The 114604-nt window shown below is 71.4% G+C and carries 112 protein-coding genes and 1 pseudogene; 76 read left to right on the forward strand and 37 right to left on the reverse strand.

From position 1 onward, the window contains the following. Nucleotides 1–217: 217 nt before the first annotated feature. The 7 genes from P3X83_RS07835 to P3X83_RS07865 form a co-directional block, all read right to left on the reverse strand. A complete protein-coding gene (locus P3X83_RS07835; RefSeq protein WP_277304201.1) occupies nucleotides 218–514 on the reverse strand; it encodes an MTH1187 family thiamine-binding protein in 297 nt (98 codons plus the stop codon). Beyond that, nucleotides 511–852 (reverse strand): hypothetical protein, encoded by a 342-nt coding sequence (locus P3X83_RS07840; RefSeq protein WP_277304202.1) that lies wholly within the window; start codon nucleotides 850–852, stop codon nucleotides 511–513. The genes P3X83_RS07835 and P3X83_RS07840 overlap by 4 nt, the downstream gene beginning before the upstream one ends. An 18-nt stretch (nucleotides 853–870) precedes the next feature. Further along, a complete protein-coding gene (locus tag P3X83_RS07845) occupies nucleotides 871–1548 on the reverse strand; it encodes a uracil-DNA glycosylase (RefSeq protein WP_277304203.1) in 678 nt (225 codons plus the stop codon). 119 nt (nucleotides 1549–1667) lie between these two features. Next, the gene (locus P3X83_RS07850; protein WP_277304204.1) at nucleotides 1668–2573 is read right to left on the reverse strand and encodes a carbohydrate ABC transporter permease; all 906 of its coding nucleotides are present in this window, start codon (nucleotides 2571–2573) and stop codon (nucleotides 1668–1670) included. Continuing rightward, nucleotides 2570–3787: an ABC transporter permease subunit gene (locus P3X83_RS07855; RefSeq protein ID WP_277304473.1), complete on the reverse strand. Its 1218-nt coding sequence runs from the start codon at nucleotides 3785–3787 to the stop codon at nucleotides 2570–2572. Before P3X83_RS07855 ends, P3X83_RS07850 begins: the two co-directional genes overlap by 4 nt. 516 nt (nucleotides 3788–4303) lie before the next feature. Continuing rightward, entirely contained in the window at nucleotides 4304–5632 is a 1329-nt protein-coding gene (locus tag P3X83_RS07860) for an ABC transporter substrate-binding protein (protein WP_277304205.1), read from the reverse strand. A 93-nt stretch (nucleotides 5633–5725) separates the two neighbouring features. After that, on the reverse strand, nucleotides 5726–7000 hold the full coding sequence (locus P3X83_RS07865; RefSeq protein ID WP_277304206.1) for an ABC transporter substrate-binding protein: 1275 nt from the start codon (nucleotides 6998–7000) through the stop codon (nucleotides 5726–5728). Nucleotides 7001–7131: 131 nt separating this feature from the next. Here P3X83_RS07865 and P3X83_RS07870 point away from each other — a divergent pair, with 131 nt between their 5' ends. Genes P3X83_RS07870 through P3X83_RS07880 form a run of 3 tightly spaced genes read left to right on the forward strand, consistent with a single transcriptional unit; the run spans nucleotide 7132 to nucleotide 10717 of the window. Continuing rightward, nucleotides 7132–7638: a PadR family transcriptional regulator gene (locus P3X83_RS07870; RefSeq protein ID WP_277304207.1), complete on the forward strand. Its 507-nt coding sequence runs from the start codon at nucleotides 7132–7134 to the stop codon at nucleotides 7636–7638. Next, nucleotides 7635–8417 (forward strand): ABC transporter ATP-binding protein, encoded by a 783-nt coding sequence (locus tag P3X83_RS07875; protein ID WP_277304208.1) that lies wholly within the window; start codon nucleotides 7635–7637, stop codon nucleotides 8415–8417. Before P3X83_RS07870 ends, P3X83_RS07875 begins: the two co-directional genes overlap by 4 nt. A 5-nt stretch (nucleotides 8418–8422) precedes the next feature. After that, entirely contained in the window at nucleotides 8423–10717 is a 2295-nt protein-coding gene (locus tag P3X83_RS07880; protein ID WP_277304209.1) for an FtsX-like permease family protein, read from the forward strand. A 28-nt stretch (nucleotides 10718–10745) separates the two neighbouring features. On the opposite strand, the gene treS is transcribed toward P3X83_RS07880, so the two are convergent. Both treS and P3X83_RS07890 read right to left on the reverse strand, forming a co-directional pair. Then, nucleotides 10746–12431, reverse strand: coding sequence for a maltose alpha-D-glucosyltransferase (gene treS, locus P3X83_RS07885; protein WP_277304210.1), 1686 nt, complete (start codon nucleotides 12429–12431; stop codon nucleotides 10746–10748). A gap of 293 nt (nucleotides 12432–12724) precedes the next feature. Next, nucleotides 12725–14392 (reverse strand): asparagine synthase-related protein, encoded by a 1668-nt coding sequence (locus P3X83_RS07890; protein ID WP_277304211.1) that lies wholly within the window; start codon nucleotides 14390–14392, stop codon nucleotides 12725–12727. 106 nt (nucleotides 14393–14498) lie between these two features. Here P3X83_RS07890 and P3X83_RS07895 point away from each other — a divergent pair, with 106 nt between their 5' ends. The 7 genes from P3X83_RS07895 to P3X83_RS07925 all read left to right on the forward strand — a co-directional run bounded on the left by P3X83_RS07895 (nucleotide 14499) and on the right by P3X83_RS07925 (nucleotide 24116). Continuing rightward, nucleotides 14499–16376 carry a hypothetical protein gene (locus P3X83_RS07895; RefSeq protein ID WP_277304212.1) on the forward strand — a complete coding sequence of 626 codons (1878 nt, stop codon included), beginning with the start codon at nucleotides 14499–14501 and terminating at the stop codon, nucleotides 16374–16376. 47 nt (nucleotides 16377–16423) lie between these two features. Then, the gene (locus P3X83_RS07900; protein ID WP_277304213.1) at nucleotides 16424–17059 is read left to right on the forward strand and encodes a DALR anticodon-binding domain-containing protein; all 636 of its coding nucleotides are present in this window, start codon (nucleotides 16424–16426) and stop codon (nucleotides 17057–17059) included. Nucleotides 17060–17095: 36 nt separating this feature from the next. After that, complete coding sequence (locus tag P3X83_RS07905) at nucleotides 17096–17872, forward strand: neutral zinc metallopeptidase (protein ID WP_277304214.1); 777 nt, start codon at nucleotides 17096–17098, stop codon at nucleotides 17870–17872. A gap of 122 nt (nucleotides 17873–17994) precedes the next feature. Continuing rightward, on the forward strand, nucleotides 17995–19398 hold the full coding sequence (gene lysA / locus P3X83_RS07910; RefSeq protein WP_277304215.1) for a diaminopimelate decarboxylase: 1404 nt from the start codon (nucleotides 17995–17997) through the stop codon (nucleotides 19396–19398). Continuing rightward, nucleotides 19395–20690: a homoserine dehydrogenase gene (locus tag P3X83_RS07915; protein ID WP_277304216.1), complete on the forward strand. Its 1296-nt coding sequence runs from the start codon at nucleotides 19395–19397 to the stop codon at nucleotides 20688–20690. Before lysA ends, P3X83_RS07915 begins: the two co-directional genes overlap by 4 nt. A 493-nt stretch (nucleotides 20691–21183) precedes the next feature. After that, entirely contained in the window at nucleotides 21184–22413 is a 1230-nt protein-coding gene (locus P3X83_RS07920; protein WP_277304217.1) for a glycosyltransferase, read from the forward strand. Continuing rightward, nucleotides 22410–24116, forward strand: a complete 1707-nt coding sequence (locus P3X83_RS07925) for a glycosyltransferase family 2 protein (RefSeq protein WP_277304218.1) — start codon at nucleotides 22410–22412, stop codon at nucleotides 24114–24116. Before P3X83_RS07920 ends, P3X83_RS07925 begins: the two co-directional genes overlap by 4 nt. 15 nt (nucleotides 24117–24131) lie before the next feature. Here P3X83_RS07925 and P3X83_RS07930 read toward each other — a convergent pair whose 3' ends face one another. Next, nucleotides 24132–24296: a hypothetical protein gene (locus P3X83_RS07930; RefSeq protein ID WP_277304219.1), complete on the reverse strand. Its 165-nt coding sequence runs from the start codon at nucleotides 24294–24296 to the stop codon at nucleotides 24132–24134. Nucleotides 24297–24329: 33 nt separating this feature from the next. Here P3X83_RS07930 and P3X83_RS07935 point away from each other — a divergent pair, with 33 nt between their 5' ends. Beyond that, nucleotides 24330–24977: a hypothetical protein gene (locus P3X83_RS07935; RefSeq protein ID WP_277304220.1), complete on the forward strand. Its 648-nt coding sequence runs from the start codon at nucleotides 24330–24332 to the stop codon at nucleotides 24975–24977. Between the two features lie 10 nt (nucleotides 24978–24987). Here the strand turns inward: P3X83_RS07935 and P3X83_RS07940 are convergent, their stop codons facing one another. Continuing rightward, a complete protein-coding gene (locus P3X83_RS07940) occupies nucleotides 24988–26601 on the reverse strand; it encodes a glycosyltransferase (protein WP_277304221.1) in 1614 nt (537 codons plus the stop codon). Nucleotides 26602–26755: 154 nt separating this feature from the next. Here P3X83_RS07940 and thrC point away from each other — a divergent pair, with 154 nt between their 5' ends. From thrC to P3X83_RS08045, 21 genes are all read left to right on the forward strand, one after another. Further along, nucleotides 26756–27814 (forward strand): threonine synthase, encoded by a 1059-nt coding sequence (thrC, locus tag P3X83_RS07945; RefSeq protein WP_277304222.1) that lies wholly within the window; start codon nucleotides 26756–26758, stop codon nucleotides 27812–27814. 67 nt (nucleotides 27815–27881) lie between these two features. Continuing rightward, complete coding sequence (gene thrB / locus P3X83_RS07950) at nucleotides 27882–28838, forward strand: homoserine kinase (RefSeq protein ID WP_277304223.1); 957 nt, start codon at nucleotides 27882–27884, stop codon at nucleotides 28836–28838. 466 nt (nucleotides 28839–29304) lie between these two features. After that, nucleotides 29305–31332 carry a transcription termination factor Rho gene (gene rho / locus P3X83_RS07955; RefSeq protein ID WP_277304224.1) on the forward strand — a complete coding sequence of 676 codons (2028 nt, stop codon included), beginning with the start codon at nucleotides 29305–29307 and terminating at the stop codon, nucleotides 31330–31332. 329 nt (nucleotides 31333–31661) lie between these two features. Beyond that, nucleotides 31662–31880, forward strand: a complete 219-nt coding sequence (gene rpmE, locus P3X83_RS07960; protein WP_277304225.1) for a 50S ribosomal protein L31 — start codon at nucleotides 31662–31664, stop codon at nucleotides 31878–31880. Nucleotides 31881–32001: 121 nt separating this feature from the next. Continuing rightward, complete coding sequence (prfA, locus tag P3X83_RS07965) at nucleotides 32002–33063, forward strand: peptide chain release factor 1 (protein ID WP_277304226.1); 1062 nt, start codon at nucleotides 32002–32004, stop codon at nucleotides 33061–33063. A 58-nt stretch (nucleotides 33064–33121) separates the two neighbouring features. Then, a complete protein-coding gene (gene prmC, locus P3X83_RS07970; protein ID WP_277304227.1) occupies nucleotides 33122–33976 on the forward strand; it encodes a peptide chain release factor N(5)-glutamine methyltransferase in 855 nt (284 codons plus the stop codon). Between the two features lie 23 nt (nucleotides 33977–33999). After that, nucleotides 34000–34683, forward strand: a complete 684-nt coding sequence (locus P3X83_RS07975) for an L-threonylcarbamoyladenylate synthase (RefSeq protein WP_277304228.1) — start codon at nucleotides 34000–34002, stop codon at nucleotides 34681–34683. 88 nt (nucleotides 34684–34771) lie between these two features. Continuing rightward, nucleotides 34772–36223: a hypothetical protein gene (locus P3X83_RS07980; protein WP_277304229.1), complete on the forward strand. Its 1452-nt coding sequence runs from the start codon at nucleotides 34772–34774 to the stop codon at nucleotides 36221–36223. 42 nt (nucleotides 36224–36265) lie between these two features. Continuing rightward, the gene (locus P3X83_RS07985; protein ID WP_277304230.1) at nucleotides 36266–36646 is read left to right on the forward strand and encodes a hypothetical protein; all 381 of its coding nucleotides are present in this window, start codon (nucleotides 36266–36268) and stop codon (nucleotides 36644–36646) included. 121 nt (nucleotides 36647–36767) lie between these two features. Beyond that, nucleotides 36768–38048: a serine hydroxymethyltransferase gene (glyA, locus tag P3X83_RS07990; protein WP_277304231.1), complete on the forward strand. Its 1281-nt coding sequence runs from the start codon at nucleotides 36768–36770 to the stop codon at nucleotides 38046–38048. Nucleotides 38049–38105: 57 nt separating this feature from the next. Beyond that, the gene (locus P3X83_RS07995) at nucleotides 38106–39533 is read left to right on the forward strand and encodes an MraY family glycosyltransferase (RefSeq protein ID WP_277304232.1); all 1428 of its coding nucleotides are present in this window, start codon (nucleotides 38106–38108) and stop codon (nucleotides 39531–39533) included. A 131-nt stretch (nucleotides 39534–39664) separates the two neighbouring features. Further along, entirely contained in the window at nucleotides 39665–40090 is a 426-nt protein-coding gene (locus P3X83_RS08000; RefSeq protein ID WP_277304233.1) for a hypothetical protein, read from the forward strand. Between the two features lie 262 nt (nucleotides 40091–40352). Next, nucleotides 40353–41141, forward strand: coding sequence for a F0F1 ATP synthase subunit A (gene atpB / locus P3X83_RS08005; protein ID WP_277304234.1), 789 nt, complete (start codon nucleotides 40353–40355; stop codon nucleotides 41139–41141). A gap of 73 nt (nucleotides 41142–41214) precedes the next feature. Then, complete coding sequence (gene atpE, locus P3X83_RS08010; protein WP_277304235.1) at nucleotides 41215–41445, forward strand: ATP synthase F0 subunit C; 231 nt, start codon at nucleotides 41215–41217, stop codon at nucleotides 41443–41445. Nucleotides 41446–41479: 34 nt separating this feature from the next. Further along, nucleotides 41480–42022 carry a F0F1 ATP synthase subunit B gene (locus P3X83_RS08015; protein ID WP_277304236.1) on the forward strand — a complete coding sequence of 181 codons (543 nt, stop codon included), beginning with the start codon at nucleotides 41480–41482 and terminating at the stop codon, nucleotides 42020–42022. Between the two features lie 27 nt (nucleotides 42023–42049). Continuing rightward, nucleotides 42050–42859 carry a F0F1 ATP synthase subunit delta gene (locus tag P3X83_RS08020; protein WP_277304237.1) on the forward strand — a complete coding sequence of 270 codons (810 nt, stop codon included), beginning with the start codon at nucleotides 42050–42052 and terminating at the stop codon, nucleotides 42857–42859. Between the two features lie 40 nt (nucleotides 42860–42899). After that, nucleotides 42900–44549 carry a F0F1 ATP synthase subunit alpha gene (gene atpA / locus P3X83_RS08025; protein ID WP_277304238.1) on the forward strand — a complete coding sequence of 550 codons (1650 nt, stop codon included), beginning with the start codon at nucleotides 42900–42902 and terminating at the stop codon, nucleotides 44547–44549. A gap of 6 nt (nucleotides 44550–44555) precedes the next feature. Beyond that, nucleotides 44556–45458 carry a F0F1 ATP synthase subunit gamma gene (locus P3X83_RS08030; RefSeq protein WP_277304239.1) on the forward strand — a complete coding sequence of 301 codons (903 nt, stop codon included), beginning with the start codon at nucleotides 44556–44558 and terminating at the stop codon, nucleotides 45456–45458. A gap of 1 nt (nucleotide 45459) precedes the next feature. After that, entirely contained in the window at nucleotides 45460–46887 is a 1428-nt protein-coding gene (gene atpD, locus P3X83_RS08035) for a F0F1 ATP synthase subunit beta (protein WP_277304240.1), read from the forward strand. A 61-nt stretch (nucleotides 46888–46948) separates the two neighbouring features. Further along, a complete protein-coding gene (locus P3X83_RS08040; RefSeq protein ID WP_277304241.1) occupies nucleotides 46949–47353 on the forward strand; it encodes a F0F1 ATP synthase subunit epsilon in 405 nt (134 codons plus the stop codon). Between the two features lie 61 nt (nucleotides 47354–47414). Continuing rightward, a complete protein-coding gene (locus P3X83_RS08045) occupies nucleotides 47415–47786 on the forward strand; it encodes a DUF2550 domain-containing protein (RefSeq protein WP_277304242.1) in 372 nt (123 codons plus the stop codon). Here P3X83_RS08045 and P3X83_RS08050 read toward each other — a convergent pair. Beyond that, the gene (locus tag P3X83_RS08050) at nucleotides 47779–48366 is read right to left on the reverse strand and encodes a cob(I)yrinic acid a,c-diamide adenosyltransferase (RefSeq protein WP_277304243.1); all 588 of its coding nucleotides are present in this window, start codon (nucleotides 48364–48366) and stop codon (nucleotides 47779–47781) included. The genes P3X83_RS08045 and P3X83_RS08050 overlap by 8 nt on opposite strands. A gap of 110 nt (nucleotides 48367–48476) precedes the next feature. On the opposite strand from P3X83_RS08050, the gene P3X83_RS08055 reads away from it, so the two are divergent. The 5 genes from P3X83_RS08055 (at nucleotide 48477) to P3X83_RS08075 (ending at nucleotide 52471) form a co-directional block, all read left to right on the forward strand. Beyond that, nucleotides 48477–49457 carry an ABC transporter ATP-binding protein gene (locus tag P3X83_RS08055; protein ID WP_277304244.1) on the forward strand — a complete coding sequence of 327 codons (981 nt, stop codon included), beginning with the start codon at nucleotides 48477–48479 and terminating at the stop codon, nucleotides 49455–49457. After that, on the forward strand, nucleotides 49454–50254 hold the full coding sequence (locus P3X83_RS08060) for an ABC transporter permease (protein WP_277304245.1): 801 nt from the start codon (nucleotides 49454–49456) through the stop codon (nucleotides 50252–50254). Before P3X83_RS08055 ends, P3X83_RS08060 begins: the two co-directional genes overlap by 4 nt. A 13-nt stretch (nucleotides 50255–50267) precedes the next feature. Continuing rightward, nucleotides 50268–51428, forward strand: coding sequence for a histidine kinase (locus P3X83_RS08065; protein WP_277304246.1), 1161 nt, complete (start codon nucleotides 50268–50270; stop codon nucleotides 51426–51428). Further along, nucleotides 51425–52018: a response regulator transcription factor gene (locus tag P3X83_RS08070; RefSeq protein WP_277304247.1), complete on the forward strand. Its 594-nt coding sequence runs from the start codon at nucleotides 51425–51427 to the stop codon at nucleotides 52016–52018. Before P3X83_RS08065 ends, P3X83_RS08070 begins: the two co-directional genes overlap by 4 nt. A 135-nt stretch (nucleotides 52019–52153) precedes the next feature. Next, the gene (locus P3X83_RS08075; protein ID WP_277304248.1) at nucleotides 52154–52471 is read left to right on the forward strand and encodes an STAS domain-containing protein; all 318 of its coding nucleotides are present in this window, start codon (nucleotides 52154–52156) and stop codon (nucleotides 52469–52471) included. 35 nt (nucleotides 52472–52506) lie between these two features. On the opposite strand, the gene P3X83_RS08080 is transcribed toward P3X83_RS08075, so the two are convergent. Both P3X83_RS08080 and P3X83_RS08085 read right to left on the reverse strand, forming a co-directional pair. Further along, a complete protein-coding gene (locus P3X83_RS08080) occupies nucleotides 52507–53133 on the reverse strand; it encodes a TetR/AcrR family transcriptional regulator (RefSeq protein WP_277304249.1) in 627 nt (208 codons plus the stop codon). A gap of 85 nt (nucleotides 53134–53218) precedes the next feature. Next, nucleotides 53219–54703, reverse strand: coding sequence for an aldehyde dehydrogenase family protein (locus P3X83_RS08085; protein ID WP_277304250.1), 1485 nt, complete (start codon nucleotides 54701–54703; stop codon nucleotides 53219–53221). Between the two features lie 97 nt (nucleotides 54704–54800). Here P3X83_RS08085 and P3X83_RS08090 point away from each other — a divergent pair, with 97 nt between their 5' ends. Next, entirely contained in the window at nucleotides 54801–55586 is a 786-nt protein-coding gene (locus tag P3X83_RS08090; RefSeq protein WP_277304251.1) for a dienelactone hydrolase family protein, read from the forward strand. A 66-nt stretch (nucleotides 55587–55652) separates the two neighbouring features. Here P3X83_RS08090 and nucS read toward each other — a convergent pair whose 3' ends face one another. Next, nucleotides 55653–56315 carry an endonuclease NucS gene (gene nucS / locus P3X83_RS08095; RefSeq protein ID WP_277304252.1) on the reverse strand — a complete coding sequence of 221 codons (663 nt, stop codon included), beginning with the start codon at nucleotides 56313–56315 and terminating at the stop codon, nucleotides 55653–55655. A gap of 19 nt (nucleotides 56316–56334) precedes the next feature. On the opposite strand from nucS, the gene P3X83_RS08100 reads away from it, so the two are divergent. The 4 genes from P3X83_RS08100 to P3X83_RS08115 all read left to right on the forward strand — a co-directional run bounded on the left by P3X83_RS08100 (nucleotide 56335) and on the right by P3X83_RS08115 (nucleotide 59073). Further along, nucleotides 56335–56670: an ATP/GTP-binding protein gene (locus P3X83_RS08100; protein ID WP_277304253.1), complete on the forward strand. Its 336-nt coding sequence runs from the start codon at nucleotides 56335–56337 to the stop codon at nucleotides 56668–56670. Nucleotides 56671–56685: 15 nt separating this feature from the next. Continuing rightward, complete coding sequence (locus P3X83_RS08105; protein WP_277304474.1) at nucleotides 56686–57393, forward strand: alpha/beta fold hydrolase; 708 nt, start codon at nucleotides 56686–56688, stop codon at nucleotides 57391–57393. A gap of 36 nt (nucleotides 57394–57429) precedes the next feature. Then, complete coding sequence (locus P3X83_RS08110; protein ID WP_277304254.1) at nucleotides 57430–58188, forward strand: SDR family NAD(P)-dependent oxidoreductase; 759 nt, start codon at nucleotides 57430–57432, stop codon at nucleotides 58186–58188. Between the two features lie 108 nt (nucleotides 58189–58296). Further along, nucleotides 58297–59073, forward strand: coding sequence for an alpha/beta fold hydrolase (locus P3X83_RS08115; RefSeq protein WP_277304255.1), 777 nt, complete (start codon nucleotides 58297–58299; stop codon nucleotides 59071–59073). Nucleotides 59074–59113: 40 nt separating this feature from the next. Here P3X83_RS08115 and P3X83_RS08120 read toward each other — a convergent pair whose 3' ends face one another. From P3X83_RS08120 to mce, 3 genes are all read right to left on the reverse strand, one after another. Next, a complete protein-coding gene (locus P3X83_RS08120) occupies nucleotides 59114–60316 on the reverse strand; it encodes an AI-2E family transporter (protein WP_277304256.1) in 1203 nt (400 codons plus the stop codon). A 117-nt stretch (nucleotides 60317–60433) separates the two neighbouring features. Beyond that, nucleotides 60434–61741, reverse strand: coding sequence for a DivIVA domain-containing protein (locus tag P3X83_RS08125; protein WP_277304257.1), 1308 nt, complete (start codon nucleotides 61739–61741; stop codon nucleotides 60434–60436). A gap of 221 nt (nucleotides 61742–61962) precedes the next feature. Next, on the reverse strand, nucleotides 61963–62391 hold the full coding sequence (mce, locus tag P3X83_RS08130; RefSeq protein ID WP_277304258.1) for a methylmalonyl-CoA epimerase: 429 nt from the start codon (nucleotides 62389–62391) through the stop codon (nucleotides 61963–61965). Between the two features lie 83 nt (nucleotides 62392–62474). Between mce and P3X83_RS08135 the strand changes: the two genes are divergently transcribed. Then, nucleotides 62475–63662 carry an acetyl-CoA C-acetyltransferase gene (locus P3X83_RS08135; protein ID WP_277304259.1) on the forward strand — a complete coding sequence of 396 codons (1188 nt, stop codon included), beginning with the start codon at nucleotides 62475–62477 and terminating at the stop codon, nucleotides 63660–63662. A 17-nt stretch (nucleotides 63663–63679) separates the two neighbouring features. Further along, nucleotides 63680–64633, forward strand: coding sequence for a methylmalonyl Co-A mutase-associated GTPase MeaB (meaB, locus tag P3X83_RS08140; protein WP_277304260.1), 954 nt, complete (start codon nucleotides 63680–63682; stop codon nucleotides 64631–64633). A 78-nt stretch (nucleotides 64634–64711) separates the two neighbouring features. Here meaB and P3X83_RS08145 read toward each other — a convergent pair whose 3' ends face one another. Together P3X83_RS08145 and P3X83_RS08150 are read right to left on the reverse strand one after the other, a co-directional pair. Further along, a complete protein-coding gene (locus tag P3X83_RS08145; RefSeq protein ID WP_277304261.1) occupies nucleotides 64712–65404 on the reverse strand; it encodes a DUF4230 domain-containing protein in 693 nt (230 codons plus the stop codon). 30 nt (nucleotides 65405–65434) lie between these two features. Beyond that, nucleotides 65435–67132 (reverse strand): hypothetical protein, encoded by a 1698-nt coding sequence (locus P3X83_RS08150; protein ID WP_277304262.1) that lies wholly within the window; start codon nucleotides 67130–67132, stop codon nucleotides 65435–65437. Between the two features lie 417 nt (nucleotides 67133–67549). Here P3X83_RS08150 and P3X83_RS08155 point away from each other — a divergent pair, with 417 nt between their 5' ends. From P3X83_RS08155 to P3X83_RS08175, 5 genes are all read left to right on the forward strand, one after another. Beyond that, a complete protein-coding gene (locus P3X83_RS08155) occupies nucleotides 67550–68074 on the forward strand; it encodes a MarR family transcriptional regulator (protein ID WP_277304263.1) in 525 nt (174 codons plus the stop codon). An 84-nt stretch (nucleotides 68075–68158) separates the two neighbouring features. After that, entirely contained in the window at nucleotides 68159–69832 is a 1674-nt protein-coding gene (locus P3X83_RS08160) for a methylmalonyl-CoA mutase family protein (RefSeq protein ID WP_277304264.1), read from the forward strand. A 154-nt stretch (nucleotides 69833–69986) separates the two neighbouring features. After that, a complete protein-coding gene (locus P3X83_RS08165; RefSeq protein WP_277304265.1) occupies nucleotides 69987–70922 on the forward strand; it encodes a hypothetical protein in 936 nt (311 codons plus the stop codon). Nucleotides 70923–70978: 56 nt separating this feature from the next. Beyond that, the gene (locus P3X83_RS08170; protein WP_277304266.1) at nucleotides 70979–71941 is read left to right on the forward strand and encodes a tetratricopeptide repeat protein; all 963 of its coding nucleotides are present in this window, start codon (nucleotides 70979–70981) and stop codon (nucleotides 71939–71941) included. A gap of 94 nt (nucleotides 71942–72035) precedes the next feature. Further along, nucleotides 72036–72197, forward strand: a complete 162-nt coding sequence (locus P3X83_RS08175; RefSeq protein WP_277304267.1) for a hypothetical protein — start codon at nucleotides 72036–72038, stop codon at nucleotides 72195–72197. 41 nt (nucleotides 72198–72238) lie between these two features. Here P3X83_RS08175 and P3X83_RS08180 read toward each other — a convergent pair whose 3' ends face one another. Further along, entirely contained in the window at nucleotides 72239–72757 is a 519-nt protein-coding gene (locus P3X83_RS08180) for a hypothetical protein (protein WP_277304268.1), read from the reverse strand. Nucleotides 72758–72935: 178 nt separating this feature from the next. On the opposite strand from P3X83_RS08180, the gene P3X83_RS08185 reads away from it, so the two are divergent. The 4 genes from P3X83_RS08185 (at nucleotide 72936) to P3X83_RS08200 (ending at nucleotide 77723) form a co-directional block, all read left to right on the forward strand. Further along, entirely contained in the window at nucleotides 72936–73811 is an 876-nt protein-coding gene (locus tag P3X83_RS08185) for an LLM class flavin-dependent oxidoreductase (protein ID WP_277304269.1), read from the forward strand. Between the two features lie 199 nt (nucleotides 73812–74010). Continuing rightward, entirely contained in the window at nucleotides 74011–75522 is a 1512-nt protein-coding gene (locus tag P3X83_RS08190) for an aldehyde dehydrogenase family protein (protein ID WP_277304270.1), read from the forward strand. Between the two features lie 24 nt (nucleotides 75523–75546). Continuing rightward, nucleotides 75547–76176 carry a cytidylate kinase-like family protein gene (locus P3X83_RS08195; RefSeq protein ID WP_277304271.1) on the forward strand — a complete coding sequence of 210 codons (630 nt, stop codon included), beginning with the start codon at nucleotides 75547–75549 and terminating at the stop codon, nucleotides 76174–76176. Between the two features lie 137 nt (nucleotides 76177–76313). Further along, nucleotides 76314–77723 (forward strand): NAD-dependent malic enzyme, encoded by a 1410-nt coding sequence (locus P3X83_RS08200; RefSeq protein ID WP_277304272.1) that lies wholly within the window; start codon nucleotides 76314–76316, stop codon nucleotides 77721–77723. Nucleotides 77724–77733: 10 nt separating this feature from the next. Here P3X83_RS08200 and P3X83_RS08205 read toward each other — a convergent pair whose 3' ends face one another. Beyond that, nucleotides 77734–78051, reverse strand: coding sequence for a hypothetical protein (locus tag P3X83_RS08205; protein ID WP_277304273.1), 318 nt, complete (start codon nucleotides 78049–78051; stop codon nucleotides 77734–77736). A 125-nt stretch (nucleotides 78052–78176) separates the two neighbouring features. On the opposite strand from P3X83_RS08205, the gene P3X83_RS08210 reads away from it, so the two are divergent. Beyond that, nucleotides 78177–78755 carry a YqgE/AlgH family protein gene (locus P3X83_RS08210; protein WP_277304274.1) on the forward strand — a complete coding sequence of 193 codons (579 nt, stop codon included), beginning with the start codon at nucleotides 78177–78179 and terminating at the stop codon, nucleotides 78753–78755. Here the strand turns inward: P3X83_RS08210 and P3X83_RS08215 are convergent. Next, nucleotides 78748–79383, reverse strand: coding sequence for a TetR family transcriptional regulator (locus P3X83_RS08215; protein ID WP_277304275.1), 636 nt, complete (start codon nucleotides 79381–79383; stop codon nucleotides 78748–78750). The genes P3X83_RS08210 and P3X83_RS08215 overlap by 8 nt on opposite strands. 199 nt (nucleotides 79384–79582) lie before the next feature. Here P3X83_RS08215 and P3X83_RS08220 point away from each other — a divergent pair, with 199 nt between their 5' ends. The 6 genes from P3X83_RS08220 to P3X83_RS08245 all read left to right on the forward strand — a co-directional run bounded on the left by P3X83_RS08220 (nucleotide 79583) and on the right by P3X83_RS08245 (nucleotide 85851). Then, nucleotides 79583–79888 carry a hypothetical protein gene (locus tag P3X83_RS08220; RefSeq protein ID WP_277304276.1) on the forward strand — a complete coding sequence of 102 codons (306 nt, stop codon included), beginning with the start codon at nucleotides 79583–79585 and terminating at the stop codon, nucleotides 79886–79888. A gap of 30 nt (nucleotides 79889–79918) precedes the next feature. Continuing rightward, a complete protein-coding gene (locus P3X83_RS08225; protein ID WP_277304277.1) occupies nucleotides 79919–80167 on the forward strand; it encodes a DUF3039 domain-containing protein in 249 nt (82 codons plus the stop codon). Between the two features lie 499 nt (nucleotides 80168–80666). After that, nucleotides 80667–81683: a zinc metalloprotease gene (locus P3X83_RS08230; RefSeq protein ID WP_277304278.1), complete on the forward strand. Its 1017-nt coding sequence runs from the start codon at nucleotides 80667–80669 to the stop codon at nucleotides 81681–81683. Further along, a complete protein-coding gene (locus P3X83_RS08235) occupies nucleotides 81680–83083 on the forward strand; it encodes an MFS transporter (RefSeq protein ID WP_277304279.1) in 1404 nt (467 codons plus the stop codon). Before P3X83_RS08230 ends, P3X83_RS08235 begins: the two co-directional genes overlap by 4 nt. A 122-nt stretch (nucleotides 83084–83205) precedes the next feature. Beyond that, entirely contained in the window at nucleotides 83206–83904 is a 699-nt protein-coding gene (locus tag P3X83_RS08240) for a hypothetical protein (RefSeq protein WP_277304280.1), read from the forward strand. A 192-nt stretch (nucleotides 83905–84096) separates the two neighbouring features. Continuing rightward, a complete protein-coding gene (locus P3X83_RS08245) occupies nucleotides 84097–85851 on the forward strand; it encodes a DEAD/DEAH box helicase (RefSeq protein ID WP_277304281.1) in 1755 nt (584 codons plus the stop codon). 225 nt (nucleotides 85852–86076) lie between these two features. On the opposite strand, the gene P3X83_RS08250 is transcribed toward P3X83_RS08245, so the two are convergent. Together P3X83_RS08250 and P3X83_RS08255 are read right to left on the reverse strand one after the other, a co-directional pair. After that, nucleotides 86077–86649 (reverse strand): nicotinamidase, encoded by a 573-nt coding sequence (locus tag P3X83_RS08250; protein WP_277304282.1) that lies wholly within the window; start codon nucleotides 86647–86649, stop codon nucleotides 86077–86079. A 9-nt stretch (nucleotides 86650–86658) separates the two neighbouring features. Then, a complete protein-coding gene (locus P3X83_RS08255) occupies nucleotides 86659–88032 on the reverse strand; it encodes a nicotinate phosphoribosyltransferase (protein WP_346742691.1) in 1374 nt (457 codons plus the stop codon). Between the two features lie 40 nt (nucleotides 88033–88072). Here P3X83_RS08255 and clpS point away from each other — a divergent pair, with 40 nt between their 5' ends. From clpS to P3X83_RS08280, 5 genes are all read left to right on the forward strand, one after another. Further along, entirely contained in the window at nucleotides 88073–88360 is a 288-nt protein-coding gene (gene clpS / locus P3X83_RS08260) for an ATP-dependent Clp protease adapter ClpS (protein WP_277304283.1), read from the forward strand. Between the two features lie 10 nt (nucleotides 88361–88370). Further along, entirely contained in the window at nucleotides 88371–88895 is a 525-nt protein-coding gene (locus tag P3X83_RS08265) for a DUF2017 domain-containing protein (protein WP_277304284.1), read from the forward strand. Between the two features lie 10 nt (nucleotides 88896–88905). Beyond that, entirely contained in the window at nucleotides 88906–89313 is a 408-nt protein-coding gene (locus P3X83_RS08270; protein ID WP_277304285.1) for a M67 family metallopeptidase, read from the forward strand. A gap of 320 nt (nucleotides 89314–89633) precedes the next feature. Further along, on the forward strand, nucleotides 89634–89906 hold the full coding sequence (locus P3X83_RS08275) for a MoaD/ThiS family protein (protein WP_277304286.1): 273 nt from the start codon (nucleotides 89634–89636) through the stop codon (nucleotides 89904–89906). Nucleotides 89907–89912: 6 nt separating this feature from the next. Continuing rightward, entirely contained in the window at nucleotides 89913–90860 is a 948-nt protein-coding gene (locus P3X83_RS08280) for a cysteine synthase (protein ID WP_277304287.1), read from the forward strand. A gap of 297 nt (nucleotides 90861–91157) precedes the next feature. Here the strand turns inward: P3X83_RS08280 and P3X83_RS08285 are convergent, their stop codons facing one another. Next, nucleotides 91158–91448 carry a hypothetical protein gene (locus P3X83_RS08285; protein ID WP_277304288.1) on the reverse strand — a complete coding sequence of 97 codons (291 nt, stop codon included), beginning with the start codon at nucleotides 91446–91448 and terminating at the stop codon, nucleotides 91158–91160. Nucleotides 91449–91737: 289 nt separating this feature from the next. Here P3X83_RS08285 and P3X83_RS08290 point away from each other — a divergent pair, with 289 nt between their 5' ends. Both P3X83_RS08290 and P3X83_RS43305 read left to right on the forward strand, forming a co-directional pair. Beyond that, a complete protein-coding gene (locus tag P3X83_RS08290; RefSeq protein WP_277304289.1) occupies nucleotides 91738–93240 on the forward strand; it encodes an SDR family oxidoreductase in 1503 nt (500 codons plus the stop codon). Nucleotides 93241–93246: 6 nt separating this feature from the next. After that, a pseudogene (locus tag P3X83_RS43305) lies at nucleotides 93247–93373 on the forward strand (DNA-binding response regulator); the annotation flags it as partial. Nucleotides 93374–93389: 16 nt separating this feature from the next. Here the strand turns inward: P3X83_RS43305 and P3X83_RS08295 are convergent. Together P3X83_RS08295 and P3X83_RS08300 are read right to left on the reverse strand one after the other, a co-directional pair. Then, the gene (locus P3X83_RS08295) at nucleotides 93390–93983 is read right to left on the reverse strand and encodes an acyl-homoserine-lactone synthase (protein ID WP_277304290.1); all 594 of its coding nucleotides are present in this window, start codon (nucleotides 93981–93983) and stop codon (nucleotides 93390–93392) included. A gap of 163 nt (nucleotides 93984–94146) precedes the next feature. Next, the gene (locus tag P3X83_RS08300) at nucleotides 94147–96090 is read right to left on the reverse strand and encodes a DUF3352 domain-containing protein (protein WP_277304291.1); all 1944 of its coding nucleotides are present in this window, start codon (nucleotides 96088–96090) and stop codon (nucleotides 94147–94149) included. A 123-nt stretch (nucleotides 96091–96213) separates the two neighbouring features. On the opposite strand from P3X83_RS08300, the gene P3X83_RS08305 reads away from it, so the two are divergent. From P3X83_RS08305 to P3X83_RS08345, 9 genes are all read left to right on the forward strand, one after another. Continuing rightward, complete coding sequence (locus P3X83_RS08305) at nucleotides 96214–97032, forward strand: thioesterase family protein (RefSeq protein WP_277304292.1); 819 nt, start codon at nucleotides 96214–96216, stop codon at nucleotides 97030–97032. 101 nt (nucleotides 97033–97133) lie between these two features. Continuing rightward, nucleotides 97134–97982, forward strand: coding sequence for a glutamate racemase (gene murI / locus P3X83_RS08310; protein WP_277304293.1), 849 nt, complete (start codon nucleotides 97134–97136; stop codon nucleotides 97980–97982). Between the two features lie 12 nt (nucleotides 97983–97994). Beyond that, a complete protein-coding gene (locus tag P3X83_RS08315; protein WP_277304294.1) occupies nucleotides 97995–98747 on the forward strand; it encodes an MBL fold metallo-hydrolase in 753 nt (250 codons plus the stop codon). A gap of 5 nt (nucleotides 98748–98752) precedes the next feature. Further along, nucleotides 98753–99469 carry a ribonuclease PH gene (gene rph, locus P3X83_RS08320; protein WP_277304295.1) on the forward strand — a complete coding sequence of 239 codons (717 nt, stop codon included), beginning with the start codon at nucleotides 98753–98755 and terminating at the stop codon, nucleotides 99467–99469. Next, nucleotides 99466–100065, forward strand: a complete 600-nt coding sequence (rdgB, locus tag P3X83_RS08325; RefSeq protein ID WP_277304296.1) for an RdgB/HAM1 family non-canonical purine NTP pyrophosphatase — start codon at nucleotides 99466–99468, stop codon at nucleotides 100063–100065. Before rph ends, rdgB begins: the two co-directional genes overlap by 4 nt. Before the next feature lie 31 nt (nucleotides 100066–100096). After that, a complete protein-coding gene (locus P3X83_RS08330) occupies nucleotides 100097–101731 on the forward strand; it encodes a molybdopterin-dependent oxidoreductase (RefSeq protein WP_277304297.1) in 1635 nt (544 codons plus the stop codon). 97 nt (nucleotides 101732–101828) lie between these two features. Then, entirely contained in the window at nucleotides 101829–102209 is a 381-nt protein-coding gene (locus tag P3X83_RS08335) for a YbaB/EbfC family nucleoid-associated protein (RefSeq protein ID WP_277304476.1), read from the forward strand. A 103-nt stretch (nucleotides 102210–102312) separates the two neighbouring features. Continuing rightward, the gene (locus tag P3X83_RS08340; protein WP_277304298.1) at nucleotides 102313–103185 is read left to right on the forward strand and encodes a toxin glutamine deamidase domain-containing protein; all 873 of its coding nucleotides are present in this window, start codon (nucleotides 102313–102315) and stop codon (nucleotides 103183–103185) included. After that, entirely contained in the window at nucleotides 103182–103451 is a 270-nt protein-coding gene (locus P3X83_RS08345) for a hypothetical protein (RefSeq protein ID WP_277304299.1), read from the forward strand. The genes P3X83_RS08340 and P3X83_RS08345 overlap by 4 nt, the downstream gene beginning before the upstream one ends. Before the next feature lie 15 nt (nucleotides 103452–103466). Here P3X83_RS08345 and P3X83_RS08350 read toward each other — a convergent pair whose 3' ends face one another. From P3X83_RS08350 to fxsA, 9 genes are all read right to left on the reverse strand, one after another. Then, complete coding sequence (locus P3X83_RS08350) at nucleotides 103467–105977, reverse strand: ABC transporter permease (protein WP_277304300.1); 2511 nt, start codon at nucleotides 105975–105977, stop codon at nucleotides 103467–103469. After that, entirely contained in the window at nucleotides 105971–106726 is a 756-nt protein-coding gene (locus P3X83_RS08355) for an ABC transporter ATP-binding protein (RefSeq protein WP_277304477.1), read from the reverse strand. The genes P3X83_RS08350 and P3X83_RS08355 overlap by 7 nt, the downstream gene beginning before the upstream one ends. Nucleotides 106727–106877: 151 nt before the next feature. Continuing rightward, nucleotides 106878–107549, reverse strand: coding sequence for a response regulator transcription factor (locus P3X83_RS08360; protein WP_277304301.1), 672 nt, complete (start codon nucleotides 107547–107549; stop codon nucleotides 106878–106880). Continuing rightward, nucleotides 107546–108748: a sensor histidine kinase gene (locus tag P3X83_RS08365; RefSeq protein WP_277304302.1), complete on the reverse strand. Its 1203-nt coding sequence runs from the start codon at nucleotides 108746–108748 to the stop codon at nucleotides 107546–107548. Before P3X83_RS08365 ends, P3X83_RS08360 begins: the two co-directional genes overlap by 4 nt. Nucleotides 108749–109017: 269 nt before the next feature. After that, entirely contained in the window at nucleotides 109018–110295 is a 1278-nt protein-coding gene (locus P3X83_RS08370; protein ID WP_277304303.1) for an HEXXH motif domain-containing protein, read from the reverse strand. After that, nucleotides 110292–111479, reverse strand: coding sequence for an FxsB family cyclophane-forming radical SAM/SPASM peptide maturase (locus P3X83_RS08375; RefSeq protein ID WP_277304304.1), 1188 nt, complete (start codon nucleotides 111477–111479; stop codon nucleotides 110292–110294). The genes P3X83_RS08370 and P3X83_RS08375 overlap by 4 nt, the downstream gene beginning before the upstream one ends. Nucleotides 111480–111634: 155 nt before the next feature. Beyond that, nucleotides 111635–113287 carry a tetratricopeptide repeat protein gene (locus tag P3X83_RS08380; protein WP_277304305.1) on the reverse strand — a complete coding sequence of 551 codons (1653 nt, stop codon included), beginning with the start codon at nucleotides 113285–113287 and terminating at the stop codon, nucleotides 111635–111637. A gap of 9 nt (nucleotides 113288–113296) precedes the next feature. Continuing rightward, the gene (locus P3X83_RS08385; protein ID WP_277304306.1) at nucleotides 113297–114160 is read right to left on the reverse strand and encodes an SIR2 family protein; all 864 of its coding nucleotides are present in this window, start codon (nucleotides 114158–114160) and stop codon (nucleotides 113297–113299) included. Between the two features lie 228 nt (nucleotides 114161–114388). Continuing rightward, nucleotides 114389–114580, reverse strand: coding sequence for an FxSxx-COOH cyclophane-containing RiPP peptide (gene fxsA, locus P3X83_RS08390; RefSeq protein ID WP_277304307.1), 192 nt, complete (start codon nucleotides 114578–114580; stop codon nucleotides 114389–114391). Nucleotides 114581–114604 lie beyond the last annotated feature (24 nt).

The raw sequence follows: 114604 nt of genomic DNA on the forward strand, positions 1-114604 counted from the left end.
TGGCGGGAGCCTTCAAGCGATGGCGGCGCTGCTGGGGCGGCGGATGCTGAGGTGGGGGTCGTGATCTGCGTAGACGCGCTGCCTCTCGCTGCCGTGCTCCCGCCGGACCGCCTACCCCACAAGTCTCACTGCAGCGAGGCCCATTTGGTGTGGGTCGGCTGGTGGTGTGGGCCCCGGCCTTGGGAGGTGGGGTTTGCGGGCGGCCGGGGGTGGGTGGTTAGTCGGCGGTGAGGTGGTGTTCCAGGGATTGGAGCTTGGTGGTCATGGCGTCGGTGGTGCCGGGGCGGACGTCGGCCTTCAGGACCAGGCTGACGCGGGGGGCCACCTCGGAGACCGCCTCGACCGCGCGCTTCACGACGTCCATGACCTCGTCCCACTCGCCTTCGAGGGTGGTGAACATGGCGTCGGTGCGGTTGGGCAGGCCGCTTTCGCGGACCACGCGGACGGCCCTGGCCACCGGCTCGGCGACGGCCTCGCCGACGCCGAGCGGGGTGACGGAGAAGGCGACGATCACTGGTCCTCCTCCTCTTCCTCCTCAACCCCTTCGGCCACCTCGACGCTGAGCACCGCCTCGCGAGGTTCCACCTCGTCGATGTGATCGGTGAGGGCGAGAACGTGGTCGGGCTGGATGAGCCACTGCAACGCGCTCGCCCCGGTCTCGTCGGTGGTGATGCCGGCGGCCTGCTCCAGGAGCTGTGCCTCGCTCAGCCCGGCGTCCGAGCCGCGCAGTGCGGCCAGGGCCGCGGCCTGGAGGGCGTCGATGTCGAGCACCTCGACCGTCAGCTCAAGGGTGATACGCAGCTTGTGCTCGCCGTCCGCTTCGATGTCCACGGCGGAAAAGTCCCCGTTCATAACGGAAACCCTATGCGGTTACGGCAGTTTCCACTCGACAGGCGTGCCGCCCTGCTTCTGCAGCATCTCGTTGGCCTGGCTGAAGGGGCGCGAGCCGAAGAAGCCGCTGCGTGCGGACAGCGGGCTCGGGTGGGCCGACTCGACGGCCGGGACCTGGCCGAGCATGGGGCGCAGGTTGCGCGCGTCGCGGCCCCAGAGGATCGCGACCATCGGCTTGTCACGGGCGACCAAGGCCTGGATCGCCTGCTCGGTGACCTTCTCCCAGCCCTTGCCCCGGTGGGAGGCGGGCTTGCCCGGCATCACGGTGAGCACCCTGTTGAGCAGGAGCACGCCCTGCTCGGTCCACGAGGTGAGGTCGCCGTTGGTGGGCGGGGGGTAGCCGAGGTCGGCCATGTACTCCTTGTAGATATTGACCAGGCTTCCCGGCAGCGGGCGCACGTCGGAGGCCACGGAGAAGCTGAGGCCGATCGCGTGGCCTGGCGTGGGGTATGGGTCCTGTCCGACGATCAGTACCTTGACCTCGTCGAACGGCTGCTGGAAGGCCCGCAGTACATGGGCTCCTGCGGGGAGGTAGGAGCGCCCGGCGGCGATCTCCTGGCGGAGGAACTCACCCATGTCGGCGATCGCGTCGGCGACCGGCTCAAGGGCGTTCGCCCACCCTGCTTCGACGACTTCGTGCAACGGACGTGCGGCCATGTCCGCAAACTCTAGTGGCCCTGAACAACGGGCGCGTCGGCTATCCGGAAAACGATCAAACCGCCGCAAGGGCGCCCGCCCCCCTCGAAGGGGCGCCCTTGCGAACGGCCTGAGCGGGGCTATTTGACCGAGCCGGCCATCATGCCCTGGACGAAGAACCGCTGGAAGGCGAAGAACAGGACGAGCGGGATGATCAGCGACAGGAACGCGCCGGGCGCGAGGATGTCGACGTTGGTCCCGAACTGCCGCATCTGGGACTGCAGTGCCTTGGTCATCGGCTGGTTCGCGGTGTCGGCGAAGACCAGCGCGACCAGCAGGTCGTTCCACACCCACAGGAACTGGAAGATGCCCAGCGAGGCCACCGCGGGGGCGGCCAGCGGGAACACCACCGTGGAGAAGATCTTCCATTCGCCCGCGCCGTCCATCCGCGCGGCCTCCAGCAGTTCCCTGGGGATGCCGACGAAGAAGTTGCGCAGCAGGAAGACGGCGAACGGCAGGCCGAACGCCACGTGGAACAGCACCACGCTGAGGATCGAACCGGAGATGTTCAGCAGGCCGTACAGCCGGGCGATGGGGATCAGCGCGATCTGGATCGGGACGATCAGCAGCGCGATGACCACCAGGAACAGCACGTCACGGCCGGGGAACTCCATCCAGGCGAAGGCGTAGGCCGCCATCGCCGCGATGCCGATCACCAGCACCGTCGCCGGGACCGTGATCATCACGGTGTTCCAGAACGACGCGGTGAAGCCGGTGGCCAGCAGGTTCGAGTAGTTGTCGAGGGTGAGTTCCGCCGGTTTGGTGAAGACCGTCCACCATCCGGAGGAGTTGTTGGCGGTCTCCTCGCGGATCGACACCACCAGCAGTCCCAGCGTGGGGAGCAGCCAGAACAGTCCGATCACGATGAGGAACACCTGCAGGAGCCCGCCGCCGACGCGGTCGGTGATCCGGCTGGCGATGCCCCGCGACGGGGCGCCCGCGTGCGGGGTCTTGGGCGACTCGGCGGGGGGTGCGATGGGCGTCATCGGCCCTCCCTCCTGAACCGGCGGATATTGATGATCATGAATGGCAGCACCAGCACCAGCAGGAAGATCGCCAGAGCGGAGCCGAGGCCCTGGTTGTCGCCGCCGCCGAACGAGACCCGCCACATCTCCAGCGCGATCACGTTCGCCTGTGGTTGCACCGATCCGGGTGCGATGACGAAGACCAGGTCGAACACCTTCAGAGTGTTGATGATCATCGTGACGAAGACGACCACCAGCACCGGCGAGAGCAGTGGCACGGTGATCCGCCGGAACACCTGCCATTCCGTCGCGCCGTCGATCCGGGCCGCCTCCAGGGCGTCCCGGGGGATGGCGGCGAGGCCGGCCGCGATCAGCACCATCGCGAACCCGGCCCACACCCAGATGAACGCGCCGATGATGGCGGGGGTGATCAGCGCCGGGCCGAGCCAGGTCACCCCGTTGAAGGACGCGGTGAAGTTGTCCTTCGGCAGCCGCAGGGTGTAGGTCCCGGCGGGCAGGTCGGCGATCGTGAAGCTGCCGTCGGCGGCGGTGGTGGCGCTGCCGGCCACCGTACCGTTCTGTACTGCTTCGACAGTGACGCCCGGCATGCCCTTCTCGTTACCGTCGATCTTCCCGGCGGTTCCGCCGCCTCCGGGGGTGAAGTCCAGCCACACCGTGCCGCTCAGGCCGCCGGTCGCGGCCGGGGCGGCCTTGGCCGGTGCGGCGTCGGACGGCAGGGCCTCCGGCTTCAGCGCGACCAGCGGCACCAGCGCGGGCTGGCCGACGGCCACCGGCTGCCGCGTCAGGACGGCCCCGTTCTGGACGGCATGCGCCTCGTCGTTCGGCCGCGGCCTCGCGCCGGGGTATCCGCCGCTGGATGAGAACACGTCCTGCACGGTGGTGATCACCGCGTTGGCCACGCCCTTGTCCGGGTCCTGCTCGTAGACCAGCCGGAAGATGACGCCGGAGGCGAGCAGGGACACGGCCATGGGCATGAAGACGATCAGCTTGAACGCTGTCGCCCAGCGGATCCGCTCGGTCAGCACCGCGAAGATGAGGCCGAGCGTGGTGACCAGGATGGGGGCGACCACGACCCAGATCAGGTTGTTCCTGATCGTGGTGAGCATGCTCTGGTCGGTGAAGATGTCGGCGTAGTTGCCCAGGCCGACGAAGGTGCCGCCGGTCCGGTCGAACAGGCTGCGGATGATCGAGTAGACGATCGGATAGATCACCATCGCCCCGAGCAGGACGAGGGTGGGGAGCAGGAAGAGAACCGCCACGCGGGGGGCGGGACCGAGCGTCCCGCTCTTGCCACCCCACTTCGCCCCAGAAGCGGGGGCGGGGCTACCACTGTCAACGGGGCCACCGCGGGTGGCGGGGGAACCGGTGGAAGCGGGTCCGGTGCCGGCGGGTCCGTCGCCTGTGGCGGGGGCGTCGTCGGCGTCGGGCACGCCCCTGGTGCCGGCTGTATCGGCGGGAGCCGGGGTTCCGCCGGTGTGAGGGGTGCTGTCGGCAGCGGGCCGGCCGCCTGCGCCAGGCGCACTGTCGGCGCTGGGGCTGCCAGCGGTGGTGGGGGCGTCGTCTTTGGCAGGCCCGCCGGTGGTGGGGGTATTGCCGGGGGCGGGGTCGCCGGTGTTCTGGGGGGTGGCAGGCTGGTCGTTTGGCTGCGGCTCGGAGGTGGTCCCGCGGGCGGCTTCGCCGTTCCGCGGGTCCTGCGGGCCGTCTGACCGGTCGGTCACGGCCTTCTCCTCTTACTTCCAGGCCTTGGCGGCCTCGGCTTCGAGCTTGCTCTGGATGCTCTTGGCGTCGGACGGGTTGCGCAGGAAGTCCTGGAGAAGCTTCCACTCGCCCTTGCCGTCGGTGCCGCCGAAGGCGCTCGGCGCGAGGTCGGACATGTCGTACCGGACCGACTCGCCGGCGTCGATGATGGTCTGGCCGAGCGTCTTGGCCAGGTCGGTCGGGTAGTTGTCCGGGGAGACGTTGCGGTTCGGGGACAGGTAGCCGGGGAGCTTGGCCCAGACCGATCCGCCCTCGGCGGAGGCCAGGTAGGCCAGCAGCGCCATCGCGCCCTTGGAGTCCTTCAGCGCCACGGCGACGTCACCGCCGAGGACGACCGGGGGAGTGTCGCCCGCCTTGGGGAAGGGGAAGAACTTGGCGCCCTCGCCGACCTTCGCGCCCGACTCCTCGGCCGAGGCGGCCACGAAGTCGGCCTCGATCACCATGGCGGCCTTCTTCTGGCCGTAGACCTTCGTCACGCACGTCGGGAAGTCGGTCTGCAGCGCGCCGGAGGCGCCGTCGAGCACGAACTCGGGCTTGCCGATGATCTCGGCCATCTTCTGCAGCGCGGTCGTGACCGTGGCGTCGGTCCACTTCAGCTCGTGCTTGGCGAGCTTGTCGTAGTTCTCCGGACCGGCGGTGGACAGGTAGACGTTCTCGAACAGGTCGGTGAGGGTCCAGCCGGAGGCGCCGCACAGTGAGAACGGCGGCACGCCGGAGTCGGCGATGGTCTGCGCGGCGCTGACGAGCCCGGCCCAGTCGGTGGGCGGCTGCACGCCGGCGTCCTCGAAGGCGGAGGAGTTGTACCAGATCAGGGACTTGTGGGCGGCCTTCACCAGCACGCCGTACACCTTGCCGTCGGCGGAGCCCAGCTCCTTCCAGTACGGCGTGTAGTTCTTGTCGATCTCCGCCTGTACCTCGGAGGTCAGCGGCTTGAGCGCGTCCTGGTCGGCGTACTGCTGCACCAGGCCGGGCTGCGGGAGGATCGCGACGTCCGGCGGGTTGCCGCCCTGGATGCGGGGGCCGAGGTAGGCACCGGTGTCCTCGCCGGTGGAGGCGTAGGTGACCTTCGCCCCGGTCTTCTCGGTGAACGCCTTGAGCACGGTCTCGAAGTTGCGCTGTTCCTCGCCGGTCCACTTGGCCGCCACCTCAAGGGTGACGCCCTCCAGGGGCTTGGCCGCCGCGGGGGCGCTGCTGCTCGCCTGTGACGCTCCGGGCTGTGGCTGGGCCTGGCCACCGCCGCCGCACGCGGCCGCGGCGAGCGCCAGCCCTGCCACCACTGCCAGGGCCTTGGCACTACGCATCGTGTTACCTCCTGTGTTCGGAGCGTCTCTCCGGGTGACGATAAAGGGGTTCGGGAAGAGTTAGGGAAGGGAAGGTCCGCCAGGCCCTGATGGTTACCGGGCCTTGATGATCTCGGTCAGTTCGGTTTTCATGGACGCGGCTATGTCGCCGCTGTGCTCTTCGAACGGTGGGGTGAGCGCCCGCGACACGGCGCTCGCGATCGTCAGGCTCACCTGGTCGTAGTCCGCCGACACCGGCCGGGGCTGCGCGGTGAGGATGGCCTTCTTCAGCACCGGCAGGTAAGGGAACCGCCGGATGAGCTCGGGATCGTCGTACAGTTCGGCCCAGACCGGTGGGGACGAGCCTTCGGTGAGCACCCGGCGCTGGGTTTCCAGGCCGGTGAAGTAGCGGATGAACGCCAGGGCGGACCGCTGCTTCTTGGAGTAGGAGCTGATCGCCAGGTTGTAGCCGCCGAGCGAACTGGAGCCGGGGCCGTCGCGACCGGGCAGCCCGGTCACCGCGAACTTCCCGCCGACGCCGGACTTGGCGGCCGAGCCGTAGGCGTGCGGCCAGTTGCGGGCGAACAGCAGCCGCCCCTCCTGGAACGCCAGCCGTGACTCCTCTTCCTTGTAGGTCAGCGCCTCGCGGGGGATCCAGCCTTCGCGCAGGCCCTGCTGGAGGAAGCCGATGGCGGCGCCCGCCTTGTCGACGTCCATGGTGACGCGCGTGCCGTCGGGGTCGGTGATCTCCTTGCCGCCGGCCGACTGCAGGGCCTCGGCGAAGTTGACCGTCAGGCCCTCGTAGGCGAGGAACTGCCCGGCGTATCCGCCGATGTCGTGACGCGTGCTGAGCTTCCTGGCCTGCTCCCGCAGCTCGGCCCAGGTCGTGGGCGGCCGCAGGTGCTCTTTGTCCAGGATGTCCTTGCGGTAGTACAGGAGCCCGGCGTTGCTGGAGTACGGCACCGCCCAGAGCCTGCCCTTGTAGAGGGCGGTCTCCACGACGGGCGGGAGGAAGCGGTCGAGCGGGAACATGCTCCGCTCCAGCGGGATGATCCATCCCGAGTCGGCGAACTCGGCGGTCAGGATGACGTCGAGGGCCAGCACGTCGTAGCGGTCGCTCTTGGCCTGCAGGTTGGCGACCATCTGGGCGCGCTGCTCGTCGGCCGCCTCCGGGAGCGTCAGGAGCGTGGCCCGCTCGGCGGGGTGCTCCCGGTTCCACCGGTCCAGCAGCGACTGCAGGTATGCGCTGCCCTCCCGGCCGACGACGAGGGTGATGGGGCCGGTTCCCGACCCGTCGCCCGTCGCGCGGTCGTTCTCCTCACCCGGCCCCGCGCACCCGGCCAGCAGTAAGGCCGTGAGCGTCAGCGCGATGATGGCCGGGCGTTGCACGTGGACCCCCAGGTTTCGAGGTGGTTACATGCGTGTTAGGTAGATGCATGCATGTTATGCACGACTGTAATGTGGACGTCAACCGGTCTTCCTGTAACGCTCGCGTAACGAGCACTTCGAGGAGGTGAGGCGTGCGGCTTCCGCTGCTGGCGCTGCTCGCGAAGGAACCTGCCCACGGGTACGAGTTGAAACAGGCGCTTGAGCAGACGTTCGGCCTGGCCTACCCGTCGCCCAACATCGGGCAGATCTATGTGACGCTGGGCAGGCTGGAGAAGGACGGCCTCGTGCGGGCCGTCGGCGTGGAACAGTCCAACCGGCCGAACAAGAAGGTCTACTACATCACCGCGGCCGGCCAGGAGGCCGTCGCGACGTGGGTGGACGAGCCGACCGAGGGCCCGAGAGTTCGCGACGAGTTCTTCATGAAACTCGTCATCGCCCCGCTCACCGGAATCGCCGACCGGATGGCCCTGATCAACCGGCAGCGCAGGCACTACCTTGGCCTGATGCGCGACCTCAACGACCTGGCCGAGCGCACCGATCCGGGCAACCGGGTGGCCCACCTGCTCATCGAGGGGGCCATGCTGCACCTGCAGGCCGACCTCGACTGGCTCGAACGCTGCCAGGAGGAGCTTCTGTGAAACGGACGGCGCCCACGACGCCGATCAAGCTCGCCAAGAAAGAACCCGTGATCAGGACCGTCAACCTCTCCAAGATCTACCCCAACCGGGGCGTCCCGGTGCCCGCCGTACGCGGGGTGGACCTTGAGGTGGGCGACGGCGAGTTCGTGGCGATCATGGGACCGTCCGGATCCGGCAAGTCCACGCTCGTCCACATGATGGGCGGCCTGGACACCAGCACCGGAGGGGAGATCTGGCTCGACGGCCGGCGCGTGGACACGCTGTCGGAGAGCCGCCGCGCCGTGCTGCGGCGAGAGAAGATCGGTTTCGTGTTCCAGTTCTTCAACCTGGTCGCCAACATGACGGTCGCCGACAACGTGGAGCTGCCCGCGCTGCTGTCCGGCGTCTCGCCCAAGGAGGCCAGGTCGCGGCGGGAGTACCTGCTCGCCGAACTGGGGCTGGCCGAGCGGGCCGACGCCTCGCCCGCCATGCTGTCCGGCGGAGAGCAGCAGCGGGTGGCGCTGGCCAGGGCGCTGTCGAACCGCCCGAGCGTGCTGCTGGCCGACGAGCCGACCGGCAACCTCGACAGCCGCAACACCCGCGACGTGCTGCGCCTGCTCGGCGAGGTGCACAAGGAGGGGCAGACCATCGTCATGGTGACCCACGAGGCGCGCGTCGCGAGCCTGGCCGACCGGGTGGTGTGCCTGGTCGACGGGCAGATCGTCGACGACGGCGCGATCTCGCGCCCGCGGCGCCGTCCGGACGGTGCCGTCGGAGACGTGGTGGACCTCGGGGGATAGCGCAGTTGACCACTTACCGGGTGCCCGCCAGGTGGATCGCCGCCGACCTGCGAGCACGCTGGGGCCAGTCGCTGCTGGCGGTGCTCGCCGTGGCCGGGATCGTGACCGCGCTGATCACCGCCGCCACCCTCCTGGAGGAGGGCACCAACCCCTGGCGCGGGCTGTTCACCCAGACCGACGGCGCGCACGTGTGGATCCACGCCCAGGACACCGTGGCCGGGAAGGGCGAGGACGTCGCCGCGCTGCGCGGGCTGCAGGGGGTGACCGGCGTGGCCGGGCCGTACCGCAGCGCGCCGGTCACGCTCGCGAACGAGGGGCGCAACGCGCCGCTGGCGCTGCGGGCGCTGCCCGCCAAGCCCCCGGCGATCGCACACCCGGTGCTGCACGAGGGCCGCTGGCTGGACCCGGCCGATCCCGACGGCGTCGTGCTGGAACGGTCGTTCGCCGAGGCCGAGGGGCTGCGGCCGGGCAGCCCGTTCACGGTGACCGCGCTGTCCGGGCAACGACACATCCTGGCCGTGGCCGGCATAGCCGAGACCGCCGAGCAGGGTTTCTACCCCGAGTGGACCCCCGGCCTGGCATGGACCCTGCCTGAGACGCTCGACCGCGTCGAGCCCGCGATCGGACGCAGCCAGTCGGTGATCGGCCTGCGGCTGGGCGACCCCGACGCCGCCCGTATGGTCGTGCAGGGCGCGGTCACCCAGCTCGACGAGCGGGTGCTGCGGATCTCAACCTGGCGCGAGGTCCGCGAGGCGATGATGCTCGACAACCGGCTGCTCGGGCTGTTGCTCGGCCTGTTCGGGACGGCCGGGCTGGTGGCGGCGGCACTGGCCGTCGCCAACGTGGTGGGCGGCCGGGTGCTGACCCAGTCACGCGACTTCGCCACGCTCAAGTCGCTCGGCCTGACCCGCGGCCAGGTCACCGGCATGCTGGTGGTCGAGCACGGCGGGCTCGGCCTGCTCGGCGTGGGCTCGGGCCTCGCGGCGGGCCACCTGGTCACCGCGCTGTCCCTGTACGGGGGCGGCGGGCCGCCGCTGTCCCCGATGTCCACGCTGGGCATCACGGGCGGCTCGGCCGTCGTGGTGGTGCTCGCGGCGGCGCTGCCCGCCTGGCGCGCCGGACGCACCCCGCCGCTCCCGGCGTCGCCGGTCGCCCCGCCGAGCGGGCGCCTGTCCCGGCTGGCCAGGCTCGCCCTGCTGGTACGGCTCCCGCCCGCCCTCGTGCTCGGCGCCCGTGACGCCTTCACCCGCAGGCTCCCCGCGCTGCTGACCACGTTCGGCGTCGCCATCCCGATGGCGATGATCACCATTGGCCTTGGCTGCTGGGCCAGCCTGGACAACTTCCTGCGCCACCCCGAGCAGGTCGGCCAGGCGGCGGCGCTGGTGGTCAAGCCGGGGCGGCTGCCCGCCAGCTCGGCGGAACAACTGATCAAGGCCGACCCGGCCGTCAGCCGCATCTACCCGGGCACCGACGTGGACGCGCTGGAGCCGGAGCAGACCCGGACGGTCCTGGCCAGGGCCGTGGGCACCTCGGCCGAGCCGTACCCGTTCGAGGTGGCCGAGGGGCGGATCTACGCCGACAGCGGCGAGGCCGTGGCCGGGCAGGGCCTGCTGGACATGATGGACGCCAAGATCGGCGACCGGGTGCGGGTCACCGTGAGCGGCAGCGTGCTCATCCTGCGGATCGTCGGCCGTGTGGTGGAGCCCGAACAGGACGGCAAGGTGCTGTCGTTCGGCATCGACAGCCTGGCCCCCAAGGACGCCGTGCCGCCGGAGTTCTACAGCGTGGTGCTCAAACCCGGCTCCGACGCGACCCAGGTGGCCGATCGGCTCCAGGCCGCCTCCCGGCTGGAGCTGGAGGTGCGGCGGGTGGTCAACCCGGCCGAGCGCCTCGCGGTGATCAGGGTGGTGATCGTGGCCCTGACCGCGGTGCTCGCGCTGCTCGGCCTGGCCAACCTGCTCACCGCGAGCGCGGTGGGCCTGCGCGACCACGCGCTCGACCTGGCCGTGCTCAAGGCCATGGGGCTGACCCCCCGGCAGGTGACCGCGACCCTGGTCACCGGCACCGGCCTGCTGGTGCTGCTCGGCGTGCTCGCCGGGACGGCGGCGGGCGCGTCCGTGGTCGCCTGGCTGGTCGACCTGCAGGGGCACACCAGCGGGGTGGGCGCGGGCATCGGCCGCACCCCGTCGATGCTCACGCTGACGCTCGCCGTCCTGGTCGCGGTGGGCGCGGCCCTGCTGGTCACGCTGATCCCGGCCCGCCGCGCGGCCCGCGCCCTGATCCCCGTCGCCGTCCGCTGAGGGGCGTCCCCGGCCGATCGTGGACCGGTTAGCGAATCGTGAACCAGTAGAAGCCGTGGCCCGGGAGGGTCAGCATGTACGGCATCTCGCCGACGACCGGGAAGGGGACTCCGCCGCTGCACTCGATCGGGGTGGAGCCGGCGAAGCGCCGCAGGTCGAGTTCCACCGGCTGGGGGTGCTTGGACAGGTTGTTGACGCACAGCATGAGGTCGTCGCCGTCCTCGCGGACGAACGTCAGGACCGCCGGGTTGGAGGACCACAGCTCGCTGTAGGCGCCGGTGCCGAAGACCGGGTGCCTGCGCCTGATCTCCAGCATCTTCTTGGTGAAGTGCAGCAGCGAGGCCGGGTTCTTCTGCTGGGCCTCGACGTTGACCGCCTGGAAGCCGTAGATCGGGTCCATCACGGCGGGCAGGTAGAGCTGGCCGGGGTCGGCGCGCGAGAAGCCCGCGTTGCGGTCCGGGCTCCACTGCATGGGGGTGCGCACCGAGTCGCGGTCGTCGAGCCAGATGTTGTCGCCCATGCCGATCTCGTCGCCGTAGTACATGACCGGCGAGCCGGGCAGTGACATCAGCAGCGCGGTGAACAGCTCGATCTGGTCGCGGTCGTTGTCCAGCAGCGGCGCCAGGCGTCGGCGGATGCCGAGGTAGGCCCGCATCCGGGGGTCCTTGGCGTACTCGGAGTGCATGTAGTCGCGCTCTTCCTCGCTGACCGTCTCAAGGGTCAGTTCATCGTGGTTGCGGAGGAAGATGCCCCACTGCGCGTTATCGGGGATCTTGGGGGTGCGCGACATGATCTCGGAGATCGGCTCGCGGGTGCCGCGCCGTACGGCCATGAAGATGCGCGGCATCAGCGGGAAGTGGAACGCCATGTGGCACTCGTCGCCGCCCACGGTAGGGTCGCCGAAGTACTCCACCACGTCCTCGGGCCAGCCGTTCGCCTCGGCCAGCAGCACCCGGTCGGGGTAGAGGCGGTCCACCTCGGCGCGGACCTTCTTCAGATAGGCGTGCGTCTCGGGCAGGCCGCTGCACATCGTGCCCTCCCGCTCGAACAGGTACGGCACGGCGTCCAGCCGGAACCCGTCGATGCCCAGGTCGAGCCAGAAGCGCAGCACCTCCAGCATGGCCTCCTGCACCGCCGGGTTGTCGTAGTTCAGGTCCGGCTGGTGGTGGAAGAACCGGTGCCAGTAGTACTGCTTGCGCACCGGGTCGTAGGTCCAGTTGGACTCTTCCGCGCCGACGAAGATGATCGGCGCGTCCGGGAAGCGCTCCGGATCGTCGGACCACACGTAGAAGTCGCCGTACGGCCCCTCGGGGTCGTGGCGCGACGCCTGGAACCACGGGTGCCTGTCGCTGGTGTGGTTCATCACCAGGTCGGTGATGATGCGCAGGCCGCGCCGGTGGGCCTCCTCGATCAGCCGTACGAAGTCTCCGAGATCGCCGAAGTCCGGAAGGATCTTCATATAGTCGGCGATGTCGTAGCCCCCGTCACGCAGCGGGGACTCGTACAGCGGGAGCAGCCAAAGGCAGTCGACTCCCAGCCACTCCAGATAGTCCAGCTTTTCGATCAGCCCGCGCAGATCGCCGGTGCCGTCGGCATTGGAGTCCTTGAACCCGCGCACCAGGACTTCGTAGAAGACGGCGCGCTTGTACCACTGCGGATCCGCCGAGACGAAGCTCTCGGAAACCGGTTCCGGGCAGGGGGATGCATCAATCATCGCTCGCTCACAGTGCAGGGAAGGGCAGAACCAGATCACCGGTGGGCCCGGATGGGTTATGTGGGTGAGCGCGCGTCGCGTGGAGCGGGTCATCCCCGTGCTCCATGCCCTTGCCGGGCCGAATTTGTGATTCGGTCCGTTCGGCGCCGCGCTTTCCCGGCACACACTAGCAGCGGACAACCCCTGGTGAAGATGGTTATCAGGGGTGCCTTCCTGAATCTTCCCGCACTCCGTGTTCTAGGCCCGTAATTACGCCGTTACCTTGCGTTCCCACGCCCGAAACGGCGAGGTCATCAGGCCCATGGCGGCGTCGTATCGGGAAGATTCCGTTCATTGTCGATCAGCCATGATCCGAAGAGCACGAGCCCGCGCACCCAGAACCGGTCGTTCCAGCCGTTGAACCGGGCGAGCGCGTCCGGCCCCTGCGAGATCATGTCGTGCAGCTCGGGCGAGAGCAGCCCGGGCACCTGCCAGGCCACCCGCATCAGCATCCGGTGCGAGTGGGCACGCGCGGGCGCGGCGGTGGAGCGCAGCGGCACCCGCGTCAGCGGCTGCTTGACCACGTTGGTGGACGGCAGCGCCGCCACCCGGGGATTCGCCGCGTGCAGCAGCTCACGGTAGAAGCGCCCCTTGTCCTTACGGGCCACCCCCACCGACAGCGCGGCGTCGAAGAACGCAGGGTAGATGAACGGCGCCGCGAACGACGCCTCCGGCCCCACCAGGTTGACCGGCGAGCGGGCGATGCCCCGCACGGTGCGCGTGTGCAGCACCGACAGGGACAGCTCGGCCCGGTGCCCGTGCAGCATCGACGTCGATCGGGCGAAGGACTCGCGCACGGTCTCGGTGATCCAGTGCTCGGCCTTCTCTGAGAGGAAGGGCACCGAGGGGGCGCCCAGGCTGAGCGACCTCAGCACCGCGGCCTGGCGTTCTTCGGCGGTGGCGGCGTGCAGCGCCTCGCCGCTGACCATGAAGTTCTTCAGCAGGGGGCCGCCGGCCAGGCCGTCCACGAGGGTGCGTCCGGCGCGCTGCACCTCGCGGGCGAAGGGGGCGTACCAGGCGTGATGCGGGGTGAGGTATTCCAGCCTGCGGGCCACGGCGAGAGTGTCGGCGGGGTAGTCGGCGGGGTCCTGTTCGATCACCCGGTGGCGTACGCCCAGCTCGTGGGTGATCGCGCGGGCGAAGGCGATGTCGGCGTCCGTGCCGTCGTCGGGGCTGGTGGTCCACGACTCCACGTCGGCGCCCCGGGCCACCGCCACAGAGCACAGCAGCCGGGAGTCGTAGCCGCCGCTCACCGGCACCAACAGCGGCCGGTCCTCGAACTCCTTGTACGCCTCGTGCAGGATCTCCAGCAGCTCACCGGGGCCGCGCCACGCCTCGTAGGGCTCCTGGCGCACCCAGCGCGGTAGCCGCCGGTCGGTGGAGATCCGCCCCGTGGCCCGGTCGTGGACCAGCGCGCTCGACCCGTTGAGCCGCTTGACCGAGGTATAGGGCGTGTCGTCGCCCAGCGGGAAGGTGACCTGGAGGATCGACGCCCAGGCCGCCCAGTCCAGCTCGTACGACCCACCGGTAAGCGACAGCAGCGGTTCGAGCAGCGAGGAGAAGTAGACCACGCCGGGCGTGCGCACGTAGTAGACGTCCACGAGCCCCAGCGCACCCGCGTGCAGGGTGACCTGCTCCCCGTCGTCGATGAGACCGGGGGTCTCGTAGGTCTCGGCGACGGTGATCCAGCGGTCGGACTCCTTCGGCCTGCGTTCTCCCCAGGCGAAGGCGTACCCGGACTGGTCACGGTGGTACGGGGCCAGCGGGCTGCTGCTGAACAGGGCCGCGCCGGTGGTCTGCAGGGCCGCGCGTACCTTCGGCCCGGCCTCGCGCAGTCTCGTGAGCAGGGCCGGGTCCACGTCGCCGATCGCGCCGCACACGTACGGCCGGACGTTGAACGTCGGCCACTCCCCGTCACGCACGAGCCCATCCCTTCGCGGTGCTGATCCCGGCACATCTCCCGATTAGCCGAAATTCGTGAATAGCGGAAAGAGTATCCTTTGCACCGCTCAGGGATCGGAGGACGACGTGGCTGGCGAGCGACTGGACGGCACCCGGAGGGCGTTGCGGGACGCCCTGGAGCAGGCGGAGAGGGCCAACGAACTGGCGCGGCTGCTCGACGCCGCCCAGGCCAAGCTGGCCGAGGCCGCCCGCGCCACCGAGGAACTGCGGGAGGTGAACACCCGCCTGCGCGAGACGGAGCGCTCCCTCGCCGAGTCGAGGGCCGCCGAGCAGAAACTGCGCAAGGAACTGGCCGAGCAGCGCTACCAGACCGAGGTCGCCCGCTGGAAGCTGTCGTCCCTGCAGGTGGCCCGCTGGTCGCGGCTGGGCGACGCGATCAAGACCGGCAGGCGCAACCCGGTCAGGCTGGCGCGCGGCCTGCGCGGCGCCGCCCGCCCGGTCAAGCGGCCCGTCGCGCCCAAGCGCCAGCCCCCTCCTGCCGTCGCCCAGACGGCCGAGGAGAGACCGGGGGCCGCGTTCCAGGCCAGGGAATCGGTCAGAACCATCGCGGGCGCCTCGTTCAAGCTGAAGCCCTTCCGGGTGCCCACCGGGCCGAACACCAGGCCCCACCTGACCGCCGCGGTGATCGCCGACCCGCACGCGGAGGCGCTGCTGCGCTACGAGTGGCGCCAGACCGTCGGCTTCACCCCGCGCGACTTCGCCAGGATCCTCGCCAAGGAGGTGCCCCACCTGCTGCTGGTCGAGTCCGTGACCGGCGGCCCGTGGGCCGAGGAGGTAAACCGTCCCGGCGAGGGGCTGGACGGCCTGCTCGCCTGGTGCGCCGAACGCGGCATCAGGACCGTTTTCTGGCACACCGGAGGCGACGTCGCCGCGTTCCGCGAGGCCGCCCGGAGGTTCGACCACGTCTTCACCACCTCGCCCGAGGACCTGCCCGCCTGGCGGGCTGACCACCCGCGCGCCGGGGTGCTGCCCTTCGCCGTGCAGCCCAGGATCCACAACCCGCTGCCGATCCGCGACGGCCGCTTCGACCGGGTGCTGACCCTGGAAGAGCTGCTGCCTCCCCACTTGAGCTATCCCGATGTGCTCACCTCCTACCGGTGGCCCAAGGCGGTCACGCTGCCGCCCGGCACCGAGTCGTGGCGGGCCGCCGAGATCGCCGCCTGCGCCACCCCCATCGGCAGCGTGCCCGACGAGGGACTCGCCCACACCGCGATGCGTCAGGCGTACGCGGACGGCACCATGACCGAGCGCGTGGACGACTTCCTGGCCGCGATCGGGCTGCCCGCCGCCCGCGCCACGCTGCACACGTCCGTGATCGTTCCCCCGGTGGGCGACACCGACCGGGCCATCGCCCAGATCGCCCGCCAGGACGAGGTCCACCAGGTGATCCTGCTCGGGCCCGACGCCGAGATGGCCGCCAAGCGGGCGGCCGGGGTGCTGCCCGGCTCCGTGGAGGTGGTCGCCAGGGCCGCCGAGACGCGGCTGACCATCGGCGGCGCGCTCGGCCGCGGGCTCGACCTGTGCGAGGGCGACCTGGTCGCGGTGATGGACCCGCGCGACCTGTACGGCGAGCACCACCTCGCCGACCTGCGCCGGGCGTTCCTCTACACGACGGCCGACGTGGTCGGCAAGGCGTCGTTCTACGCCCACCTGGAGGACGCGGGGGTGACCGTTCTGCACCAGCCGGGCGCCGAGTACTCCTACCTGCCGGAGATCGGCGGGGGGACGCTGCTGGCCCGCCGCACGGTGCTGCGCGGGCTGGGCATCGCCGACGTGGCCGAGGGCTGGGACGAGGTGCTGATGCGCCAGTGCCGCGCCGACAACGTGCGGGTCTTCTCCGCCGACCGGTTCGGATACGTCAGGCGGCGCCGCGAGGACCCCGCCCTGCTCGGTTCGTCGCGCCTCGTCGAGTACGGTCCCGCCGAGCCGCACGCGATGATCTGACCGGCGGGTGAGGTGCCCCGGGGGCCGGGCTGGCTATCGTCTTCAATGTGACGATCGCCCGGCTCGCGGAGTCGCTCGGAAGCGCGCCGATGCCCACGGGCGGGTGGGAGCGTGAGGCCGTCCTCACGGCTCCCGCGCCCGATCCCGGGGCCGCGGACCGGCTGCGCGCGCTGCCCGGCGTCGCGGCGGTCAGGCCGGGCCCGGGGCGGCTGCTGAAGATCGTGGTCGCCGAGCCCGGCGAGATCGTCACCGAGATCGGCCCCTGTTTCACCGCCTTCCGGGCGGCCTGGCCCGATCTGCCGCGCACGTGGGACAACCCCGGGTTCGTCGTGCGCTACGCCCACGCGCGGGCGGTGGCCGTCGCGCGCTGGGCGCGTGACCTCGGGGTTCCGGTCGACGGCTTCGCGCCGGGCGAGCTGTCCGGCCCGTGGGACCGTGCCGTGCTGCGGGTCCTGGCCGAGCTGCCGAGCAGGTGCGAGCGGGCCGAGCCGGGGTGGGCGGCGTACCTCGAAAGGCTCGCGCTGGCCTACCACGACGCGCATGAGCGGGCGCCCGCCGTACCGGTGGGGGACGAGCCCGCGCGACCGGTCCACACCGCACGGCTGAGGATGGCCGGCGCGGTCCGCCTGGTGATCTCCGAAGGGCTCACGGCGAATGGCCGAACGGCACCCGACAGACTGTGATAGACCCTCCCGAGAACATCAAAACAGGGAGCGGTGGTGAGCGGACGACGCGGGGTGATCAGGCGGCTGCTACCGGCCGCCGCGGCGTTCGCGCTGGTGCTCGGAGTGGTCGTCTTCTTCTATCCGCAACTGCGCGAGGTCCTCGGCACCGAGGCGGGCTCCCCGCGTTCCGGAGCCGCCACCCACCCCCTGTACTCCGCCTCGCCGGTGCCCAGCCACTGCGAGTTGCCCAAAGACCGTGACGCGGACGTGCGCAGGACGCTGGGCGAGCTGTCCCGCTGCCTCGACCGGATGTGGACGGCGACGCTGCGCGCGGCCGGATACGAGTACGAGCCGCCGGGCGAGGTGAACCTGGTCGAGACGGCGGCCGAGTCGTCGTGCGGGCGCGACGACGACGGCTGGGCCGGGATCTACTGCCCGGAGACCCGGTCGGTCAACGTGCTCCTCGACGCGAGCTGGGCCTTCTCCGACATGTTCACCCTGGCCCACGAGTACGCCCACCACGTGCAGGAGATCAGCGGCATCGCCGACCAGAACGGCTCGGAGATCTTCGACGAGGCGTGGTCGCGGCGGCTGGAGTTACAGGCGGACTGCATGGCGGCGGCGGCCATGCGCGAAATCGACTCCGAGGCGGTGGCGATGGTGCGGGCCGCTGCGGGTCACCCGGGGGCCGACGCGGAGGAGGCGTGGGCCGCGCACCGCAAGACTCACGGGTCGGCGCGCAACAGCGCGGCGTGGATCAAGCGTGGGGAGCGGCAGGGCACGATCGGGGCGTGTAACACCTGGGCGGCGCCGCAGGATCAAGTCTCATGAAGCGCCCTTGAACGTGATTTATCCTGGGATTTGTCGACCGGGGAGGATAAATTGCAGGCAGTGTGTCTCGAAGCCTGGACAGGCGTCCCAATGGGATCAGCGGGTCCGATAGCCTCGTTCGGGTGAGTCCCTTCGTCCATCCCGCAGGCGACCGGCATGCCGCGGCACAGCCGCACGGCCACGCCGAGGCGCACCCTCAGGAGCGCCACGCCACGCCTGCCGACCTCAACCGCCTCGACCCCGCCATCTGGCCCCGAACATCCGGGCGCGCCGGCGGGGCGGTCACCATCGGCGGCGTCGACGTACGAGACCTCGCGGCCCAGTACGGCACGCCGCTCTATGTCCTGGACGAAGACGACGTCCGCTCCCGCTGCCGCGACTACATGGCGGCCTTCGGCGACAGCGACGTCCACTACGCCGGCAAGGCGTTCCTGTGCCGGGAGCTGGCCCGCTGGATCGACGAGGAGGGCCTCGGTCTCGACGTCTGCAGCGGCGGAGAGCTGGCCGTCGCGCTGAGCGTGGGCTTCCCGCCCGGCCGCATCACCCTGCACGGCAACAACAAGTCCGCCGCTGAGCTGGAGCGCGCGATAGAGGCCGGGGTCGGCCACATCGTGCTCGACTCCTTCGAGGAGATCGCCCGGCTGGGCTACCTGGTCGAGCGCCACGGCGTGCGTCCCAAGGTCCTCATCCGGGTCACCACCGGAGTCGAGGCCCACACCCACGAGTTCATCGCCACCGCCCACGACGACCAGAAGTTCGGGCTCTCGCTCAACAGCGGGGCCGCCGCCGAGGCGGTCCGTCGCGTGCTGGCGCTGCCCCAGCTCGAACTGACCGGGCTGCACTCCCACATCGGCTCGCAGATCGTCGACACCGCCGGGTTCGAGGTGGCCGCGCAGCGGCTGGCCGGGCTGCTGGTGCAGATCAAGGACGAGCACGGCGTGGTGCTGCCCGAGCTCGACCTCGGCGGTGGTTACGGCATCGCCTACATCGAGGGCGACGAGGCCCCCGACATCAAGCTCATCGCCGACCACCTGCGCCAGATCGTGGCCAGGGTCTGCGCCTCGGCCGGGCTGCCGCTGCCCCGACTGACCGTCGAGCCCGGCCGCGCGATCGTCGGCCCCGCGGGCGTGACCCTCTACGAGATCGGCACCGTCAAGGACGTCGAGGGTCTGCGCACCTACGTCAGCGTGGACGGCGGCATGAGCGACAACGTCCGCACCGCGCTGTACGGCGCGGAGTACACGTGCGTCCTGGCCTCGCGGGAGAGCGAGGCCGGGCCGATGCTCGCCCGCGTGGTCGGCAAGCACTGCGAGAGCGGCGACATCGTGGTCCGCGACACCCACCTGCCCGCCGACCTGGCGCCCGGCGACCTGCTCGCGGTGGCCGCCACCGGCGCCTACTGCCGGTCGCTGGCCAGCAACTACAACTACCTGCCCAAGCCCGCCGTCGTCGCGGTGAAGGACGGCGCGTCACGAGTGATCGTGCGCGGGGAGACCGAAGACGACCTCCTGAGGGGGCAACCGTGAAACCGCTGAAAGTGGCCCTGCTGGGCTGCGGCGTGGTCGGATCCCAGGTCGTGCGGCTGCTGCGCGAGCAGTCGGCCGACCTCGCCGCCCGGATCGGCGCACCGCTGGAACTGGCCGGAGTGGCCGTGCGCCGTCCGGGCCGCAAGCGCGACGCCGGAGTCGAGGCCGACCTGCTCACGACCGACGCCGAGGCCCTGGTCTCCCGCCCCGACGTCGACATCGTGGTCGAGGTCATCGGCGGCATCGAGCCGGCCAGGTCGCTGATCGCCACCGCGCTGCGGGCGGGCAAGTCGGTGGTCACCGCCAACAAGGCGCTGCTCGCCGAAGACGGCGCGACCCTCCACGCCGCCGCCAGGCAGGGCGGCGGCGATCTCTACTTCGAGGCCAGCGTCGCGGGCGCGATCCCGCTGCTGCGCCCGCTGCGCGAGTCGCTGAGCGGCGACCACGTGCACCGCGTGCTCGGCATCGTCAACGGCACCACCAACTACATCTTGGACAAGATGGACACCAGCGGGGCGTCGTTCACCGACGCGCTGGAGGAGGCTCAGGCGCTCGGTTACGCCGAGGCCGACCCCACCGCCGACGTCGAGGGCTTCGACGCCGCCGCCAAGGCCGCGATCCTGGCCGGGCTGGCCTTCCACAGCAGGGTCACCGCCGCCGACGTCCACCGCGAGGGCATCACCGAGATCACCGCCGCCGACGTCGCCAGCGCGAAGGCGATGGGCTATGTGATCAAGCTGCTGGCCATCTGCGCCCGCTCCGACGACGGCTCCTCGGTCGGCGTGCGCGTGCATCCCGCGATGATCCCGAGGTCGCACCCGCTGGCCGGGGTCAGGGAGGCCTACAACGCCGTATTCGTCGAGGCCCGCTCCGCCGGGGAGCTGATGTTCTACGGCAAGGGCGCGGGCGGTGCGCCCACCGCCTCGGCCGTGCTCGGCGACCTGGTCGCGGTCGCCCGCAACCGCCTCACCGGGGCGCGCGGGCCCGAGGAGTCCACCTACGCCGACCTCTCCGTCCATCCGATGGGCGACACCGTCACGCGCTACCACGTGGCCCTCGACGTCGCCGACAAGCCGGGCGTGCTCGCCAGGGTGGCCGACATCTTCGCCAAGCACGACGTCTCCATCCAGACGGTCCGCCAGGAGGGCCACGGCGACGACGCCCAGCTCGTCCTGGTCTCCCATCGGGCGAGCGACGCCGCGCTGTCGGCGACCGTGGGCAGCCTGCGCGAGCTGGACATCGTCAGGGCCGTGGCGAGCGTCATGCGCGTGGAGGGTGACGAGACGCCCTGACCCTCCGAGGGGTGCACCGGGCAAAACCTCATTGATCCCGATTGAGGCGGGAGCTCCAGTGGCCTGCCCCGAGAACCGGTTCATCTGGCGGAAAGCCCGTTGCCGAAGGGGATGTGGCATTACTCTACGGGGATACGCGGACGTTCCAATCCGGTGATCTCGCACAGGGGAGAGGCCCGTGGCCAAGCCCGCTCCGGACTGCGGTTGCTGCAACGGGACCGGTCGGCTCACCTATGAGCGACCGAAACGGCAACCAGATGGCTCTGTCATATGGGTGAATTCCATTGAGAATTGCCACATATGCGGTGGTACGGGGAAGTGTAAGTAGGTTCAGATTTTACCTGTTAATTCATAGTGAAACCGTCTCGGCCTCCTCCGGGAGGCCGAGCGGCGGATCTGACATCTTGTCAGGGTTCGTGACGGTAGACCGCCGGAGATCGGTACGCTCGTTGGCGACCGCCCCCGCGATACACGGATCTGATCGAGCCCCGGTATGAGTACCTCACCAGAAGCGTCCGAGTCAGTCCCGACCCAAGAGGAGGCCGGCGAGCCGTCCCCGCCCAGGAGGGCGAGCCCGCTCGGCTACAAGCGAACCCCCACCGAAGGCGAGGCCGTCCTGCGCGCCTCCGCCCAGGGCTGGTCGGTCGACGACCGTCCGCTCGGCGCGACGGTCACGGAGGCCCAGGCCGACGAGCTCCGGCCGCTGCACGCCGTCCGCGTCGAGTGGCCCGGCGACGCCCGCGCCCCGCTCGACGCCGTGCTCGGCCTCGCCGCAGCCGGAGTGCCGCTGTACGCCCCGCGCGTGCCCGCCTGGGTGCCGGAGGCCGATCCCGGCCTCGCGGCCCTCCTGATGGCCTGGGACGGCACGCCCCCCGAGACCTCGGAGCGGCCCGCCGACGTCCGCTCGGTCGCCGACCTGCGCCGCGAGGAGCACAGCGTGCGCCTGCGCAGGCACGTCCACCGCGCCGTGAACGCCGCCGACCCCACCGTTACCGTGATCATGTCCAGCATGCGCCCCCGCCTGCTCAAGGGCGCGCTCGACCAGATCGCCCGCCAGCGGCACGCCCGCGTCGAGGTCGTGCTCGGCCTGCACGGCGTGCCCGAGTCCCACCCCGAGGTCCGCCGCGCCGTCGAGGGCTTCCCGCTGCCCCTCACCGTGCTCGCCGCCGAGGCGTCCACGCCGTTCGGCGAGGTGCTGCACCAGGCCGCCTCGCGCGCGTCCGGCGAGCACGTCGCCAAGTGGGACGACGACGACTGGTACGGCCCCGAGCACCTCGCCGACCTGCTGATGGCCAAGGAGTACTCCGGAGCCGACGTCGTGGGCGCGGCCCCCGAGTTCTTCTACCTGGAGCCGCTGCGGGCCACCGTCCGCCGCACCGACTACGCCGGCGAGCGGTGGAGCGACTACATCGCGGGCGGCACCATCCTGCTGGGCCGCGACGCCTACCGAGAGTCCGGCGGATTCGCCTCCCTGACCAGCGGCGTCGACGCCGACCTGCTCAAGCGGATCGACGCCGCGGGCGGCCGGATCTACCGCACCCACGGCCTGGGCTACATGCTGCGCAGGTCGCTGGCCGGCGACCACACCTGGCGGCTGCCCCTGGCCCATTTCCTGCGGGTCGCGACCAACCAGTGGCGCGGCTTCCGTCCCAGCCTGATCATGGAAGCCGGCCCCGACACCACCTACCAGGGAGCGGTTGTGAGCGAAGCGAGCCGTACGTGAGCGCGGGGCCCGTGGAAGACCGGAACACTCCCGGCGGGCCGAGGATCCGGGGCAACGACTACACCGCGCTCACGCCGCCCGCCATCGGGTCCTGGACCCCCTCCCTGACCGTCACGGTCGTCGTGCCCGCCTACAACGGCCAGGACAAGCTCGACCTCGTCCTGGCCGGGCTGTCCGCCCAGACCTACCCGCAGGAACTGCTGGAGGTCGTCGTCGTGGACAACGGCAGCGCCCCGCCGCTGCGGCTCGGCGCGATCCGCCCCGAGCTGACCCGGATGGTGGTGTGCGAGACCCCCGGCCGCGCCTCGGCCCGCAACGCGGGCCTGGCCGCCGCCACCGGCGACGTCGTGCACTGGCTCGACTCCGACGTCGTGCTCGCCCCCGACGAGGTCGAGGCGCACATGCGCTGGCACCACCTGGCCCCCTACCTGGTCGTCACCAGCTACCTGCGGTTCACCGGCGCGCCGCTGCCCCTCCCGAGCGCGCTGGCCACCGCCCTCGCCGACCACGGCGCCGACGGCCTGGCCAAGCTGTTCGAGCCCGCCGAGCCGCACCAGTGGCTGGTGGACCTGCTGGAGCGCACCGGCGGCCTGGTCCGCGACCCGCACCGGGCGTTCAGCCTGCACGTCGGCGGCGCCACGTCCGTCGCCGCCCGGCTGCTCAAGGCGGCGGGCCCGATGGACACCGACCTCATCCTCGGCCAGGACACCGAGCTGGGCTACCGCCTGGCCCAGGCGGGCGCGGTGTTCGTGCCCGACCCGCAGGCGCGCGGCTACCACCTCGGGCCCTCCATGCGGATGCGCGACAAGACCTCGATCGACCGGGTCAGCCACGCCTACATCGGCGACCGCGTGCCGTCCTACCGGTGGCTGCGCTCGCACCCGGCCCGCCAGTGGAAGGTGCCCTACGTCCGGGCGATCGTCGAGGCCGCCGGTTACGACGACGTCCGCGCCACCGTGGACTCGCTGCTGGGCGGCACGATCCCCGACCTCGCCGTCGAGGTCGTCGGCCCCTGGTCGCGCCTCGACCCCGAGCGCCGGGCCCCGCTCACCGACCCCGATCTCGACCTCGTCCTGATCGGCGGGCACTACGCCCACGAGTCCAGGGTGCGCCTGGCCGAGAACGAGCCCGAGGCGACCGCCGCCGAGCCGTTCCGGCTGCGGATCCCCGCGGGCTGGGCGGCCGGGGAGGAGAGCCTGGCCCGGATCCTCGACCTGGCCAGGGAACAGGGCCACGGCCTGATCAACGTGCTGCTCGATGAGCGCGAGGACGGCGTGGTGGCCGCCCGCCTGGAGCGATCCGCGGCGTTCGCCAGGGCCGCCATCGTCGCGAGGCCGGGGGAGGACCTCGACGACGTGGTGGACGACACCCACGGCGTGCTGTGGGTGGACGGAGAGTCGTACGGCTTCGCCGCCGCCGCCGAGGCCGGCCCGCCGATCGGCCGCCGCAGCGCCTACCGCGCGCGGATGGAGGCCGCGGACGAGGTGGCCCGGCTCAAGAAGGAGGCCGAGCGCCTGCGCGGCCAGATCGCCAAATGGCGCGACGAGGCGGGCCGCTGGCGCAAGAACGCCGTGGAATACCGCAGGGAGGTCGGCACGCTGCGCCGCGAGCTGGCCGCCGCCAAGAAGGCCCAGACGGTGCGCCGCGCCGGGCTGGCCGGATCGCTGCGCCGCGCCCTGCGCCGCCGCCGGCGCCCCGAGTGACCGGCTCCCCGCAGGTCAGGGCGTGCCCTCACCGCTTTCCGCATGGCGCTCCCGCAGCCGGGTACGCACCTCGTCGGGGGTGTAGGCACGCCGCCGCCGCTCGGCCCTGGCGATCACCACGCCGGTCGCCGCGACGCCCGCGAAGCAGGCCAGCCCGAGAATCTTCCACAACCGCCGCATGGGCGAAAGGCTAGCGAAGAAAGGCTGGAAGCGATGAGCATCGGCCTCGACGAGGCACTGGAGCTGACCCGCACCGGCGACGTGTGGCTGTTCCGGGGGCGCTCGGTGCCCGACCGGGCCATCCAGGTCACCACCAACAGCCCGGTGAACCACGTCGGCATGGCCGTGGTCATCGAGGACCTCCCGCCGCTGATGTGGCACGCCGAGCTGGGCCGGTCGCTGCCCGACATGTGGGCGGGCGGCCACCACCGGGGCGTGCAGCTGCACGACATGCGCGCCGCCGTCGAGGTCTGGTCCGAACGGTACGGCCAGCGCGCCTGGCTGCGCATGCTCGACCCGCCGGCGACCCGCGAGATGGAGGATGCCGTCCTCAAGACCATCGCCCGGCTCGACGGTACGCCGTTCCCCTCCACCGCGCGTCTCGCCGGACGGTGGCTGCGCGGGCGGCTGCCCGCGATCCGGTCGAGGTCGCGCGACCCGCGCACGCTGGAGTCGGCCTACTGCGCAGAGGTCATCGCGGTCACCTACGAGGACATGGGCCTGCTGCCCGCCGGTCGGCGGCCCAACTGGTACGACCCCGGCCGTTTCTGGAGCGGCGACGACCTGCCGCTGTCGGAGGGCGCCCGGCTCGGCGGCGAGATCGCCGTGGACATTCCCCACAAGCCCGGCGCGACCGGCTGACCTGCGGGCCTCAGCCCCGGCGGCGCGCGCCGGTGAGACGGCCGAGCAGCGACGTGCCCCGCGAAGGCGGCTCGGGCGGCGGGGGAGCGGCCCCCGGAGGCTGGGCGGGCTTGGCTGCGGAGGGCGCCTTCTTCGGCGGCGCCTGCTGGGCGGCCGCCTGCTTGGGGGCCGGCCAGTACTCCGCGTACTCGCCCTTCATCGCGCCGTGGGTGGCCTCGACCAGCTCGTCTCGCAGGTCGGGGTCGATGGCGCCGGAGGCGACCAGCTCGGTGACGGGAACGCCCTGCCCGGCCAGCAGCAGGGCGCGGCTCAGCGCCTCGGTGCGCTCCAGGCGCGCCGTGCCGCCGGAGGGGAGATCGACCCGCAACACGCCCGGGCGGTGCTCCTGAAGCGTGTCGATCATCAGCCGCAGCGTGTCGCGGCCGGGCGGGGGCTCGACCGGGCCGGTGTAGCGGAACGGGATCGGCGCGGGCGAGGGTACGACGGCGTCGGCCAGCCGTACCCGGTCGTCACCGGCGAAGCGCTCGCTCATCAGCCGCAGGTCCAGCAAAGGATCGTGCAGCACCGGCCGCCGCCCGGAGCCGAGGGACGACCAGGGCGCGACCAGGGTGACCACCACGTCGGAGATAGAGCCGGTCAGCGCCGCCCCGACCGCCGCGCGCACGGTCTCCTCGCCGGCGTCGCCGACCTCGAACACCACCTCGGCGTACGGCACGCGCCACCGCCGCCCCACGTCCTTGCGCAGGTCGCGGCGGAGCGGAACGCGCTGCGCCAGGTACGGCGAGACGACCCGCACCGCCAGGTCGCGCTCCAGCGTCTGCGCGGGCAGCCCGAGGTGGACGGCCTGCGCCAGCGGATCGGGCACGAACACCGCGCCCGCCTGGGCGAGCCGGTAGGCGAACTCGGTGTCTTCGCCGCGCGGCACCCCGGCGTCGACGCCGCCCACAGCGAGGAACAGGTCGCGGTGGAGGCACAGGGTGGGCCCGGTGCAGCAGTGGTAGGGGTTCTTGCTGGCGCGCAGGAGGTCCAGGCGCTCGATGGTGGCCTCGGTGGAACTGGGCACGGCCGCCGCCAGGTCGAAGATCGCGCCGAGCCCTTCGCCCGCCACGGCCTCGCGCACCCGCGCCGCGCCGAGCCCTGCGGGCTCCTCGACGAACCGCTTGTAGCCGATGGTGACCGTGTAGTCGGTCAGGTGGTGCCAGCGGGCCAGCGCCTCGATGTGCTCGCGGCAGACCACCATGTCGGCGTCGAGACGCTGGATCAGCGTGCCGCCGGCGGCGGCGACGCCGGAGTTCACGGCGTGCCCGATGCCCCAGCCGGACGGATCGGCCCGGACGATCCTGGTGCCCTCGGGGGCGATCTCCGGCAGCCGCAGCGGCGGCTCGCTGCCGTCGTCGACCACGATGACCTCAAGCAGCTCACGCGGGTAGGTCTGGGCGGCGAGGGCGGCGAGGGCCAGGTCGAGACGGGGTTGCCCGCCGTGCGCCGGAACGACGACGCTCACCGGCAGCGTGGGCCGCCAGGCGCCGAGTTCGGGCGGCGTGAGCGGCGAGTGGTCGTTGCGCCGCACCCGTGGCCGGTCGTCCGCGAGATCGGGAAGCGGTCCCTGGTGTCCACCGGTCATGTTGAGCGCTCCACCCTTCGTGCGCGTCGGTCGGCAGCGGCGGTCGGGCTCTGCAGACCCTACAGCGGTTCCTGAGACGGGGTTCACGTCCGCAGGTCAGGCGGGTTGGCCGTAAACTCGGTCCTCGACACCGCAAGGCTGCCGAGGAGCGATCATGACCAGGGTGTGGCGTGGACTCATCGAGGAGTACCGAGACCGACTTCCGGTGACCGCGACGACGCCGGTGGTCACCCTGCTCGAAGGGGGCACACCGCTGGTGCCCGCGCGGCGAGTGTCGGCGCTGACGGGCTGCGACGTGTACCTGAAGGTCGAGGGGCTCAACCCCACCGGCAGCTTCAAGGACCGCGGCATGACCATGGCGATCAGCAAGGCGGTCGAGGCAGGGGCCAAGGCGGTCATCTGCGCCTCGACCGGCAACACCTCGGCGTCGGCGGCGGCCTACGCCGTCCGGGCCGGGCTGACCTGTGCGGTGCTGGTGCCGCGCGGCAAGATCGCGATGGGCAAGCTGGCGCAGGCGCTGGTGCACGGGGCCAAGCTGCTCCAGGTCGACGGCTCGTTCGACGACTGCCTGGAGATGACCAGGAAGCTCTCGGAGAACTACCCGATCGCGCTGGTCAACTCGGTCAACCCGTTCCGGCTGCAGGGGCAGAAGACCGCGGCCTTCGAGATCGTCGACGTGCTGGGCGACGCGCCCGACGTGCACTGCCTGCCGGTGGGCAACGCGGGCAACATCTCCGCCTACTGGATGGGCTACAAGGAGTACGCCGCAGACGGGCCGTCCACCGGCACCCCGCGCATGCTGGGGTTCCAGGCCAGCGGGGCCGCCCCGATCGTCAAGGGCGCGCCGGTCACCCACCCGCACACGATCGCGACGGCGATCCGCATCGGCAATCCCGCCTCCTGGCGGCTGGCCGAGGCGGCGCGCGACGAGTCGGGCGGTGACATCCAGGCGGTCACCGACCGCCAGATCGCCGCCGCCTACAAGCTGCTCGCGCAGGAGGAGGGCGTGTTCGTGGAGCTGGCCTCGGCGGCCAGCGTCGCGGGCCTGCTCCAGGCGCGTGAGCATGGGCTGGTTCGCGATGGCGAGCGGGTGGTGTGTACGGTCACCGGTAACGGGCTGAAAGACCCCGACTGGGCGATCTCCGGCGCTCCGGCTCCGGTGACGATCTCCATCGACGCGCACGCCGCGGCGACGGCGCTCGAACTCGCCTGACACGGCCGCCGGGCACGGGGGCGTCCCCGGCGGGCCGCAGACCTCCGCACTCCATTCGAAGGTGGCCATGACCGACAGCACGACGGTCGTCGTTCGCGTGCCCGCGACCTCGGCGAACCTCGGCCCCGGCTTCGACACGCTCGGTCTCGCGCTGCGCCTGCACGACGTGGTCACAGCCTCGCTGACCACCTCGCCGACACGGGTGGAGGTCGAGGGCGAGGGCGCGGGCGAACTCGACCTCGGCGAGGGACACCTGATCGTGCGGGCCATGCGCGCGGCCTTCGACTGGATGGGGGCGCCGCAGCCCGAGGGCGTGCTGCTGCGCTGCCGCAACCGGATCCCGCACGCGCGGGGCCTCGGGTCGTCGTCCGCGGCGATCTGCGCGGGCCTGCTCGCCGCGCGGGCGCTCGCCGCCGGGCCGGGGCGCAAGACCTCCGACGTCCTTTCCGATGGCTTTTCCGATGCTTTTGCAGACGATGAGGTCTTCGCGCTCGCCGCCGAGATGGAAGGGCACCCCGACAACGTGGCGCCCTGTCTCGCCGGCGGCCTGACCATCGCCTGGAGCGAGCCGTCGGGGGCCGCGCGCATGGTGCGGCTGACGCCGCACGCCGACATCAGGCCCGTGGCATTGGTCCCCGTCCACCGGCTGTCCACCGAGGTGGCCAGGGGATACCTGCCACGAGAGGTGCCGCACGCCGACGCCGCCGCCAACGCGGGGCGCGCCGCGCTGCTGGTGGCGGCGATGACGCGGATCCCGGAACCTGAGGTGCTGCTCGCGGCCACGGAAGACCGTTTGCACCAGGATTACCGCGCGCCTGCGATGCCGGCGACGGCGGCTCTGGTAAAACGGTTGCGCGTGATCGGCGTTCCCGCCGTCGTCTCCGGCGCGGGGCCGACGGTTCTGGCGTTTCCGACACCGGATACGCAGGATTTGATCGCGTCAGAAGTGGGTAATGACTGGCACATCCAGCCGCTGGACGTCGATACCGACGGTGCGAGCGCCCAGTTTCCCGAGACACGCTGATGCCTCTTCGACCTTCAGGGAATAGCCGTGTGCGCTGGTGATGTTAGGCTTATAGCCGCACCAGATGCCCCCATGATGGGTGCGTGCTTGTCAGCCATACATCGCTGCGTCATGCTCCACCTCGTCAGAAGTGGATCGCGAACCCTCCCTGAATACGCCGTTGCCGGTTGCTCCACATCCGGCGGGCGCCGTGAAGGGCGGTATACGCGGGGATATGCGGGCTCCAACCATCTCGACGTCATCTGGTTGGCGGTAACAATCCGGGGGGTGGCCTCCAGGCCCCCATCGTCGGCGAGGCCCGGCGATGACGGCGTGGGCGCACCCGTCCTCGACATTGGCAGCCGTCCTCCGGGGCGGCCAAGGAACGTAACGTGCACCCCGACCCGGTCAGTCCCGCCGGATCGATCGCACCTCCGGGACGGTCGGCAGACCACCGCCGACGCCCGACCCCTGGGAAGGACCCTTAGTGAGCGACACCACCGAACTCCTCACCGACACCGGCTCACCTGAGCAGTCGGCGGCCGGCGACACCCCCACCCGCGCCGCGGCACGGCCGCGCCGTCGCTCCGGCACCGGCCTGTCCGCCATGGTGCTCCCCGAGCTGCAGCAGCTCGCGTCGAGCCTCGGCATCAGCGGGACGGGGCGGATGCGCAAGAGCCAGCTCATCGCGGCCATCCAGGAGAAGCAGGGCGTTTCCGCCGATGCCACGGCCTCGGCCGGGAGCCCGGCCGCCGACGCCAAACCGGTCGCCGCGCCCGAGGCGCCGGAGGCCGCGTCCGAGGCCCCCGCCGAGCGGCCCACCCGCACCCGCCGTGTGCGCACCCGCGCCACCCCGGTCGAGGCCGCGCCCGCCGAGCAGCCCACGCTGACCGAGGCGGCGGCCCAGGCCGCCGAGCCCGCCGTCGCGTCCGCCGCGACGGTGACCGAGCAGCCCGCCGACACCGCCCAGCCCGACGCCAGGCCCGAGCGTGGCGAGGGACGCCGCGACCGCGGCGAGCGCCGCAGCCGCCGCGAGCGCGGCGAGGGCCGGACCGACCAGCGCACCGGCGACGGTGGCCGCGACCAGTCCAGAGGCGAGCAGGGCGGTCGTGACCGCGACCGCGACCAGGGTCCCCGCGACCGTGACCAGCGCGGTGACCAGCGCGGTGACCAGGGTGGCCGCGACCGCGACCGCGATCGTGACCGCGACCAGTCGCGTGGCGACCAGACCCGCGGTGACCAGCGGGGCGGCGACCAGCGCGGCGGTCCGGTCGACGACGACGCCGACGGCCGTCGCGGCCGGCGTGGCCGCTTCAGGGAGCGCAACCGCCGCGGGCGCGACCGCTTCGACAGCAACGAGCCGGTGATCGGCGACGACGACGTGCTGATCCCGATCGCCGGGATCCTCGACATCCTCGACAACTACGCGTTCGTCCGCACCAGCGGCTACCTGCCCGGCGCCAACGACGTCTACGTCTCGCTGGCGCAGATCCGCAGGAACGGCCTGCGCAAGGGCGACGTGATCACCGGTGCGGTGCGCCAGCCCCGCGAGGGCGAGCGCCGCGAGAAGTTCAACGCGCTGGTCCGCCTCGACACCGTCAACGGCATGGACCCCGACCAGGCCCGCAACCGGCCCGACTTCAACAAGCTCACCCCGCTCTACCCACAGGAGCGGCTGCGCCTGGAGACCGAGCCCAACGTCCTGACCACCAGGATCATCGACCTGGTCTCGCCCATCGGCAAGGGCCAGCGCGGGCTCATCGTCTCCCCGCCGAAGGCGGGCAAGACCATGGTGCTCCAGACCATCGCAAACGCGATCACCAGGAACAGCCCCGAGTGCCACCTGATGGTCGTGCTCGTGGATGAGCGTCCTGAAGAGGTCACCGACATGCAGCGGTCGGTCAAGGGCGAGGTCATCCACTCGACCTTCGACCGTCCCGCCGAGGACCACACCACCGTCGCCGAGCTGGCCATCGAGCGGGCCAAGCGACTGGTGGAGCTGGGCCACGACGTCGTGGTGCTGCTCGACTCGATCACCCGCCTGGGCCGCGCCTACAACCTGGCGGCGCCCGCCAGCGGCCGGATCCTGTCCGGTGGTGTCGACTCCACCGCGCTCTACCCGCCCAAGCGGTTCTTCGGCGCCGCCCGCAACATCGAGAACGGCGGCTCCCTGACCATCCTGGCCACGGCCCTGGTCGAGACCGGCTCCAAGATGGACGAGGTCATCTTCGAGGAGTTCAAGGGCACCGGCAACATGGAGCTCAAGCTCAACCGGTCCCTGGCCGACAAGCGGATCTTCCCCGCGGTGGACGTCGACGCGTCCAGCACCCGCAAGGAGGAGATCCTGATGGCCCGGGACGAGCTGCAGATCGTCTGGAAGCTGCGGCGGGTGCTGCACGCGCTGGACATGCAGCAGGCTCTGGAACTTCTCCTGGAGAAGATGAAGGAGACCAAGTCCAACGCGGAGTTCCTGCTCCAGGTGCAGAAGACCACGGTCAGCAACGACCGCGACTGAGCATCGGCGCACCGACAGCACTGTACGGCGGGCCCTGCGGCTCGCCGTACAGTGCTGTCGGTGCTGTCAGTGCCCCGGCCTCCTGAGGGGGGCACGAGCCCGTCAGGAAGGCCGTCACAGGCTGTCTCACGGCCTCGTGAGGGCAGCCCGAAGACCGCGGCGCGGCGGGAATTATCCGATGACCGGGATGGTTGCAGGATCTGGCACACTGGAACCCGAACCGCAGCGGTACCGGTTCCCGCCCGCGCGCAATCCGGTGTGCGGCGCGCGCACCCCTTATGGGGGATGGCGATGGCGACCCGGCGACCGCCAAATGCGAGAGGAAGACCATGAAGCGCGATATTCACCCTGAGTACCAGGTGACCCAGGTGAGCTGCACCTGCGGCAACTCCTTCACCACCCGTAGCACCGCCAAGAACGGTGTCATCCACACCGACGTGTGCTCCGAGTGCCACCCGTTCTACACGGGCAAGCAGAAGATCCTCGACACCGGCGGCCGCGTGGCCCGGTTCGAGAAGCGCTTCGGGAAGAAGACCGCGGGCAAGTAGCCAACGACCAGCGCCGGCTCGGAACCACCCCCTGTTCACAAGGGGTGCGCCCGGGTCGGCGTTCTTGCTGGTCGAGGTTTTCTCAACCGAAGTCGCGCAAGTCGCTGAAGGGATCAACGCGGTGAAGCTGGACGAGCTGCTGAAGGAGTACGCCGAGCTGGAGAGCACGCTCGCCGATCCCGCCGTGCACGCCGACCAGGGCAGGGCACGTACGATCGGGCGGCGCTACGCCCAGCTCAGCCCGATCGTGGCCGCCTACCGCGAGCTGGAGACCGTCCGCGACGACCTGGCCGCCGCCAGGGAGCTGGCCGACGAGGACTCGGCGTTCGCGGCCGAGGCCGAGGAACTGGCCGCGCGCGTGCCCACGCTGGAGGAGCGGCTCAAACACCTGCTGATCCCGCGCGACCCCAACGACACCAAGGACATCCTGATGGAGATCAAGGCGGGCGAGGGCGGCGAGGAGTCCGCCCTGTTCGCCGGCGATCTGCTGCGGATGTACCTGCGCTACGCCGAGCGGGCCGGCTGGAAGACCGAGGTCATCGACTCCCAGCCCTCCGACCTGGGCGGCTACAAGGACGTCACGGTGGCCATCAAGTCCAAGGGCGACGACGGCGTGTGGTCCCGGCTGAAGTTCGAAGGCGGCGTGCACCGCGTGCAGCGGGTCCCCGCGACCGAGTCGCAGGGCCGTATCCACACCAGCGCGGCCGGGGTGCTGGTCTATCCCGAGGCCGAGGAGGTCGACGTCCAGATCGACCCCAACGACCTGCGGATCGACGTCTTCCGCAGCGGTGGTCCCGGTGGCCAGAGCGTCAACACCACCGACTCCGCGGTCCGCATCACCCACCTGCCCACCGGCACGGTGGTCTCCTGCCAGAACGAGAAGAGCCAGCTCCAGAACAAGGAGACGGCGATGCGCGTGCTGCGCGCCCGCCTGCAGGCCATCGCCGAGGAGGAGGCGGCGGCCGAGGCCGCCGCCGAGCGCAAGTCACAGGTGCGCACGGTCGACCGTTCCGAGCGGATCCGCACCTACAACTTTCCCGAGAACCGCATCTCGGACCACCGAGTGGGCTTCAAGGCGTATAACCTCGATCAGGTCCTCGACGGCGAGCTGACGGCGCTCATCCAGGCGTTGCTCGACGCCGAGACCGCCGAGAAGCTGGCCGCGCACTCCTCGGCGTCCTGACCACCACCAGTCCCTCTTTCCGACAGGCATAGCGAGACCAGTTCCAAGACCGTATGTCATGAGCCTCCTCCTGGACGAGATCGCCCTCGCCACCGCCCGGCTGGCCGAAGCCGGCGTGCCGTCTCCGCGCACCGACGCGGAGGAGATAGCGGCCTTCGTCCACGGTGTCCGCAGAGGCCAGCTGCACACGGTGAAGGACGCCGACTTCGACGCCCTGTTCTGGGAGGGCATCGCCCGGCGCGAGGCCCGCGAGCCGCTCCAGCACATCACCGGCCGGGCCTTCTTTCGCTACCTGTCCCTTGAGGTAGGCCCCGGGGTGTTCGTGCCACGCCCGGAGACCGAGGTGGTGGCGGGCTGGGCCATCGACCGGCTGCGTGAGATGGACGTCGCCTCCCCGACGGTCGTCGATCTCGGCACCGGCTCCGGCGCGATCGCGCTGTCCATCGCCCAGGAGGTGGCGCTGGCCAGGGTGCACGCCGTCGAGATCGACCCCGACGCCTACGGCTGGGCCAAGCGCAACATCTCCGAACTGGGCCAGGGGCGGGTGACCCTGCATCCGGAAGACCTCGCCGAGGCGCTGCGCGAGATGAACGGGACCGTCGATCTGGTCATCTCCAACCCGCCGTACATCCCCCCCGGCTCGATCCCCAGGCATCCCGAGGTCCGCGACTACGACCCGGCGCGTGCCCTCTACGGCTCGGGCAACGACGGCCTCGACCAGGTTCGCGCCGTGGAGCGCACCGCCAGGCGGCTGTTGCGCCCCGGCGGGTTCGTCGCCGTCGAGCACGCCGACGTGCAGGGCTCGGCCGTCTATCTGATCTTCGCCGAGGAGAACGGCTGGCGTGACGTGCGCGTCCAGCAGGACCTGACCCGCAGGGACCGTTTCGTGACCGCCCGCTTCGGCCAGGAGTGAGCGGCAGTGAAAGGATGCACACTGTGAGCAGACGTTACGACTGCGCCGACCCCGAGCAGCGGGCCGCCGGCCTCGCCGACGCGGCCGCCGCCCTGCGCCTGAGCCGGCTTGTGGTGATGCCCACCGACACGGTGTACGGCATCGGCGCGGACGCCTTCGTCCAGTCGGCGGTCAACGCCCTGCTGGCCGCCAAGGGCCGGGGCCGCGACATGCCCGTGCCCGTGCTGGTGGGCACCGTGCGCGCCGCCAACGCCCTCGTGGAGAACCTGGGCCCGTACGGGCAGGATCTCATCGACGCCTTCTGGCCGGGGCCGCTGACGCTCATCTGCCGCTCAAACCGGTCGCTTTCATGGGACCTCGGCGACACCAAGGGCACGGTCGCGCTGCGCATGCCGTTGCACGGGGTGGCGCTCGACCTGCTGAAGGACATCGGGCCGATGGCGGTCAGCAGCGCCAACCGCTCCGGCGCGGAGCCCGCGACCACGGCGGAGGAGGCCGAGAAGCAGCTCGGCGACGCCGTGGAGGTCTACCTCGACGGCGGGCCGTGCGCCGACCGGGTGCCGTCCACCATCGTCGATCTGACCACCGCGGTGCCGCGGCTGCTGCGGCGCGGCGTGATCGGTGTGGACAAGCTCCGCGCGGTCGCCGGATACATCGCCACCGACGGAGATCCGGATCCGGTTCCCGCTCCCGGCGCCGACGATTGATCCCTTATACCCGCTGTTTATCGCTAGGACGTACGGCCCGCGCGCGGGTACCGTATGTGGGCGGCCGATAACGTCCCGGGAGACGCGCATGGGCAAGTTCGAGGGCATGGATCCCAAACTCGTCCGGCAGTTGCTGACCGAGGTGGGAAAAGCGGCGGAGCAGATCCGCTCGACAGAGGGGCAGGTGGCCCGTCTGGTGAGTGCGGCGGGCGTGCCCGCCCAGGCGGCGCATCGCCCCGCCGAGATCGCCGACGCGTGCGACGGCATGGTGACCGACGTCTCCTCCAGGCTCACGGTCCTGGAGAAGAAGGAGAAACAGCAGGAGGGCGCGCCGATCGGCCTTGAGTCCCGGCTGGCTCCCACTCCGGAGGCCTCGCCCACTCCTGAGCGCCAGGAGACCACGCCCAAGGACGCGCAGCCGAAGGACGACCAGCCGAAGGATCCGCAGCCCAAGTCCGAGGAGCAGCCGAAGGGCGAGAAGCCCGAAGAGCAGCCGAGGGACGAGCAGCCCAAGGACGAGCGTCACAAGGACGACCAGCCCAAGGGTGAGAAGCCCGAAGAGCAACCCAAGAATGACAAGCCGGACGACCAGTCGAAGCCCGACAAGCCTGATGAGCAGCCCAAGGGTGAGAAGCCCGACGAGCAGCCGAAGGGTGAGAAGCCGGATGGTGACAAGCCCGACGCGCCGAAGGACCCCGACCCGCCGCAGAACGACGACCAGAAGGACGAGCGGCCCAAGGAGGACCAGCCGAAGGGTGAGAAGCCGGATGGTGACAAGCCCGACGCGCCGAAGGACCCCGACCCGCCGCAGAACGACGACCGGATCGACCACCCCGACCGGATCGATCACCCCGACGACTCCGCCCCCGACGGGCCGCGGGTCATCGAGCTGCCCAACGGCACCAAGCTGATCGAGCAGCCCCTGCAGCCGCCCACCATGCAGGAACTGCAGAACATGATCGACAACATGGAGAACGCCGTCCCGCACGACATGCCGATCGCCGACGACCTCCGCGAGAACCCGCACGGAGTGACGCCCGACGGCCCGCCGGGACAGATCGACCCCACGCTGCCCAGCCCCGACGCGCCGCCCGAGGACGACATCCCGCAGATCGAGCGCGTTCCGGACGGCGGCGAGGACCCCCAACTGGAGCCGAAGAACGCGGGCGCCTCCGCCGACGGCGGAGCGGTGTCGGGAGTGGCCTACGCCGAGCCTCCGGCCGCCCTGGACGACGTTCCGAGCCCGTCCGACACGGCGCAGCCGTCCGGGCAGGAAACGGCGCCACCGGCCGGCACGGCGGCTCCGGCGGGGGGCGACGACGTCGTCTCCGTGCCGGTCGACCCGCCCTCGCCGGACGACATGGGCGAGCTCTTCGAGAACATGCGCGAGGTCGAGCCGATGGACATGCCGAGCGTCACCGTCCCGCCGGGCGAGCAGTGGGGGCAGGGCCCCTGGGTGCCTGAGGACGTCGGCCCCGACGGCCCGGCGGGATCCATCGATCCCGGTGCTCCGGAACGATCGCATCCGTCCGGTTCGTAGCGAGTCGCCGATTCGGCCGCAGGGGTATGAGGAGGAGCTCGTATGTTCGACGATCCGCCGGCGCCACAGCCGCTCCAGCAAGGCGAGGCGCCACCGCAGGGCACCGGCGACCCGCTCGGTCTCGACGGCCAGCCCCGCGCCTGGCAGTTCAACCCCGAGTACCAGAAGCTCGTGACGCTCTGGCAACAGGTCATGCCGATGATGGAATCCCTCACCGGCGTGCTGAAAGAAGCCGAGCGCCTCGCGCAAAGCCGTGACGTCTGGGACGCCCCGGTCGGCCAGCGCTATGTCGAGGACATCGGGGAATGGCAGAAACGCCTGGGAATGTACCGCCAGTCCATGCTCGGTGCGATAAGCGACCAGGCTGCCGACACCCCGCGATGGGTGCCCGTCGACGCGGGCGCGCCGCACGCCTTCTCCTGACGCCTCCACCATCTCCTGACCATGTGACGTGGGAAAACCGGCCGTGCCAGGCTTACAGTGGACACACGTGAGCCATGGGCGCGGGCGGTTTCGCCGCGCGCTCGCCGGACGGAGTGAGGCGATGGGCGATGAGACGCCGGGCGCCGTGCCGTACTACGGGCCTGACTTCACCAGGCTGATGCGCGAGGATCCGGAGATCGCCTCGGTGATCCTGGACGAGCTCGACCGCGAGCGCAACGGCCTGCAACTGATCGCGAGCGAGAACTTCACCTCGCCCGCCGTCCTCGCCGCGCTCGGCTCCACTCTCACCAACAAGTACGCCGAGGGCTATCCGGGCCGTCGTTACTACGGCGGCTGCGAGGTCGTGGACCGTGCCGAGGCGCTGGCGATCGAGCGGGCCAGGCGCCTGTTCGGCGCCGACCACGCCAACGTGCAGCCGCACTCCGGGGCCTCGGCCAACCTGGCGGCGTACGCCGCGCTGCTGCGGCCGGGCGACACCATGCTGGCGATGGCGCTGCCGCACGGCGGCCACCTCACGCATGGCTCGAAGGTGAACTTCTCGGGTCGGTGGTTCGACGTCGTGGCGTACGGCGTGCGACGCGATACCGAACTGATCGACTACGACGAGGTACGTGACCTCGCACTCCGCCACCGGCCTAAGATGATCATATGCGGCGCCACGGCCTACCCCCGGCTGATCGACTTCGGCGCGTTCCGCGGGATCGCCGACGAGGTGGGGGCGTGGTTGCTGGCCGATGTCGCGCACACCATCGGGCTGATGGCCGGCGGGGTGATCCCCTCCGCCGTCCCCTACGCCGATGTTGTGACTTTCACCACTCACAAGGCGCTGCGCGGTCCGCGCGGCGGGGGCGTCCTGTGCACGGCGGAGCTGGCGGCGAAGATCGACCGGGCGGTGTTCCCGTTCATCCAGGGAGGCCCGCTGATGCACGTCGTGGCGGCCAAGGCGGTGGCGTTCGGCGAGGCTATGCGTCCCGGTTTCGCCGAGTACGGCAAGCGTGTCGTGGACAACGCCCAGGCGCTGGCCGACGGCCTGGCCGCGGCGGACATGCGCCCGGTCTCGGGCGGCACCGACACCCACCTGGCCCTCATCGACCTGCGCCCGGTCGGGGTCTCCGGAGCCGAGGCCGAGCGCAGGTGCGCCGCCGCCGGGATCACGCTGAACCGCAACGCGATCCCCTACGACCCCGAGCCGCCGACGGTCACCTCCGGCATGCGGGTCGGCACCCCGTGCGTCACCACCCAGGGGTTCGGCCCCGGCGACCTCACCGAGGTCGCGTCACTGGTGGCCACCGCGGTACGCGACCCCGGACGCGCCCCGGAGGTGAGGAGACGAGTGAGCGAGCTGGTGGGCGTCCATCGGGTTTATCCCAGCGAATCATGAGCTGTTCTGTGTCGATTTCCGGCCACAGCAGGCCGGTGCATCCAGGAAACTAGGTCCGTGCGCGAGTACTTCCTCATAGCACTGGTGGCCGGGGCGGTTACGTACCTGCTCGTGCCGCTGGTCCGCGTCTTCGCCATCCGTATCGGCGCCATGCCGGAGGTGCGCGAGCGCGACGTGCACACCACGCCGACGCCCCGCCTGGGCGGCCTCGCCATGTACGGCGGGCTGGTCGCCGGCCTGTTGTTCGCCACCAAACAGCCCTGGGTCGCGCAGTCCCTCGCCGACCCCGACCTCGCCGGCGGCCAGACCGTCACGGCGCTGCTGGCCGCGGGCGGCCTGATCACCCTCACCGGCTTCCTCGACGACTGGTGGGGCATGGACCCCTTCATCAAGCTGGGCGGCCAGATCGCGTCGGCCGGCCTGCTGGTGGCGTTCGGCCTCTACCTCACCTGGATTCCGGTGCCCGGCACCACCTCGGTGGCGCTCGACAGCACGCTGCGCACGATCATCACGATCCTGGTCGTGGTGGTCGCCATCAACGCGGTCAACTTCGTCGACGGCCTCGACGGCCTGGCGGCGGGCATCGTCGGCATCGCGGCCATGGCGATGTGGGTCTACTCGATCGTGCTGTCCACCACCATGGGCGACACCCGGATCAACGCCACGGCCGCCATCACTTCCGTGCTCATCGGCATCTGCGCGGGTTTCCTGCCGCACAACTTCCACCCCGCCAAGATCTTCATGGGCGACACGGGTGCGATGCTGATCGGCCTGGTACTGGCCAGCTCGGTGGTCACCGTGACCCCGATCGACCCCAGCGCGCTGAGCCCCACGATCAACCGGTTCCCGCTGGTGCTGCCGCTGCTGCTGCCGGTCGCGGTCATGGTGCTGCCGCTGCTCGACCTCTGGACCGCGGTCGTCCGGCGCACCTCCTACGGCATGTCGCCGTTCGCCCCCGACCGGGGCCACCTGCACCACCGGCTGCTCGACGTCGGCCACTCGCACCGCCGCACGGTGCTGATCATGTACGCCTGGACCTTCCTGTTCGGGTTCGCGGTGGTGGGGGCGTCGATCAACGGCTTCCCGCTGATCGTGTTCGTGGCGATCGTGATCTTGGCGCTGGTCGTGCTGCTGCTGATGGCGCTGCCCCGTTGGCGTGAGCGCAGGCGCGGCGGTGGCGGCGGTGGGGGCGGCGGCGCGCACGCGGCCGGGCATCGGCGCAGGCCGGGGGGCGACTCGCCGTCCGGTCCCGCGCCGGAACCGATGCCGGGCCCGCAGGTCGGTCCCGTCGGAGGCCCGCCGATGCGCTCCCCGGTACGCCCGCCGATGGGGGAGGCCCCGCCGGTCCCGCCGACGGCCCCGCACACGCCCCCCGCAGGCCCGGCGAGCGGTCTTCCGCCGATGGCCGAAATGGGGGATGAGACCGCGGTGATACCCCTGCCAGATGGGCCTCTACCTGGCCTCTCATCCCGTGTCACCCCCTGATCATTGTTCTAGAAACGGCAGGTAAAGGCGGCTCTCCCAGAGCTTGTGATAGCTTTCACTAGCAGACGTTCTCACCGGCTTGGCCGTGTGAGGCAGCAAATGCTCGCTTGATAACCGTTTCTGGAGCACCGATGCAGGCCAACGACGTGCGCGTCCTTCGAAGCGCCGCGATTCCCGCCCTGGTGGTGGGCCTGGTCGTGGCCGTGGTCTCGATGTTCACGGTCGGTGTCCCGGGAGTCCTCGCCGCTCTGATCGGCGTGGCGGTCGTCGCCGGGTTCTTCATACTCAGCCTCATCGCCGTGGCCTACGCGTCGCGCATCTCGCCGACGATGATGATGGCCGCCGCGATGGGCACGTACCTGGTCAAGATCGTCGCACTGGCCGTGGCGCTGAGGTCGCTCTCCGACGTCACCGCCTGGCACCCGATGACCTTTACCTGGACCGTCATCCTCTGCACCGTCGCCTGGACGATCGGCGAGGCGAGGGGATTCATGAAGTTGCGCATCCTTTACGTCGACCCGACCGTGAAGGTGCCCGGCCACGCCGGGGAGAAGTGATGCCGCCCGCCAGGGCCGCTCGCCGCCCCGCCGTGCCTTCCCGTAAACTTTTGACGGCAGACAGTTGGTGGCCCGATATGACTAGTCACGCCACCGCCTGCTATCGTCGCGTGCGCGATCGCCAATCCGCCTGGGCGCCTGCCCGCGGGTCTTGGTCTCCGTCCGACCGCACCACCCACCTGACTGCGCTTCCCGATCCCTCGCCACTCGGTGACCGGGCGCTGGAAGACACCCTGATCCACCACGACGAAGGGAACGCCGAGTGAGCGCCGCGCCGCCCCTCGCTGCCGACGAGTTCCAAGCCCCTGGGCTCAACCTGTTCGAATGGCCGGCGCTCGTCGAGGGTGCCGCCTGGTTCAACAAGCCGGCGCTCCTCGCCTTCATCGCCGCGGCACTCGCCGTCGTACTGGCCTACGCGGCGTTCTCGCGGCCCAAGCTGGTGCCGCGGGGCATGCAGAACCTCGGCGAGTACGCCTACGAGTTCGTCAGGGAGCAGACCGCCCGGCCGTTCCTCGGCAAGGACAGCGACCGCTGGATGCCGCTGCTGTTCAGCCTGTTCGTGTTCGTGCTGCTGATGAACCTGTTCGGCTCGGTCATCTTCCTCCAGTTCCCGGTCATGTCGATCATCGGCTACCCGGCGATCCTCGCGCTGGGCGTCTGGATCCTGGTCCTCTTCCTCGGCATGAAGAACCAGGGCCCCTGGGGCTTCTTCAAGAACATCATGTTCCCTCCCGGGCTTCCCGGGTGGATGTACGTGCTGGTCGCGCCGATCGAGTTCGCCTCCACCGTCATCCTGCGCCACGTCACGCACGCGGTGCGGCTCTTCGCCACGATGATGGCGGGTCACCTGATCATCGCACTGTTCTCCGAGGTGGGCTGGCACTTCCTGTTCGTGCAGCTGACCCCGCTGGGCGCGCCGATCGGCGTGCTGGGCGTCGTCATGACCATCGCGCTGACCGCGTTCGAGCTGTTCATCCAGGGCCTGCAGGCCTACGTGTTCACGCTGCTGACCGCGATGTTCATCAACGACGCGCTGCACCCCGCGCACTGAGACCTCAGCACTGAGACCCCACAAGAGTTCCGGTGGACACTCCACCGGCCGATAGAAAAGGAAACGGAAAAGCATGAGCTTGCTCGCTCAAGTCACCGGTGACCTCGGCTCCATCGGTTACGGCCTGGCGGCCATCGGCCCGGGCGTCGGCGTGGGCATCATCTTCGGCCAGGGCGTCCAGGCGATCGCCCGCCAGCCCGAGGCGTACGGCCTGATCCGCCAGAACATGCTTCTCGGCTTCGTGTTCACCGAGGCGCTCGCACTGATCGGCGTCGCGCTCGCGTTCGCCTTCCAGGGCAGCTGACCCAGCGACTGATCCCCAGAGGGGAGGCCCAGACATGAATGTCCTTGCCCAAGAGGGTCCGAGCAACCCGCTGCTGCCGCACATGTCCGAGATGGTCGTCGGCGGCTTCGCGTTCCTGTTCGTGCTGTTCTTCGTGGGCCGCATGCTGGTCCCGAGGATTCAGAAGGTCCTCGAGGCCCGCACGGAGGCGATCGAGGGCGGCCTGAAGAAGGCCGCCGACGCTCAGGACGAGGCGCAGCGCGCTCTCGCGGAGTACCGCGAACAGCTCGTCGAGGCGCGCCACGAGGCGGCGCGGCTGCGCGAGGAGGCCCGCGAGCAGGGCGCCCAGATCAAGGTGGAGCTCCGCGAGGAGGCGCAGGCCGAGGCCCGTCGTCTCGTCGAGGCGGCGCACGCCCAGATCGAGGCCGACCGCAAGCAGGCGTTCGCCCAGCTCCGCACCGAGATCGGCCGCCTGTCCACCGACCTGGCCGGTCGCATCGTGGGCGAGTCCCTTGAGGACGAGGCCCGCCAGCGCCGCGTCGTGGACCGGTTCCTTGAGGAGCTGGAGACCGCGAACGCCGAGCAGGCGGTGCGTTGACGATGAACGAGGAGTGGTGAGCGACCGATGATGGGTCAGAGCAGGGCGTCGCTGGCCTCGGTGGAGGAGCGGTTCAACGCCGTGGCGGCGGGCGCGGACCTCACCCGGCTGGCCGACGACCTTTTCGCGGTGGCCGGCCTCTTCGACCGTGAGCACGGCCTGCGCCGTGCTCTGTCCGACCCGTCGCGTCCGGCCGAGCAGAAGGCGCAGACGGCCCGCGTGCTCCTTGAGGGCAAGGTCGGCGAGGCCGCCCTGGAGACCATCGTGGCCGCCGTGAGCGGGCGATGGACCAGGGCCGGCGACATCGCCGACGCCCTGGAGCGCGTCGCGGTGACCGCCGCGGCCGCGTCGGCCGAGTCCGCGGGCCAGATCGACGATGTCGAGGACGAACTGTTCAGGTTCGGCCGCATCGTCGAAGGCGACACGGACCTGCGCCGCTTCCTGTCCGACGCCGCCACATCCGCCGAGCGCAAGGAGGAGTTCCTCGACTCGCTGCTCGGCGGCAAGGTGACTCCGGTGACATCGCTGCTGGTCAAGCGGGTCGTCGCACATTCACGAGGACGTAGCCTGGAGAAGGGCCTCGTGGAGTACGGCAACCTGGTCGCCGCGCAGCGCGAACGCCTGGTCGCCGTGGTCCGCAGCGCCGTGGCGCTGACCGATGGGCAGAAGCAGCGGCTCGCCGCACTGCTGCGCACCTCGTACGGACGCGATGTGCGCCTGAACGTCGAGGTGGACCCGCGCGTGGTCGGCGGTTTCTCCGTCCGCGTCGGGGACGAGCTCATCGACACCACCATCGCGGCGCGCATCGAAGAAGTCCGCCGCCGCTTGGCCGGCTGATCCGACGTCGGTTGTTTAGTCAATAGGGAGACAGAGAGAGATGGCGGAGCTGACGATCCGGCCGGACGAGATCCGGGACGCGCTAGAGCGCTTCGTCCAGGCGTACGAGCCGGAAGGCGCCGCGCGCGAGGAGATCGGGACCGTCGTCGACTGCGGCGACGGTATCGCCCATGTCTCCGGCCTTCCCTCGGCGATGGCGAACGAACTGCTTGAGTTCGAGGACGGGACGCGTGGCCTGGCACTGAACCTGGACGTCCGGGAGATCGGTGTCGTGGTCCTGGGCGACTTCAGCAAGATCGAGGAGGGCCAGACGGTCCGCCGTACCGGGGAGGTGCTGTCCGCGCCGATCGGTGACGCCTTCCTCGGGCGCGTGGTCGACCCGCTGGGCGAGCCTCTGGACGGCAAGGGCCCGATCGACGCCGAGGGTCGCCGCGCCCTGGAGCTGCAGGCGCCCTCGGTGGTGCAGCGCCAGTCGGTGCGCGAGCCGCTGCAGACCGGGATCAAGGCGATCGACGCCATGACGCCGATCGGGCGCGGCCAGCGCCAGCTCATCATCGGCGACCGTGGCACCGGCAAGACCGCGATCGCCGTGGACACCATCCTCAACCAGCGGGAGAACTGGGCCTCCGGCGACCCGTCGCGCCAGGTGCGCTGCGTGTACGTCGCCGTCGGTCAGAAGGGCTCCACGATCGCGCAGGTCCGCGCGCGGCTGGAGGAGGCGGGCGCGATGGAGTACACCACCATCGTCGCGGCCCCGGCCTCCGACCCCGCGGGCTACAAGTACATCGCCCCGTACACCGGCAGCGCGATCGGCCAGCACTGGATGTACCAGGGTAAGCACGTCCTGATCGTCTTCGATGACCTGACCAAGCAGGCCGACGCCTACCGCGCGGTCTCGCTGCTGCTGCGCCGTCCGCCGGGCCGTGAGGCGTTCCCCGGCGACGTCTTCTACTTGCACTCCCGGCTCCTGGAGCGCTGCGCGAAGCTGTCCGACGACATGGGCTCCGGCTCGATGACCGGCCTGCCGATCATCGAGACCAAGGGCAACGACGTCTCGGCGTTCATCCCCACCAACGTCATCTCCATCACCGACGGTCAGTGCTTCCTGGAGACCGACCTGTTCAACGCGGGTGTGCGGCCGGCCATCAACGTCGGTATCTCCGTCTCCCGAGTAGGTGGCTCCGCGCAGGTCAAGGCCATGCGCAAGGTCGCCGGCACGCTGAAGCTGTCCCTTTCGCAGTACCGCGACCTGGAGGCGTTCGCCTCCTTCGCCTCCGACCTCGACGCGGCCTCCCGGGCCCAGCTCGAGCGCGGCGCGCGTCTGGTCGAGCTGCTCAAGCAGCCGCAGTACAGCCCGTTCCCGGTCGAGAAGCAGGTCGTCTCGGTCTGGGCCGGCACCACCGGTGAGCTGGACGAGGTCCCGGTCGAGGACATCCGCCGCTTCGAGACGGAGTTCCTGGACTACCTGGGCCGCGACCACAAGGGCGTCTTCGACGGCATCCGCGAGACCAAGGAGCTGTCGGACGACGCGGTCACCGTGCTGAAGGAGGCGATCTCCGACTTCAAGAAGGGGTTCGAGACCTCCTCCGGCGAGCTGCTGGTCAAGGACGAGCCGGTCGACGCGCTCGACGCAGGCGAGGTCGGCCAGGAACGGATCACCAAGGTCGTCCGCAAGTCCGAGTCGAAGTAGCCGGTCATGGGAGCTCAGCTAAGGCTGCTGCGGCGGAGGATCAGGTCGGTCAAGTCGACCGCGAAGATCACTCGCGCCCAGGAGCTCATCGCATCCTCGCGCATCGCCAAGGCGCAGCAGCGGATGGCCGAGGCGCTGCCGTACGAGCGGGAGATCACGCGCGCCGTCACCGGCGTGGTGAGCAACACCTCCAGCATCGACCACCCGCTCACGGTGGAGAAGGAGCGCCCGGCCCGCGCCGGTGTACTGATCGTCACCAGCGACAGCGGGTTCTGCGGCGGCTTCAACGCCAACGTGCTGCGCGAGGCCGAGGCCCTGCGCGGGCTCCTTTCGGAGCGCGGCGTCCAGGCCGTGCCGTTCGTCACGGGCAGCAAGGGCGTCGGCTGGCACAAGTTCCGCAGCCGCGACATGGCCGGGCAGTGGGAGGGGTTCTCCCGCAGGCCCGCCTACGCCGACGCCAAGACGATCGCCGGCACGCTGATCGAGTCGTTCAAGGCGGAGGAGGGGATCGACGAGATCCACATCGTCTCCACCGAGTTCGTCTCGATGCTGACCCAGAACGTCGTGGTCAAGCGGGTGCTGCCGCTGGAGGTCGTGGAGACCGAGGCGAGCGACGACACGGCCATCCTGCCGTACTTCGAGTTCGAGCCCGGCGCGGGCGCCGTGCTCGACTCGCTCCTGCCGCGCTACGTGGAGTCGCGTATCTTCACCGCGCTGCTGCAGTCGGCGGCCTCCGAGGAGGCCTCCCGGCGGCGCGCGATGAAGTCGGCGACCGACAACGCCAACGAGCTGATCGGGGTTTTCACCCGGCAGATGAACCAGGCACGTCAGGCGGAGATCACCCAGGAAATCAGCGAGATCGTCGGTGGCGCGAACGCGCTGGCCGACGCCGCAGCGGGGAAAGAGTGAAATGACTGCACAGACTGTTGAGACCGGCGTGGGTCGCGTCGCGCGGGTCACGGGTCCCGTCGTCGACGTGGAGTTCCCCGCCGAGGCGATGCCCGAGATCTACAACGCGCTGAAGGTCGAGGTCGCCCTGGCAGGGGAGACCAAGACGCTGACCCTGGAGGTCGCCCAGCACCTGGGTGACAACCTGGTCAGGGCCATCTCCATGCAGCCCACCGACGGCGTCGTACGCGGCTCCGCGGTGTCCGACACCGGCGGCCCGATCTCGGTGCCGGTCGGCGACGCGGTCAAGGGCCACGTGTGGAACGCCCTCGGCGAGGCGCTCGACGTGCCCACCTCCTCGGTGAAGGTCGAGGAGCGCTGGGGCATCCACCGTCCGTCCCCTCCGTTCGACCAGCTTGAGTCCCGCACCGAGGTGCTGGTCACCGGCATCAAGGTCATCGACCTGCTCACCCCGTACGTCCAGGGTGGCAAGATCGGCCTGTTCGGCGGCGCGGGCGTGGGCAAGACCGTGCTGATCCAGGAGATGATCCGCCGCGTCGCCCGTAACTTCGGCGGCACCTCGTGCTTCGCCGGCGTGGGCGAGCGCACCCGTGAGGGCAACGACCTCTGGACGGAAATGGCCGAGGCCGACGTCCTCAAGGACACGGCCCTGGTCTTCGGCCAGATGGACGAGCCGCCGGGCACCCGCCTGCGCGTCGCGCTGTCCGCCCTGACGATGGCGGAGTACTTCCGCGACGTGCAGAAGCAGGACGTGCTGCTGTTCATCGACAACATCTTCCGGTTCACCCAGGCCGGTTCCGAGGTCTCCACGCTGCTCGGCCGCATGCCGTCGGCGGTGGGCTACCAGCCCACGCTGGCCGACGAGATGGGCGTTCTGCAGGAGCGCATCACCTCGACCCGGGGTCACTCGATCACCTCCATGCAGGCGATCTACGTGCCCGCCGACGACATCACCGACCCGGCGCCGCACAACGCGTTCGCGCACCTCGACGCGCAGACGGTGCTCTCCCGGCCGATCTCGGAGAAGGGCATCTACCCGGCGGTGGACCCGCTGGACTCCTCCTCCCGGATCCTCGACCCGCAGATCGTGGGCGAGGAGCACTACGCGGTGGCCCAGGAGACCAAGCGAATCCTGCAGAAGTACAAGGAACTGCAGGACATCATCGCCATCCTGGGCATCGACGAACTGTCCGAAGAGGACAAGGTCACCGTGCAGCGGGCGCGCCGCATCGAGCGCTTCCTGTCGCACCCGATGTACGCCGCCGAGGCGTTCACCGGCCAGCCGGGCGAGACCGTTCCGCTGGACGAGACCATCGCGTCCTTCAAGGGCCTGTGCGCCGGCGAGTACGACCACCTGCCCGAGCAGGCCTTCTTCATGGTCGGCGGCATCGAGCAGGCGGTGGCCAAGGCCAAGGAGCTCGCCCGCTAGTCGTCGCTCGTGGTGCCGGTACGGCACGCCGTGCCGGCACCCGATAGGAAAGGACCGAAAAGTGGCGAAGCTGCGAGTAGGGGTGGTCTCGCCGGAGCGCGAGATCTGGTCTGGCGAGGCGGATATGGTCATCGCCAAGACGGTCGAGGGCGAGATCGGTATTATGCCGAATCATGCTCCCGTGCTCGGCATCCTCGTCGAGGGCGGCGTCCTTCGGGTGAAGCGTTCCGACGGCGAGGGCGAGCTCGTCGCCGCCGTCCACGGCGGTTTCTTCTCGGTGGCCGACAACGAGGTGTCGGTTCTCGCGGAGATGGCCGAGCTGGGCTCGGAGGTCGACGTACGGTCGGCGCGTGACGCTCTGGAGCGTGCCCTCGCCTCCGTCGAGGCCGACTCCGAGAACATGCAGGCGGCCGTCGAGGCCAAGCGGGCCAAGGCACGGCTCCGCGCGGCGGGCGAAGACGTTTGATCGAGAAGGGGACGAGTTCCTAAACTCGATCGCATCGGTACAGGGCGGGGGGCGAGGCGCGATGTCGGCGACACTGGCGATCTGTGGTGGCATCGTGGCGCTCATCGCCCTGCTGGTGCTCCGGGCGGTGGTTCTCGCCCGATCCCGGGGCAACGTCCTCTGCCGACTGCGGCACGGCGTAAGCGGGTGGAAGAACGGCGTCGCCCGCTACGCCGACGGGGAGCTGCACTGGCTCCCCTTCCTGAGCCTGCGACTACGGCCGCGCCACGCGATTGCGAGGCGCGGCCTTCGTGTTTCCCCCCGCCGCCGTGAGGGCGAACTCTGGGCGGTCGACTGCGGCGCCATCACCCTGGCCATGAGCGAAGACGCCCTCACCGGCTTCCTGGCCTGGCTCGAATCCGCCCCCCCAGGCGCCCACCTCGACCTCACCTAGTCGCGCCGGGTTTCCAGAGGATTTCTTCGCCGTTGTGGGCGATGCGGCAGAGGATGAAGAGCAGGTCGCTGAGGCGGTTGAGGTATTTCACCGTTAGTGGGTTGACGTCGTCGTGGGCTTCGATGGCGGACCAGGCGGTGCGTTCGGCGCGGCGGACGACGGTGCGGGCCAGGTGGAGGGCGGCCAGGCCATTGGGGCCGCCGGGGAGGATGAAGCTGCGCAGGGGGGTCAGGCGCTCGTTGAAGGCATCGCACTGCTCCTCCAGCCAGGTGATGTACGACTCCTCGACCCGCAGCGGCGGGAACTCGGGGTTTTCGCGCACCGGGCAGGAGAGGTCGGCGCCCAAGTCGAACAGCTCGTTCTGGATCCGGCCCAGCACCTCGGCGACGTCGTCGGGCAGGCCGCCCGCCAGGGCCATGCCGAGCACCGCGTTGGCCTCCTCCACGTCCGCGTAGGCGGCCAGGCGCGGGTCGTTCTTGGAGGTGCGGCTCATGTCGCCGAGGCTCGTGGTGCCGTCGTCGCCGGTCCGCGTGTAGATCTTCGAGAGCACGACCGGGTTGTCCTTGTCAGCACGCGTCATGCGCCCCACATTAGATGACAGAAGTCATTCGCTTTGGGCGTGAGATCCATATCCAGCCGGTGATATCGGCGACTACATGCGGATGCGCCTGTCCAGCCATGCTTTGAGGCATGCGATCAGAACCGAGCGGGACCGTCGCGGCGATCGAGGTGGACGGCCTGCGGCAGTCGTACGGCGACTTCGAGGCGGTGCGCGGCATCTCGTTCACCGTCCGCCAAGGCGAGCTGTTCGCCCTGCTGGGCACCAACGGCGCCGGCAAGACCACAACCATGGAGTGCCTGGAGGGGTTCACCCGCGCCCGTGAGGGCGATGTCCGGGTGCTCGGCTTCGATCCGCACCGGGAGCGGCGGGAGTTGCGCCCGAGGATCGGCGTGATGCTCCAGGAGGGCGGCTTCCTCGGCGATCTCACGGTGGCCGAGACGATCGGGGTGTGGCGCGGGATGGCGTCCGATGCCGGACGCTCGTCCATCGACGGCGCGCTGGAGCTGGTCGGGCTGACCGCCAAGGCGCGCACCAGGGTGCGGCAGCTCTCCGGCGGGCAGCGGCGGCGGCTGGACCTGGCGCTGGCCGTCCTGGCCAGGCCGGATGTGCTGTTCCTCGACGAGCCGACCACCGGCATGGACCCCGAGGCCCGGCGCGACACCTGGCGGGTCATCCACGACCTGAAGGACTCGGGCACCACGGTGCTGCTGACCACGCACTACCTGGAGGAGGCCGAGCGCCTCGCCGATCACCTGGCCATCATGCACGAGGGCCTGATCAGCGCCACGGGCACGGTGGACGACGTGGTGGGCCTCGCGGGCGACCACATCAGGTTCCGGCTTCCGCTGTCGCCGGGGGCGCTGCGCGAGCGGCTGCCCGAGGGCCTGCCCTTCCTGGAGGGGGCCGCAGCCACGACCACGCACACCGAGCACGGGACGCGCGTGGGCTACGAACTGCCGGCCTCGCCGTCCGCCGGCCGGGCGCAGGCGGCCATGCGCCCGCTGCTCGACTGGGCCGACAAGCACGCCATGACCTTGGAACACCTGGAAGTACGCCGGGGGACGCTTGAGGACGTCTTCCTGCGCGTCGTGGGGGAGGGGCGAGGATGAGAACGGACGTCCTGCACGCCGTACGGCTGGCACGCGTCGATCTGAAGCTGCTGGGACGCAACCAGACCGCACTGGTGAACGTGCTGTTGCTGCCGTTGCTGATGGGGTGGCTGTTCAGCAACCTGGTCGGCGGTCAGACGATCGAGGGGGTGTCCGGCCCGCTCTACGTGCTGACCGGCCTGCCCGGGATGATGGTGGGCTTCGCGGTCTTCGTCAATCTGGTGAACACCTTCACCGCCAGGCGCGAGGAACTGGTGCTGAAGCGGCTGCGCGGCTCGCAGCCGTCGGCGGCGGCGATCCTGGGCGGGGCGGTGCTGGGGGCGCTGGCCGTCTATCTGCTGCAGGTGGGGCTCGCGGTGCTGTGGATCGTCCGCTGGGAGGACGGCCCGCCGCCCGCCAACGTGCCGCTGATGCTGGTCGGCGCGGTGCTGGGGGTGGCCGTGATGGGCCTGCTGGCGGCGGCGTTCGCCGGGATCACCCCGAACGCGGAGACCGCGCAGGTGGCCGTACTGCCGATGCTGCTGCTGATCATGGTGGGGGCGCCGATCGTGGCCCCGACCACGAACCTGCCGGGGGTGCTGGGCTATCTGGCCGAGGCCGTGCCGGTGACCCCGGTGGTCGAGATCATGCGGACGGCCTACCTCGGGCGCGACTTCCTGGGCGGCGGCGGGGAGCCGCTGGCCATGGGCGCGCAGTGGGTGGCGGCGCTGCCGTCGATCGGGATCGCGCTGGCCTGGGTCGCGGTGTCCGCGCTGCTGGCCCGCTGGCTGTTCCGGTGGGACCCGCGGCACGGCTAACGTGTTACGCGCGATGTCCGTTCATACCAGCTCAGGAGAGCGCGCCGACTACGAGCGGGTCCGGCGGATCACCAAATGGTCGCTCGGCGTGGCCCCGCTCCTCGCCTGGTTCGGCACCATCCTCGGCACGCTCGCGGAGCTTCCCGAAGGGGCCATGTCACCGTTCCGGCTGACGACCGGGATCGTGGGCATGATCACGTTCAGCGTGCTCTACGCGCGGACGATCATCGCGGCCATGGCGGGCAGGACGGCGTACTGGGAGATCGGGATCTCCGGGGCGATCACCCTGGCCATGCTCGTGATCCAGGTCCCGACGCCGATGAACTGGGGGATCATGGTCCCGGTGTGGGTGAGCGCCGCCGTGCTCACCGTGACCACCGCGCAGGCGGTGCTCCTCGCGGCCCTCGCCACGGTGGTCGCCGCGCCCCTGACGCATCACGAGTACGGCTGGACCGGGGCCGTGTCGTTCCTCGGCCTGCTGTGCATCGTCCTCCCCTGGGGCAACCGGTTCCAGCTGTGGTTCTACAACGTTCTCAAGATCGCCATCGAGGCCAAGGAGGCGCAGGCCAGGCTGGCGGTCACCGAGGAGCGGCTGCGGTTCTCGCGCGACCTGCACGACCTGGTCGGGCACAGCCTGTCGGCGATCGCGGTGAAGAGCGAGGTGGCCGTCAAGCTCACCCCGAGCGACCCGGACCGCGCGATGACCGAGATGACAGAGGTGCGGCATCTGGCCAAGGAGTCCCTGCACGAGATCCGCACGGCCGTGCGCGGCTACCGCACGGTCGATCTGAACGCGGAGCTGAACAGCGTCCGGGCCGTCCTCACCGCGGCCGGGATCCGCTGTGAGATCTCCTCTGGCGCGGAGGTCTCCGCGCTGCCCGGCACGGTGAGCACGCTGCTGGCCTGGATCGTCCGGGAGGGCACCACCAACGTCCTGCGGCACAGCTCGGCCCGCCGGTGCCGGATCGAGGTGGAGACGGACGGCGGCGCCGCCCGGCTGCGGATGGTCAACAACGGGGTCACGCCGGACGGCGAGGCCGGGCGGTCCGACGGCAGCGGCCTCGCGGGCCTGGCAGAACGGGTCGTCGCGCAGGGAGGAACGCTGACGGCCGGCCCCGGCGGGCCGGGCGAGTACGCGCTGTCGGCCACGGTGCCGGTGAGGGGACAGACATGATCAAGGTGCTGCTCGCCGACGACGAGCACCTGATCCGGCGGGCCATCGCCACGCTCCTCGGCCTGGAGGCCGACATCGAGGTGGTGGCCGACGTGGCCAGGGGCGACCTGGTGGCGGCGGCGGTGGCCGAGCATGAGCCGGACGTCGTGGTGCTCGACATCGAGATGCCCGGCAAGGACGGGCTGACGGTGGCGGAGGAGCTGCCCGGGCAGGCCGTGCTGATCCTGACCAGTTTCGGGCGGCCCGGATACCTGCGCCGGGCGCTGGCGGCGGGGGTGCGCGGCTTCGTGCCCAAGGACTCCTCGGCCGACGAACTGGCGGCGGCGATCCGCAAGGTGCACGCGGGCGGGCGTTACCTCGATCCGGAACTGGCCGCCTCGGCGATGATGGCGGGGGAGAGCCCGCTGACCGAGCGGGAGCGCGACGCGCTCGTGCTCGCCTCGCGCGGGGCATCGGTGGGCGAGATCGCCGCGACGCTCAATTTGAGCGAGGGAACCGTGCGCAACTACCTGTCGAGTGCGATCGGCAAACTCGGCGCGACGAATCGGATCACCGCGATCAGAGCCGCCCAGGAAATGGGCTGGCTCTGATCAACGGTCCTGACCGGTGTTTTTACCACGCGCCCTGACAACGGCTGCGCGATTCGGCAAGTGAACGGCATGAAATAGGCATGCACCGCGCAATGCCGGGCAGGGTTAGTCATACCCATCGGCTGAGGAGGAGGCATGCGCGTCCGGGAAAGGTCCGGGGGTCAGGTAGTGCGCGTGGGCCAGCGGCTCGACGCCGGAACCGTCGCACGGGTCCGCCACCGGTTGCATCGGGCGGTGGACTCCGGTGAGGGCGACCTGGTCGTCGACCTCACCGGGTTGGAGATGATCGACGCGACCGGCCTCGGCGTGCTGGTGGGAACGCACCGGCGAGCGCTCGGCGCCGGCCGTCACCTGGTGTTGCGCGCGGTGCCGCCCCGGGTCATGCGGGTGCTGACGGTGACCCGCCTCAACCGGGTCCTGCGTGTGGAGTTACGCTCTCCCGCGGCGGCCTGACCTGCACGTCTCTCACCTGACTCGCACTGGCTCGGCTACCGTTCGTCCGTGGCCTCCCCGGCGTTGAACGATCGCCGGAAGATGTGCACGGCGGTGGCCACGAGGTCGTCCGCGGACGGCGGGTCCTCGGCGAGCACCCACTCGATGAGCAGCTCCTGCAAGGCCCCGATCAGCGCCAGGACGAGCAGGTGTGTGTTGGGCGGGGTTCGCGTGGGGTAGGCCGCCGCGGCCTCCTCCATCACCCTTGAGAAGCCGCCCACGGCCCGCTGGCGTGCGGTGATCAGGCAGTCTCCGGCGCGGCGCACCTCGACGTGCATGATGTGGGCCCGGCGCGGATCCCTGGTCACGAACGCCACGTACTCGGCGACGCCGTGCTCGATCCGTGCGTCGAGGCTGTTCGGTGCTCCTGCCATGGCCTTGGCCACGGCCTGTAACGTCTCGTCCACGCAGCGGTCGTAGACCGCCTGCATCAGCGCCTCCCTGCCTGAGAAACATTCGTAGAAGGCCCGGTTGGAGACCCTGGCCATGGTGCAGAGCCGCTCGATCGTGGTTGCGGGAAACCCTGGGTTGGCGAACAGCGTGTACGCCGCCATCATGAGCCGTTCCCGTCTGTCGGCCAGGCGTTGTTCCGCCGACAGTCCACGGTACGCCCTACCCGTCACTATTCACCTCGCGTCCAGCGTGATCGCGGACCCCCAGAGCCCACCATTATGGACGCAAGATCCTTTTTCGGGAAGAGTCAGGACATTAGTGCTTTCGCCGCCCATGCAGGATGGTCACCAGCCTGACCAGACGGTCAAGTTCCGCCTGACCTCTCCCGAACGAGGTGAGATTCATTCCCGGTAGTGGGAAACGCTGCCGGGAGATCGCCTTGGGGCGCGCGAATTCGCGTAGACCGTCGGCTCCGTGGATACGGCCGAAGCCCGAAGCCCCGACCCCGCCGAAGGGCAGAGCGGGCACCGCGGCGAACGAGATGACCGAGTTGACGGCCGTCATCCCGCTGCGCATCCGGCGCGCGAGATCCATCGCCCGGCGCGTGCCGCGGGAGAACACCGTGCCGCCCAGGCCGTAGACCGAGGCGTTGGCCTGGGTGAGCGCCTCCTCCGCGTCGGCGACCCGGCTCACCGTTATGGTCGGTCCGAAGGTCTCCTCGCGCATCGCCGGATTGTCGGCCGGGACGTCGGTCACCACCACCGGGTCGACGTAAGGGGCGCGCACCGCGTCCGCGCCGCCGACCACCGGCCGCCCCGAGGCCACGGCCTCCCCGATGTGCCGCTGGATCACGTCGATCTGGGCGGGCATCGTGATCGGGCCGTAGTGCTCGCCGGCCCGCACGCCGGAGGCCACCCGGGTCAGCTCCCGCATGAAGTCGTCGTAGACGGCGTCGACGACGTAGACCCGCTCGACCCCCACGCAGGTCTGCCCGGCGTTGGACATCGCCCCCCATACCGCCGCGTCGGCCGCGGCCCGCAGGTCGGCGTCGGCGTCCACGATCAGCGCGTCCTTGCCGCCGCACTCGGCCACGATCGGGGTGAGGTTGGCGGCGCAGGCGGCCATCACCCGCTTGGCCGTCGCGGTGGACCCGGTGAAGGCGATCTTGCGCACACCGGGGTCGCCCGCCAGCGCCGCGCCCGTCTCGCCGAGCCCGGTGACCGTCTGGAACACGGGCCTGCCCGGCACCGCCTCGGCGAACAGCTCGGCCAGCAGCACGCCCACGCCCGGGGTGAACTCGCTGGGCTTGAAGACCACCGCGTTGCCCGCCGCCAGCGCGTAGACGATCGAGCCCACCGGCGTGAACACCGGGTAGTTCCACGGGCCGATCACGCCGACCACGCCCAGCGACCGGTACTCCAGCGTGGCGGCCAGGTTGACGCCGAGCAGGCCGGGGAAGACCCGGTGCGGCCCCAGCACCCTGGCCGCGTGCCGCGCGGCCCAGTCGGTGTGGGTGATCGCCAGCACGATCTCCAGGACGGCGTCGCCCTTCGGCTTGCCGGTCTCGGCCGTGACCAGTGTGGCCAGCCGGTCGAGGTTCTGGGTGAGGACGGCCTTGAAGTCGAGCAGCCGCCGTTTGCGCGCCGCGTAGCCCAGCGCGGACCACCACTCGGCCGCCTCCGTGGCCCGTTCCACCGCCGCGCGCACGTCGTCCGCGCTGTGCACCGGGTGGGTGCCGACCGGCTCTCCGGTGGCGGGATCGAGCGAGTCGAAGGTGCGGTCGCCGGTGGTAGCCGTCATATCGTCACCATAGACCTTAGAAGACGGGCACAACACGTTTCCATTTCAGATGAGGCAACTTTGTGGCACGCGGGCGCGCGGCCCCGAAACTTTCGTCATGCGTCGTACTGAAACGATCTTGATGGCCGTCGTCTTGTTATGCGGAACCGCGGCCGGATGCGGGACCGCAGGGCGGGAGGAGTCGTCGTCCGCGCCCGCCACCACCATCGCCAGCGTCGGTCCTCCGGCCGTGGACCAGCCGCTGCGGGACTGCGCCTCGGGCCCGGCCGTGGCACTGCGGAAGGAAGTGATCAAGGGCCCGGAGCGCGACCTGGAGATCGGCCTCGCCGGTGACACGGGCGCCCGCGGGGTGGTGATCGCCAACACCATCAACGGCAGCAACTGCGACTGGAGCCCGATGGCGGCCGACCTGGTAGCGGAGGGGTACCGGGTCGCCGTCTTCCAGTACGGATTCATCCCGATCCAGCTCGGGGTGGCGGGCTCCTTGGAACGTGGCAAGAGGGAGATGCTCGCCGTCGGGGCGCGGCTGCGCGAGGAGGGGGTGACCAAGCTCGTCTACGCCGGAGGCTCGCTCGGCGGCTCGGTGGCCATCTCCGCCGCCGCCGATCCCGACTCCGAGGCGGCGGGCGTGATCAGCCTGTCCGGCGGGCTCGACGAGCTGACCGACGTCGTCGGAAAGCTGCGGGTGCCGGTGCTCTATCTGGTCGCCGAGGACGACTTCGCGGCGGCGCAGGTCGCCGACCGGCTGCACAAGTCCACCTCCGAGGGCAAGGGCACGCTGGTGCGCTTCCCCGGGGCCGCGCACGCCGGTGACATGTTCCGCGACAAGCGCTACGCCACCGACCTGCTGGGCGAGATCCGCAGGATGCTGGAAGCGGTCTGAGGGCGCGCCCCGGAGGACCGGTACGCCGGGGGGCGGCCGGACCCGCCGCCCGGGTAGGGCGGCGGGTCAGAACAGGGTCGGGTTCTCCGGGGCGATGCCCCGCAGTGAGTCGTAGTCGAGGGTGACGCAGCCGATCCCGCGGTCGGTGGCCAGCACCCTGGCCTGCGGCCGGATCTCCTGCGCGGCGAAGATGCCGCGCACCGGGGCCAGCAGCGGATCGCGGTTGAGCAGCTCCAGGTAGCGGGTGAGCTGCTCGACGCCGTCGATCTCGCCCCGGCGTTTGATCTCGACCGCGACGGTGGCCCCGGTGTGATCACGGCACAGGATGTCGACCGGGCCGATCGCCGTCGGGTACTCCCTGCGGACCAGGGACCAGCCGTCGCCGAGGGTGCCGATGTGCTCGGCCAGCAACTCCTGCAGATGGGCCTCGACGCCGTCTTTCTGCAGGCCGGGATCGACGCCCAGCTCGTGGCTGGAGTCGTGGATGACCTCTTCGATGGTGAGGATGAGCTTCTCGCCGGTCTTGCCGTGGGTGACCGTCCAGGTAGGGCCGTCTTCGCGGACCTTGCAGGGCGGGTTCATCCAATTGAGCGGTTTGTAGGCGCGGTCGTCGGCGTGCACCGAGACCGAGCCGTCCGCTTTGAACAGCAGGAGCCTGGGCGCCATCGGGAGATGGGCGGTGAGCCGCCCGACGTAATCGACGCTGCACCGCGCGATGACCAGCCGCATGACCGATTACCCTACCGTTGTGAGCCCCCGACGTGCCCGCAGAAAGGATCCCCATGAAAGGGGACGGCGCGGCGCGCCCGCACACGGCGCGGCGTCCGGCCCGATCACGGGCTTCCCGCCGGGCATGGACCGCGTCGAGGACTGGCCCGACGGCGAGTGGAAGGTGCGCTCGCTGCGCGGTGACGCGGCGGGGCGTCCCTACCGCTGCCCGGGGTGCGACCAGGAGGTCGGCCCGGGCATGCCGCACATCGTGAGCTGGCCCAACTGGCCGGGCGGCGAAGAGGAGCGGCGGCACTGGCACACGCCGTGCTGGCGCAAGCGCCTGGACCGCGGGCACGGCAGGAACCGCTATTGAAGGAGTCACGTGTCGATGGAGATCCGGGCGTCCACCGTGCTGCCCGCCCGCAGGGAGCCCATCGAGCTGCACACCTCCGACGGGCTGACGCTCGTCGGTGAGCTGGCGCTGCCCGAGGACCGCCCGCCGTCGGCGACGCTGATCTGCCTCCACCCGCTGCCCACGCACGGCGGCATGATGGACAGCCACGTCCACCGCAAGGCCTCCTATCGGCTGCCCGCCCTGGCGGGCCTGGCGGTGCTGCGGTTCAACACCCGGGGCACCACCTCCGAGCGCGGCACCTCGCAGGGCGAGTTCGACGACGGCGACGGCGAGCGGTTCGACGTCGCCGCCGCGCTGGAGTACGCCGAGTTCCACGACCTGCCCCACCCATGGCTGGTCGGCTGGTCCTTCGGCACCGAGCTGGCGCTGCGCTGGGGCAGAGACCCGCTGGTGGAGGGCGCGATCCTGCTCTCGCCGCCGCTGCGCAGGGCGGGCGACGCCGATCTGGTGGCCTGGGGCGAGTTCGGCCGCCCGCTGCTGGCCCTGGTGCCGGAGTTCGACGACTACCTGCGCCCCGAGGAGGCCGCCAAGCGGTTCGCGCTCGCGCCCCAGGCGCGGGTGATCGGCGTCGACGGCGCCAAGCACCTGTGGGTGGGGGAGCCCGCCGTGCGGGTCGTGCTCAACGAGATCGTGCGGCAGGTCGCCCCGGAGGCATATCCCCTTCCCACCCAGATCCCCTAGAATCATATTCTGGTTCCAGGTCTGGGAGGGCGCCGCGTGCGGGCATTCGATCTTTCCGGCGCCACGGCGCTCGTCACCGGCGCGTCGCGCGGCATCGGCAGGGCCATCGCCCTGGCCTACGCCGAGGCGGGCGCCGACCTCGCCCTGGTCGCCCGCTCGCCGCAGGGGCTGGCCGAGGTCGCAGGACAGGTCACCGCGCACGGACGGCGGGTCGTCGTCGTGGAGTGCGACCTCACCGACCGCGACGCCGCCGCCGACGCCGTGCGCCGGTCCATCGACGGCCTGGGCGCGCTCGACATCGTGGTCAACAACGCGGGCGGCTCCAACTTCATGGTGCCGTTCGCCGACCTCCGGCTGTCCGGCTGGGACAAGCTGATCCGGCTCAACCTCGACACCGCCATGGCCGTCTGTCACGCGGTCGCCGCCCACCTGCTGGAGCGGGGGTCCGGCTCGGTGATCAACGTGGCCTCCGTGGCCGCGCTCGGCGCGCCGTTCCTCGCCCCCTACGCCGCGGCCAAGGCCGCCCTGGTCGGCCTGACCAAGAGCCTGGCCCTGGAATGGGCCGCCTCCGGCGTCCGGGTCAACGCGCTGTGCCCCGGCTGGACGCGCACCGACCTCAACCGCAACCTGTGGGAGGACGAGAACGCCAGCCGGTCCACGCTCTTCGGCGTGCCGATGGGCCGCTGGGGCACCCCGGAGGAGATGGCCCACCCGGCCGTGTTCCTCGCCTCGCCCGCCGCCGCCTACATGACCGGCCAGGTGCTCTTCGTGGACGGCGGGCAGTCCACCGCGTGAACGCGGCCCGCGCCGGGGGGATATTCGGTCGGCAGGATGACCGTCTGGGTATGACCGGTAACCACGGTAGGGGTGGCAGGGGGCCGTGACCGGGTTAGGTTGTTCACCGTGCACCTGTACTCGCGATCAGCCGGCAGCGGAGTGCCGGTCCTCCTCCTCCACGCGTTCCCGCTGTCCTCCGCCATGTGGCTCGCCCAGCGGGAAGGTCTGTCCGCCCGCTGCCGGGTGATCACTCCAGACATGCGCGGGTTCGGCGGCTCGGTGCTCCACGACGAGCCCCCCTCCATCGACGCGATGGCCGACGACATCGCCGACCTGCTCGACGCCGAGGGCATCGAGCGCGCCGTGATCGGTGGGCTGTCCATGGGCGGCTACGTCGCCATGGCCTTCTGCCGCCGTCATCCCGACCGGTTGCTGGGCGTCATCCTGGCGGGCACCAAGGCCACGGCCGACACCGAGCCGATTCGGGACAACCGTGAACGGATCGCTTCGACCGTCACCGAGCAGGGCAGCGGAATCCTGCTCGACGAGGTGCTTCCCGGGCTGGTCGGCACGACCACCAAGCAGCGGCGCGGCATGGTCTTCGGCAGGGTCCGCGGCCTGGTCCAGGCGGCGCCTCCGGGCGCGGTGGCGTGGGCCTCGCGGGCCATGGCGGGCCGTCCCGACTCCTTCGACACGCTGCGCGACCTGAAGGTCCCCGCGCTCGTGATCGTGGGCGAGGAGGACGTCCTGGCGCCCGACGCCGAGGCCATGGTGGACGCCGTGCCGGACGCGCGCCTGGTGGTGATCGGGGCGGCCGGGCACCTGTGCGCGGTCGAGCAGCCGGAGGCCTTCAACCGCGCGGTGGCGTCGTTCGTGGCGGAGGTGGTCCCGACGAGCGGCTGACCATCCTGCTCATTCCATGCTCACCCCGCCGGTGGCCGTCTCAGACGCGCGCCTGGCGGGGGACCACGACCTCCCGGATGATCAGGGCGATCGCCGCGGCCACCGGGATGGCGATGAGCGCCCCGACGATGCCGAGCAGCGTGCCGCCGAAGAGCGCGGCGATGACGGTGACCGCGGGCGCCACGTCCACCGAGCGTTTCATCACCCGGGGGTATATCACATAGTTCTCTATCTGCTGGTAGACCAGGAAGAACACCGCGCACGCGATGCCGAGCGGCACCGACTGCAGCAGCGCCACGGCCGACACCAGCACCGCCCCGATCGTCGCGCCGACCAGCGGGATCAGGTCGGTCACGGCCACCACGAGGGCCAGCGCCAGGGCGTATCTGACTCCGGCGATGGCCAGGAACGCGTAGGACACCACGCCCGCGATCACCGAGATCACCACGTTGCCCGCGACGTAGCCGCCGATGCCGTCCAGGACCTCGTCGCTCATCGCGCGGGTGCGCGCCCGGCGCGTGGCCGGGACCAGGCGCAGCAGGTACTCCTTGATGGAGGCCAGCGAGCCGAGGAAGTACAGCGTGAGCACCAGCAGCGAGACGCCGGAGAAGAACGCGCTGAACACGACCGCGCCCGCGCCCACGATGCCCCCGGCGATCGTGCTCGGCAGCGCGGGGCTGGTGAGGTAGGCGCTGATCTGCTTCAGCAGCCCGTACTCGGCGTCGAGCTGCCGGATGGTGGGGTTGCCCATCAGCTCGGTGACGTAGCCGGGCACCGCGCGGACGAAGTCGGAGATCTCCTGGGTGACCGGCGGCACGATGGCCAGCGCGAACAGCGCGAAGAACGCGATCACGCCGAGGAAGACGATGGAGATCGCCCAGCGGCGGTGCAGCCCCCGCCGGACCAGCGCCTCCACCAAGGGGTTGAGCCCGACGGCCAGGAACAGCGCGACCAGCACCAGCACGATCACGCTGCGCGAGCTGACCATGGCGTCGGCCAGCCCGATGGCGGTCAGCACGCCGAGCGCGGCGGTGAGGCCGAACATGAAGGGGCTTTTGGCCAGCGCCTTGCCCGGCAGGCCGTACGTCTGGCCGGCGGCCTCGTCGGTGATCTCGTCGGTGGATTTCTCAGTGGACTCGTCGGTGGGCGCGTCCGCCGGCTCCTCGGCGGCCGTGCCCGCCTCGGGTGAGGCGGGCACGGAAGTGTCGGGGGACTTTCCGGCGGTGGCCGGGCCGGTGCTCACAGATCCTCCAGGGGGTGCGGAAAGCCAAAGGGAGAGCCTAGCGACCGCAGGTCGCCAGGCCCTCCCCGATAGCCGTCGTACGCCCCGATGTTCAGTCCCCGCGCTCCGGGGCGGCGGCTACTCCTGCCACCACTCCGACTCGTCGCCGGAGGACGAGCCCTTGCCGGAGGCGGAGGCCGGCGCCGGGGTCGGCGTCGAAGGCTTGTCGGTGCCGTTGGACGGCGCCAGCGCGGGCTTGGGCGCCGGGGCCGGAATGGCGGGCTCGGGAGCCGGGTCCATGCCGGGCAGCGGCGCGCCGCCGAGGAGCTGGCGGAGCTGGGCGAGGTGGCTGGTGATGCTGTCGCGCTGCCGGGTCAGCTCGTCGACCTGGCGCTGCGCCACGGTGCGGGAGCGCTCGGCCTCCGCCTTGGCGTCGCTGACGATCGACTCGGCGCTGGACTTGGCGTCGGCCGCGACCTGCTCGGCGTTCTTCTTGGCGTTGGCGAGGAGCTGCTTGGCGTGGGTGTCGGCCTCGCGGCGGGTCTGGTCGGCCTGCTGGGTGGCCTTGGCCGCCCGCTGCTCCGCGGTGGCGGCGCGCTGCTCGGCCTCGGCGACCAGCTTCTGGGTCGCGGCCTGCGCGGTGGCGTGGCGCTCGGCCTCCTGGCGCTCGGCCTCCTCGCGGCGGGCGGCGAGCTGGATCTCGAACTCGGCCTCGTCCTGGGCGCGCTTGGCCTCGGACTCCTCGAGCACGCGCTGAGCCTGCGCGCGCATCTCGTCGGCCTGGCGCTTGGCGGTGGTCAGCACCTCGTCGCGCTCGCGCTTGGTGGAGGCGCGGAGCTGGGCGACCTCGCGCTCGGTGGTGGTGCGCAGCTTGGCGATCTCGCGCTCGGCGTCGGCGCGCTTCTCGGCCACCTCGTGGTCGGCGGTGGCGCGGAGCTTGGAGACCTCGCGTTCGGTGGTGGAGGTCAGCTCGTCGGACTCGCGGCGGGCGGTCGAGCGGATCTCCTCGGCCTCGCGCTCAGCGGTGGTACGCGTCTCGTCGGCCTCGCGCGTCGCGACGGCCCGCTTGTCGGCGGCCTCGTTCTCGGCCGCGGCGCGGAGTTCGGCCGCCTCGACCTTCGCCGCCGCCTTGATCTCGTTGGCCTCGGATCTCGCCGCCTGCACCAGCTCCGTGGCCTGTTCCTCGGCCAGGCGGAGCAGCTGCTCGATGCGGGCGCCGAGCCCGGAGTAGGTGGGCCGCTCCTGTTCCTGGAGCTGCCGCTTGGAGTCGGACAACTCACGCTGCAGGCCGGCGACCTGCTCCCGGGATTGCCGCAACTCGGTATCGATCGACTTCAGATGGTCGTGGACCTGGTGACGGTCATAGCCGCGGAGCACCACGTCGAATTCCCGCGCGGGGGCGTCTTCAAAAAAATTGTTGAGCTGGGCGTCGATGTCGGACTGCATGGAGGCTCGATCCTGGGTTGTCGAGACGGCTACACGGGCCGGACGGGCGAGTCGGGGCATCCGAGGCGGGAGGCCACGCCGACGCACCGCGCTGGCGCGGTGACAGCGGAATCCACGTCCGGTGGTACGCCAGCGTACTCTGCCACTGCCGTGTTGGAGGCCCCCTCAGACTTTCTGCGCGACTTGTTACGTATGAGCCTTTCTTGCGTTAGGAAATCGGGTTAGAGTTTCGGTTGCGGTGACTCGACAAGCTCTGTCAGGACCCCGCCGACGTCCTTGGGATGCAGAAACGCGATCGACGCACCCATGGAGCCGTGCCGGGGGCGCTCGTCCACCAGGCGGATCCCCTTTCCGCCGATCTCCTCCAGGGCCTTGGTGACATCCGCCACGCCGTACCCGATGTGGTGCACGCCCTCGCCGCGCTTGGCCAGGAACTTGCCCACCGCGGTCTCGGGGCTCAGCGGCTCGATGAGCTGCACGTACGACGTGCCGCCCGGGCCGTCGGCGACGTGCAGCATCGCCTCGCGGACGCCCTGCTCCTCGTTGACCTCCCGGCTCACCACGGTGAGGCCGAACGTGGACTCGTAGAACTCGATCTTCTCTTCGAGATCGTGACAGGCGATCCCCACATGATCGATCCGCAGGAACATGTGCCCCACCTCCATGGCAAGCGTCCGTACTCTCGTGGGTATGGTGGCAGAACCGCTTGCCGGCCGCGCCCAGGAGGTCTGAGATGTCGGGTTCAGTAATTGTCGCTGGGGGTCGAACGCCGATCGGCCGTCTCCTCGGGGCGCTCGGCTCGCTGCCCGCCGTCGATCTCGGCGCCATCGCCATCAAGGCGGCGCTCGAACGCTCCCGGGTCGCCCCCGAGGACGTCCAGTACGTGATCATGGGGCAGGTCCTGCAGGCGGGCGTGGGGCAGATCCCCTCGCGCCAGGCGGCGGTCAAGGCGGGCATCCCGATGACCGTGCCGTCCCTGACCGTCAACAAGGTGTGCCTGTCCGGCCTCGACGCCATCGCCTTGGCCGACCAGCTCATCCGCGCGGGCGAGTTCGAGGTCGTGGTGGCGGGCGGCATGGAGTCCATGACCAACGCTCCCCACCTGCTGCCCGGCCTGCGCAAGGGCGTCAAGTACGGCGGCTCCGAGGTGGTCGACTCGATGGCCTTCGACGGCCTGACCGACGTCTTCGACCACATCCCGATGGGCGAGTCCACCGAGCGGCACAACGCCCGCCTCGGTCTCACCCGTGAGGAACAGGACGCCTTCTCCGCCCGCTCCCACCAGCTCGCCGCCGCCGCGATCAAGAACGGCGTGCTCGACGACGAGATCGTCCCCGTGCCGATCCCGCAGCGCAAGGGCGACCCGGTGCTCGTCTCGGTGGACGAGGGGGTCCGCGCCGACACCACTCCCGAGACGCTGGCCAGGCTCCGCCCCGCGTTCAGCCCCGACGGCACCATCACCGCCGGGTCCGCCTCGCAGATCTCCGACGGCGCGTGCGCCGTCGTGGTGATGTCCCGCGAGCGCGCCGAGCGCGAGGGCCTGACCTGGCTCGCCGAGATCGGCGCGCACGGCAACGTCGCGGGCCCGGACAACTCGCTGCAGTCCCAGCCCGCCAACGCGATCAAGCACGCGCTCGGCAAGGCCGGCCTCGACGTCGCCGACCTCGACCTGCTGGAGATCAACGAGGCGTTCGCCGCCGTGGTCCTGCAGTCCGTCAAGGAGCTGGGCGTGCCGATGGACCGGGTCAACGTCAACGGCGGCGGCATCGCGCTCGGCCACCCCATCGGCGCCTCCGGCGCCCGGATCGTCCTCACCCTCGCGCACGAGCTGCGCCGCAGGGGCGGCGGTCTCGGCGCGGCCGGGCTGTGCGGCGGCGGCGGCCAGGGCGACGCCCTCCTGCTCCGCGTGCCGTCCGCCTGATCGCGCGCTGGCGACCGATGGCCGTCGACGTCCCGTCCCTCGTGAGCGCGGCGCGTGAGGGCGCGCCGCGCGCCGTGGCACGGCTGATCTCCCTCGTTGAGAACGCCGCGCCCGAGGTGCGGCAGATCACCGCCGAGCTGTGCTCGGCCCGCCGGGCGGAACCCGCCCATGTCATCGGCCTGACCGGCTCGCCCGGCGTGGGCAAGTCCACGTCGACGGCGATGCTCGTGAAGGCGTACCGGCAGCAGGGCAAGCGGGTCGGTGTGCTCGCCGTAGACCCCTCCAGCCCCTTCACCGGGGGCGCGCTGCTCGGCGACCGGGTCCGGATGCAGGACCACGCCACCGACCCCGAGGTGTTCATCCGCTCCATGGCCAGCCGCGGCCACCTCGGCGGGCTGGCCTGGGCCACGCCGCAGGCGCTGCGGGTGCTCGACGCCGCCGGGTGCGAGGTGATCCTGATCGAGACGGTCGGGGTCGGGCAGGCGGAGGTGGACATCGCGTCGCTGGCCGACAGCACGATCGTGCTGCTCGCGCCGGGCATGGGCGACGGCATCCAGGCGGCCAAGGCCGGCATCCTGGAGATCGCCGACCTCTTCGTGGTGAACAAGGCCGACCGCGACGGCGTGCAGGCCACCGTCCGCGAGCTGCGCAACATGGTCGCCATGGTGGAGCGGCCGTGGCGGCCCCCGATCGTGACCACGGTCGCCGCCCGAGACCAGGGCGGCGACGACGTCGTGGCGGCGCTGGCCAAGCACTACGAGCATCTGTCGGCCTCGGGAGAGCTCGCGCGGCGCCGCAGGGCCAGGGCGGCCGACGAGATCGAGGCGATCGCGCTGACCGCGTTGCGGGCGAGCTTCGCCGGGCTGCGCGGCGACGACCGGCTCGATGCCCTGGCCGCGCAGGTGGTCACCGGCGAGACCGACCCTTACCGCGCGGCGGACTCCCTCCTGGCCGCGGTCCGTAACACCTGACGGCCCGGTGGCACCCCCGGAGTTCAACCGGGATTCGGTCGTCCGGATATAGGAGTTACGCCGGGCCGGTTTAGATCGTCAAGGTTGCTCGGCGTATTTCACGGTGACGTGATCGAAACCGAGAGAGCGGAGCATGCCCTCCAGCATCGCCTTGGTGTTCTGCTCGGCGCGTTTGCTCAGATCACTGCTCCGCGCGGCTTCGTCGATCTTCTTTTCGGCCAGGACGTACAGCTCCTGCTGGTTCTGTGGGGAGGAGGACAGGAAGTCCTGTACCCGGTCCAGGATGCCGCGTTGCTGGTGGTAGACGTAGGAAAGCCGGTTGTCCAGGGTGGCCCGGTCCAGGGCGGCGCGGGGCAGGCGGACGGTGACCGTCGTGCGGTCGGGGGAGACGGTCAGGGCGCCCTCGGCCATTCGTGAGAAGTCGACGTAGGCGTTGACGGAACCGGCGCCCACGAAGAGGGTACGACTGCCCTTGATCGCGTCGGGCAGGAACGCGGCGTCCTTCTCCAGGTCCACGACCACCTGGAAGGAGCCGCTCGCCGCCTGGAAGCGGCTGAGGTCCTGGATCGAGGTCAGCAGCACCGGCTGGCTGCGGTCGATGTCGCGTTCGCCGAAGGGGTCGAGCCAGGACCAGGCGAGGCGCGCGCCCACCACGAGCAGCGCCACGACGACGAGCAGCCCTACCAGGAAACGCCAGCCGCTGCGGCGAGGGCGTATGGGTGCCTCGGGCGCCTCGGGTGGCGCCCCGGGGGGAGTTGTGGGCTGGTTCACGGCTGTCTCCTTCCCCCGGAGCCGGGCTTCTCACGTTGCCCGCCCGACCTCCTCCGGATAGTTACGATCTTGGCGTGACCAACGGGACTCGCGGTAATCGCCGGGTTCCGTGGGCGTCGGGGGTGGTTTCCCGATGTCGCCGTCCGGTGGGTCCGTGAGGCGTTCCCCGACGTCTCCCGGCCCCCGAGCCGGTCCTCGATCCGGCCCGTGGTCCTGCCCGTGATCAGGACCGTGCTTGGGCGGCTGGTGCTTCGGAGGGTCGCCGGGGTCGTCGGGCGGCCCCTGACGGGCGAGCTTGGCCGTGGCCGGGGGCCTGGCGGCCTCGCCGTCGGCCTTGACCACCGGGGGAGCGGGCGCCGCGGGCGGCGCCGACGGCCGTGGCGGCCCCGCGCTCTTGACCGGGTGGTCCAGGTACGCGCGGGGCGACTGCGCCGGAGAGGGATAGGCGGGTGTCGGCCGATCGCGCGCGGGCCCCTCGGCCCGCACCGCGTGCGGCCCGCCGCCGAAGTGCTCGGCCCGCAGCGAGCACGCGGTGAAGTCCGCGTAGAACATCCGCAGCCACTCGCGGCGCTGCGCCTCGGTGAGCCCGGAGAACCACGCGGCGGCGTACTGGTGCTCGGGCAGCGGGCCGCCGGGCAGCGGCTCGCCGCGCAGCCAGGCCATCACGATCTCCCGGTAGCCGCGCGGCACGCCGTTGGCGCAGTGCCCGGCCAGGCTGTCCAGGAACTCCTCCGCCGCCCGGTCGGCGAACCCGGTCTCCAGGTCGTCGACGTGCACCGGGACGACGCCGGGGCTCAGGCCGCCGTCGGGACGGCGGGGCCGCTGCTCCACACGGGTGAACTCGGCGGGCGTGCCGGTCAGCCGGGAGGCGATCTTGGTGAACGCCGCCCCCAGGTCGGTCAGCCCGTTGCGCATCCCCGGATGCACGCAGATCGTGATCGGCCACTCCTGGCAGCTGTAGGCGACCGGCTGCGCGGCGGCTCCGGCCGCGGGCGCGCCCGCCAGCCTGACCAGCCCCGCCCCCGCCGCGAGCACCGCGCACAGCGACGCCCCGAGCAGCAGCCCCTGCCGGGTGACCGTGGCCGCCCAGCCCAGCATCAGCGCCGTGCTCGCCCCGACGAGCCACAGCGTCTGGTCGGTGAACGCCGCCCCGCTCAGGCCCTGGAACACGTCGTACGGCTCCCGCGTCGCGGGCGCCAGCCGTTCGGCCCAGGTCGAGCCCTCCACCAGCCAGGTGAACAGCGCGTAGCAGCTCACCCCGGCCAGCGCGGGCGTGATCGCGTAGGGCAGCGCCCAGCCGGCGACCCAGCCGATCGACACGTACAGCGCCAGCCCCGCCATGCCCATCGCCAGCGCGCTCGGCGGCAGTTTGCCCGCCTGCTCGGTCAGCACCGTCCGGACCGCGAACAGCAGCGCGGTGACCGCGAACGACACGGCGACCACGGCCATGATGGCCAGCGGCGCCTTCATCGCCCGCCACGGCGTCTGCGGCCGCCGGGCGGTCGCCCGGCGCTTGCGCATGGCGACCCACGCGGCGAACGCGGCGGCCACCGGCCCGGTCAGCCGGAGCGAGCCGATCATCGCGACCACGATGTTCTCCCAGGCGTCGACGCCGGGGATCAGGACGCTCCAGGCCGCCAGCAGCCCCAGGACGAGCAGGACGGCCACGGTCAGCGCGGCGCTCTGGGCCAGCTCCTCGCGCGTGAAGCCGCGCCGCCGCCTACGCACGCGCCCTGGTGCCCCCGCGCGTGCCTTCGGTCCACCCGCCTTCGCCCCGTCGGCCGCCGGTATCGCCGGATCTCTCGCCGTCGTCGTCGGCGCGGCTTCCCGCACCGCCGCGTCCGCGTTCACGCCGCGAGGGCGACGTCGAGCTGCCATGCATCAAGCACCCCCCGTGCATCGGATGACCCGGCCCCCCGGCCGCGATGCGGGCCCCCCGGCGCCGCCGATCCCTTATCGGCCGCGCGAGCCCGAATGCGTCCCCTTGCCGGACGGGACCCGGCCTCTTGGCTCTCGCCTCACCTTTCAATGCGAGAACCATAACGGAGCGTGACGTTTGGCGGACAGCTCCTTTGGGCATTCCATCATTTTGATTACTCAACGTAAGTGGGCGAAACGGGACGAGGTCGCGCTACCGTAAGCGCTGTGCCTACCGGTCAGCCGCTCAACCTGCCGTTCGACCCGATCGAGCGCGCCGCGCGGACCTGGCGCGTTCAGTTCGGGCCGTCCTCGGCGATGGCGGCCGTCACATCGATCATGAGAGCGCACCAGATCCTGCTGTCGCAACTGGACGCGCTGCTCAAGCCCCACGACTTGACCTTCGCCCGGTACGAAGCACTCGTGCTGCTGACCTTCAGCCGGTCGGGCGCGCTGCCGCTGTCCAAGATCGGCGAGCGGCTGATGGTCCACCCGACGAGCGTCACCAACACGGTCGATCGATTGGAGCGCTCCGGACACGTCCGCCGCCTGCGCAACCCGAGAGACGGGCGGGGCGTGCTGGCCGAGATCACCCCCTCCGGGCGCGACGTCGTGCGCGCGGCCACCGCCGACCTGATGGCGGCCGACTTCGGCCTGTCCATGTACGGCGAGGAGGAGCTGGAGGAGATGTTCGGCGCGCTGCGCACGTTGCGCGTCGCGGCCGGGGACTTCCCCGGCACTGGGCTAAAATAGTAGGACGTCCTAGTATTTACCCCGTCGAGTCGCCGAGCGACCGCTGGGCGAACCCGCACTGCCGTACCGGAACATGGAGGCAGCATGGACGCAGACCAGATCGCCGAGGGCCGCAGGCGCTGGCAGGAGCGCTTCGACGGCGCTCGGAAGCGCGACGCGGAGTTTCGCACGCTTTCCGGCCTGGAGGTGGATCCCGTCTACGGCCCGGCCGAGGGCACGTCCGACCCCCGGATGGAGCGGATCGGCTGGCCGGGCGAGTTCCCCTTCACGCGCGGTCTCCACCCGACCGGCTACCGGGGACGGGCCTGGACGATCAGGCAGTTCGCCGGGTTCGGCAACGCCCACCAGACCAACGAGCGCTACAAGATGATCCTGGGCGCGGGCGGCGGCGGCCTGTCGGTCGCCTTCGACATGCCGACCCTGATGGGCCGCGACTCCGACGACCCCAAGTCGCTCGGCGAGGTCGGGCACTGCGGCGTCGCCGTGGACTCCGCCGCCGACATGGACGTGCTCTTCGACGGCATCCCGCTGGGCGGCGTGACCACGTCGATGACGATCAGCGGCCCGGCCGTACCGGTCTTCTGCATGTACCTGGTCGCCGCCGAACGCCAGGGGGTGCCGATCGGGCGGCTCAACGGCACGCTGCAGACCGACATCTTCAAGGAGTACATCGCGCAGAAGGAGTGGCTGTTCGCCCCCGAGCCGCACCTGCGGCTGATCGGCGACCTGATGGAGTTCTGCGTCGCGGAGATCCCGGCCTACAAGCCGTTGTCGGTCTCCGGCTACCACATCCGCGAGGCGGGGGCGACCGCCGCCCAGGAGCTGGCCTTCACGCTGGCCGACGGCTTCGGCTACGTCGAGCTCGGCCTGTCGCGCGGGCTCGACGTGGACGTGTTCGGCCCCGGCCTCTCGTTCTTCTTCGACGCGCACATCGACTTCTTCGAGGAGATCGCGAAGTTCCGCGCCGCCCGGCGCATCTGGGCCCGCTGGCTGCGCGACGTGTACGGCGCGCGCACCGAGAAGGCCCAGTGGCTGCGCTTCCACACCCAGACCGCCGGGGTGTCGCTGACCGCCCAGCAGCCCGACAACAACATCGTCCGCACCGCCGTGGAGGCCCTGGCCGCCGTCCTCGGCGGCACCAACTCGCTGCACACCAACGCGCTGGACGAGGTGCTGGCCCTGCCCTCTGAGAAGGCCGCCGAGATCGCGCTGCGCACCCAGCAGGTGATCATGGAGGAGACCGAGGTCGCCAACGTGGCCGACCCCCTGGGCGGCTCGTGGTACGTCGAGGCGCTGACCGACCGCCTGGAGGCGGAGGCCGAGGCGATCTTCAAGCGGATCCGCGACATGGGCACCGACGGCACGATGACCTCCGGCATCCTGCGCGGCATCGAGGACGGCTGGTTCATGTCAGAGATCGCCGAGTCCGCGTTCGACTACCAGCGCAAGCTGGAGAAGGGCGAGAAGCGGATCGTCGGGGTGAACTGCCACACCTCCACCGTGGAGGAGCCGCTGTCCATCCTGCGGGTCAGCCACGAGGTGGAGCGGGAGCAGAACCGCGTGCTCGCCCAGCGCAGGGCCGGGCGCGACCAGGCCGCGGTGGACGCGGCCATGGGCGGCCTGGTGAGCGCCGCGAGGGGCGGGGGCAACATGATCCCGGCCATGCTGGACGCGGTGCGCGCCGAGGCGACCCTCGGCGAGATCTGCGACGCGCTGCGCGAGGAATGGGGCACCTACTCGGAGCCTGCGCGTTTCTGAGCCCTGGCTCGTAATGGTTTCAGATTCACTGAAACATTTGTACGGTAATGACCTGGCCCGTTATCGTCTCCGATGGGGATCGATATCCGGGGGAAGGGTGCCGCGGACACAGACCGGGGTGTGGAGCGAGCTGCGTATCGAATCCACACCCCACGTGAAAGTCGCTATCTCGCCGCAGGTCACAGCGCTGGCGATGCTCGCCGACGCCATCGCGGGGCGGCGCAGGGGCCTGCCGGAAAGCTGGCGCAAGCTGGTCCAGGAGGCCGTCGGCCCGGAGGGCTGGGAGGCCGCGCTGCCACTGGGGGCGCCCGGCCACTCCGTCGCGCCGGACAGCATCGTGCCGCTCACGCCGCTGAGCGAGACGCCGGTGTCCAGTCATGTCGCGTGGCTGCGTGACGTGGCGCCCGCCGTCCTCAAGGACGACCTCGACCAGGCGTTCGGCTCCGCGCCCGTGCCCAAGCACTGGCGGCGCGCGGTGGACCAGCCCCGGCGCTGGCTGCACGGCTACGCCAACGCCGTGGACGGCGTGTGGTCGGTCACCGAGCCGATCTGGCGGCGGGCCAGGCCCGCGCTGGAGCGCGAGGTCGAACGCGTCGGGTCGGCGGTCGTGCGCGACTCGCTGGACGTGCTGCTCGGCTCACTCAGCGAGCGGATCGTCTACACCGAGGGCACGCTGCGCATCAGCGACCTGGAGCCCGGTTCCTACGACCTCGGCGACCGCCGGCTCGTGCTGGTGCCCACTCTCGCCGGGCGCGACTCGGTCATCGTCAACCTCGACCACCCCGACCTGGTGTGGATCGCCTATCCGCTGCCCGGGGTGGAGAACCTGTGGCTGCGCGGGGCCGAGGGTTCCACCGCCGAACTGGCCGCGATGCTCGGCGAGATGCGGGCCGGACTGCTGGCCACGCTGCACGCGCCGACCACCATGAGCAAGCTGGCCGAGCGGGCGGGGACCGTCCCCAGCGCCATCACCTACCACTGCGAACGGCTCGCCGCGGCCGGGCTCATCGACCGTGAACGCAAGGGCCGCGAGGTCTGGGTGTCGCGCACCCACCGGGGCGACGACCTCCTGGAGCTGTTCGACATCTAGCCACTCGGGCCCCGGCCTCGTACGGGCATGTCCGCGCCATGGGGCAGGATTGGAATATGAGCCCAGCGGACTTCAATCGACCCGGATCGCTTTACGGCGCCGTGGACCTCGGAGCGCGGAAGCAGGCGCTGGACGCGCAGGCCCGCCGCCAGGCCGCGGCGCAGGAAAACCCAGGCGGCGCCACCCCGGGCAGCGGCGGTACGGCGGTCATCGACATCACCGACGAGACCTTCTCCGCCGAGGTGATCGAGCGCTCCATGCGCGTGCCGGTCATCCTCGACCTGTGGGCGACCTGGTGCCAGCCGTGCAAGCAGCTCAGCCCGATCCTGGAGAAGCTCGCCGCCGAAGCGGCCGGCCAATGGGTGCTGGCCAAGGTCGACGTCGACGCCAACCCTCAGATCAGCCAGGCGCTGCGGGTCCAGAGCATCCCCACGGTGCTGGCGGTCTTCCAGGGACAGGCGGTCACCGGATTCCAGGGCGCGCTGCCCGAGCCCCAGGTGCGGCAGTGGCTCGACCAGCTCATGGAGGCCCTCGCCCCGCACCTGCCGCCGCCCGGCGAGCAGGCCGCGGAGGAGCCCCAGGGCGAGGAGGGCGTCTTCCAGCCGCCCGTCGACCCCGACCTGCTCGCCGCCGAGCAGGCCATCGAGAACGGCGACCTCGACGCGGCGAAGGCGGCCTACCAGCGGCTGCTGGCCCACTCGCCGAACAACGAGGACGCCTCGATGGGCCTGGCCGGGGTCACCCTCATCCAGCGCTCCGAGCACTTCGACCCGGCCGACGTGCAGCGCCGCGCGGCCGACCCGAAGGACTTCGAGGCCCAGCTTCAGGCCGCCGACCTGGAGATGCTGTCGGGGTCGGTGGAGGCGGCCTTCGACCGGCTGATCCGCACGGTGCGCCAGACCTCGGGCGACGACCGCGACGCGGTCCGCCGTCACCTGCTCGGCCTGTTCGAGACGCTGCCCAACGGAGATCCCGCGGTGACCGCCGCCCGCAGGGCACTGGCCAACGCCCTGTTCTGAGCGACCCGCGCACGAGCCGGTCGGCGCAGCGGGGGGCCGACCGGCGATCGGCTCTGCGCTGGATCGGCACGGGGTCGATGAGGAAGTGGACCGGGTGGCCGTCGTCCTCGGGCGGCGTGCCCGCGTCGTGCCCGCACCGGGCGAGCAGCACGGCCCCGCGCCGTACCAGCGGGTGCTCGTCGCCGAGGACGGTCACGAGCCGCCCCTGGGCGTCCGGCGCGAGGTCCAGGGCGGTGGCGCCATGCGGAGATCCTAGGCTCGCGCGAACGCCGCTGTCAGCGCTCCTCCGAGCGGGTCTCAGCCCTTCGGCGGGACGGCGCGGCGGCGCTCGCGGAAGTAGGCGTTCGCGGACGGCGCGAACATCAGCGCCAGGGCCGTCAGAACCGCCACGAGGTGCACTATCCGCCCGGCTGTCATCGCCAGGACCGGGCCGTCCGCCTCGTCGAGGAACCGGGCGGCCGAACCCCCGGCCAGCAGCCACGAGATCGGTTCGATCACCAGGGAGACGGTGCCCAGGGTGCCGAGCGTGACCGCCAGGGCGACGCGGGCCCAGCCGTCACCGGCGCGCAGCCGCAGGGCCATGAAGACCGCCACCAGGTAGACGGCCACCCGGACGGCGATGTCCGGCACGAGCCCGGCGATGGTCGCCGACCCGCCGGTGAGGCCCACGGTGACGGCGATCGCGGTCTCGAACACCCCCGCTCCGACGGCGGTGAGCCAGAGCGCCGAGGCGGTCTTGACGGTACGGGGAACCGGCGGGCGATCGGCGGTGTCGCCGTTCACGAGCCGGGCGGCGGCTTCCTGCGGGGCGAACATCGGCTGACCTCTGGGTAGGTTGCGGCGCATACCCCTTGAGTGTTCTCCGAGCGGCGGCCCGATTCATGCCCGCCACCACCCGATTCACCGGTAGTGCGGGCCATACCGCCGGACATCCGGAGAGCGCTGTGCTTGTCGGTGCTTGTGGACGTGTTGATCGATCCGTTAGGAAGATCCCATGACTGCTCTCGGTGCGGTATTCCGGCCCCAGCTTCCCCCCGAACGACTGCGCGACGTGGCGTCGGCGGCGGACGACGCCGGGCTGGACGAGCTGTGGCTGTGGGAGGACTGCTTCCTGGAAGGCGGGATCGCCACCACGGCGGCGGCGCTCGCCTGGACGCGACGGCTGCGGGTGGGGATCGGGATCCTGCCGGTGCCACTGCGCAACGTCGCGCTGACCTCGATGGAGGCCGCGGCCCTCGACCGGATGTTCCCCGGGCGGGTCACCGTGGCCGTCGGCCACGGCCTGCAGAGCTGGATGGAACAGGTCGGCGCCCGGGTCGAATCGCCGCTGACGCTGCTGCGCGAGTACCTGGCCGCGACGCGGGCGTTGCTGCGCGGTGAACGGGTCAGTGTGGACGGCCGGTACGTGAAACTCGACGATGTCGCCCTGGACTGGCCGCCATCGGCCCCGCCCGCCGTGTTCTCCGGGGGGATAGGCCCGCGCACGCTGCGGCTGACCGGCGAGGCCGCCGACGGCACCATCGTGGTGGCGGGCATTCCTCCCGAGCGCATCCGGGAGGCCCGCCGTCTGGTCGACGAGGGCCGGGCCGAGGCGGGCCGCAGCGGCCCGCATCCGATCGTCGCCTACTTCCACGCGGCCACCGGCCCCGGGGCCTCCGCGCGCATCGACGCCGAACTCGAAAGGGAGAACCACACCTCGCCCAAGGCCGAGATCTCAGTCGCGGGCGACGCCCAGGCGTTCGCGGAGGCCGTTCAGCGGCTGACGGAGGCCGGAGCGGACTCGGTGATCTTCCAGCCCACGGCCGATGAACCGGACCTGGAGGGGTTCGTGCGCTTCATCGCCGAGGAGGTCCGCCCACTCGTGAAGTGAGCGGGTGAATCGAGCATCTGATCGGACGGTGGCCGTCCCGGACGGAGGGTAGAGGGCGCGCGAGGGGCCTGGGGTCGCACGGAGGGCGATTCGGGGGCTCCTCCGGGTCGTCCGCCCAGCGAGGCCGGAGGACAGTAAGGAATCCGGGCGGCCGTCCGAAAAAGGGAGACAGGCTATGTCCTTGATGCTCAAACCGGGTATGGCATGGCACGACGCGTACACGCGCGGCCATGCCGTCGCCCCCGAGGCGTTCCACGATGACCGGGTGCTCAACCACTGGGACGGCCGCTGGCAGCGGGACGGCACGGCCGCGCCCGACACGTCTCCCGTGGACGGCACGGTCATCGCCGGGCCGCCCCGGCTCGACCGATCCACCGCGCTGCGCGCCGTGCGCGCGAGCCTGGACGAGCACCGCGAATGGCGGCACGTGCCGCTCGCCGAGCGCAAGACCCGCGTGAGCGCCGCTCTCGACGCGCTGGCGGAACACCGCGACCTGCTGTCGCTGCTGCTGGTCTGGGAGATCGGCAAGCCCTGGCGGCTGGCGACCGCCGACGTCGATCGCTGTATCGACGGCGTGCGCTGGTACGTCGACGAGATCGACCGGATGATCGAGGGCCGCACGCCCCTCCCCGGCCCCGTCAGCAACATCGCGAGCTGGAACTACCCGATGAGCGTGCTGATGCACGCGATGCTGGTGCAGCTCCTCGCGGGCAACGCGGTGATCGCCAAGACGCCCACCGACGGCGGCGTCTCGTGCCTCACGCTCGCGTGCGCGCTCGCCGTCCGCGAAGGGCTGCCGATCACGCTGGTCAGCGGCGGCGGCGCGGAGCTGTCCCCGGCGCTGGTTCGCGCCGGGGAACTCGGCTGCGTCTCCTTCGTCGGAGGCCGCGACACCGGCGCGCAGATCGCGCTCTCCCTCGCCGACCTCGGCCGCGCCCACATCCTGGAGCAGGAGGGGCTGAACTGCTGGGGCGTGTGGGAGTACGACGACTGGGACCTGCTCGGCAGGCAGATCCGCGCCACCTTCGACTACGCCAAGCAGCGTTGCACCGCCTACCCCCGTTTCGTCGTGCAGCGGCAGCTCTTCGACCGGTTCCTGGCCACGTACCTGCCCGCGATCTCCTCGGTCAGGTTCGGGCACCCGCTGGCCGTCGAGTCGCCCGACGACCCGCTGCCCGAGCTGGACTTCGGCCCGGTGATCAACGACGCCAAGGCCAAGGAGCTCAACGACCAGGTGGCCGACGCCATCGTCAAGGGCGGCGTCCCGCTCTACCGGGGCGACCTGGCCGACGGGCGCTTCCTGCCCGGTCAGGATCTCTCGGCCTACGTCGCGCCGGTGGCCGTGCTCGCGCCGCCGCGCTCCTCGCCGCTGTTCCACGCCGAGCCGTTCGGGCCGGTGGACACCATCGTCGTGGTGGACACCGAGGCCGAGCTGCTGGCCGCGATGAACGCCAGCAACGGCGCGCTGGTGGCCACCCTGTCCTGCGGCGACGAGGCGGCGGCCAAGCGGATCGGCGACGAGGTCCGCGCGTTCAAGTTCGGGCTGAACCGCCCGCGCTCGCGCGGCGACCGCGACGAGCTGTTCGGCGGCCTCGGGGCCTCCTGGCGCGGCGCGTACGTCGGCGGGGAACTGCTCGTGCGGGCCGTCACCCAGGGCCCGGACGGCGAGCGCCTACCCGGAAACTTTCCCGGTTACACCCTCCAACCGTGACCTGGAACGGGTAAGTATTGCGGTGTGCGGGTCGTGACCATTTCCGCGACGTACGGCACCGCGGGCAGCGTGATCGGTCCCGCGGTGGCCGAGATGCTCGGCGTGCCGTTCGTCGACCGGGCCATCCCCGGGGCCGTGGCCGAGGAACTCGGCTGCACGCTTGAGGAGGCCCTGGTCCACGACGACCGCGCCGAGCACGGCATCGGCAGGCTGCTGTCGGGCGCGATGCGCCTGCCGACGGTCACCTTCGGCGGCGTCGACACCTACCTGCCGGGGGCCATGCCGACTCCGGCGGAGGAGTTCGTCGCGCACACCGAGAAGGTCATCAAGACCACCGCCAGGGCACGCGGCGGAGTGATCCTCGGCCGCGCCGCCGCGGTGGTGCTGGCCGATCACCCGGGCGCGCTGCACGTCCGCCTCGACGCCCCGATCGAGCGGCGGATCCGCCAGACCGCGGCGTTCTTCGAGCTCGACGAGCGCGAGGCCCGCAAGATCGTCGAAGACAACGACCGGGCGCGCATCGCCTACGTCCGGCACTTCTACCGGGTCGATCCGGCCCGGCCGACCATGTACGACCTGGTCGTGGACAGCACCCGGATCCCCGTGCCGACCTGTGTCGAACTGATCGCCACCGCCGCCGAGGCCGTCGCCTGACCGGAGAGTCGCCCCCGGCTCGACACACGCCTGGACCCGTACCACGACCCGTACACCGGTGAACCACGGACCGGGCGCACGGCGGAGGTGGCACGATGGCATGATTAACCCCAGGTCACTGCAAAGGAGCGGATGACGTGGCCACCGTCCCCAGTGTGTCGTATTCCATCACCGTCCGGCTGGAGGTGCCGGCCGGTGGTAAGGCCGTCAGCCAGCTCACGCACGCCGTCGAGTCGGCGGGCGGTGTGGTGACCGCCCTAGACGTGACCAACGCCGGTCACGAGACCCTGCGCATCGACGTCACCTGCGCGGCCCGCGACACCGACCACGCCCAGGCGATCGTCGACCAGCTGGAGGCCGTCGAGGGCGTCGCCATCCACAAGGTCAGCGACCGCACCTTCCTCATGCACCTCGGTGGCAAGATCGAGATGAAGTCGAAGGTCCCGCTGCGCAACCGTGACGAGCTGTCCATGGCGTACACGCCGGGCGTCGCCCGGGTGTCGATGGCGATCGCCCGCAACCCCGAGGACGCCCGCCGGCTGACCATAAAGCGCAACACCGTCGCCGTGGTCACCGACGGCTCCGCCGTGCTCGGCCTGGGCAACATCGGCCCGGCGGCGGCGCTGCCGGTCATGGAGGGCAAGGCGGCGCTGTTCAAGCGGTTCGCCGGCATCGACGCCTGGCCGATCTGCCTCGACACCCAGGACACCGACGAGATCGTGCGGGCGGTGCAGGTCATCGCGCCCGGCTTCGGCGGCATCAACCTGGAGGACATCTCCGCGCCGCGCTGCTTCGAGATCGAGCGGCGGCTGCGCGAGTTGCTGGACATCCCGGTCTTCCACGACGACCAGCACGGCACCGCGATCTGCGTGCTGGCCGCGCTGACCAACGCGCTGCGGGTGGTGGACAAGGAGCTGTCGCAGGTCCGCATCACCATGGCGGGCGCGGGCGCGGCCGGTACGGCGGTGCTCCGCCTGCTGCTCGCAGCCGGGGCGCGCAACGTGGTCGTCTGCGACTACCGGGGCGCGGTCCACCGGGGCCGCGACGATCTCGACGACTCCCTCCAGTGGATCGCCGACCACACCAACGCCGACGGCTACTCCGGAGACCTGCGCGGCGCGGTCAAGGGCGCCGACGTCTTCATCGGCGTCTCCGCCCCGGGCATCCTCACCGGCGACGACGTGGCCACCATGGCCGAGGGCGCGGTGGTCTTCGCGCTGGCCAACCCCGAGCCGGAGGTCTCTCCGGACGACGCCCGCGAGCACGCCGCCGTCGTCGCCACCGGGCGCTCCGACTACCCCAACCAGATCAACAACGTGCTGGCCTTCCCCGGCGTCTTCCGCGGGCTGCTGGACGCGCAGGCCAACGGGGTCACCCAGGAGATGCTGATCGCGGCGGCGGGCGCGCTGGCCCATGTGGTGACCGAGGAGGAGCTCGGCCCGAACTACATCATCCCCAGCGTCTTCCACGCCGACGTGGCCACCGCGGTGGCCGCCGCCGTCCGTGAGTCCGCCGGTGGCCGCCCCCGGGGCAGCACCGAGGCCTGACGCGTCCCGGTCAGCGGCGCCGGGGGTCCTCCTCGGGATGGGGGCGGCCCGGGTAGCGGCCCGGCCACACACCGCCGAGCCACCACAGCAGGCCGCCCATCACCACCAGGCCGCCGGCGGTCACCAGCTTGCCCGCCATCGCGTTGTGCGTGCCCTCCTCCTCCCGTACGGCGGGTGTGGGGGGCACAGCGGGCACGGCGGGCACAGTGGGCGCCGCCTGGGTGCCTGTGGCGGCTTCGGCGGCCGTCGGCGCGGTGAGGAGGAACGCCGTGACGGCGAGCGCGGAGGCCGCGAGAAGCGCTCGGCGCGGCGCGAGGCGGAAGGGCATGGTGGCGTACTCCGTAGGTGATGATCGATACCACCGAGAGTGCCCGTCTCGCGATCGTGAGTAACTTCGCGCAATGTATCCGGGTGAGGCGCGAGATCTGCGATTCACCCCCCATCATGGAGTGTATGGCGGAGGCGATCTACGTCGGCGGGCTGCTCGTGGCGACGCCACGGCTCGACGACCCCAACTTCCGGCGTAGCGTCGTGCTGGTCTTAGAACATGATCAGGACAGCGGCACACTCGGGGTGGTGCTCAACAGACCCAGCGACATCGCCGTCACCCAGGTGCTCCCGACATGGGACTCCCTGGTGAGCGGCCCCTCGGTGCTGTTCCAGGGCGGGCCGGTGCAGACCGACAGTGCGCTCGCCCTCGCGGCGGTGCCGAGCGGGGAGGAGCCGCTGGGGTGGCGGCGGCTGCAGGCGGGCATTCCGGCGGTGTCCAGGCTGGGAACGGTCGATCTGGACGCGCCGCCGGAGATCCTGGCGGGGGAGATCGCGCAGATGCGGATCTTCGCGGGCTACGCGGGGTGGACGCCCGGCCAGCTCGAATCGGAGATCGCCGAGGGCGCGTGGTACGTCGTGGACGCCGAGCAGGGCGACACGTTCTTCGCCGATCCCGAGTCGCTGTGGCGGGCCGTGCTGCGTCGTCAGCCGGGGGAGCTGGCGTTCGTGGCGACGTGCCCGGACGATCCGACGCTCAACTGAGCGGCCGCTCGCCGTCCCAGCCGGGGCGGAACGCGTCCTCGGCCATCGCCAGCGTCTCCTCGACCCCGGAGGCCAGCGTCGCGATGTCGGACCTCGCCGCGCCGGGACACTCGAACCCGACCCGGAGGGCGGCGGTGACGAGCGCGACGATCAGGTGGTCGCGGCGGTCGGGCTCGCCGTCCGCGCCCCGGCGGCGGGCGATGAGGACCGCCAGGCGGGCCTCCAGTCCCGCCGTCCTGCCGATGGCCGCGCCGAGCAGGGCGGGGGTCGCGTCCAGGACGCGATGGGTCTTCAGATAGCGTTCTGACTGCTCGGTGCCGGCCTCGGCGACTCGTTCGGCGAGCGTCCGGTAGGTGTTGAGCAGCGCCGTGACGGGCGGCTCGGCGGGCGGACGCCCGCGCAGCTCCTCGGTCACGATCTGCTCAAGGTCGGCCGTGTGGTGCAGTGCCAGGTCCTCCTTGCCCGCGAAGTAGCGGAAGAAGGTGCGGGGGGAGACCTCGACGACGGCGGCGATCTGCTCGACCGTCGTCTGGTCGTAGCCCTGCGCGAGGAAGAGATCGAGCCCCGCGTCGATCAGGGCCTGGCGGGTCTTGAGCTTCTTCCGCTCGCGTAGGCCGATCTGCTCCATGCCTGTCATCCTTTCGACACCTGGTTGTCATAGTGTGCCATAAATCACTCCGTGCCAACTAAAGGCGTTTGTCGTTTGTCAGACCATGACATTAAATTGGGGACAAAAGCACCACTAGGGGGATTTGTGGGGCCGATGCGGCTCCGGTGAGCCAAGGGGATCGTCGCCTCGCCGCTGCGGCACGGCCGCGCTCGGCGCGGTGGTCGCGGCCAAGGTCGCCGACGTGCTGCCCGGGTACTTCACCGGCCAGGGCCTTCCCGCCCCGAGCGCGGCCCAGGTGGACCTGATGAAGGACGCCGTCGCGTACGGCCAGGCGCCCGTCACCCCGGACCTGCACGCCCAGGTGGCCCAGGCGATCACGACGGCCTCGGATCAGTCCTTCCTGGACGGCATGCACCTCGCCTACACGGTGAGCACCGTGGTCGCCGTGGTGGCCGCCCTGCTTGTCGTTTTCGTCCGGGCCGGTCGTAGACGGAGGGCCCTTCGGTGCACGTCGGCTGAATAACGGGGGCTGGCTGCGCATAGACTCGATGGGGTGAGCACGAAGATCCTTCCCGAAGGCGATGTCCGCCAAGAGCTCTCCCATGACGGAGACCACGAGCGCTTCGCCCACTACGCAGACCGGAACAAGATCACCGAAAGCATGGTGACCGGGACCCCGATCCGTGCCCTCTGCGGCAAGGTGTGGGTGCCCAGCCGTGACCCGAAGAAGTATCCGGTCTGCCCGGAGTGCAAGGAGATCTACGAGGGTCTCCCCAAGGGCGAGCCGGACAAGTCCGAATAGCCCGGCCGGGGCACACCAGACCACGTCCCCGGCCCCACGGCGTAAGGCCCCTGCTCCGGCCCCACCAAGCCGGAGCACGGGCACCCGCACCCCTAAGGGGCGTTCCGCAGCGGTAACCGGCGTCCCACCGTGCACGGACAGCCCGCCGCGCAACAACCCCGAACCACCGGACATTGGCACCACACCGGGCACACGCGGCTCTGACCCCGCATCCACCCCTGCGCCCGACACTGCCTGCGTCAAGGGCTCCGCCCCGGACGCCGCGCCCAACGTCGCCCGCGACCCGAAAGCCGCATCCGGCTCCCGTGCTGTGGGCGGGCAGGGGAGGCCGATCGGGCCCGCGCATCGCATTCCTCCTGGTGCGGTTACTCCCACCCCACGATGGGGGCGCGCTGAAAAAGTCAGTGTTGTTCGCGTACCGAGCGGGGTTGGACGGCTACGGTCGGTGAAGCGTCGTGACACGGCGCGTTCGACCGGCACCGGAGACTCGGGGGAGTGCATGGCCCGGCGTTCGATCGCCGCAATGGCGGTATGCCTGTTCGCGCTCGGCACGGCGGCGCCCGCCGCGGGCGGCCTCACGGCCTCCGGTGCGCCACCGGACGCCGGGGTTCCAGGTGTGCCGTCGCCGGGCTCTGTGGCCCTGCGTGGGGTGCCGGCGGCGGCCGCGCGTGTCGCGGAGGGGTGTCCTCCGGCGGCGGGGCATGGCCATGGCGCGCACTCCGTGGGGCTGCGGGGCGCGGAACCGGGGGCGCCCGATTCGATGGAGGTCCGGCGGATGATGGCCGACCTCGAACTGCGCACCCGCCTGATGCGGATCGTCCCGCCGCCGGTGATCAATGTCCCGCTGTGGGTGCACCTGATCGACGACGGCTCGCGCCGTGTCACCAAGCAGGCCGTACAGGCCCAGGTCGACGCCCTGAACAACGCGTACGGCGGGCGCCTCGGCGGCGCCGACACCCGGGTCAGGTTCCGCGTCGCCGGGATGACGAACACGGGCAACGCCACCTGGTTCCGCGACCCGCTCGGCCACGAGCAGGCCATGAAGCAGGCCCTGCGGCGCGGCGGGGCCACCGCGCTCAACCTCTACATCGCCGAGCTGAACGAGGTCGTCCTCGGCTACGGCACCTATCCCTACTGGTACCGCACCAGCCCGGTGCTCGACGGCGTGGTGATCGACTGGCGCAGCATGCCCGGCGGCACGATGCGCACCTTCGACCGGGGCTTCACCGCCGTCCACGAGATCGGCCACTGGCTCGGGCTGATGCACACCTTCGAGAACGGCTGCGCGGAGCCCGGCGACGGCGTCGCCGACACCCCGCCGGAGGCGCACCCCACGGAGGGCTGCCCCGAGGGCAAGGACACCTGTCCGCTGCCCGGGAAAGACCCGGTGCGCAACTTCATGGATTACGCCCACGACCGCTGCATGTCCGAATTCACAGCCGGACAAGGAGCGCGAATCCGGACAGCATGGGCCGCCTATAGAATGTCGGACGGGCGCTCTACTCTTAACAGGTGACAGCACCGACAACCGAAAACGCTCCATACATCCCCCCAAGGATCTTCGGCCCCCAGTACCGCACCGCCACCATCGGCATCCTTCTCGTCGTCACCCTGATCGCCTTCGAAGGCATGTCGATCGGGGCCGCGATGCCCGCCATCGCCGCAGACCTGAACGCCAAGGATCTTTACGGCTGGAGCTTCTCCGCCTTCCTCATGTCGGGGCTGCTCGCCACCGCGATCACCGGTCAGTGGGCCGACCGGCGCGGTCACGCGCTGCCGTTCGTGTTCGGCGTCACCGTCTTCGTCGCGGGGATGGTCCTCGCGGGGGAGGCGAACGGCAAGGAGATCTTCATCGCGTCGCGTGCCGTCCAGGGGTTCGGCGGCGGCGCGGCGATCGTGGCCAGCTACGTCATGATCGCCAAGGTCTACGATCCGTCGGTCCGTCCCAAGATCTTCGCGGCGCTGTCCAGCGCGTGGGTGGTGCCCGCGCTGATCGGGCCCAGCGTCGGCGGCCTGGTGGCCGACACCGTCGGCTGGCGCTGGGTCTTCCGCGGCATCGTGCCGCTGGTCGTCCCGGCGCTGCTGATGCTGCTGCCCGCGCTGCGCGCGAAGGGCGACGCGCAGGCCGGAGACTCAGGTGACGACGCCCGCGCCGTGCGCCGGGGCGGGCCGGTCATGGTGACGCTGGCCGCCGCGGGCACCGCCTTCGGCGCGGGCGTCCTCCTCTACGGCGTGGACAACCTGCACCTCAACCTGCCGCTCGGCCTGGGCGCGTGCGCGGTCGGGCTGGTCGTGTTCGCCGCCGGGCTGCCCCGGCTGCTGCCCAAGGGCACCCTGCGGCTGCGGCGCGGCCTGCCCACCACCATCGTCATGCGCGGCCTGCTCGCCGGCGCGTTCTTCGGCGTCAACTCCTTCATCCCGCTGATGCTGCAGGACGTTCACGGCTACTCCAGCACCGCGGCGGGGATAGCGCTTACCACCGGGGCGCTCGGCTGGTCCGCGGGGGCCTACCTGCAGAGCAGGGGCTTCATCGACCACGAGCGGATGATCATGCTGGGCGCGATGGGGGTGACGGCGGGCATCGTGCTCACCGCGCTCGCCGTGGTCCCCGGCGTGCCCGGCTGGATCACGGTTCCGGCCTGGGTGGTCGCCGGGCTCGGCATGGGCATGGGCATCAGCAGCGTCAACGTCACCACCATGCACCAGTCGAGCGACGAGGAACAGGGCGCGAACTCCGCGTCGCTCCAGGTCATGGACACCCTCGGCGGCGCGCTCATGATCGGCCTCGGCGGGGCGCTGATCAACGTCGTCGGCCACGACGACACCGCCACCGGATTCGGCGTGATCGCCGCGTCGATGGTCGGCCTGGGGATTGTCGCCTCCATCGTCGCGCGCCGGGTACGCGTGCCGACATAACGGGTACGCATGGGGACATGACCCTCCGTTCGTCCCAGGCGTAACAGTGATCACGGATTTACTGAGCCCGCGCGGCGGCCATGGTAGGACAAGGGGGCCGTGGCCGCGCCGGAGGAGGTGCCGTGGACGAACGACGGGGTGACCGGCCACCCTACGCACGGCGGGTGTGGCCGCCGGACCAGGCAGAGGCCGGTGACGCCCTCCCGCCCTCCGCCCGCTGGTACGGCACCCCCGCCGATCCCCACAGGTATCGCGTCCCCCGGCGGCTCACCCGGTTCCTCGGCGTCCTCGCCGCCTTCGTGGCCGGCGTCTCGCTGATCGCGGGGGCGGTCGTCCTGCTGCTGCGCCTGGTCACGCCGGAGCCCGCCGTCCAGGTGGTCATCGACCCGCTGGCCGGTATCCGCTACCCGCTGCCCGCCGGGTGGACGGAGGGCGTCGTCGCACCGGTGACCGCCTTCACCTCCGTCGCCTCCGACGGCGGCCGGGGCGCGCTGGTGATGGCCAGGCCGGGCCCCGCGCTGGGCGCCCGCTCGGCCAGGGAGACCACCCTTGAGGTCTCCGAGCTGTACGCGCGACTGCTGCTGCACGGCGACACGGTGGCGGTCGCCGAGGACGCCCCCGTGGCCGTGGCGGGAGCGAAGGGGCACGTCCGGGCGGTGGTCGCCCAGTACAAGGACGTGGTGAACCGTCCCGCCTACCTGCGGGTCGCCGTCCTCGACCGGGGCGGGCGGACGCTGGTGATCGTCGCGATGGCCCAGCCGGACGGCCCGCGCGTCCGCGCCGACATAGACGCCCTGCTCAAAGGGGCGACCGCCGGGTGAATCCACGCCCGGCCGCCGGGTGAATCCGCGCCCCGCGCGCCTAGCACGCGGATGGGATCTTGGCCAGGACCCGGGGCGTACGGCACGTCCTGTCGGTGGCGGCGATTACCCTGGTGTGATTGTGAGGGTGCCAACCAGAAGACACAGCAGCGACGCAGGCGACGCAACGAGACGCAACTCTAGGAGAGTGGTGTGAGCACCTCCGCCGCATCGCATCTGTCCCCCTCTTACCCCGACAGGGCCGCGTGGGGGACCGCGCCCAAGCTGCGCGCCTGGCAGCAGGAGGCGTACGACCTCTACTTCGCAGCCGAGCGGCGCGACTTCCTCACCGTGGCGACCCCTGGCGCGGGCAAGACCACCTACGCGCTGCGCATCGCCAGCGAGCTGCTTTCCCGGGGCATCGTCCGCACGATCACGATCGTCACCCCGACCGAGCACCTGAAGCGCCAGTGGGCCGACGCCGCGAGCCGGGTGGGCATCGCGATCGACCCCGAGTTCAAGAACAGCCAGGGCACCACGTCCAGCGACTACATGGGCGTGGCGGTCACCTACGCGCAGGTCGCCATGCATCCGGCGCTGCACCGGGCGCGCACCGAGGGCCGCCGCACGCTGGTCATCTTCGACGAGATCCACCACGCGGGCGACGCGAAGTCCTGGGGCGAGGCCGTCCGCGAGGCGTTCGAGCCCGCGGCGCGTCGGCTCGGCCTGACCGGCACGCCGTTCCGGTCCGATGACAACCCGATCCCGTTCGTCGGCTACGTCGAAGACGGCGACGGCGCGCTGCGCAGCGTCTCCGACTACTCCTACGGCTACGGCCCGGCGCTCGCCGACAACGTGGTCCGGCCGGTGATCTTCCTCGCCTACGCGGGCGAGATGAAGTGGCGCACCAGGGCGGGCGACGAGATCACCGCCACCTTGGGCACCCCGCTCACCAAGGACCAGCTCTCCCAGGCGTGGCGGGCCGCGCTCGACCCCAAGGGCGACTGGATCAGCCAGGTCCTGCGCGCCGCCGACCGCCGCCTGACCGAGGTGCGCCGGGGCGTGCCCGACGCGGGCGGCCTGGTCATCGCCACCGACCACGAGACGGCCCGCGCCTACGCCCGCCACATCCGCACGATCACCGGGCAGGGCGCCACCGTCGTGCTGTCCGACGACCCCGACGCCTCCAAGAAGATCAAGTCCTTCGCGGCCTCGGAGGAACGCTGGCTGGTCGCCGTCCGGATGGTCTCCGAGGGCGTCGACATCCCGCGCCTGTGCGTCGGCGTCTACGCCACGTCGGTGTCCACTCCGCTGTTCTTCGCGCAGGCGGTCGGGCGTTTCGTCCGGGCCCGCAAGCGCGGTGAGATGGCGTCGGTGTTCCTGCCGTCCGTGCCCACCCTGATGGGGCTGGCGGGCGAGATGGAGGCCGAGCGCGACCACATCCTGGGCCGCAGGCAGCAGGAGGACGGCCTCGACGACGACCTCCTCAAGGAGGCCAGGGAGAAGAAGGACAACCCCGACGTCCTCGGCGACGAGCTGCCGTTCGAGACCGTCGAGGCGTCGGCCACCTTCGACCGGGTGCTCTTCGACGGCGGCGAGTTCGGCACCGGCGCCGACGTCGGGTCTCCCGAGGAGGAAGACTTCATCGGCCTGCCTGGGCTGCTGGAGCCCGACCAGGTGGCCACGCTGCTGCGCAAGCGCCAGTCCGACCAGCAGGCGGCCAAGCGCAAGGCGGCGGGCACCGAGCCCCCGCCCGCGGTGTCGCCGCACGAGGAGCTGGCGGGGCTGCGCAAGGAGCTCAACGGCCTGGTCGGCGCCTGGAACCATCGCACCGGCCAGCCGCACGGCGTCATCCACGCCGAGCTGCGCCGCCTGTGCGGGGGTCCGCCCATCGCCCAGGCCACATCCGAACAGGTCCGCGAGCGCATCGCCCAGATCCGCAAATGGGCCACCCAGCGCTCCCGCTGACCCACCCCGCCCACGCCCCGTAGCCCGCCCGGACGCACACGTCCGGGCGCTCCGGGCCGTCCGCGGCCCGCCTCGTCCGCAGCCCAGCGTGCCCGTAGCCCCGGTCCGCCCGTGGGGCTCGGGGAGGCGTGGCTCGGCGCCTCCGCAGGCCCGCCCCGTCCGCCCGGGTCCGTGCGTAGGTGCGGTCCTGTCGTGGGCGCGTGCTGTTCGGAATCGGGCGTGGGGTCAGGCGCGGACGATCGGGGTGCCGCTGAGCTGCACCCCGGCGGCGGTCAGCTCGGCGAGGGCGGCGTTGGTGGTGACGCGGGAGACGCCGGCCGTCAGGCCGAGCAGTACGCGGACGGCCAGGCCGTTCTCCACCGCGTCGATCGCCGTGGCCCGCACGCAGTGGTCGGTGGCGATGCCGGCCACCTCCACCGCCGAAACCCCCCGGGCGGTCAGCCAGTCGGCCAGCGAGGTGCCGTCGGCGGCGTGGCCCTCGAACCCGCTGTAGGCGGCGGCGTGCGCTCCCTTGTCGAAGACCTCCTCGACCTTCTCGGTGTCGAACGCCGGGTGGAACTCCGCCCCCGGGGTGCCCGCCACGCAGTGCGCGGGCCAGGAGTCGACGAAGTCGGGCTGCTCGGCGAAGTGCGCCCCGGGGGCGATGTGGTGGTCGCGGGTCGCCACCACGTGGTCGTAGTCTCGCGTGGCGACATGGCGGGAGATCGCGTCGGCCACCTCCGCGCCCCCGCTCACCGCGAGGCTGCCGCCTTCGCAGAAGTCGTTCTGAACGTCCACGATGATCAGCGCGGTGCTCATAGTCCGATCCTACGATCCGCCCCACGGTCCGGCGAAGACCGTGGGGATGGCCGCGTAGCCTCGGGACAGGTGGTGGGCCTCGGGAGGCAGCTCGGCCATCGCTTCGGTGTGCCGCCGCCTGGCGGCCTCCACGCTCTCCCGGCCGACGATCTTCCCGTCTTTGACCAGTTCGGCGAGCATCGGCCGTTGGGCGGAACGGCCGGGGTCGGCGCCGTCCTGGCCCTCGCCGAGGTCGAGGACGACCTCCTCGGCCCTGCGGGTCGCGTCCGGGCCCGCGCAGACCACGATCTCGGCCGTCGCGTGGCCGTCGGGGCCGATCCTGCGGAACGCCTCCTTGACGCCGCCGCGGCTGGGCTTGCCGACCGACCGCTTGGCCACCGGCCGCAGCTCGCCGCCGGCGTCCTGCCTGGCCACCATCTTGTAGACCATGGCCGCCGTGGGCACGCCCGAGCCGGTCACCAGTGAGGTGCCGACGCCGTAGCCGTCCACCGGGGCGGCGGCCAGCGCGGCGATCGAGTACTCGTCCAGGTCGCCGGTCACCATGATCCGGGTCTTGGTCGCGCCCAGGGAGTCGAGCAGCGCGCGCACCTCCACCGCCGCGGTGGCGAGGTCGCCCGAGTCGATGCGGACCGCGCCCAGCTCGGGACCGGCCAGCTCCACCGCGCTGCGCACGGCCGTGTGCACGTCGTAGGTGTCGATGAGGAGCGTCGTGGACGCGCCGAGCGAGGCGATCTGGGTCTCGAACGCCTCATGCTCGGAGTCGTGCAGGAGCGTGAAGGCGTGTGCGCTGGTGCCCCGGGTGGGCACGCCGTACAGGAAGCCGGACCGCAGGTTCGAGGTGGCGGCGAAGCCGCCGATGTAGGCGGCGCGGGCGGCGGCGACGCCCGCCCGCTCGTGGGTGCGCCGGGTGCCCATCTCGATCAGCGGACGGTCGCCCGCCGCGTGCGCCATGCGCGACGCGGCCGACGCGATCGCGCTGTCGTGATTGAGGATCGACAAGACGATGGTCTCCAGGAGTACGCTCTCCGCGAACGTGCCCTCCACCACCATGATCGGTGAGCCGGGGAAGTAGCACTCGCCCTCGCGGTAGCCGCGCACGTCGCCGGTGAACCGATACCCGGTCAGGAAGTCGAGCGTCGCGTCGTCCACGACTCGCCGCGCACGCAGGAAGTCCAGCTCGTCGGGGGCGAACCTGAAGGTCTCCAGCGCGTCGAGCAGCCGTCCGACCCCGGCGACCACGCCGTACCTGCGCCCGCCCGGCAGGTGCCTGGCGAACACCTCGAAGACGGTCCGGCGCGTGGCGGCGCCGCTGCGCAGTGCCGCCTGCACCATCGTCAGCTCGTAGTGATCGGTGAGCAACGCGCTGCTCATGGGGTTGTCCACGTGTCGAAGACTACGGGGGTGTTAGGGCAGACTGGTGAACGTGCCCAGCACCGCTCCTACCGAGACCGAGCGTCCCGCAACGGACGTACGGCCCGCCCTTCCCTGGCTCACCATCGTCTGGAACGACCCGGTGAACCTCATGTCCTATGTGACATACGTCTTCCAGAACGTGTTCGGCTATTCGAAGGAGAAGGCCGAGCGCCTCATGCTCGACGTGCACCACAAGGGCAAGGCGGTGGTCTCCAGCGGCGCCCGCGAGGAGATGGAGCGCGACGCGCAGATCCTGCACTCCTACGGACTGTGGGCCACTGTTCAGCAGGACTCGTGAGGGGGCGTCCGTGAGCACCGGATTCAAGGCGGGGGCCGACGGCGGCGTGGTCGTGGAACTCGACCCCGCCGAGGTCTCCATCCTGCGCTCGCTGGTCGACATGATCCTCGGGATGATCGAGCCCGGCGAGACCGGCAGCGACCCGCTGGAGCGCGCCCTCGGCATCGGCTCGGCCCAGGTCCCCGACGACCCGGTGCTGGCCCGGTTGTTCCCCTCGGCGTACGCCGACGAGGAGCAGGCCGCGGAGTTCCGCCGCTACACCGAGGCCGGGCTGCGCGACGCCAAGCGCGCCGACGCGCGCACCATGCTCGACACCCTCACCCCCGGCCGGGCCGAGCTCACCGCCGAGCAGTCGCAGGCGTGGCTGCGCGCCCTCAACGACGTACGGCTGGCGCTCGGCACCCGCCTGGAGGTCACCGAGGAGGTCCACGAGGAGCTCGCCGGCATGACCGAGGACGACCCGCGCTATCCCGCGTTCATGATGTACGACTGGCTCACCTACCTGCAGGACAGCCTCGTGCGCGCGCTTTGGTAACTTCCACGGCATGCTGACGATCGCGCAGGAACTGGTGGACAGGATCGTGGCCCACGCCAGGGCCGATCACCCGGACGAGGCGTGCGGTGTGATCGCCGGACCGGAGGGCTCCGACCGGCCGGAGCGGTTCATCCAGATGGCGAACGCCGAACGCTCGCCCACCTTCTACCGCTTCGACTCGCTTGAGCAGCTTCGCGTGTGGCGCGAGATGGACGACCGCGACGAGGTGCCCGTGGTGATCTACCACTCGCACACCGCCACCGAGGCCTACCCGTCGCGCACCGACATCTCCTACGCCTCCGAACCCGACGCCCACTACGTGCTCGTCTCCACCCGCGAGGAGGACAAGGCCGAGTTCCGGTCTTTCCGCATCGTGGAAGGGGTGGTCACGGAGGAAGAGGTCACGGTCGTTCAGTAAGCTGGGCATCGTGCAGACCTTCGAGCCATCGTCCTCGCGCGCAGCGGGGCTTCTCAAGCCGAGGTCCTACACACCGCAGGGGTCCTTCACATCACGGGGCGGCACGACCGCCACGCCGATCCGGCGTGGCCGGGGCTTTCCCGCCGCTCCTCCCGTGCAGAGCTACTTGTTCGCGCACACCCCTTTGGTGGTCGTCTACGACTGTCCGGGCCGCTGACCTTCGCCTGGTGGCACTCAGGAACACCCTCGCGCCCTTCCGTGTTCGGATCGGATGGGCGCCCGATGACGACTTAACATGATCACCAAGGAGATCGATCGCGATGGCCATCGAAGTTCGCATTCCGACCATCCTGCGCACCTACACCGACGGCGCGAAGGCCGTCGAGGCCAAGGGCGCCACGCTTGAGGAGCTGATCGGTGACCTTGAGACGCAGCACCCCGGCCTGAAGGCCCGGCTGGTCGACGACGGCGGTCTGCGCCGCTTCGTCAACGTCTACCTCAACGACGAAGACGTCCGCTTCCTCGGCGGTCTGGAGACACCCGTGTCCGACGGCGACACGGTGACGGTGCTCCCCGCGGTCGCCGGCGGCTGAGCCGGGATGCGCTTCGACTCGCTGATCGACTCGGTCGGACGCACCCCGCTGGTCGGGCTGCCCCGGCTGTCCCCCTCGGGCGACGTCCGGCTGTGGGCCAAGCTGGAGGACCGCAACCCCACGGGCTCGATCAAGGACCGCCCCGCCCTGTGGATGATCGAGCAGGCCGAGAAGGACGGCCTGCTCACCCCCGGCTGCACGATCCTCGAACCGACCTCGGGCAACACCGGCATCTCGCTGGCCATGTCGGCCCGCCTCAAGGGCTACAAGCTGATCTGCGTCATGCCGGAGAACACCTCCGAGGAGCGCCGCCAACTGCTCCGCATGTGGGGCGCCGAGATCATCTCCTCCCCGGCGGCCGGAGGCTCCAACGAGGCCGTGCGCGTGGCCAAGGAGCTCTCCGCCGAACACCCCGACTGGATCATGCTCTACCAGTACGGCAACCCGGCCAACTGGCGCTCCCACTACGAGTCCACCGGCCCCGAGATCCTGGAAGACCTCCCCTCGGTCACCCACTTCGTCGCCGGGCTCGGCACCACCGGCACGCTCATGGGCGTCGGCCGCTACCTGCGCGAGCAGGTGCCCGGCGTGCAGATCGTCGCCGCCGAGCCGCGCTACGGCGAACTGGTCTACGGCCTGCGCAACGTGGACGAGGGCTTCGTCCCCGAACTCTACGACGCCGAGGTCCTGACCACCCGCTTCTCCGTCGGCTCCGCCGACGCCCTGCGCCGCACCCGCGAACTGCTCGCCACCGAGGGCATCTTCGCCGGCATCTCCACCGGCTGCGCCCTCCACGCGGCCCTCGGCGTCGCGGCCAAGGCGGCCAAGGCGGGGGAACGCGCCGACGTGGTGTTCGTGGTCGCGGACGGCGGCTGGAAGTACCTGTCCACCGGCGCGTACGAGGGCACCCTCGACGAGGCGGAAGACCGCCTCGAAGGTCAGCTCTGGGCCTGACCCCACTCCCCGGTGTACTACTTGGCCGAGCGGGCGCGACGCCCTGGGGGTGCGCCGCGCCCGCCCGCCGGTAGTCGCGGAGGGCTTTCGCGGGTCATCCCCGCGTACGGCAAGCCCCCTCTCGGCCGACGCCCGCCCCAGTGACCCCCCGGTGCCCGAGCGCTCCTCAAGCGCGGCCACTCCCCGCCGTTACGGCACCGGCACACCCCTCTTGGCCCCCGCGGAGCCGTCATCCTGATCAGCCAGGTCCGGTGGCAGCAGTAGTACTCACGTCGACCGGTTGAGTTGCTCTATCCGTCAGACCTTCAGCGGGTGGTCGCACCAGGCGTCTCCGGCGACGGCGACGAAGGCGCGGCCGTTGCGGTGGGCGGTCACCACGGTTTCGCCGTAGCGGTAGACGAAGCCCGGGGCGAGCAGGGCCAGGCGCACCCGGCCGCGTCCGCAGTGGAACTGGTCCAGGGCGCGGACCATCTCGCGGTGGGCTGCGGTCCGGCTGAGGGTGACGCCACCGGCGCCCTGGTCACCGGCTTCCACTTCCCACACCACGAGCACCGTGCGGGCCAGGTCGGACGGTCCACCATCACTCACAGTCGCACCTCCAGCGTTCGATCAGTGGACGAGCACGCCGTCCGCACGCCTCGTGTTCTCGCCCGGGTGCCGGTTGCCGGGCGAGGGCGCGCATGACGCAGGTAATTCGCTGTGACATGCGGGAAATGTCACTTACCGACGACCTGGAGTGCCAGATTTGCGCGCGATCACGCGCCGGACGGCGTTCGACGCCGCGGACCCGGCACCGCGACCTGCGGCGCGGCCGGGAGCGTGCTCCTCGGCCAGGTCTCACCGATGCCGACGACGCGGGGCCGTACACCGGTGGGGCATGACCCAATCGTCGCGGGGAATGTCCGTGGACATGGCGTTGTGCTTGGTCACCGGGGCCACCGGTTACATCGGCGGGCGGCTTGCGCCCGAACTGCTCGCCGCCGGCCACGATGTTCGCTGCATGGTGCGCTCGGCCGGGAGACTGCGCGACCTCTGGTGGGCGGCGCGCACCGAGGTCGTCGAGGCCGACGCCACCGACTCCGACCGGACACGCCGGGCGCTGAACGGGGTGGAGGTCGCGTACTACCTGATCCACACGATGGGCGGCAGCGGCCGGTTCGCCGAGCAGGACCGGCGGGCGGCACGCACGTTCGCGGCGGCGGCGGCCCAGGCGGGAGTGCGGCGCATCGTCTACCTGGGTGGTCCGGCCTCGGAAGGGAGGCTCTCGCCGCACCTGAGCTCGCGGGCCGAGGTGGGGGAGATCTTCCTGCGGGGGGCCGTGCCCGCGGTCGTGCTACGCGCCGCTGTGATCATCGGTTCGGGGTCGGTCTCCTTCGAAATGCTGCGCTATCTGACCGAGCGGCTCCCGGTGATGACCACGCCGCGCTGGGTGCGGAGCCGTACCCAGCCCATCGCGGTACGGGACGTGCTGCGTTATCTGGTCGCGTGGGCGGAGGTGCCGGGGACGGTTAACCGGGGGTTCGACATCGGCGGCCCCGACGTCCTGACGTACGCCGACATGATGCACGGCTACGCCGCCGTGGCCGGACTGCCGCCTCGCGTGATCATCCCGGTGGCGGTGCTCAGCCCCCGGCTGTCGAGTCTGTGGGTGGGGCTGGTCACACCGGTCCCGGCGAGGATCGCGCGCCCGCTGGTGGAGTCCCTGCGCAACGAGGCCGTGTGCGGCGAGCACGACATCGCCCGTTACGTGCCTGACCCGGAGGACGGGCTGACCGGGTTCCGCCGCGCGGTGTCCCTGGCGCTCGTGAAGATCAAGGAGGCGGACGTCGCCACCCGCTGGTCCTCGGCCTCGACACCGGGGGCGCCGAGTGACCCGCTGCCCACCGACCCCGACTGGGCGGGCGGCAGCCTGTTCGTCGACGAACGCAGCCTGGTCGTGCCCGCGAGCCCGCAGGCGCTGTGGAAGGTGATCGAGGGCGTCGGCGGCGGCAACGGCTGGTATTCGCTGCCGGTCGCCTGGAAGCTGCGTGGGCTGGCCGACCGGCTGGTCGGCGGAGTCGGGCTGCGGCGTGGCCGGCGCGATCCGGCCAGGCTACGGGTGGGTGACTCGATCGACTTCTGGCGGGTCGAGGAGGTGCTCCCCGGCCGCCTGCTGCGGCTGCGGGCCGAGATGCGGCTGCCCGGCCTGGCCTGGCTGGAACTCGGCGTCGTCCAATCCGACGGACGGACGATCTACACACAGCGGGCGATCTTCCACCCGCGCGGATTGCTCGGTCACCTGTACTGGTGGGTCATCTCGCCCTTCCACGACTTGATCTTCGGGCGGATGCCCGTCAACGTGGCCATCGCGGCCCGGAGGCAGGAGCGAGCCTCGTCCTGATCCCCGACGGTGGCGGCGCTCGCCGTCCGGCTGGCCCTGTCGGAGGGCACCGTGCAACTACCTGTCCAGCGCGATCGGCAAGACCGGCGCGCGCACCCGCGCCGAGGCGGCCCGCGAGAACGGCTGGCTGTGACTCGGCTGGCTGTGACTCAGGGGGAGCGCCATACGCCGGTGGGCATGGTGATGGCCTGGCAGGTCAGGTCGGCGATACGCGCGGGGGGAGCAAGGGGTGTCACCGGGACGTCGTGGGCGCGGATCTTCCTGGCCAGGCCCAGGGTGACCAGCGCCAGCAGGGTGTCGCCGCCGGCGGCCTCCACGGCGCGCGCGGCCCGGACGGTCAGCGCGGCGGCCAGGTCGCCGATGCCCTTGGCCGGCGGCGCGCCGTCGTTCAGCACGGCCATCCTGGAGATCTCCCACACGCGCCGATCGCGCGGCGGCGGACGCTCGCCCAGGGCGGCGCGGAACGCCGGCACCTCGCCGAGCATGTAGCGGCCGGCGGTCGGGAGCAGGCGGCAGCAGCCCAGCACGTTCCCCGGCCCGTCGTGCAGGATCACGTAGTACGGATGGAGGTCGTCGTAGACATCACGTTCCATCCCGTCCCGCGACTCGACGTCCCAGCCGAGGCGCACCCGGAACACCTCGTGCCGCAGCCGGAACATGCCGTGCAGCAGTTCGGGCGCGAGCTCACCCTGACGCCCGGCGGCGATCCGCCGCCCGCCGTCCAGGGCCGGCAAGACCTTCACCGGACTATCCCCTCCCCCGGACTCATCTGAAGGTGACTTTCCGGCACCCGGCCGGTGATCGTCAACGGGGATGGGGGCAGTTGAACGCCCGGAACACGAGATCCCCCGCGCGGCCGGGGCCGGGCGAGGGATCGGAAGGTGTTCGTGCGGTGAGTGAGCGCGATCAGTTGAAGAGCAGGCGGAGGGAGAAGTTGGCCTCCTCGGCCGTGGCCTTGCCGCTGAGGCCGACGGCTCGCAGCGCCTTGAGGTTGGCCTGCTCCTCGCCCTGGAAGTTGTTCAGGTAGAGCTTCTCGGCCTTGTCGAGGTCCACGAAGACCGCGAAGTTGGCCGCGGAGGCGTCCGGGACCGCCAGCTTGAAGGTCTCGCTGTCGCCGAGCGTGCCCGCCTGGGCGAGCTGCTGGGCGTACTCCTGGGAGGAGGCGAGCACCATCACGCCGTCGCCGGTGGCCTTGCCGAGCTGCGGCGCGCCCGCGCCCTGCGCGGCCAGGAGCTGCTCGATCTTGCCGACGATGCCCTGCGCCTTGGCCGTGTCGGTGACGATGCGGGCGCCGACCTTGGGCAGGTTGCCGTCGATGCCGTTCTCGTCCACCGCGACGGTCAGGTTCTTGCCGAGCAGCGTGGCGACGTCGTCGGGCAGCGAGATGCCCTGCTGCTGGGCGACGGACGTGAACTGCTGGAACGACGGGTTGGACTGCAGCATCGACTGATACTGCGGCCACTGCTTGGTGAAGATGTCGCCGAGGCCGGAGATGGAGATCGCGCCCAGCGTCGAGGCGGGCAGGTCGGCGACCCGCGCGCCCTCGGTGTCGCCCGGCATCAGGTTCTCCGCGCCGCGCAGCAGACCGGCCAGCTCGGCGTAGCTCTCGTCGAAGCGGAGCGCCCCGGCGAACCGCGCGTTCGCGACCTGCTTGAGCACCTCCTGCCGGGCGGGGTCGGTGGCCGCGCCGGAGAGCTTGGCGACCTGCTCGATGTCCATCCAGAAGGACAGCACGCCCTGCTCGCCGACGGCGCCGAGGTCACTGGTGAAGTCGGCGTTCTCGGCCAGCGTGGGGCCCTGGGCGTACTTGTCGGCGAGCTGCTGGGTCTCGGCGACGAGCGCGTAGTCGTCGCGGAAGGCGATGCCGTGCTTCTCGCCCGTCATGAGCTTGCCGATGCCCGCGCGGGCCGCCTCCTGGTCGGTCACCTGGATGGCGACGACGGCCTCGGGGTCGTCGTCACCGGCCTTGGCCGGGGGCAGCGCGGCGAACGCCAGGCGGGAGCCGAGCCAGGGCTCGATGTCCTTGGCGTAGTCCACGTTCGCGATGTCCGAGTTCTCCTTCTTCAGGGACTCGAACAGCGCCTTGCGCGGGTCGTCGCCGGCGAAGGTGTCCTTGGTGACGGTGAACTTCCTGGCGATGTTGAACAGCGCGATCTTCTGGTTCGCCGCGGGGTCCATGTCGATGCGCACGTACCCGATGGCGTTCTGCGGGAGCACGTCGTGCGGCTGCGCGCCGCCGCCGCTCAGCAGGTTCGCCGCGAACACCCCGCCGCCGCCGATCACGGCGACGACCAGGGCGGCGACGGCCGCGATCAGCCAGGTCCGCTTGCGCTTGAGACCACCGCCGCTCCCGTTGGGCGGGGGACCCATCTCCTCTGCGCCGCTCGCCCACGAGGGCTGGCCGTAGGCCTGCTGGCCGTACTGCTGCTGTTGCTGCTGGCCGTACTGCTGTTGCTGGCCGTAGGGCTGCTGACCGTAGCCCTGCTGCTGGCCGTACTGGGAGGTCGGCTGGCCGTAGGGCTGCTGAGGCTGCTGCTGCCCGTACGACTGCTGCTGGCCGTAGGGCTGCTGGCCGTACTGCTGCTGTTGCTGCTGCTGTCCATACTGGGGAGACTGCTGGCCGCCCTGGTCATAGGCGCGGGTCTGCTGGTCGTAGCCGGGGGTCTGCCCGTGCTGGTGGCCCTGCCCCTGGCCCTGCTGTCCGTACGGCTGGCCGTACGGCTGCTGCTGCCCGTACCCCTGCTGTGGCGGGTAGGGCGGCTGCTGGCCTTGCTGGGGCCGGTAGGCGACGGTTCGCTGCGGATCCTGGTCGTCAGGGGACGGAGGACCGGAGGGGTAGTTGGTAGACATACTCACTCACACGTATGGAATCTTGGGCGATACATGAAGTTAGCTGAGATCGCTAGCGTTTGACTTGCAGTGAACTATCTTTTCGATTGGTGCATCTAACACCAGATGGGCATTGTTCAGGGGATGACCACGTTCGACCAGGCGACGCGTGCCACCCGGGCCGACGCCACCACCTATGACGTGCGCCTCGACGACGGCTACGCCGCCGCCGGACGGCTCAACGGCGGCTACCTACTGGCGGTCCTGGCCCGCGCCGCCGTGGACGCCTCGCCGTTCGAGCACCCGATCTCCACCGCCGCGCAGTTCCTGCGATCCCCGGCGCCGGGCCCGGCCACGGTGCGGGTGGAGCCGCTGCGGGCGGGACGCAGCACCGCCATGGTCCGGGCGACCCTGGTGCAGGACGGCGCCGCCCACGTCGAGGCGCTGATCACCAACGCGACCCTCACCACCGGCGCCGAACCCGACTGGAGCGCCGAGCCGCCGCGCATGCCGCCGCCCGCGGAGTGCGCCGCGCTGCCCGCGCCCAAGCCCGAGTCGGGCATGACGCTGAGCGCCCGGCTGGACCTGCTCTTCGACCCGGACACGATCGGCTGGCGGCACGGCGCGGCCAGCGGGCGGCCGGAGACGCGGGCCTGGTTCCGGATGGTCGAACCGGTGGAGCCCGACCCGTACGTGCTGGCGCTGGCCGTCGACTCGATGCCGCCGGTGGTCTACTCGGCCGGGTTCCGGGGCTGGGCGCCCACGGTGGAGCTGACCTGGCACCTGCGCGCGCTGCCCGCCCCCGGGCCGCTGCTGCTGGCCGCCACCGGCCGCCTGGTCAGCGACGGCAGGTTCGACGAGGACGTCGAGGTCTGGGACGCCAAGGGCCGCCTGGTCGCCCAGTCGCGCCAGCTCGCCCTGCTCGGCCGCGTAGCACCACCGGAACGCTCCCGCCGACCCTGACGCCGACGCCGGCGGCCGTTCCCCAAATGAGGCGAGAACCACACCCGATCTGCGCACTAATCCGCTGAGCGATCACGACCGCTCGCCTAACCTTGGGAAACGTGGCGGGCCAGAGCATCGGTATTTTCGACAGCGGCGTGGGCGGCCTGACGGTCGCCAGAGCGATCATCGACCAACTCCCCGGCGAGTCGGTCCTCTATGTGGCCGACACCGATCGGGCGCCGTACGGGCCGCGCCCGATCGCGCAGGTCAGGGCGTTCGCCCTGGAGGTGATGGACCACCTCGTCGAGCACGACGTGAAGATGCTGGTCATCGCCTGCAACAGCGCCAGCGCGGCGGTGCTGCGCGACGCCAGGGAGCGCTACGCCGTGCCCGTGGTCGAGGTGATCCAGCCGGCCGCGCGCCGGGCGGTGCGCGCCACCAGGAACGGCCGGGTCGGCGTGATCGGCACCCGCGCCACCATCGAGTCGCTCGCCTACGAGGACGCCTTCGCGGCGGCCCCGCACGTGCGGCTGACCGGGGTGGCGGCACCCCGCCTGGTGGAGTTCGTGGAACGCGGCGAGACGATGAGCGACCGGCTCATCGAGGTGGTCAGGGGCTACCTGGCGCCGATCCTCGACGACGGCTGCGACACGCTGATCCTCGGCTGCACCCACTATCCGCTGCTGACCGGCGCCATCGCCTATGTGGCGGGCGACGCGGTGACGCTCGTGTCCAGCGCGGAGGAGACCGCCAAGGACGTCTATCGAATCCTGCACGACCGTGGCCTCGCGAACGACGCCGAAACCCCGCGCCACCGGTTCGGAACCACCGGAGACGCTCGGCTGTTCGGACGCCTGGGCCGAAGGTTCCTCGGGCCCGAGATCGCGGCCGTCGAGACGCTGTGCCTCGGCGGCGTGATCCCGGCCGGGGGTCAGTCCGGAACCGGAGCGCTCCCCGCTCCCTCTTAGGAGGCCGCCGCCATGAAGTTGACCATCATCGGATGCTCCGGGAGCTTCCCCGGCCCTGACAGCCCGGCCTCCTGCTACCTGCTGGAGGCCGAAGGTTTCCGGCTGTTGCTCGACCTCGGCAACGGCGCGCTCGGCGCCCTGCAGAGACACATCGGACTCTACGACGTCGACGCCATCTGCCTGTCCCACCTGCACGCCGACCACTGTCTCGACCTGTGCTCCTACCATGTCGTCCGCACCTACTCCCCGAACGGCCCGCTGGCCCGCATCCCGGTATACGCACCGCGCGACGCGCCCCGCCGCCTGGCCGCCGCCTACGGCATGCCGGAGGAGCCGGGCCTGGAGACCGCCTTCGAGTTCGTGCCGCTGAGCCCGGGCGTCCGCGACATCGGCCCGTTCCAGGTGTCCACCGCGCTGATGAACCACCCGGTCGAGACCTACGGCTTCCGCGTCGCCCACGGCGGGCACGCCGTCGCCTACTCCGCCGACACGGGGGAGAGCCCCGAGCTGGTCGAACTGGCCAAGGACGCCGACGTGCTGCTCTGCGAGGCGTCCTTCCTGGAGGGCCCCGGCCTGCCGTCCGGCCTGCACATGACCGGACGGCAGGCCGCCGAGCACGCCGCCCGCGCCGGCGTCGGCACGCTCGTCCTCACCCACCTGGTCCCGTGGTTCGATCACGACCGGATCGCGGCCGAGGCGGCGCGCGGCGGCTTCGCCGGGAGAATCGACCTGGCACGGAGCGGGGCGGCGTATCCCCTAGGGTGAGCCTTATGGCACGCGCAGACGGACGAGCACCCGACGGGCTCCGCCCTGTCACGATCACCCGCAACTGGCTGGCCCACGCAGAAGGGTCGGTGCTGGTCGAGTTCGGCGGCACCAAGGTCCTCTGCGCCGCGACCGTGCAGGACAACGTCCCGCGCTGGCGCAAGGGCAGCGGCCTGGGCTGGGTCACCGCCGAGTACGCCATGCTGCCCCGATCGACCAACACCCGCTCCGACCGCGAGTCGGTGCGCGGCAAGATCGGCGGCCGGACCCACGAGATCTCCCGCCTGATCGGCCGGTCGCTGCGCGCCTGCGTCGACTACAAGGCCCTGGGCGAGAACTCCATCCTGCTGGACTGCGACGTCCTGCAGGCCGACGGCGGCACCCGCACGGCCGCGATCACCGGCGCCTACGTGGCGCTGGCCGACGCGATCAAGTGGATGCGCAAGCGCCGGATGACCCCGGGCGACCCGCTGATCGGCTCGGTGGCGGCCGTGTCGGTCGGCGTCGTGGACGCCGTCCCGATGCTCGACCTCTGCTACACCGAGGACGTCTCGGCCGAGACCGACATGAACGTCGTGGTCACCGGCGCCGGCGAGTTCGTCGAGGTGCAGGGCACGGCCGAGGGCGCGCCGTTCGACCGGGCGCTGCTCGACCGGCTGCTCGACCTGGCCGTGGCCGGGTGCGCCGAGCTGACCGAGCTGCAGCGGCAGGCGCTGGCGTGAGCCGTCTGGTCCTGGCCACCCGCAACGTGGGCAAGATCGCCGAACTGCGGCGCATCCTGGCCGTGTCGGGGCCGCCGGTCGAGCTGGTCGGTCTCGGTGCGTTCCCGCAGATCGGCGAGATCGCCGAGACCGGGCTCACGTTCGCCGAGAACGCGCTGATCAAGGCGCAGGCCGTGGCCAGGGCCTCGGGTCTGCCCGCGATCGCCGACGACTCCGGCCTGTGCGTCGACGCGCTGAACGGCATGCCCGGGGTGTTCTCCGCGCGCTGGTCCGGCGCCCACGGCGACGACCAGGCCAACCTCGACCTGCTGCTGGCCCAGATCGCCGACGTCCCCGACGGGCGCAGGGGCGGCCACTTCGCGTGCGCCGCCGCGCTGGCCCTGCCGTCGGGCGAGGAGCGGGTCGTGGAGGGCACCCTGCACGGCACGGTCATCGGCGAGCCTCGCGGCGACGGCGGCTTCGGCTACGACCCGATCTTCGTCCCGGAGGGCGACACTCGCACCACGGCAGAGCTGACGGCCGACGAGAAGGACGCCATCAGCCATAGGGGGCGCGCCTTCCGCGCGATCGCCCCGATCGTCGCCGAACTCCTCTGACGCGGCCCCCCGGAGGCGTAGCGTCGTCCTTGTGGGAAATGATGACGTGTCGCGGGCACGGCCCGAGGTCGTGCCCGGGTGGGCGGCGGCGCTCGGCGGGCTGACGGCGGGGGCGGTGGCGCTCGGCGTGGCCTCGCTCGTCGCCGCACCGGTGAACCCGGACACCTTTCCGGTGGCGGCGGTGGGCAACGCGCTGGTCGACGTCTCGCCGGGCGCGCTGAAGGACTTCGCGATCCGGACCTTCGGCGAGAACGACAAGGCCGTGGTGTCGGCGGGCGTCCTCGTGCTGCTGGCGGCGGCCTCGGCGGGCATCGGGGTGCTGGCGCGGCGGCGCGGCCTGCCGTACGGCGTGGCGGGGCTGGCGCTCTTCGGCGTGGTCGGGCTGGTCGCGGTGCTGACCCGGCCGGACGCCTCGGCGATGGACACCCTGCCCACGATCCTCGGCGTGCTCGCCGGTTCGTGGACGCTCGCCGTCATGCTCCGCCGGATGACCCGCCCGCTGCCGGAGGAGGCCGAACCCGCGGATCACGCGGATCACGCGGATCACGCGGATCACGTGGAGCGGCCGGAGGTGATGCGGGCTCCGGGACGGCGGGTGGCCTTCGACCGGCGCGGCCTGCTCGGCGGGGCGGCGGGCGGGTTCGCGGTGGCCGGGCTGAGCGTCCTGGGCGGGCGCCTGCTCGGCGGCGGTCAGAGCGTGGAGGCGGCCAGGAGGGCCCTGGTGCTGCCCAGGGCGTCCGTCCCGGCTCCGCCGCTGCCCGCCGGGACCGACCTGCGCGTTCCCGGCCTCACCCCGTTCGTCACCCCCGCGCGCGACTTCTACCGGGTCGACACCGCCTTCGTCGTCCCGCAGGTCGATCCGAGCACATGGACCCTGCGCGTGCACGGCATGGTCGACCGCCCCGTCGAGCTGTCCTTCGCCGAACTGCTCCGCCGTCCGCTGGTGGAGGCCGACGTCACGCTCGCGTGCGTGTCCAACGAGGTCGGCGGCCCCTACGTGGGCAACGCCCGCTGGCTCGGCGTGCCGATGGCCGAGGTGCTGCGCGCGGCCGGGCTGCGCGCCGGGGCCGACATGCTGCTCAGCACCTCCGCCGACGGCTGGACCTGCGGCACGCCGGTCGAGGTGGTGATGGACGGCCGCGCCGCGCTGTTCGCCGTCGGGATGAACGGCGAGCCGCTGCCCACCGAGCACGGCTTCCCGGTGCGCCAGGTGATCCCCGGGCTGTACGGGTACGTGTCGGCGACCAAATGGGTCGTGGACGTCAAGGTGACCCGGTTCGACGTGGACACCGCCTACTGGACGTCGCGCGGCTGGTCGGCCCTCGGGCCGGTCAAGACCGAGTCGCGGATCGACGTGCCCGGCGACGGCGCGTCGGTGCGGGCCGGCCGTACGGTGATCGCCGGGGTGGCCTGGGCGCAGCACCGGGGCATCGCCGCCGTCGAGGTGAGCGTGGACCGGGGGGAGTGGCGGGCCGCGCGGCTGGCCGCCACACCCGGTCCGGACACCTGGCGGCAGTGGTCGATCGAGGCCGACCTGCGGCCGGGCGGCCACTCGATCGCGGTCCGGGCGACCGACGGCACCGGCCGCACCCAGACGGCCGCAGTGGCCCCTCCGGTCCCCGACGGGGCGACCGGGCACCACACCATCACGGTCACGGCGAGCTGACCCGCCGCGCCGCCGGAACGTTAGCCGACCCCCGAAAGCGGGAACGCGCTGGTTTTACGGTTGCACATCACCGGGATGCAAGGGGAGTACCGTGCCGATGGCATATGAGCCGGTTCCAGCGGCGAAGGATCCGGACCTGACCCGGATGATGACGTCGCTCGACGAGCAGGCGGCCCTGTTCGGTCAGGTGGGCCGGGATCTCGCGGAGACCAGGGGAACGGGCGAGGCCGCCGGCGGGCTGGTGACGGTCGAGGTATCGTCGTCGGGGACCCTCGCCGGGGTGCGGATCGAACCGGACGCGCTGAGCCTGGGGGCCGACGCGCTGGCGCAGGCGGTCGTCAGCGCCGCCAAGCTCGCCGAGCAGGACGTCGCCGAACGCGCGCACCAGGCACTCGGGCCGCTGCGCGCGAACGACGGAGACGACAACGGGGGTACCAGCGGGAACGGCGGCGGAAACGGCGTCCAGTACGGCGGGTGATCGCCGCGACACGCCACGGATCCACCGAACTTCGCCCGCCGCGCCCCGGCACCGCCCTACCATCGGCTTTCTGCGGGCCGGTCAGCGTGACGGAGGGGGAACGGTGTTCGGTGATCCGCGCATCCGGCGCGGCGGCAGGAGAGGCTGGCGGCTGCCCCCGGGCGGCTACAACCCGGTCGTCGCCGCCGACGGCAGGAGATGGCGTGACTACGAGCTGGCCGCCGAGGCCGACGTCCTCGACCCCGGCCCGGCCCCGGGCCATGAGGCGGTCACCGGCCCTGTCCACGGTTCCGTCACCGGGTCCGCCGCGGGCGCCCGCGACAGGAGTCCGGCGCGCGGCCCCGACTGGTTCGACCGCGCCACCCGCCCGCCGCCGCTGGCCGAGGCCAGGCCGTACGGCGTGCCGGGCGGCCTCGCCCGGCCCGACCCGCCCGCCCAGCAGGACCTCCGCCGGTCGGTCCCGTCTGAGGAGTCCGGCAGGCCGCACCGGTTCCCCGACCCGCGTGGCACCTGGATCCGGCTGATCAACGGCGACGGCCCGGTGGACGACCCGTTCCGCACCACCAACGCCGTGGACTGCGCGCTGTCCACCGTGTCCACCTGGTACGGCGAGCCCGCCGTCGCCGCGCCCCGCCAGCCCGAGTACGACCCGGCCGGCCGTCCCGTGCTGACCGGTGAGACCCGGGGCGTGGCCAGGGCGGAGACCTGGCTCGGCCACCGCTTCGAGTACGTCGGCCAGGGACGCCGCGCCTACGGAAACATCGCCCAGCGGCTGCGCACCGGCGGCCACGGCGCCGCCGCCGTGCTGATCACCCGGTGGACCAGCGGCGGCGCGCACGCCTGGAACGCGGTCAACTTCCATGGAGAGGTGATCTGGATCGACGCCCAGCGCGGCCACATGGCGGTGGAGCCTCCGTACGCGAACGTCACCGGCGTCTTCTGCGTGACCATCGACCGGGAGGGGCGGCGGCGGTGAACCTCGACCAGGCCCGCATCGTGGCCGAGGAGTACTTCAACGGCGGCCACCCGATCGACCGGCCGCGCGAGGTCGCGATCCACCCGTTCCGCGACGGCTTCGTGGCGTGGGTCCGCGAGCCCGAGCCGGACGACCCGAGCGTGCTGCCCGACACCGCGGGCGGCGGGTGCGTGGTGATCGACGCCGCCACCGGCGAGGTCGCCATCCGGCCGCTGCTCAGCCCGGAGACCGTGGCCGAGCAGTGGCCGGGACGCAGCCCGCGCTGAGCGGGGCCGCGCGGCTCAGCCCGCGCTGAGCGCCGAGGTGATCGAGGCGCGGGCGGCGCGGCGGGCGGGCAGCACCGCCGCCAGCACCCCGGCCAGCCCCGACACCGCCACGAACAGCAGGATCTGCCCGACCGGCACGGTGAACACGGGGGTCTCCGTCAGCGTCCGCGTCGCCGCCCAGCCGAACACGCCGCCGAGCGCCACCCCGACCAGCGCCCCGATCAGGCCGAGCACCAGGGCCTCCACCGACAGCGTCAGCCGGAGCTGGGCGCGGGTCAGGCCGAGCGCGCGCAGCAGCGCCGACTCCCTGGTCCGCTCGTGCACCGACAGCGACAGCGTGTTGGCGATGCCCAGCAGGGAGATCAGGATCGCCAGGCCGAGCAGCCCGCTCACCACCATGAGCTGGGAGTCCATCGCCTGGTCGAACTCGCCGCGCATGTCGATGGAGGAGGCCACCCGCACGGTGGGCAGCGTCCGCACGCTCTCCTCCACGACCCGCCTGGCGAGCACCGGATCGACGCTCTCGGCCACGTCCACCATCACCCGGGCGTCGTCGCGGAGGTCGAAGCGGCGCTCGAACTCGCCGGGCGGGAGGGTCAGCGCGGGCAGCGGGGTGGCGTCGCCGTCGTAGACGGCGACCACGGTCAGCCGTACCGGATCGCCCCCGCGCGGGGTCACCGTCAGCGTCGCGCCCGGCCGCACGCCCAGGGTCTTCGACACCGCGACCCCGCCGGGGCCGAGGTCGCGCATCGAGCCGGACACGGCGGTCACGTTCAGCGGTCCCTCGAAGGTCCCCACCGGCCGCTTCGGCAGGTCAGGCACGCCCGCGCCGGTCACCCGCGCGGTGTCCTGCCTGATCCGCACCACGGCGGCCAGCTCCGGCCGGGCCCGCAGCGCCCCGGCGACGGAGGCGGGGATGGCCGAGTCGCCGCGCTGCGTGCTCAGCATGAAGTCCACCGGGAACTCCTCGTCCAGCTTCGCGCCGTACGTCTCGCGGATGGTCCCGGTGAGGACGGCCAGCATGGTCATCAGCGTCACCCCGATGGTCAGCGCGATCGTGGTGGTCGCCGACCGCTTGGGGTTGCGCCGGGAGTTGTCCACGGCGAGCGCGCCGGGCACGCCGAACAGCCGCCTGGGCAGCCAACCGGCGAACGCGCTCAGCGGGCGCACCAGCACCGGTCCGAGCACCAGCACGCCGAAGAACGTCAGCACGCCCCCCGCCGCGACGGTGAACAGCGCCACCTCGCCCGGATCGATGATCACCAGGGCGAGCGCGGTGACGCCCGCGCCGGCGGCCAGCAGCAGCCCGGCCCAGATCCGCCGGGCCAGGCCCGCCCCGTGCCCGGTGACGGGGTCCTCACCGGGCGAGCGCAGCGCCGCGACCGGGGCGACCCGCGTCGCCGTACGCGCGGGCAGCAGCGCCGCGCCGACCGTCACCACCAGGCCGACGGCCAGCCCGACCGCCACCGTCCTGGGCGCCAGCGTCGCCGTGCCGCCGGGCAGCGGCACGTCCACGGCGTCGAGGACGGCCAGCGCCCCCGCGCCCATGCCCAGCCCGGCCAGCAGCCCGAGCGCCGACGACAGGGCCCCCACCACCGCCGACTCCAGCAGCACCGAGCCGAACACCTGCCCCCTGGTCGCCCCGACGCAGCGCAGCAGCGCCATCTCCCTGGACCGCTGGGCCACCAGGATCGCGAACGTGTTGTAGATGACCAGACCGGCGACCATCATCGCGACCAGCCCGAACAGCAGCAGCCCCATCGCCAGGTACTTGGCGTCCGCGCCGTTGGCCGCGGCCAGGCGGTCGGCGAGCGCTCGCCCGGTCATGACCTCCAGGCCGGGGCCCGCCGCGGCGGCGACCGAATCCCGCAGCCGGTCCGGGTCCGTGCCCGGCGCGGCCATCACGTCGATCTCCCGGAATCCCTGCTCGCCGGTCATCGTCCGCGCCGTGGCCAGGTCGAAGCCGACCGCGCCGAAGAACGCCAGCTCCCGGTCCACGGCCACGTCGAACAGGCCGGTCACGCGGAACCGGTGCGGGGCGTCGCGGTGGTCGAGCACGGTCACCGTGTCGCCGACCTTGAACCCGCGCAGCCGGGCGGTGTTCTCGTCCAGCACGGCCTCGCCGGGGGCGCGCGGCGCGGCGCCCCGGGTGACGGTCTGCCGGGGGCCGATCGAGACGCCGAAGGTGGGGGAGTCGCCGACGGCCTTGCCGTCCCGGCCGACCAGGGCCGCGGTGCCGCGCACCAGCCCCACGGCCGAGGCCGCGCCGGGCGCGGTGCGGACCCGCTCCAGGACGGCGGGCGGCACCTCCGGGCGCTCGCCCTGGGACCCGCCGCCCGGCTTGGGCAGCACCGCCACGTCCACCAGGTCGGCCGCCGCGCCGAACGCGCGGGTGAAGCCCGCCTGGATGGTGTCGGTCAGCACGAACGTGCCCGCGATGAACCCCACCCCGAGCGTGATGGCCACCGCGGTCAGCAGCAGGCGCAGCCGGTGCGAGCGCAGCCCCGCCAGCGTGGTCCTCAGCACGGGGCGGTCTCCAGTCCCACCAGGGTGTCCAGGACCGACTGCGGGGTCGGCCCGGTCAGCTCGCTGACCAGCAGGCCGTCCCGCAGGAACACCACCCGGTCGGCGTAGGAGGCGGCGACCGGGTCGTGGGTGACCATTACGATCGTCTGGCCCAGCTCGCGCACCGACGTGCGCAGGAATGACAGCACCTCCGCGCCGCTGCGCGAGTCCAGGTTGCCGGTCGGCTCGTCGGCGAAGATCACCTGGGGGCGTCCGATCAGCGCCCTGGCCACCGCCACCCGCTGCTGCTGCCCGCCGGACAGCTCGGCGGGCCGGTGCCCGAGACGGTCGGCCAGCCCCAGCGTGGCCACGACCCGGTCCAGCAGTTCCCGGTCCGGGATCCGTCCCGCGATCTGCGCGGGAAGCAGGATGTTCTGCTCGGCGGTGAGCGTCGGCAGCAGGTTGAACGCCTGGAAGACGAACCCGATCCGGTCGCGGCGCAGCATGGTCAGCCGCCGGTCGCCCAGCTCGGTGATCTCCACGTCGCCGATCCGCACCGACCCGGACGTCACCGTGTCGAGCCCGGCCAGGCAGTGCATCAGCGTGGACTTGCCGGAACCGGACGGTCCCATGATCGCGGTGAACGCCTCGGCGGCGAAGGAGACGTCCACCCCCCGCAGGGCGCGCACCGCCGCGTCGCCGTCGCCGTACACCTTCGTCAGCCCGGCCGCCGTGACGGCGGGCACCGCCGTCACCCGGTCGTCGATCATGCTCACCACATCGCTCCTCGGATCCCTCTCAATGACCGAGGACAACGCTATGAGCGGGCAGAACGTCCGGAATGGGCCTCACGAACGGATCTGACCTGCGCCCGGCGGCGCTGCCCGCCGGAGCGGGTGCGACCCACGGGGCAGGTTTCCGTCAGCCTTTCGGCCGATCCGACGGCACCACCAGGCCCGACTCGTAGGCGTAGACGACGACCTGAGCCCGGTCGCGCAGCCCCAGTTTGGCCAGTACCCGCCCCAGGTGCGTCTTCACCGTGGCCTCGGCCAGCGACAACCGCCCGGCGATCTCGGCGTTGGACAGGCCCCGCGCCACCAGCAGCAGCACCTCCCGCTCGCGGGCGGTCAGCGTCTCGGCACCCGGCCGCTCCCGCGCGTCGTCGGGCAGGTGGGCGGCGAACCGTTCGAGCAGGCGGCGCGTGGTGCTCGGGGCCACCACCGAGTCGCCCGCGTGCACCGACCTGATCGCGCTCAGCAGATCGGACGGCGGGACGTCCTTCAGCAGGAACCCCGACGCGCCCGCCTTCAACGCGGCGAACGCGTACTCGTCCAGGTCGAACGTGGTCAGGATGAGCACCCGGACCGGCGGCCCGCCCGGCGCGCAGATCGCCCGGGTCGCCTCCACGCCGTCCATCACCGGCATCCGGATGTCCATCAGCACCACGTCGACCGGTGTGCTCCGCACCGCGGCCACCGCCGCGGCGCCGTCGCCGGCCTCGCCGACCACCTCGATGTCGGCCTGCGCGCCGAGCACCATCCGGAAACCGGCGCGCAGCAGTTCCTGGTCGTCGGCCAGCAGCACCCGGATCATGCCGCGCCCGCCGCGCCCATCGTGCCCGCCGTGCTTGGGACGGGGAGGGTCACCTCGACCCGGAAACCGCCGCCCGGGCGCGGGCCGGTGTGGACGCGCCCGCCGTACATCGTCACCCGCTCGCGCATGCCGACCAGCCCGTGGCCGCCGGCGGGGCGCGGGGCGCCCGCGCCCCGGCCGTCGTCGGCGACGCTGATCCTGATCTGGCCGCCGCCGTAGCCCAGCTCGACCGTCGCCTCGGCGTCCGGGCCGCCGTGCTTGAGCGTGTTGGTCAGCGCCTCCTGCACGATCCGGTACACCGTGAGCTGCTCGCCCGCGGGCACCGCCTCCGGGGTGCCGGTGACCCGCAGCCGCACCGGCAGGCCGGAGGACCGCACTTGTGTCACCAGCTCGTCGATCTGCGCCAGGCCCGGCTGCGGGGCGTACTCCTCGCCGCCGGGGTCGTCCTGCCTCAGCACGCCTACCAGCCTCCGCATCTCCGCGAGCGCCTGCCGTCCGGTGGACGAGATGGTCTGCACCGCCCGCCGCGCCTGCTCCGGATCGCCGTCGATCGCGTACGCCGCGCCGTCCGCCTGCACGATGATCACGCTCACGTTGTGCGCCACCACGTCGTGCAGCTCCCTGGCGATCCTGGCCCGCTCGGCCGCCGCCGCGATGATCGCCTGCTGGTCGCGCTCCCGCTCGGCCCGCTCGGCGCGCTCCTCCAGCCCCTCAAGGTAGCGGCGGCGCGTGTTGGCGTAGATCCCGGACAGCCAGATCGCCACCACGAACACCGACGAACTGGCGAACGGCGTCTGCCCGGGTGCGTTCCACCCGCCCAGCGCCAGCCACATGCCCAGCTCCGAGACCAGCCCCGCGGCCACCGCCCAGCGCGGCGGGCACAGCGACGCCAGCGAGTACATCGCGATCAGCACCGACGCGTTCGCCATCACCGCGTCCAGCCCCGCCGCCCACTGCGCGAAGCTCAGCAGCGCCACCGTGGCGAACACCGCGCGCGGGTAGGACCGCCGCCAGAACAGCGGCAGCAGCAGCGCCGTGGTCAGCCCCAGATAGCCCGGCAGCCCCAGCGGCGGCCCGGTGACCGAGCTCGCGCTCGCGAACGGCGCCGCGAAGTAGCAGAGGGCCGCCAGCGGCGCCACCCACATAGCGTCCACGACCCGGGGATGGCGCTCGCCCCAGGCGCGCAGTCTGACGAACACATCCCCACCCTACGAAGCCCCCGGCGTGCTCCCTTCCCCCTTGCGGGGGACCTTTCGGATACGACTCAGGTCGCAGGTCAACGCCCGCTTACACGGCCCTTATCCCTGGTAGGGCACCATTTATCTCGGGAGCGCCCCTCAAGGGGCGGTAAAGGGAGTTCTGAATTGCGGAGCGCGCCGATACAGGGCCGCGCGGCGGTGAGGACGCGTCGCGCGGCCCATCGGGGCCCGTCCCGGTAGAACCCCGGCCCCGGGGCATCGCTCGCCCCTTACCCGTTTCGTGTCCGCCAGGCGGTCAGGTGCTGCTCGGCGGCGTCCTTGGCCAGCCGTGCCGACGCCGCGGGGACCGGGTCGTCCGCCCATTCGTCCAGCTTCGCGCCCAGCCGCCCGACGAACCGCTCGCCGGGGCCGGTCAGCCTGCCGCTGGACAGCAGGGTGCCGGTGACCGTCCGCGCCGCGCCCCGCCACCGGGTGAACTCCGCGCCCGCGCGCACCGCCGCACCGCCCGTCTCCTCGTGCCGCTGCCGCCGCCAGAACCCGGTCACCCCGAGGAACGCGTAGGCCCCCTGCAACAGCCCGGAGGCCGGGCGCGGATCGTCGCGCCAGGGGGCGTAGTAGCGCGAGCCGTCGTCGGGGAGGGTCAGCGGCACTATGTCGAGCAGCGCCGACAGCTTGGCGTGCTGAGTCTCGTGGGCCAGCGTGACCGCCAGCTCCCGCGCGTCGGGCGGCGTGGACAGCGCCACGCATCCGTAGGTGTCGCGGGAGGTCGCGCTGGACAGCCCCTCGGGGGGCGCCGACAGCGGGGTGAGCACGCTGATCGCCGCCGACACCTCGTCGGCGACCTCCGGGTGCGTGCCCGTCAGGAGGTCCCACGCGCCGTCGAGGAGTTCCTGCCAGCGCTCGGCCTCGGCCGCGCCGAGGCGTCCGCCCAGGTTCGCCGAGCCCGGCATCCGGTGCGGGTCGACGTCGTCGATGACCACGTCGAACCGCCGCTCCCCGGACGTGGCCGACAGCGAGCGCAGCCCGCGCCACGCGGGGGTGTCGCCGCCGATCTCCACCACCAGGCCGCCCGCGCTCACCTCCGCCCCGTCGGGCGAGCAGTGCACGGTCGCCGTCCGCGCCCCGCCGGGGGCGGCCACCTGTCCCAGCGAGGGCAGCGTGATCGCCCCGTCGTACACCGGGACGTCGACCTCGCAGTTCACCCGGGCCCGGATCGCCGCCGCCGCGGCCACCGCGGCGAGCTGCTCCGGGGTCTCCAGCGTCTGGATCGCGTGCCGGGCCCAGGCCCCGACCGACGGATGCCGCAGCACCGCGTCCACGGCCGCCGGGTCGTGCTGCTGGATCGTGGCGAGCAGGTCGTAGGCGCGGCGGACCACCGCCCAGCGGGCGTGCCCTCCCTCCCGCGCGGCCTCCAGCACCCCCCGCACGAGCAGGAAGTGCTTGCTGTGCTGCCCCGCCGTCAGGTGCGCGACCGTCTCGACGCCAACGGTCCCCGAGGCCAGTTCGTCGAACGTGTCCGCGGGAATCCGATGCTCTGAAAGGTTCATCGGGCTTCCTTAGTGAGGTCACTGAGCCCGGCCTGGACGGTGTTCCCGACATGTCGGACGAGACGCAGCAGGTCGGCGCAGTAGACCGATGGATTGTGAAAGCCGCTGCCGGAGCGGTAGCGGTGCGCGTAGAGACCGCCGCCGCAGATCTCGCCCACCGGGCACGACGCGCACGCCGGGGCCAGCGCCAGGCGCCCGATCTGGCGGGCCGCGACGGACGGCAGCAGCAGCAGGTCGTCGAACGGGTTCCGGTCGATGTGCAGGCCGGTCGCCGGGGCGCCCTGGAAGGCGGACTTCAGGATGTCGGACTGCTCGATCTCGCCGTCGGTCTCGATGACCGCCATCGCCACGGGCGACAGGCCGATCTGCTCGGTGGCGGACGCGCCGCCGAGCAGCAGGTGCGTGATCTCGTCGAACAGGCGGATCCCTGCGGGGCGGGGGCGCGTGGACCACCAGAGGTCGAAGATCGCGATCAGCCAGTCGGCGTACGGCGTGGCCGTGCCGTCGCGCCACGGCGGCTCGGACCAGTTGGCGTGGGGGAGCAGGAAGTCGATCACCGGCGGGCCGAACGACAGCAGCGCCCGGTAGGTCTCGACCGGGTCGGTGCGCGGGTTCACGGTGCACAGCAGGCCGGCGAACAGATGCCGGTACGGCGGGGCGGTCAGCCGCCCGAGGGCCGCCGCGACCCTGGCGTGGCTGCCCCGGCCGTCGTGCGTGCGGCGGACGCGGTCGTGGTCGGCGGCGGTGCCGTCCAGGCTCACCCCCACGCCGACGTCCAGTTCCGCGAACAGGTCGAGGAACGCGTCGTCGAGGAGGGTCGCGTTGGTCTGCACGCTCACCTCGACGCGCGCCGGGACCGCCGCGCGGACGGTGCGCACCAGGTGCCCGATCTCCCCGGGCCCCGCGAGCAGCGGCTCGCCGCCGTGCAGCACCACCTCCACCACGGGTAGGCCGTGCGCGGCGGCGTGCTCGGCGATCCGGGCCGCCGCCTTCTCGACCGTGTCGCGGGACATCCGGCGCGGCCGGGTGCGCCAGGACTGGTCGGCCATCTCGTAGACGTAGCAGTAGGAGCAGGCGAGGTCACAGCGGCTGTGGATCTTGAGGATGAACTGCCGGAAGGGGGTAGGCCGCCAGCCGCCGGTCAGTAACTCCCCGACGTCGAGTGTCGATGGCCACTCTGGCACCACGGGCCGGCCTCCGCGCTGAGACTCATCCGGTGCCCCAGCATAGTCAGTAACCGGGAGCCCCATGGCGGCGGCGGACCGGTACGACACGGTGATGACATGCGGTCACCCCGGTCACCCCGGCCGCTCGGTCACCTGGTCATCTGGTCCCTTGGTCACGCCGACAGCCTGAGCAGCTCTCTCGCCTGCTGCAGCAGATGTGTGGGCAGCAGGTCCAGCACCCCGTTGACGACCGCGGCGGAGGCCCGGGGCATGCCCGCGCGCAACAGCGCCTCGGCGAGCGTCATCTGCGCCGCCAGGTCGTTGGGCGCCCAGCTCAGCGCGGCCTTGATCCGCTCGATCGCCTTGGTGTTGTCGCCCTGCGCCATCCACAGCCGCGCGTCGGCGGTGAGCACCCGGGCCACCCCGTCGAACCGCTGCCGCCCGGCGTAGATCTCCACGGCCTCCTCGCAGTGCCGCCGTGCCGTCTCGATCTCGCCGTTGGCGGCGGCCACCGTCGCGAAGACCTCCGCCGCCTCCGCCCGCACCCAGACCTCGCCCAGCTCCGACGCCCGTACCGCCTGCTCGGCGAGCCGGTGCGCGGCGTCCCAGTTCCGCTTCAGCAGCGCCTCACGCGCCGAACGCAGGTAGACCTCCGGCGACTCGGCCCGCGTCACCGGGCCGATCAGCTTGTCATGGGCCAGTTCGTACCACTGGATGCCCAGCCGGTGCTCGGCCCGCAGCACCCGGCGCTCCCGCAGCGCCCTGGCCACCCCGTTGGGCATGCCACGGGTCTGCTGCAGCCCCTCGTAGGCCGTGTTGCGCGTGCCGTGCTCGGTGATGAACGTGTTGCGCAGCCAGAACAGGATCTCGCTGGGCGACATCTCGAAGTGCGCCGCCACCTCCGCGACCGCCGTGCGGCAGAAGTCGAACAGGAACTCCTCCACGTTGGCGTACATCCGGGCGTGGGCCTCGGTGATCTCCAGGACGTCGGCGGGCAGCGACTCCCACAGCGCCGAGCAGACCACCTGGAGTTGCACCGGCTCCACCGTGTCCAGCTCCAGCGTCGACTCGTTGCCCGCCTCGTCGGTGATGACCACCGTGCGCAGGTCGTCGACCAGGCGCTCGGCGGCCTCGCGCGTCATCGTCCTGGACGTGTGCTCCAGCGGCCCGGCCACGGCTTCGAGCGCGGCCTCCCGGCTGAGCGGCCGCAGGTGGAACCGCGCCCGCGACCCCTGTCCCAGCGGGCGCTCGTGCGGGAGCACCAGGAACAGGTACTCCTCGCGCAGCGCCAGCAGCAGGTGCAGCCCGGTCTGCTCATGGACGGCCTGCGCGAGCTGCCCAAGGAACGCCGCCCGGTCCTTCTCGCCCACCGGGTCGCCGTGGAAGATCTCCTCCGCCTGGTCCACGGCCGCCAGGATCGGCAGCGGATCGCCGTAGGCGTCGCTGCGCTCGGGCCGCGTCCGGAGGAACTCCGCCACGGTCAGCTCGCTCAGCTCGTGCGGATCCCGGTCAGGCGCCCAGCACGACAGCAGCGCCACCACGTAGGGATTGCCGCGCACCCCCGCCAGCGGCATTCTCGGCGCGATCCTGGCGATCGGCAGCACGTCGGCCCGCTCCCGGTCGATCCTGGGCAGCACCCCGGCGTGCAGCAGCGAGGTCTTGCCGACCCCCGACGCCCCATACACCACGGTCAGCCCCGCCGCCTGCCAGAGGGTCGCGATCTCACGGGCCTCGCGGTCACGGCCGTGGAAGAGCTCGCTCTCCGCGCGCCGGTAGGAGCGCAGACCGACGTAGGGCGACCTGTCCTGCGGACCCGTGGCGGTCATGGGCCGTCCTCACATTCTGTTGAGCAGTTCCGTGAAGAACTTCTGCGTGCTGCCGATGAAGATCGAGATGCTCCAGCCGTCGAGGTAGCGTTCCAGATAATCGTGCGCCAGGTCCTCCGCGTTCGCCAGCGACGCGTCCAGTTGCGGCAGGAGCTGCACGCTGACGTGGCGGCGGCGCCTGCTGTTGGGGAGCGTGCGGATCAGGCCGTGGAAGAGCAGGCGGAAGTTCCAGTCCTGCATGCTGTAGCCGACGAACAGCAGCGGGCTGCCGGTCATCGCGGACAGCACCGGCAGCGGGAGCTGCTCGCCCGCGTCGAGCGCCCGCGCGTCCACCAGGTTGACCAGGTAGGTCAGGTAGTCGTCCTCGGTCAGCACCAGTGAGGAGGGGTCGTTCCACCGTCCGTGCAGGTGGTAGACGAGGGGGTGCTGCTCGCTCGGCTCGGTCGGCATCGCCTCGTCGGCCTCGGTGTCCCACCAGGTGGAGGCCCTGGCGGCCGGGATCTTGTTGCGCTGCTGCAGCGCCTGGACCATGAAGTTGTCGTAGTTCGTGGTGAGGAAGGTCTTGATCGGGAACTCCGACAGCACGGTGTGCGGGTCCAGCGGGCCGGGGCCGCTCTGCGGCGCGAAGTCCCGCAGGTAGGCGCAGACCTCGTGTTTCAGCTCCACCGGGTCCTGGCCGACCAGCGCGGCGTACTGCATCACCCGGGCCAGGTTGTCGGAGTCGGCGAACGGGTAGCGGTACTGCGCCGCGAAATGCCTGCTCAGCTCGGCGCCCGAAGGGAGCCGCCCGTTGCAGGCGCCCGCGCCGAGCAGGGGGGTGCAATCACCTCTGCGGAGCTGTCTGATCAGCCGGTCCCAGTCCGCATCGTTCACGCGCCACCCCGGGGGATCTTTCTGTTGTCACAGCTACGGCGTAAGACAGCTACAAAGTAAGTATGTCCCAGTGTGCGGGGGGGGGGATAGCGGAGATCGTATTGAGCTCCGCCCGAAACCCGCCTGACGGCCCTGCGCCAACCTGGGCCGCGAAACGAAACGCGGTTCACAGCAGGTGCCGCGAACCGCGTTAAATAGGACATCTATTATTATAGATTGACAGACTGCTCAAATATCGTCTCCGGTCGAAAGCTGGAGCGAGGACTGGAACCCGGCCACAGGTCCCGAGTCGGCCTCGCTCACCACGCGGCGCAGGGCGGTCGCGAGGCTGGAGCCGTCGATCTCCTCAAGGTCGCCGAGGCTGAGCCCGGTGACGTCGATCAGACCGCCGCCGTATTCCCGGACGGCTCTCTCACTCATAGGTCTCCTCGCCGGTGATTTACC

This window comes from Spongiactinospora sp. TRM90649 (assembly GCF_029382225.1).
Lineage (GTDB): Bacteria > Actinomycetota > Actinomycetes > Streptosporangiales > Streptosporangiaceae > Spongiactinospora.

Coding starts and splice junctions, on each gene's coding strand:
- P3X83_RS07840 (WP_277304202.1), bottom strand. CDS start 852: ATGAACGGGGACTTTTCCGCCGTGGACATCGAAGCGGACGGCGAGCAC.
- P3X83_RS07845 (WP_277304203.1), bottom strand. CDS start 1,548: ATGGCCGCACGTCCGTTGCACGAAGTCGTCGAAGCAGGGTGGGCGAAC.
- P3X83_RS07850 (WP_277304204.1), bottom strand. CDS start 2,573: ATGACGCCCATCGCACCCCCCGCCGAGTCGCCCAAGACCCCGCACGCG.
- P3X83_RS07855 (WP_277304473.1), bottom strand. CDS start 3,787: ATGGTGATCTATCCGATCGTCTACTCGATCATCCGCAGCCTGTTCGAC.
- P3X83_RS07860 (WP_277304205.1), bottom strand. CDS start 5,632: ATGCGTAGTGCCAAGGCCCTGGCAGTGGTGGCAGGGCTGGCGCTCGCC.
- treS (WP_277304210.1), bottom strand. CDS start 12,431: ATGATTGATGCATCCCCCTGCCCGGAACCGGTTTCCGAGAGCTTCGTC.
- P3X83_RS07920 (WP_277304217.1), top strand. CDS start 21,184: ATGAGTACCTCACCAGAAGCGTCCGAGTCAGTCCCGACCCAAGAGGAG.
- P3X83_RS07930 (WP_277304219.1), bottom strand. CDS start 24,296: ATGCGGCGGTTGTGGAAGATTCTCGGGCTGGCCTGCTTCGCGGGCGTC.
- P3X83_RS07935 (WP_277304220.1), top strand. CDS start 24,330: ATGAGCATCGGCCTCGACGAGGCACTGGAGCTGACCCGCACCGGCGAC.
- P3X83_RS07940 (WP_277304221.1), bottom strand. CDS start 26,601: ATGACCGGTGGACACCAGGGACCGCTTCCCGATCTCGCGGACGACCGG.
- thrC (WP_277304222.1), top strand. CDS start 26,756: ATGACCAGGGTGTGGCGTGGACTCATCGAGGAGTACCGAGACCGACTT.
- thrB (WP_277304223.1), top strand. CDS start 27,882: ATGACCGACAGCACGACGGTCGTCGTTCGCGTGCCCGCGACCTCGGCG.
- rpmE (WP_277304225.1), top strand. CDS start 31,662: ATGAAGCGCGATATTCACCCTGAGTACCAGGTGACCCAGGTGAGCTGC.
- prmC (WP_277304227.1), top strand. CDS start 33,122: ATGAGCCTCCTCCTGGACGAGATCGCCCTCGCCACCGCCCGGCTGGCC.
- P3X83_RS07980 (WP_277304229.1), top strand. CDS start 34,772: ATGGGCAAGTTCGAGGGCATGGATCCCAAACTCGTCCGGCAGTTGCTG.
- P3X83_RS07985 (WP_277304230.1), top strand. CDS start 36,266: ATGTTCGACGATCCGCCGGCGCCACAGCCGCTCCAGCAAGGCGAGGCG.
- glyA (WP_277304231.1), top strand. CDS start 36,768: ATGGGCGATGAGACGCCGGGCGCCGTGCCGTACTACGGGCCTGACTTC.
- P3X83_RS08000 (WP_277304233.1), top strand. CDS start 39,665: ATGCAGGCCAACGACGTGCGCGTCCTTCGAAGCGCCGCGATTCCCGCC.
- atpE (WP_277304235.1), top strand. CDS start 41,215: ATGAGCTTGCTCGCTCAAGTCACCGGTGACCTCGGCTCCATCGGTTAC.
- P3X83_RS08015 (WP_277304236.1), top strand. CDS start 41,480: ATGAATGTCCTTGCCCAAGAGGGTCCGAGCAACCCGCTGCTGCCGCAC.
- P3X83_RS08020 (WP_277304237.1), top strand. CDS start 42,050: ATGATGGGTCAGAGCAGGGCGTCGCTGGCCTCGGTGGAGGAGCGGTTC.
- atpA (WP_277304238.1), top strand. CDS start 42,900: ATGGCGGAGCTGACGATCCGGCCGGACGAGATCCGGGACGCGCTAGAG.
- P3X83_RS08030 (WP_277304239.1), top strand. CDS start 44,556: ATGGGAGCTCAGCTAAGGCTGCTGCGGCGGAGGATCAGGTCGGTCAAG.
- atpD (WP_277304240.1), top strand. CDS start 45,460: ATGACTGCACAGACTGTTGAGACCGGCGTGGGTCGCGTCGCGCGGGTC.
- P3X83_RS08045 (WP_277304242.1), top strand. CDS start 47,415: ATGTCGGCGACACTGGCGATCTGTGGTGGCATCGTGGCGCTCATCGCC.
- P3X83_RS08050 (WP_277304243.1), bottom strand. CDS start 48,366: ATGACGCGTGCTGACAAGGACAACCCGGTCGTGCTCTCGAAGATCTAC.
- P3X83_RS08055 (WP_277304244.1), top strand. CDS start 48,477: ATGCGATCAGAACCGAGCGGGACCGTCGCGGCGATCGAGGTGGACGGC.
- P3X83_RS08060 (WP_277304245.1), top strand. CDS start 49,454: ATGAGAACGGACGTCCTGCACGCCGTACGGCTGGCACGCGTCGATCTG.
- P3X83_RS08065 (WP_277304246.1), top strand. CDS start 50,268: ATGTCCGTTCATACCAGCTCAGGAGAGCGCGCCGACTACGAGCGGGTC.
- P3X83_RS08070 (WP_277304247.1), top strand. CDS start 51,425: ATGATCAAGGTGCTGCTCGCCGACGACGAGCACCTGATCCGGCGGGCC.
- P3X83_RS08075 (WP_277304248.1), top strand. CDS start 52,154: ATGCGCGTCCGGGAAAGGTCCGGGGGTCAGGTAGTGCGCGTGGGCCAG.
- P3X83_RS08085 (WP_277304250.1), bottom strand. CDS start 54,703: ATGACGGCTACCACCGGCGACCGCACCTTCGACTCGCTCGATCCCGCC.
- P3X83_RS08090 (WP_277304251.1), top strand. CDS start 54,801: ATGCGTCGTACTGAAACGATCTTGATGGCCGTCGTCTTGTTATGCGGA.
- nucS (WP_277304252.1), bottom strand. CDS start 56,315: ATGCGGCTGGTCATCGCGCGGTGCAGCGTCGATTACGTCGGGCGGCTC.
- P3X83_RS08105 (WP_277304474.1), top strand. CDS start 56,686: ATGGAGATCCGGGCGTCCACCGTGCTGCCCGCCCGCAGGGAGCCCATC.
- P3X83_RS08125 (WP_277304257.1), bottom strand. CDS start 61,741: ATGCAGTCCGACATCGACGCCCAGCTCAACAATTTTTTTGAAGACGCC.
- mce (WP_277304258.1), bottom strand. CDS start 62,391: ATGTTCCTGCGGATCGATCATGTGGGGATCGCCTGTCACGATCTCGAA.
- P3X83_RS08135 (WP_277304259.1), top strand. CDS start 62,475: ATGTCGGGTTCAGTAATTGTCGCTGGGGGTCGAACGCCGATCGGCCGT.
- meaB (WP_277304260.1), top strand. CDS start 63,680: ATGGCCGTCGACGTCCCGTCCCTCGTGAGCGCGGCGCGTGAGGGCGCG.
- P3X83_RS08160 (WP_277304264.1), top strand. CDS start 68,159: ATGGACGCAGACCAGATCGCCGAGGGCCGCAGGCGCTGGCAGGAGCGC.
- P3X83_RS08170 (WP_277304266.1), top strand. CDS start 70,979: ATGAGCCCAGCGGACTTCAATCGACCCGGATCGCTTTACGGCGCCGTG.
- P3X83_RS08180 (WP_277304268.1), bottom strand. CDS start 72,757: ATGTTCGCCCCGCAGGAAGCCGCCGCCCGGCTCGTGAACGGCGACACC.
- P3X83_RS08185 (WP_277304269.1), top strand. CDS start 72,936: ATGACTGCTCTCGGTGCGGTATTCCGGCCCCAGCTTCCCCCCGAACGA.
- P3X83_RS08190 (WP_277304270.1), top strand. CDS start 74,011: ATGGCATGGCACGACGCGTACACGCGCGGCCATGCCGTCGCCCCCGAG.
- P3X83_RS08205 (WP_277304273.1), bottom strand. CDS start 78,051: ATGCCCTTCCGCCTCGCGCCGCGCCGAGCGCTTCTCGCGGCCTCCGCG.
- P3X83_RS08210 (WP_277304274.1), top strand. CDS start 78,177: ATGGCGGAGGCGATCTACGTCGGCGGGCTGCTCGTGGCGACGCCACGG.
- P3X83_RS08215 (WP_277304275.1), bottom strand. CDS start 79,383: ATGGAGCAGATCGGCCTACGCGAGCGGAAGAAGCTCAAGACCCGCCAG.
- P3X83_RS08230 (WP_277304278.1), top strand. CDS start 80,667: ATGGCCCGGCGTTCGATCGCCGCAATGGCGGTATGCCTGTTCGCGCTC.
- P3X83_RS08250 (WP_277304282.1), bottom strand. CDS start 86,649: ATGAGCACCGCGCTGATCATCGTGGACGTTCAGAACGACTTCTGCGAA.
- P3X83_RS08270 (WP_277304285.1), top strand. CDS start 88,906: ATGCTGACGATCGCGCAGGAACTGGTGGACAGGATCGTGGCCCACGCC.
- P3X83_RS08275 (WP_277304286.1), top strand. CDS start 89,634: ATGGCCATCGAAGTTCGCATTCCGACCATCCTGCGCACCTACACCGAC.
- P3X83_RS08280 (WP_277304287.1), top strand. CDS start 89,913: ATGCGCTTCGACTCGCTGATCGACTCGGTCGGACGCACCCCGCTGGTC.
- P3X83_RS08290 (WP_277304289.1), top strand. CDS start 91,738: ATGACCCAATCGTCGCGGGGAATGTCCGTGGACATGGCGTTGTGCTTG.
- P3X83_RS08300 (WP_277304291.1), bottom strand. CDS start 96,090: ATGTCTACCAACTACCCCTCCGGTCCTCCGTCCCCTGACGACCAGGAT.
- P3X83_RS08305 (WP_277304292.1), top strand. CDS start 96,214: ATGACCACGTTCGACCAGGCGACGCGTGCCACCCGGGCCGACGCCACC.
- P3X83_RS08315 (WP_277304294.1), top strand. CDS start 97,995: ATGAAGTTGACCATCATCGGATGCTCCGGGAGCTTCCCCGGCCCTGAC.
- rph (WP_277304295.1), top strand. CDS start 98,753: ATGGCACGCGCAGACGGACGAGCACCCGACGGGCTCCGCCCTGTCACG.
- P3X83_RS08335 (WP_277304476.1), top strand. CDS start 101,829: ATGGCATATGAGCCGGTTCCAGCGGCGAAGGATCCGGACCTGACCCGG.
- P3X83_RS08355 (WP_277304477.1), bottom strand. CDS start 106,726: ATGATCGACGACCGGGTGACGGCGGTGCCCGCCGTCACGGCGGCCGGG.
- P3X83_RS08360 (WP_277304301.1), bottom strand. CDS start 107,549: ATGATCCGGGTGCTGCTGGCCGACGACCAGGAACTGCTGCGCGCCGGT.
- P3X83_RS08370 (WP_277304303.1), bottom strand. CDS start 110,295: ATGAACCTTTCAGAGCATCGGATTCCCGCGGACACGTTCGACGAACTG.
- P3X83_RS08380 (WP_277304305.1), bottom strand. CDS start 113,287: ATGACCGCCACGGGTCCGCAGGACAGGTCGCCCTACGTCGGTCTGCGC.
- fxsA (WP_277304307.1), bottom strand. CDS start 114,580: ATGAGTGAGAGAGCCGTCCGGGAATACGGCGGCGGTCTGATCGACGTC.